Annotated in this window: 91 protein-coding genes, 7 tRNA genes and 1 pseudogene; 25 read left to right on the forward strand and 74 right to left on the reverse strand. The window is 72.7% G+C overall.

Annotation, left to right across the window (positions count from 1 at the left end; genetic code table 11):
• Positions 1-221: 221 nt before the first annotated feature.
• From nusB to ACFWEE_RS20350, 13 genes are all read right to left on the reverse strand, one after another.
• Entirely contained in the window at positions 222-653 is a 432-nt protein-coding gene (gene nusB, locus ACFWEE_RS20290; protein ID WP_327174692.1) for a transcription antitermination factor NusB, read from the reverse strand.
• A gap of 2 nt (positions 654-655) precedes the next feature.
• Positions 656-1,222: an elongation factor P gene (gene efp / locus ACFWEE_RS20295; protein WP_386890861.1), complete on the reverse strand. Its 567-nt coding sequence runs from the start codon at positions 1,220-1,222 to the stop codon at positions 656-658.
• A 50-nt stretch (positions 1,223-1,272) separates the two neighbouring features.
• Positions 1,273-2,379: a M24 family metallopeptidase gene (locus ACFWEE_RS20300; RefSeq protein ID WP_386890863.1), complete on the reverse strand. Its 1,107-nt coding sequence runs from the start codon at positions 2,377-2,379 to the stop codon at positions 1,273-1,275.
• Positions 2,380-2,451: 72 nt separating this feature from the next.
• The gene (locus ACFWEE_RS20305) at positions 2,452-3,288 is read right to left on the reverse strand and encodes a Pro-rich N-terminal domain-containing protein (RefSeq protein WP_386890865.1); all 837 of its coding nucleotides are present in this window, start codon (positions 3,286-3,288) and stop codon (positions 2,452-2,454) included.
• Between the two features lie 192 nt (positions 3,289-3,480).
• Entirely contained in the window at positions 3,481-3,921 is a 441-nt protein-coding gene (gene aroQ / locus ACFWEE_RS20310) for a type II 3-dehydroquinate dehydratase (protein ID WP_327174695.1), read from the reverse strand.
• Positions 3,918-5,555: a 3-dehydroquinate synthase gene (gene aroB / locus ACFWEE_RS20315; protein ID WP_386890868.1), complete on the reverse strand. Its 1,638-nt coding sequence runs from the start codon at positions 5,553-5,555 to the stop codon at positions 3,918-3,920. Before aroB ends, aroQ begins: the two co-directional genes overlap by 4 nt.
• Positions 5,552-6,736: a chorismate synthase gene (gene aroC, locus ACFWEE_RS20320; protein WP_386890869.1), complete on the reverse strand. Its 1,185-nt coding sequence runs from the start codon at positions 6,734-6,736 to the stop codon at positions 5,552-5,554. The genes aroB and aroC overlap by 4 nt, the downstream gene beginning before the upstream one ends.
• Before the next feature lie 190 nt (positions 6,737-6,926).
• On the reverse strand, positions 6,927-7,754 hold the full coding sequence (locus ACFWEE_RS20325) for a shikimate dehydrogenase (RefSeq protein WP_386891000.1): 828 nt from the start codon (positions 7,752-7,754) through the stop codon (positions 6,927-6,929).
• The gene (mltG, locus tag ACFWEE_RS20330; protein WP_386890871.1) at positions 7,754-9,670 is read right to left on the reverse strand and encodes an endolytic transglycosylase MltG; all 1,917 of its coding nucleotides are present in this window, start codon (positions 9,668-9,670) and stop codon (positions 7,754-7,756) included. Before mltG ends, ACFWEE_RS20325 begins: the two co-directional genes overlap by 1 nt.
• 97 nt (positions 9,671-9,767) lie before the next feature.
• Complete coding sequence (ruvX, locus tag ACFWEE_RS20335) at positions 9,768-10,232, reverse strand: Holliday junction resolvase RuvX (RefSeq protein ID WP_386891002.1); 465 nt, start codon at positions 10,230-10,232, stop codon at positions 9,768-9,770.
• A gap of 17 nt (positions 10,233-10,249) precedes the next feature.
• Entirely contained in the window at positions 10,250-12,919 is a 2,670-nt protein-coding gene (gene alaS / locus ACFWEE_RS20340) for an alanine--tRNA ligase (protein ID WP_386890873.1), read from the reverse strand.
• A complete protein-coding gene (locus tag ACFWEE_RS20345) occupies positions 12,919-13,275 on the reverse strand; it encodes a DUF6167 family protein (RefSeq protein WP_386890875.1) in 357 nt (118 codons plus the stop codon). The genes alaS and ACFWEE_RS20345 overlap by 1 nt, the downstream gene beginning before the upstream one ends.
• Before the next feature lie 8 nt (positions 13,276-13,283).
• Positions 13,284-13,730: a DUF948 domain-containing protein gene (locus ACFWEE_RS20350; protein WP_386891003.1), complete on the reverse strand. Its 447-nt coding sequence runs from the start codon at positions 13,728-13,730 to the stop codon at positions 13,284-13,286.
• 235 nt (positions 13,731-13,965) lie between these two features.
• Here ACFWEE_RS20350 and ACFWEE_RS20355 point away from each other — a divergent pair, with 235 nt between their 5' ends.
• Positions 13,966-16,182: an ATP-binding protein gene (locus tag ACFWEE_RS20355; protein ID WP_386890877.1), complete on the forward strand. Its 2,217-nt coding sequence runs from the start codon at positions 13,966-13,968 to the stop codon at positions 16,180-16,182.
• Between the two features lie 19 nt (positions 16,183-16,201).
• Here ACFWEE_RS20355 and rpsD read toward each other — a convergent pair whose 3' ends face one another.
• The 5 genes from rpsD to ACFWEE_RS20380 all read right to left on the reverse strand — a co-directional run bounded on the left by rpsD (position 16,202) and on the right by ACFWEE_RS20380 (position 21,557).
• Positions 16,202-16,816, reverse strand: coding sequence for a 30S ribosomal protein S4 (gene rpsD / locus ACFWEE_RS20360; RefSeq protein ID WP_003970343.1), 615 nt, complete (start codon positions 16,814-16,816; stop codon positions 16,202-16,204).
• Positions 16,817-17,119: 303 nt separating this feature from the next.
• Positions 17,120-18,487 carry a replication-associated recombination protein A gene (locus tag ACFWEE_RS20365; RefSeq protein ID WP_386890879.1) on the reverse strand — a complete coding sequence of 456 codons (1,368 nt, stop codon included), beginning with the start codon at positions 18,485-18,487 and terminating at the stop codon, positions 17,120-17,122.
• Between the two features lie 84 nt (positions 18,488-18,571).
• On the reverse strand, positions 18,572-19,207 hold the full coding sequence (locus ACFWEE_RS20370; RefSeq protein WP_386890881.1) for a vitamin K epoxide reductase family protein: 636 nt from the start codon (positions 19,205-19,207) through the stop codon (positions 18,572-18,574).
• Between the two features lie 386 nt (positions 19,208-19,593).
• Positions 19,594-20,856, reverse strand: coding sequence for a histidine--tRNA ligase (gene hisS, locus ACFWEE_RS20375; RefSeq protein WP_386890882.1), 1,263 nt, complete (start codon positions 20,854-20,856; stop codon positions 19,594-19,596).
• Positions 20,857-20,870: 14 nt separating this feature from the next.
• Entirely contained in the window at positions 20,871-21,557 is a 687-nt protein-coding gene (locus ACFWEE_RS20380) for an MBL fold metallo-hydrolase (protein WP_386890884.1), read from the reverse strand.
• Positions 21,558-21,776: 219 nt separating this feature from the next.
• Here ACFWEE_RS20380 and ACFWEE_RS20385 point away from each other — a divergent pair, with 219 nt between their 5' ends.
• Both ACFWEE_RS20385 and ACFWEE_RS20390 read left to right on the forward strand, forming a co-directional pair.
• Entirely contained in the window at positions 21,777-22,568 is a 792-nt protein-coding gene (locus tag ACFWEE_RS20385) for a peptidylprolyl isomerase (protein ID WP_386890886.1), read from the forward strand.
• A 267-nt stretch (positions 22,569-22,835) separates the two neighbouring features.
• Positions 22,836-24,065 (forward strand): DUF349 domain-containing protein, encoded by a 1,230-nt coding sequence (locus tag ACFWEE_RS20390; RefSeq protein ID WP_386890888.1) that lies wholly within the window; start codon positions 22,836-22,838, stop codon positions 24,063-24,065.
• A gap of 83 nt (positions 24,066-24,148) precedes the next feature.
• Here ACFWEE_RS20390 and ACFWEE_RS20395 read toward each other — a convergent pair whose 3' ends face one another.
• The 15 genes and pseudogenes from ACFWEE_RS20395 to pgsA form a co-directional block, all read right to left on the reverse strand.
• Entirely contained in the window at positions 24,149-26,686 is a 2,538-nt protein-coding gene (locus ACFWEE_RS20395) for a RelA/SpoT family protein (protein ID WP_386890890.1), read from the reverse strand.
• A 158-nt stretch (positions 26,687-26,844) separates the two neighbouring features.
• Positions 26,845-27,393 carry an adenine phosphoribosyltransferase gene (locus tag ACFWEE_RS20400; RefSeq protein ID WP_386890892.1) on the reverse strand — a complete coding sequence of 183 codons (549 nt, stop codon included), beginning with the start codon at positions 27,391-27,393 and terminating at the stop codon, positions 26,845-26,847.
• Positions 27,390-28,502, reverse strand: coding sequence for a protein translocase subunit SecF (secF, locus tag ACFWEE_RS20405; RefSeq protein WP_386890894.1), 1,113 nt, complete (start codon positions 28,500-28,502; stop codon positions 27,390-27,392). Before secF ends, ACFWEE_RS20400 begins: the two co-directional genes overlap by 4 nt.
• Before the next feature lies 1 nt (position 28,503).
• Positions 28,504-30,312: a protein translocase subunit SecD gene (gene secD / locus ACFWEE_RS20410; protein WP_386890896.1), complete on the reverse strand. Its 1,809-nt coding sequence runs from the start codon at positions 30,310-30,312 to the stop codon at positions 28,504-28,506.
• Positions 30,313-30,462: 150 nt separating this feature from the next.
• Positions 30,463-30,912, reverse strand: coding sequence for a preprotein translocase subunit YajC (gene yajC / locus ACFWEE_RS20415; RefSeq protein WP_386890898.1), 450 nt, complete (start codon positions 30,910-30,912; stop codon positions 30,463-30,465).
• 167 nt (positions 30,913-31,079) lie between these two features.
• Positions 31,080-32,174, reverse strand: coding sequence for a Holliday junction branch migration DNA helicase RuvB (ruvB, locus tag ACFWEE_RS20420; protein WP_386890900.1), 1,095 nt, complete (start codon positions 32,172-32,174; stop codon positions 31,080-31,082).
• A 33-nt stretch (positions 32,175-32,207) separates the two neighbouring features.
• Positions 32,208-32,831, reverse strand: coding sequence for a Holliday junction branch migration protein RuvA (ruvA, locus tag ACFWEE_RS20425; RefSeq protein WP_386890902.1), 624 nt, complete (start codon positions 32,829-32,831; stop codon positions 32,208-32,210).
• Complete coding sequence (ruvC, locus tag ACFWEE_RS20430) at positions 32,828-33,361, reverse strand: crossover junction endodeoxyribonuclease RuvC (protein ID WP_386890904.1); 534 nt, start codon at positions 33,359-33,361, stop codon at positions 32,828-32,830. Before ruvC ends, ruvA begins: the two co-directional genes overlap by 4 nt.
• A gap of 130 nt (positions 33,362-33,491) precedes the next feature.
• The gene (locus ACFWEE_RS20435; RefSeq protein ID WP_386890906.1) at positions 33,492-34,247 is read right to left on the reverse strand and encodes a YebC/PmpR family DNA-binding transcriptional regulator; all 756 of its coding nucleotides are present in this window, start codon (positions 34,245-34,247) and stop codon (positions 33,492-33,494) included.
• 60 nt (positions 34,248-34,307) lie between these two features.
• Complete coding sequence (gene pdxT, locus ACFWEE_RS20440; protein WP_386890908.1) at positions 34,308-34,910, reverse strand: pyridoxal 5'-phosphate synthase glutaminase subunit PdxT; 603 nt, start codon at positions 34,908-34,910, stop codon at positions 34,308-34,310.
• A gap of 6 nt (positions 34,911-34,916) precedes the next feature.
• Positions 34,917-35,846, reverse strand: a complete 930-nt coding sequence (pdxS, locus tag ACFWEE_RS20445) for a pyridoxal 5'-phosphate synthase lyase subunit PdxS (RefSeq protein WP_327174718.1) — start codon at positions 35,844-35,846, stop codon at positions 34,917-34,919.
• 177 nt (positions 35,847-36,023) lie between these two features.
• Positions 36,024-36,569, reverse strand: coding sequence for a hypothetical protein (locus tag ACFWEE_RS20450; RefSeq protein WP_386890910.1), 546 nt, complete (start codon positions 36,567-36,569; stop codon positions 36,024-36,026).
• Positions 36,570-36,711: 142 nt separating this feature from the next.
• Positions 36,712-37,872 (reverse strand): annotated as a pseudogene (locus tag ACFWEE_RS20455) (glycosyltransferase family 4 protein); the annotation flags it as partial.
• Positions 37,869-38,810 (reverse strand): phosphatidylinositol mannoside acyltransferase, encoded by a 942-nt coding sequence (locus ACFWEE_RS20460; RefSeq protein ID WP_386890912.1) that lies wholly within the window; start codon positions 38,808-38,810, stop codon positions 37,869-37,871. The pseudogene ACFWEE_RS20455 and the gene ACFWEE_RS20460, both read right to left, overlap by 4 nt.
• Positions 38,807-39,490, reverse strand: coding sequence for a phosphatidylinositol phosphate synthase (pgsA, locus tag ACFWEE_RS20465; RefSeq protein WP_386891005.1), 684 nt, complete (start codon positions 39,488-39,490; stop codon positions 38,807-38,809). The genes ACFWEE_RS20460 and pgsA overlap by 4 nt, the downstream gene beginning before the upstream one ends.
• A 401-nt stretch (positions 39,491-39,891) precedes the next feature.
• Here pgsA and ACFWEE_RS20470 point away from each other — a divergent pair, with 401 nt between their 5' ends.
• Positions 39,892-41,562 carry a hypothetical protein gene (locus ACFWEE_RS20470; protein WP_386890914.1) on the forward strand — a complete coding sequence of 557 codons (1,671 nt, stop codon included), beginning with the start codon at positions 39,892-39,894 and terminating at the stop codon, positions 41,560-41,562.
• Between the two features lie 66 nt (positions 41,563-41,628).
• On the opposite strand, the gene ACFWEE_RS20475 is transcribed toward ACFWEE_RS20470, so the two are convergent.
• Positions 41,629-42,189 (reverse strand): HIT family protein, encoded by a 561-nt coding sequence (locus ACFWEE_RS20475; protein ID WP_386890916.1) that lies wholly within the window; start codon positions 42,187-42,189, stop codon positions 41,629-41,631.
• Between the two features lie 67 nt (positions 42,190-42,256).
• On the opposite strand from ACFWEE_RS20475, the gene ACFWEE_RS20480 reads away from it, so the two are divergent.
• Positions 42,257-42,976: a potassium channel family protein gene (locus ACFWEE_RS20480; protein ID WP_386890917.1), complete on the forward strand. Its 720-nt coding sequence runs from the start codon at positions 42,257-42,259 to the stop codon at positions 42,974-42,976.
• A 42-nt stretch (positions 42,977-43,018) separates the two neighbouring features.
• Here the strand turns inward: ACFWEE_RS20480 and thrS are convergent, their stop codons facing one another.
• The 3 genes from thrS to ACFWEE_RS20495 form a co-directional block, all read right to left on the reverse strand.
• On the reverse strand, positions 43,019-44,995 hold the full coding sequence (gene thrS / locus ACFWEE_RS20485; protein WP_386890919.1) for a threonine--tRNA ligase: 1,977 nt from the start codon (positions 44,993-44,995) through the stop codon (positions 43,019-43,021).
• A 144-nt stretch (positions 44,996-45,139) separates the two neighbouring features.
• Positions 45,140-46,450, reverse strand: coding sequence for a hypothetical protein (locus tag ACFWEE_RS20490; RefSeq protein WP_386890921.1), 1,311 nt, complete (start codon positions 46,448-46,450; stop codon positions 45,140-45,142).
• Positions 46,450-47,046, reverse strand: a complete 597-nt coding sequence (locus ACFWEE_RS20495) for a DUF4365 domain-containing protein (protein WP_386890922.1) — start codon at positions 47,044-47,046, stop codon at positions 46,450-46,452. Before ACFWEE_RS20495 ends, ACFWEE_RS20490 begins: the two co-directional genes overlap by 1 nt.
• 238 nt (positions 47,047-47,284) lie before the next feature.
• Between ACFWEE_RS20495 and ACFWEE_RS20500 the strand changes: the two genes are divergently transcribed.
• Positions 47,285-48,016, forward strand: a complete 732-nt coding sequence (locus tag ACFWEE_RS20500; RefSeq protein ID WP_386890924.1) for a 3'-5' exonuclease — start codon at positions 47,285-47,287, stop codon at positions 48,014-48,016.
• A 79-nt stretch (positions 48,017-48,095) separates the two neighbouring features.
• On the opposite strand, the gene ACFWEE_RS20505 is transcribed toward ACFWEE_RS20500, so the two are convergent.
• Positions 48,096-48,167, reverse strand: a tRNA-Val gene (locus ACFWEE_RS20505).
• 85 nt (positions 48,168-48,252) lie between these two features.
• On the reverse strand, positions 48,253-48,699 hold the full coding sequence (locus tag ACFWEE_RS20510; RefSeq protein ID WP_386890925.1) for an SRPBCC family protein: 447 nt from the start codon (positions 48,697-48,699) through the stop codon (positions 48,253-48,255).
• Positions 48,700-48,805: 106 nt separating this feature from the next.
• Here ACFWEE_RS20510 and ACFWEE_RS20515 point away from each other — a divergent pair, with 106 nt between their 5' ends.
• On the forward strand, positions 48,806-51,316 hold the full coding sequence (locus ACFWEE_RS20515) for an SCO7613 C-terminal domain-containing membrane protein (RefSeq protein ID WP_386890926.1): 2,511 nt from the start codon (positions 48,806-48,808) through the stop codon (positions 51,314-51,316).
• 87 nt (positions 51,317-51,403) lie between these two features.
• Here ACFWEE_RS20515 and ACFWEE_RS20520 read toward each other — a convergent pair.
• Positions 51,404-51,475, reverse strand: a tRNA-Val gene (locus ACFWEE_RS20520).
• Between the two features lie 54 nt (positions 51,476-51,529).
• Positions 51,530-51,985 (reverse strand): TIGR02611 family protein, encoded by a 456-nt coding sequence (locus ACFWEE_RS20525; protein WP_386890928.1) that lies wholly within the window; start codon positions 51,983-51,985, stop codon positions 51,530-51,532.
• Positions 51,986-52,175: 190 nt separating this feature from the next.
• On the opposite strand from ACFWEE_RS20525, the gene ACFWEE_RS20530 reads away from it, so the two are divergent.
• Both ACFWEE_RS20530 and ACFWEE_RS20535 read left to right on the forward strand, forming a co-directional pair.
• Positions 52,176-52,589, forward strand: coding sequence for an SsgA family sporulation/cell division regulator (locus ACFWEE_RS20530; protein ID WP_003959770.1), 414 nt, complete (start codon positions 52,176-52,178; stop codon positions 52,587-52,589).
• Positions 52,590-52,831: 242 nt separating this feature from the next.
• Complete coding sequence (locus ACFWEE_RS20535; protein ID WP_386890930.1) at positions 52,832-53,404, forward strand: CGNR zinc finger domain-containing protein; 573 nt, start codon at positions 52,832-52,834, stop codon at positions 53,402-53,404.
• A 178-nt stretch (positions 53,405-53,582) separates the two neighbouring features.
• Here ACFWEE_RS20535 and ACFWEE_RS20540 read toward each other — a convergent pair whose 3' ends face one another.
• The 3 genes from ACFWEE_RS20540 to ACFWEE_RS20550 form a co-directional block, all read right to left on the reverse strand.
• Positions 53,583-53,738, reverse strand: coding sequence for a hypothetical protein (locus ACFWEE_RS20540; protein ID WP_327174738.1), 156 nt, complete (start codon positions 53,736-53,738; stop codon positions 53,583-53,585).
• 159 nt (positions 53,739-53,897) lie between these two features.
• Positions 53,898-54,917, reverse strand: a complete 1,020-nt coding sequence (locus tag ACFWEE_RS20545) for a LacI family DNA-binding transcriptional regulator (RefSeq protein WP_386890931.1) — start codon at positions 54,915-54,917, stop codon at positions 53,898-53,900.
• Positions 54,918-55,137: 220 nt separating this feature from the next.
• A complete protein-coding gene (locus ACFWEE_RS20550) occupies positions 55,138-55,590 on the reverse strand; it encodes a hypothetical protein (RefSeq protein ID WP_386890932.1) in 453 nt (150 codons plus the stop codon).
• A 191-nt stretch (positions 55,591-55,781) separates the two neighbouring features.
• Between ACFWEE_RS20550 and ACFWEE_RS20555 the strand changes: the two genes are divergently transcribed.
• Positions 55,782-56,297, forward strand: coding sequence for a DsbA family protein (locus tag ACFWEE_RS20555; RefSeq protein ID WP_386890934.1), 516 nt, complete (start codon positions 55,782-55,784; stop codon positions 56,295-56,297).
• Between the two features lie 37 nt (positions 56,298-56,334).
• Here ACFWEE_RS20555 and ACFWEE_RS20560 read toward each other — a convergent pair whose 3' ends face one another.
• Positions 56,335-57,177 carry a GNAT family N-acetyltransferase gene (locus ACFWEE_RS20560; RefSeq protein WP_386890936.1) on the reverse strand — a complete coding sequence of 281 codons (843 nt, stop codon included), beginning with the start codon at positions 57,175-57,177 and terminating at the stop codon, positions 56,335-56,337.
• Between the two features lie 77 nt (positions 57,178-57,254).
• A complete protein-coding gene (locus ACFWEE_RS20565; protein ID WP_386891007.1) occupies positions 57,255-58,277 on the reverse strand; it encodes a chorismate-binding protein in 1,023 nt (340 codons plus the stop codon).
• A 164-nt stretch (positions 58,278-58,441) separates the two neighbouring features.
• On the opposite strand from ACFWEE_RS20565, the gene ACFWEE_RS20570 reads away from it, so the two are divergent.
• The 5 genes from ACFWEE_RS20570 (at position 58,442) to ACFWEE_RS20590 (ending at position 58,890) form a co-directional block, all read left to right on the forward strand.
• Positions 58,442-58,514: transfer RNA gene (locus tag ACFWEE_RS20570), tRNA-Gly, on the forward strand.
• Positions 58,515-58,552: 38 nt separating this feature from the next.
• Positions 58,553-58,626 (forward strand) — tRNA-Cys (locus ACFWEE_RS20575).
• A 1-nt stretch (position 58,627) separates the two neighbouring features.
• Positions 58,628-58,699, forward strand: a tRNA-Val gene (locus ACFWEE_RS20580).
• A gap of 21 nt (positions 58,700-58,720) precedes the next feature.
• Positions 58,721-58,792: transfer RNA gene (locus tag ACFWEE_RS20585), tRNA-Val, on the forward strand.
• Between the two features lie 23 nt (positions 58,793-58,815).
• Positions 58,816-58,890 (forward strand) — tRNA-Val (locus tag ACFWEE_RS20590).
• A gap of 127 nt (positions 58,891-59,017) precedes the next feature.
• On the opposite strand, the gene ACFWEE_RS20595 is transcribed toward ACFWEE_RS20590, so the two are convergent.
• From ACFWEE_RS20595 to ACFWEE_RS20605, 3 genes are all read right to left on the reverse strand, one after another.
• A complete protein-coding gene (locus ACFWEE_RS20595) occupies positions 59,018-59,302 on the reverse strand; it encodes a zf-TFIIB domain-containing protein (RefSeq protein ID WP_386890938.1) in 285 nt (94 codons plus the stop codon).
• A gap of 66 nt (positions 59,303-59,368) precedes the next feature.
• Positions 59,369-60,331, reverse strand: coding sequence for a phosphotransferase enzyme family protein (locus tag ACFWEE_RS20600; RefSeq protein ID WP_386890940.1), 963 nt, complete (start codon positions 60,329-60,331; stop codon positions 59,369-59,371).
• Between the two features lie 185 nt (positions 60,332-60,516).
• Positions 60,517-60,723: a hypothetical protein gene (locus tag ACFWEE_RS20605; protein ID WP_386890941.1), complete on the reverse strand. Its 207-nt coding sequence runs from the start codon at positions 60,721-60,723 to the stop codon at positions 60,517-60,519.
• A 572-nt stretch (positions 60,724-61,295) separates the two neighbouring features.
• Between ACFWEE_RS20605 and ACFWEE_RS20610 the strand changes: the two genes are divergently transcribed.
• Positions 61,296-62,705: a serine/threonine-protein kinase gene (locus ACFWEE_RS20610; RefSeq protein WP_386890943.1), complete on the forward strand. Its 1,410-nt coding sequence runs from the start codon at positions 61,296-61,298 to the stop codon at positions 62,703-62,705.
• Between the two features lie 21 nt (positions 62,706-62,726).
• Here ACFWEE_RS20610 and ACFWEE_RS20615 read toward each other — a convergent pair whose 3' ends face one another.
• From ACFWEE_RS20615 to ACFWEE_RS20650, 8 genes are all read right to left on the reverse strand, one after another.
• Positions 62,727-63,539 carry a TrmH family RNA methyltransferase gene (locus ACFWEE_RS20615; RefSeq protein WP_386890945.1) on the reverse strand — a complete coding sequence of 271 codons (813 nt, stop codon included), beginning with the start codon at positions 63,537-63,539 and terminating at the stop codon, positions 62,727-62,729.
• 48 nt (positions 63,540-63,587) lie between these two features.
• Positions 63,588-64,835, reverse strand: coding sequence for a uroporphyrinogen-III C-methyltransferase (gene cobA / locus ACFWEE_RS20620; protein WP_386890946.1), 1,248 nt, complete (start codon positions 64,833-64,835; stop codon positions 63,588-63,590).
• Positions 64,836-65,246: 411 nt separating this feature from the next.
• Positions 65,247-68,636 (reverse strand): nicotinate-nucleotide--dimethylbenzimidazole phosphoribosyltransferase, encoded by a 3,390-nt coding sequence (cobT, locus tag ACFWEE_RS20625; RefSeq protein WP_386890948.1) that lies wholly within the window; start codon positions 68,634-68,636, stop codon positions 65,247-65,249.
• Between the two features lie 334 nt (positions 68,637-68,970).
• Positions 68,971-70,227, reverse strand: coding sequence for a precorrin-6y C5,15-methyltransferase (decarboxylating) subunit CbiE (cbiE, locus tag ACFWEE_RS20630; RefSeq protein ID WP_386890950.1), 1,257 nt, complete (start codon positions 70,225-70,227; stop codon positions 68,971-68,973).
• 140 nt (positions 70,228-70,367) lie between these two features.
• Positions 70,368-71,006: a GNAT family N-acetyltransferase gene (locus ACFWEE_RS20635; RefSeq protein WP_386890952.1), complete on the reverse strand. Its 639-nt coding sequence runs from the start codon at positions 71,004-71,006 to the stop codon at positions 70,368-70,370.
• A gap of 176 nt (positions 71,007-71,182) precedes the next feature.
• Complete coding sequence (locus ACFWEE_RS20640; protein ID WP_386890953.1) at positions 71,183-72,046, reverse strand: MetQ/NlpA family ABC transporter substrate-binding protein; 864 nt, start codon at positions 72,044-72,046, stop codon at positions 71,183-71,185.
• Positions 72,047-72,169: 123 nt separating this feature from the next.
• A complete protein-coding gene (locus tag ACFWEE_RS20645; protein WP_386890955.1) occupies positions 72,170-72,838 on the reverse strand; it encodes a methionine ABC transporter permease in 669 nt (222 codons plus the stop codon).
• Positions 72,835-73,899, reverse strand: a complete 1,065-nt coding sequence (locus ACFWEE_RS20650) for a methionine ABC transporter ATP-binding protein (protein WP_386890957.1) — start codon at positions 73,897-73,899, stop codon at positions 72,835-72,837. The genes ACFWEE_RS20645 and ACFWEE_RS20650 overlap by 4 nt, the downstream gene beginning before the upstream one ends.
• 768 nt (positions 73,900-74,667) lie before the next feature.
• Here ACFWEE_RS20650 and ACFWEE_RS20655 point away from each other — a divergent pair.
• The gene (locus tag ACFWEE_RS20655) at positions 74,668-75,027 is read left to right on the forward strand and encodes a hypothetical protein (protein ID WP_386890959.1); all 360 of its coding nucleotides are present in this window, start codon (positions 74,668-74,670) and stop codon (positions 75,025-75,027) included.
• 1 nt (position 75,028) lies between these two features.
• Entirely contained in the window at positions 75,029-75,478 is a 450-nt protein-coding gene (locus ACFWEE_RS20660) for a hypothetical protein (protein WP_386890961.1), read from the forward strand.
• Between the two features lie 130 nt (positions 75,479-75,608).
• On the opposite strand, the gene ACFWEE_RS20665 is transcribed toward ACFWEE_RS20660, so the two are convergent.
• From ACFWEE_RS20665 to ACFWEE_RS20675, 3 genes are all read right to left on the reverse strand, one after another.
• Positions 75,609-76,115, reverse strand: a complete 507-nt coding sequence (locus tag ACFWEE_RS20665; protein ID WP_386890963.1) for a GNAT family N-acetyltransferase — start codon at positions 76,113-76,115, stop codon at positions 75,609-75,611.
• Positions 76,116-76,152: 37 nt separating this feature from the next.
• Positions 76,153-76,662, reverse strand: coding sequence for a sigma-70 family RNA polymerase sigma factor (locus ACFWEE_RS20670; RefSeq protein ID WP_386890964.1), 510 nt, complete (start codon positions 76,660-76,662; stop codon positions 76,153-76,155).
• Positions 76,663-76,946: 284 nt separating this feature from the next.
• Entirely contained in the window at positions 76,947-78,140 is a 1,194-nt protein-coding gene (locus ACFWEE_RS20675; protein WP_386890966.1) for a glycerophosphodiester phosphodiesterase, read from the reverse strand.
• A gap of 241 nt (positions 78,141-78,381) precedes the next feature.
• Here ACFWEE_RS20675 and ACFWEE_RS20680 point away from each other — a divergent pair, with 241 nt between their 5' ends.
• The 3 genes from ACFWEE_RS20680 to ACFWEE_RS20690 all read left to right on the forward strand — a co-directional run bounded on the left by ACFWEE_RS20680 (position 78,382) and on the right by ACFWEE_RS20690 (position 80,513).
• Positions 78,382-79,053 carry a lysophospholipid acyltransferase family protein gene (locus ACFWEE_RS20680; RefSeq protein WP_386890968.1) on the forward strand — a complete coding sequence of 224 codons (672 nt, stop codon included), beginning with the start codon at positions 78,382-78,384 and terminating at the stop codon, positions 79,051-79,053.
• A gap of 126 nt (positions 79,054-79,179) precedes the next feature.
• Entirely contained in the window at positions 79,180-79,920 is a 741-nt protein-coding gene (locus ACFWEE_RS20685) for a class I SAM-dependent DNA methyltransferase (protein WP_386890969.1), read from the forward strand.
• Positions 79,921-80,003: 83 nt separating this feature from the next.
• Positions 80,004-80,513, forward strand: coding sequence for a hypothetical protein (locus tag ACFWEE_RS20690; protein ID WP_386890971.1), 510 nt, complete (start codon positions 80,004-80,006; stop codon positions 80,511-80,513).
• Positions 80,514-80,573: 60 nt separating this feature from the next.
• Here ACFWEE_RS20690 and ACFWEE_RS20695 read toward each other — a convergent pair whose 3' ends face one another.
• From ACFWEE_RS20695 to ACFWEE_RS20715, 5 genes are all read right to left on the reverse strand, one after another.
• A complete protein-coding gene (locus ACFWEE_RS20695; RefSeq protein WP_386890972.1) occupies positions 80,574-81,545 on the reverse strand; it encodes an aldo/keto reductase in 972 nt (323 codons plus the stop codon).
• A gap of 161 nt (positions 81,546-81,706) precedes the next feature.
• A complete protein-coding gene (gene argH, locus ACFWEE_RS20700; protein WP_386890974.1) occupies positions 81,707-83,146 on the reverse strand; it encodes an argininosuccinate lyase in 1,440 nt (479 codons plus the stop codon).
• Between the two features lie 263 nt (positions 83,147-83,409).
• Positions 83,410-84,636: an NAD(P)/FAD-dependent oxidoreductase gene (locus ACFWEE_RS20705; protein ID WP_386890975.1), complete on the reverse strand. Its 1,227-nt coding sequence runs from the start codon at positions 84,634-84,636 to the stop codon at positions 83,410-83,412.
• Positions 84,633-84,830, reverse strand: a complete 198-nt coding sequence (locus tag ACFWEE_RS20710; RefSeq protein WP_386890977.1) for a ferredoxin — start codon at positions 84,828-84,830, stop codon at positions 84,633-84,635. Before ACFWEE_RS20710 ends, ACFWEE_RS20705 begins: the two co-directional genes overlap by 4 nt.
• Positions 84,831-84,855: 25 nt before the next feature.
• A complete protein-coding gene (locus ACFWEE_RS20715) occupies positions 84,856-86,094 on the reverse strand; it encodes a cytochrome P450 (RefSeq protein WP_386890979.1) in 1,239 nt (412 codons plus the stop codon).
• A 458-nt stretch (positions 86,095-86,552) separates the two neighbouring features.
• On the opposite strand from ACFWEE_RS20715, the gene ACFWEE_RS20720 reads away from it, so the two are divergent.
• Positions 86,553-87,986 (forward strand): hypothetical protein, encoded by a 1,434-nt coding sequence (locus tag ACFWEE_RS20720; RefSeq protein WP_386890980.1) that lies wholly within the window; start codon positions 86,553-86,555, stop codon positions 87,984-87,986.
• An 86-nt stretch (positions 87,987-88,072) separates the two neighbouring features.
• On the opposite strand, the gene ACFWEE_RS20725 is transcribed toward ACFWEE_RS20720, so the two are convergent.
• A complete protein-coding gene (locus tag ACFWEE_RS20725) occupies positions 88,073-88,708 on the reverse strand; it encodes a TetR/AcrR family transcriptional regulator (protein WP_386890982.1) in 636 nt (211 codons plus the stop codon).
• Positions 88,709-88,808: 100 nt separating this feature from the next.
• Here ACFWEE_RS20725 and ACFWEE_RS20730 point away from each other — a divergent pair, with 100 nt between their 5' ends.
• Both ACFWEE_RS20730 and ACFWEE_RS20735 read left to right on the forward strand, forming a co-directional pair.
• Entirely contained in the window at positions 88,809-89,252 is a 444-nt protein-coding gene (locus ACFWEE_RS20730; RefSeq protein ID WP_386890983.1) for a nuclear transport factor 2 family protein, read from the forward strand.
• Between the two features lie 216 nt (positions 89,253-89,468).
• On the forward strand, positions 89,469-90,179 hold the full coding sequence (locus ACFWEE_RS20735; protein WP_386890984.1) for a L,D-transpeptidase: 711 nt from the start codon (positions 89,469-89,471) through the stop codon (positions 90,177-90,179).
• Between the two features lie 79 nt (positions 90,180-90,258).
• Here ACFWEE_RS20735 and ACFWEE_RS20740 read toward each other — a convergent pair whose 3' ends face one another.
• From ACFWEE_RS20740 to ACFWEE_RS20765, 6 genes are all read right to left on the reverse strand, one after another.
• Entirely contained in the window at positions 90,259-90,795 is a 537-nt protein-coding gene (locus ACFWEE_RS20740; protein ID WP_327174768.1) for an arginine repressor, read from the reverse strand.
• A gap of 25 nt (positions 90,796-90,820) precedes the next feature.
• Positions 90,821-92,026, reverse strand: a complete 1,206-nt coding sequence (locus tag ACFWEE_RS20745) for an acetylornithine transaminase (protein ID WP_386890986.1) — start codon at positions 92,024-92,026, stop codon at positions 90,821-90,823.
• Positions 92,023-92,985 carry an acetylglutamate kinase gene (gene argB, locus ACFWEE_RS20750; RefSeq protein WP_386890987.1) on the reverse strand — a complete coding sequence of 321 codons (963 nt, stop codon included), beginning with the start codon at positions 92,983-92,985 and terminating at the stop codon, positions 92,023-92,025. Before argB ends, ACFWEE_RS20745 begins: the two co-directional genes overlap by 4 nt.
• Entirely contained in the window at positions 92,982-94,136 is a 1,155-nt protein-coding gene (gene argJ / locus ACFWEE_RS20755) for a bifunctional glutamate N-acetyltransferase/amino-acid acetyltransferase ArgJ (protein WP_386890989.1), read from the reverse strand. Before argJ ends, argB begins: the two co-directional genes overlap by 4 nt.
• Positions 94,137-94,257: 121 nt before the next feature.
• Positions 94,258-95,286, reverse strand: a complete 1,029-nt coding sequence (gene argC, locus ACFWEE_RS20760; RefSeq protein ID WP_386890991.1) for an N-acetyl-gamma-glutamyl-phosphate reductase — start codon at positions 95,284-95,286, stop codon at positions 94,258-94,260.
• A 184-nt stretch (positions 95,287-95,470) separates the two neighbouring features.
• On the reverse strand, positions 95,471-97,264 hold the full coding sequence (locus ACFWEE_RS20765) for an acyl-CoA dehydrogenase (RefSeq protein WP_386890993.1): 1,794 nt from the start codon (positions 97,262-97,264) through the stop codon (positions 95,471-95,473).
• A gap of 384 nt (positions 97,265-97,648) precedes the next feature.
• Between ACFWEE_RS20765 and ACFWEE_RS20770 the strand changes: the two genes are divergently transcribed.
• The gene (locus ACFWEE_RS20770) at positions 97,649-99,175 is read left to right on the forward strand and encodes a multicopper oxidase family protein (RefSeq protein ID WP_386890995.1); all 1,527 of its coding nucleotides are present in this window, start codon (positions 97,649-97,651) and stop codon (positions 99,173-99,175) included.
• Positions 99,176-99,372: 197 nt separating this feature from the next.
• On the opposite strand, the gene ACFWEE_RS20775 is transcribed toward ACFWEE_RS20770, so the two are convergent.
• On the reverse strand, positions 99,373-100,401 hold the full coding sequence (locus ACFWEE_RS20775) for an aldo/keto reductase (protein ID WP_386890996.1): 1,029 nt from the start codon (positions 100,399-100,401) through the stop codon (positions 99,373-99,375).
• Positions 100,402-101,198: 797 nt separating this feature from the next.
• Positions 101,199-102,089: an NAD(P)-dependent oxidoreductase gene (locus ACFWEE_RS20780; RefSeq protein ID WP_386890998.1), complete on the reverse strand. Its 891-nt coding sequence runs from the start codon at positions 102,087-102,089 to the stop codon at positions 101,199-101,201.
• Positions 102,090-102,509: the final 420 nt, after the last annotated feature.

Genomic DNA, 102,509 nt, shown 5'->3' on the forward strand with positions numbered 1-102,509 from the left:
GGACCTGACAGGGTCTCTCCCGCCGGCCCGTCGTCGTTTCCGGCCCCACCGGCCCCACCCAAGCCCCTCCCGGCCCCACCCCGGCCCCATCGGCCCCTCACGCGTCCCGGGGCCGCCTCCCGGGCCCCCCGGGGCGTGGGGTCCGCCGGTCCCGGTCGTGCCGAAGGCCCGCGGTCGGGTGGACCGCGGGCCTTCGTCGGCTGAAGCTCGGCGCCTCGGAGCTACTGCTCGCGACGCAGGTTCGGCTTGAGGTCCTTGAAACGGGCCAGCATGCCGTTCACGAAGGACGGGGAGTCGTCCGTGGAGAACTCCTTGGCGAGCTGGACCGCCTCGTCGATGACGACGGCGTCCGGCGTCTCGTCCATCCAGATCAGCTCGTACGCGCCGAGCCGGAGGATGCTGCGGTCGACGACCGGCATGCGGTCGATCTCCCAGTCCACGGCGTACGTGACGATGAGGTCGTCGATCCGGTTCGCGTACCGCGCGTACCCCTCGACGAGTTCCATCGTGAACTCGCCGACCGGGGGCTGACGGTCGTCGGTCCGCGAGTGCCGGACCCAGTCCGCGAGGACCGTCTGCACGGACTCGCCGCGCTGGTCGGCCTCGAAGAGGATCTGGAAGGCGCGCTTGCGGGCCTTGTTCCGGGCAGCCACGGTTAGCTGTTCACCCGGCCGAGGTAGTCGCCCGTACGGGTGTCGACCTTGATCTTCTCGCCGGTGGTGATGAAGAGCGGCACGCCGATCTCGTAACCGGTCTCCAGCGTGGCGGGCTTGGTGCCACCGGTGGAGCGGTCGCCCTGGACGCCCGGGTCGGTGTGCTGGATGGTCAGCTCGACGGCGGCGGGCAGCTCCACGTAGAGCACCTCGCCCTCGTGCTGCGCGACCGAGGCGGTGAAGCCCTCGATGAGGAAGTTGGCGGCGTCGCCGACGGACTTGCGGTCGACCATCAGCTGGTCGTACGTGCTCATGTCCATGAACACGAAGTACTCGCCGTCCATGTACGAGAACTGCATGTCCCGGCGGTCGATGGTGGCCGTTTCGACCTTCACGCCGGCGTTGAACGTCTTGTCGACGACCTTGCCGGAGAGCACGTTCTTGAGCTTGGTGCGCACGAAGGCCGGGCCCTTGCCGGGCTTGACGTGCTGGAACTCGACGACGGACCAGAGCTGGCCTCCGTCGAGCTTGAGCACCAGGCCGTTCTTGAGGTCGTTCGTGGAAGCCACGGTTGCGGAATCTCCTGGACTGAAAGCTGGTGGACGGCCAAGAACGCGCGCTAGAGCGCGAGCAGCTCCTTGGTCGTAATGGTGAGTAGCTCGGGTCCGCCGTCCGCCTCGGGGCGCACGACGAGCGTGTCATCGATCCGGACACCGCCCCGGCCCGGGAGGTGGACCCCCGGTCCGACGGTGACCGGCACGCAAGCGTCCAGTTTACCCATGGCTGTCGGTGCCAGCTGCGGGTCCTCGTCGATTTCGAGTCCCACCCCGTGCCCGGTACGCGGCGAAAGCCCCTCGCCGTGCCCCGCGGAGTCCAGCGGATGACGGGCCGCGTGGTCGACTTCGCGGTAGGTGGCGTCCGGCAGCAGGGCCTCCCGGCCACCGCGCTGAGCGGCGAAAACGAGGTCGTACAGCTCGATCTGCCACTCCGCCGGGGCGGTACCGATGACGAAGGTGCGGGCGATCTCGCAGCGGTAGCCGCGGTAGCTCGCGCCGAGGCAGACGCTGAGGAAATCGCCTTCCTCGACCCTGCGGTCGGTGGGCCGGTGACGCCCCTGGCCCGAGTTGGGCCCGGTGGCCACGGAGGTGGCGAAGGCGGGGCCCTCGGCGCCGTGGTCGACCAGCCGGCGTTCCAGCTCCAGGGCGAGGTGGCGTTCGGTACGGCCGACGAGGATCGATTCGAGGAGCTCCCCCAGCGCCTGGTCGGTGATCTCCGCCGCGATGCGCAGGCAGGCGATCTCCTCCTCGTCCTTGACCACCCGCAGCTGCTCCACGGTGGTCCCGAGGTCGCCGAGACGCAGCCTGGGGGCGGCGGCGGCCATGGCCCGGTGGCGGGCCACCGTCAGGTCGTGCTCCTCCACGGCGAGGCGCTCCGTCCCGTGCTCGGCGGCCAGGGAAGCGGCGGCGATCGCCGCGTCCCCGCCCCCGCTCCCCAGCACCGACACCCGCAGCGACTCGTCCGGGCGCCCGCGGGCCGGGTCGGCGGCCGGGGCGCGGGGGCAGAGCAGGACGTCCTCACCGGTGCCGAGCAGCAGGACGGCGCCCGGAGGCGCCCCGCCGGCGAGATAGCGGACGTTGGCGGGGCGGGAGACCAGGGCGGCGGCCGATCCGGCGGCGGCGCACCGGTCGCGGACCAGCCCGCGGCGGACGGCGTACACCTCTGACATGCCCCGAGCGTACGAGCGCGGACGCCGCCCCGCCCGTCAGCGCTGTCCGACCGGGGACGGCCGGAAGACCGTCTACCAGGTGGGCGGGCTCGCCAGTGCGCGGGCGAGGACGTCGTCCAGGACGCGGGCGGTGGTCTCGACGTCGTACGTCGAGTTGTCGATGATCGGCAGCCCGGAGCCGTACCACCCGGCCATGCGGCCGTGGATGCGGGCGACCTCCTCGTCGGAGAGGCGGCGGTTGCCGGTGCGGGCGGCGTTGCGCTCCAGGACGACTTCCAGGCCGGGCAGGAGGACCACCGGGAGCAGGCCGGGGCCGACGTGGCGCTTCCAGCCTCCGAGGCCGATGACGGGCCGGTCGGGGAAGACGGCGTCGTCGAGGATGCAGGAGATGCCGTTGGCGAGGAAGTTGCGGGCGGCGAAGCCGCAGGTGCGGCGGGCCAGCCGGTACTGGGCCTCGGACTGGTCGTTCCAGCCGGCCTGCGGGTCGGCGAACCCGGAGCGCACCCATTCGCGTACGTCGTCCAGCGAGACGTGGGCGGTGGGCACCCGGCGGCGGGCGGCCCAGAGCTTGGCGACGGTGGTCTTCCCGGCGCCCGCGGGGCCGATCAGGAGAACGGCGAGGGTGGCGGCGCCGGTGCCGGGTTCGACGGGCTGCGCGGGCAGCGGCACGAGGCCGCCCGGCGGGAGCCGGAAGTGGCCGGTGACCTCGCGCGCGGGGGGCGCGGGCTGCTGGTCGGGGCCGGGCGCGGGCCATCCCTGGGCCAGGGGTGCCGGGGGCGCGGGAGGTGCCGGGGGTATCGGGGGCGGCGTGCCGGGGCCGCCGAGGTGCGGGGCGTGGTGCGGGCCGCCGACGGGGCCGTGTCCGGGCCGGTGGGGAGGCGGCAACGGAGCCCCCACTGCGTGCTGCATCCGGTGCCACTCCGTCTCGTGCGGTCAACTGGCGCTGGTCGGACGGCTACCGTACCGCCCCGGGCCTTCACTGGGTGAACGGCCCGGAGCGGTGCCGAGTGCCCGCGAGGGGGCACCGGGGCGTGTTCCGAAGGAGCGCCGTCCGCCCGGACGGGCGGGGACGACCGGAACACGCCCGACGGTGACGCCGGGTCAGTCCGTCAGTTCGTCGGCGAGCGCGCGCAGCGCGAGCCGGTAGGAGCCGATGCCGAATCCGGCGATGGTGCCGGTGGCGACCGGCGCGACCACGGAGGTGTGCCGGAACTCCTCACGCGCGTACGGGTTCGAGATGTGCACCTCGATGAGGGGAGCGGTGCGCTGGGAGATCGCGTCCCGCATGCCGTACGAGTAGTGGGTGAACGCGCCCGGGTTGAGGACGACCGGGACCGAGCCGTCCGCCGCCTCGTGGAGCCAGCGGATCAGCTCCCCCTCGTCGTTGGTCTCGCGGACCTCGACGTCGAAGCCGAGCTCCTTGCCGAGCGCCTGGCAGGTCTCGACGAGACCGGCGTAGGAGGTGGCCCCGTAGACGTCGGGCTCGCGGGAGCCCAGACGGCCGAGGTTCGGGCCGTTCAGCACGTAGACGCTGCGGGTCACGCGGAGACCTCTCCGTAGGCGGCGAGCAGGACGGCCGGGTCCGGGCCCTCCAGGACGGTGGGCTTGCCGAGCGCGTCGAGCACGATGAAGCGCAGCAGGTCGCCGCGGGACTTCTTGTCGAGCTTCATGTTCTCCAGCAGGCGCGGCCACTGGTCACCGCGGTAGGTGAGCGGCAGGCCGACCGACGCGAGGACGGTGCGGTGCCGGTCGGCGGTGGCGTCGTCGAGCCGTCCGGCGAGCCGGCCCAGCTCGGCGGCGAAGACCAGGCCGATCGAGACGGCGGCGCCGTGGCGCCACTTGTAACGCTCGTTCTTCTCGATCGCGTGGCCCAGCGTGTGGCCGTAGTTGAGGATCTCGCGGAGTCCGGACTCCTTGAGGTCGCTGGAGACGACCTCGGCCTTGACCCGGATGGAGCGCTCGATCAGCTCGGCGGTGTGCGGCCCGGCGGGCGTACGGGCGCCCTCGGGGTCCGCCTCGACCAGGTCGAGGATCACCGGGTCGGCGATGAAGCCGGCCTTGATGATCTCGGCCATCCCGGAGACGTAGTCGTGCACCGGGAGCGAGTCGAGGGCCGCCAGGTCGCAGAGGACGCCGGCCGGCGGGTGGAAGGCGCCGACGAGGTTCTTGCCCTCGGCGGTGTTGATGCCCGTCTTGCCGCCGACCGCCGCGTCCACCATGCCGAGCACGGTGGTGGGGACGGCGATCCAGCGCACGCCGCGCAGCCAGCTCGCCGCGACGAAGCCGGCGACGTCGGTGGTGGCGCCGCCGCCGACACCGACGATGACGTCGCTGCGGGTGAAGCCGGTCTGGCCCAGCGCCTTCCAGCAGTAGGCCGCGACCTCGACGGTCTTGGCCTCCTCGGCGTTCGGCAGCTGGATCGCGATGGCCTCGTACCCCTGGGAGGCGAGGTCCTCGCGGACCGCCTCCCCGGTCTCGGCGAGGGCCTCCGGGTGCAGCACGGCGACGCGCTTGGCCCGGTCGCCGATGAGCTTCGGCAGCTCGCCGAGGAGCTGCCGGCCGACCAGCACCTCGTACGGGGCGCTGCCCTCGGTGCCGGCGACCTGGATACGGGTGGGGGCCTGCTCGGTCATCGCTGTCTTCTCCCGGCCGGGCGTGGTGTCGCGTTCCGGCAGTTCCAGTGCGTCGACGATCTCGCTTGCGATCTCGTCGGGGGTGCGGTCGTCGGTGGCGACGGTCACCCGCGCCACCTCTTCGTACAGGTGGCGGCGGAGCTCCATCATCTCGCGCCACTGCCGGCGCGGGTTGACGGCCAGCAACGGCCGCGCGGTGCCCAGGCCGACGCGCTTGACCGCCTCTTCCACGTCCATGGAGAGGTAGACGACGGCCTGCCCCGCCAGCAGGGCGCGGGTGCCCTCGTCGAGCACCGCGCCGCCGCCGAGCGCGAGGACACCGGTATGCCCGGCCACGGCCTCGCGCACGGCGTGGCGCTCCAGTTCGCGGAAGTGCTCCTCGCCCTCGTCGAAGAAGATCTCCGAGATGGGCTTGCCCGCGGTCGCCACCACGTCGGCGTCGGTGTCGCGGTACGGGGCTCCGAGCCGCTCGGAGAGCAGCTCACCGATCGTGGACTTGCCGACCCCCATGGGGCCGACGAGGACGACCAGCGGCCCGCTCATCGGATCTGGAGGTTGTCGAGGTAACCCCGCACGTTCCGGCGCGTCTCGGCGACGCTGTCCCCGCCGAACTTCTCCGCGACGGCGTCGGCGAGCACCAGGGCGACCATGGCCTCGGCGACGATGCCGGCGGCCGGCACGGCGCAGACGTCGGAGCGCTGGTGGTGGGCCTTGGCGGGCTCGCCGGTCACCACGTCGACGGTGGCGAGCGCGCGCGGCACGGTCGCGATCGGCTTCATGGCGGCGCGGACCCGCAGCAGCTCCCCGGTGGTCAGACCGCCCTCGGTGCCGCCGGCCCGCCCGGAGGCGCGCTTGATGCCGTCCTCGGTGACCAGGATCTCGTCGTGGGCCTTGGAGCCGGGCACCCGTGCCAGGTCGAAGCCGTCGCCGACCTCCACGCCCTTGATCGCCTGGATGCCCATGAGGGCCGAGGCGAGCCGGGCGTCGAGGCGACGGTCCCAGTGCACGTGCGAGCCGAGTCCGACCGGCACGCCGTACGCGAGCACCTCGACGACGCCGCCGAGGGTGTCGCCGTCCTTGTGGGCCTGGTCGATCTCGGCGACCATCGCCTTCGACGCGTCGGCGTCGAGGCAGCGGACCGGGTCGGCGTCGAGCGCCGGCACGTCGGCCGGGGTCGGCAGCACGCCGTACGGCGCCTTGGCGGCGGCCAGTTCGACGACGTGGCTGACGATCTCGATGCCCGCGGTCTCCTTGAGGTAGGAGCGGGCGACGGCGCCGAGCGCCACGCGGGCGGCGGTCTCCCGGGCGCTGGCGCGCTCCAGGATCGGCCGGGCCTCGTCGAATCCGTACTTCTGCATGCCCGCCAGGTCGGCGTGGCCGGGCCGGGGGCGCGTCAGGGGGGCGTTGCGGGCCAGTGCGGCCAGCTCCTCCTCGTCCACCGGGTCGGCGGACATGACCTGCTCCCACTTGGGCCACTCGGTGTTGCCGACCATGACGGCGACCGGGGACCCCATGGTGAGGCCGTGGCGTACCCCGCCGAGGAAGGTGACCTCGTCCTGCTCGAACTTCATCCGGGCACCGCGCCCGTAGCCGAGCCGCCGACGGGCGAGGGCGTCGGCCACCATCTCCGTGGTGACCGGGACGCCGGCGGGAAGACCCTCCAGCGTCGCCACGAGTGCGGGGCCGTGCGACTCCCCTGCGGTCAGCCAGCGCAACCTGCTCAACGGTGCTCCTCGATGCTCGCGCGCAAAACTGCAGCGGCACGGCCGGGTGCGCGGCCCTGGCCCGCCGCCCCGATCCTCCCACGACCGGGGAGGTGGACCGGCCCCCGGTCCAGCAGACGGACGCTTCGTGCCCGTCCGCTCACGTCCCGGGGCCGATTTCCGGGGCTCGGCGAGGGGCCCACGGCGGTGCTCAGCGCGCCGCCAGCGCGGCCTCTCCCGCCGCCCGCATGGCGGCCAGCGGCGCCGGGGAGCGGCCCGTCATCTGCTCGACCTGGAGGACCGCTTGGTGCACCAGCAGGTCGAGGCCGCCGACCACGGCCCCGCCCCGGTCCGCCCAGGCGGCTGCGAGGGCGGTGGGCCAGGGGTCGTACAGCACGTCGAAGAGGGTGCCGGGAGCGTCCGGTACGGCGGCGGCGAGGGCGTCCGTGGTGCCGGCCGGGGTGGTCGCGACGACGAGCGGGGCGGCGAGGGCCCGAGCGGCCTCGGCCCAGTCGGCGATGACGACGTCCACGCCGAGGCGTTCGCCCCAGCCGCGCATCTCGTCGGCGCGTGCGCGGCTGCGTACGTAGGTGGTGACCGGCCCCGTGCAGATCTGGGAGAGCGCCGCGAGGGCGGAGGAGGCGGTCGCGCCCGCGCCGAGAACGGCGGCGGACTCCACCGTGCCGGCGCCCCGCTCCCGCAGCGCCGCGACCATGCCCGGGATGTCGGTGTTGTCCCCGAGGCGTCGGCCGTCCTCGGTGAGGACGACGGTGTTGACGGCCTCGACCGAGGCCGCGGCCTCGCTGACGGTGTCCAGCAGCGGGATGACGGCCCGCTTGAGCGGCATGGTCAGCGACAGCCCCGCCCAGCCCGCGTCCAGCTTCTCCACGAAGTCGGCGAGCCCCGCCTCGTCCACCTCGAAGCGGTCGTACGACCAGCTGTCGAGGCCGAGTTCGGCGTACGCGGCCCGGTGCAGGACCGGGGAGAGCGAGTGGGCGATCGGGGAGCCGAGGACCGCGGCGCGGCGGGGCTGGGGAATCACTGGTTCTTCTTCCGTTCTTCCTCGTATGCGGCCCTGTTGCGGTTCTGCTCCTCGTTGGTCTCCGCGAAGAGCGTGGTGTCCTCGTTGACCGACACGAAGTAGTACCAGGGGCCGGGGGCCGGGTTCATCGCCGAGTGCAGGGCGTCGGCGCCGGGGTTGCTGATGGGTCCGAGCGGAAGGCCCTTGACGTAGTACGTGTTGTACGGGTCCTTGATCTTCCGGAGCTCGTCCACCCCGCCGACGTCGAGGGTGCTCTCGCCGGCGACGTAGTTGACCGTGGAGTCGAACTCCAGCCGGCCGACCGTCTCGCTGTTGTCGGGCTCCAGCCGGTTGTAGACGACCCGTGCCACCTTGTCGAAGTCGTGCTTGTACTTGCCTTCCTTCTGGACGAGGCTGGCGACGGTGATCAGTTGGAGCGGGCCCTTGAGGCCGAGCTTCTTCGCCGAGCCGGCGAGGTCGACCTTGCTGTACTCCTCGTCGGCGCGCTCGACCATCCGCTTCAGGGCGTCCTCGGGCTTGGAGCCCTTGGCGACCGGATAGGCCGCCGGGTAGAGGAAGCCCTCCAGCGGGTCCTTGATGTCCGGGTCGTCGTCCGCCCACTCCGGCAGCCCGAGGTCCTTGTACTGCTCCTCGGCCACCTTCTGGGTGGTGCCCTCCTTGAGCTCCAGCCGCTTGTCGATCATCGCGTAGATGGTGGTGTTCCGGGTGCCCTCGGGAATCACCATCGTGTTCTGGCTCTTCGGGTCGAGCATCATCTTGACCGCGTTGGCCGCCGACATCTGCTTGTTGAGGAGGTAGACGCCCGCCTGGATCGAGTTGCCCTTGGGGTTCGAGTTCTGGGCGGAGACGAAGGCGTCGACGGACTTGATGACGCCCTGCTTCTTCAGCTTGTTGGCGATGTCGTAGCCGAGCGCGTTCTTCGGGATCTCGACCTGGACCTGCGGGCCGGTCCCCATCCCCTCGTAGTCCTCGGGGGCGCCGAACTGCTGCTTCCAGTAGGAGTATCCGTAGTAGGACACCCCGCCGAGGCCGCCGACGAGGACCAGCGACACGACCAGGCAGGCGCAGCCGTTGCGGCTCTTCTTCTTGCCCTTCGGCCGGCCGCCGCGCCGGCCGGAGCGCGGGTCGTCGTCGTACGCGGAGTCCGCGTCGTCGTCCGGGTCGGAGTCCCGGTCCGTCTCGTCGGAGGCGTTCTTGCCGCGGCCACCGCGGCCCTTGCGCTCCTCCGCCGTGTCGGCGCCGGTGAAGAAGGGGTGCGTCTCCTCCACCGGTTCGTCCGGGTCCCAGTCCGTCTGCGGCTGGGGCTCGGGTTCCGGCGCCGTGCGACGGCCCGGCGGCTGCGGCGGCGGAAAGGCCTCCGCGGTGGCGTACTGATCGCCGGGGGTGCCGTAGCTCTCGGCCGGGTAGCCGTACGGGTCGTGGGGCTGGGCCCCGTACGGCATGGCGGGCTGCCCACCGGTGTCCCAGCCCTGGTCGTAGCCGGGCTGCTGGGGGTCGTAGGGCTGCTGCTGCCCGTACGGCTGCTGCTGTTCGTAGGACTGCTGCTGTTCGTAGGACTGCTGCTGCCCGTAGCCGCCGCCTTGGGGCTGTTGTTGCTGCTGGTAGGGCTGCTGCTGTTGGTGCTGCTGATGCTGTTGATGCCCGTAGGGATCCTGGGGATTGCCGTAACCCTGCTGCGGGTATGCCTGCTGCTGGGCGTACGGGTCCTGAGGGTTGCCGTAGCCCTGCTGGTGCTGGGCGTACGGATCCTGGGGGTACTGCTGTTGATGCTGCGGGGCGTAGGGGTCCTGCGGATGACCGCCGTAGGAGTTCTGGCCCTGTGACGCTTCCTGGGCCGCCCAGTTCTGGTCCCCCTGGAGGGGATCCTCGGGATGCCACGGTTCGGGGCCTGCGCCCCGGCCATACTCAGTCATCGATCCCCTAGAGCCGCGAGACGCGCTTTCCGTCTCTTCGCTTGCCGTGCGGGCTGTCGAACACCGCAGCATCGCGCGGAACGTTACCGTATCGCGATCACGGCTCCACTTCGACGCCCTCGCCCGGCGCCTGCCCTGACGCCCGTTCGGACTCCAGGGCATTCTGCAGGATCACCACGGCGGCGGCCTGGTCGATGACGGACCGCCCCTTCTTGGACCGGACGCCCGAGGCGCGCAGCCCCTGGCTCGCCGTCACCGTGCTCATCCGCTCGTCCACCAGGCGCACCGGCAGCGGGTGGACCGCGCGGGCGAACACCTGGGCGAAGGCCCGGATCTTCGCCGCGGCGGGACCCTCACCGCCGCCCAGGGACCGGGGGAGGCCGATGACGACCTCGATCGGCTCGTACTCCTCGACGATCTGGCCGAGCCGCCGGTGGGCGGCCGGGACGTCACGTCCCGGCACGGTCTCCACCGGCGTCGCCAGGATGCCGTCGGGGTCGCACGAGGCGACCCCGATCCGGGCGTCCCCGACGTCGATCGCGAGCCTGCGTCCGCGACGCATCGGGGCACTCTCCTCGGTCATGCGGTCTCGGTGACCAGGCGCTCGACCGCGGCGACGGCGTCACCGATGGCCTCGGGGTTCTGGCCGCCGCCCTGGGCGACGTCCGGCTTGCCGCCGCCACCGCCGCCGAGGGTCTTGGCAGCCGTGCGCACCAGGTCGCCGGCCTTGAGACCGCGCTCGCGGGCGGCCTCGTTGGTGGCGATGACCGTCAGCGGGCGTCCGTTGGCGGTGGTGAAGAGGGCCACCACGGCGGCCCGGCCGCCCTGGATGCGTCCACGCACGTCGAGCACCAGCTTGCGCAGGTCGTCGGCGGAGGTGCCGTCCGGCACCTGGCCGGTGACCAGGGCCACCCCGCGTACGTCCTTGGCGGAGTCGACCAGCCCGGCGGCGGCCTGGAGGACCTTCTCCGCGCGGAACTTCTCGATCTCCTTCTCGGCGTCCTTCAGCTTGCCGAGCATGGCGGAGATCTTCTCCGGCAGCTCCTCGGAGCGGCCCTTGACCAGCTCCTGGAGCTGGGCGACGACCGTGTGCTCCTTGGCGAGGAAGTTGTACGCGTCCACGCCCACCAGGGCCTCGATGCGGCGCACCCCGGAACCGATGGAGGACTCGCCGAGCAGCTTCACCAGGCCCAGCTGGGAGGTGTTGTGGACGTGCGTGCCGCCGCACAGCTCCTTGGAGAAGTCGCCGATGGTGACGACCCGGACCCGCTCGCCGTACTTCTCGCCGAACTCGGCGATGGCGCCCTGCTTCTTGGCCTCGTCGATCGACATGACCTCGGCCTGGACGTCGAGCTCCCGGGAGAGGACCTCGTTGATCTTCTGCTCGACGTCGACGAGCACCGTGCCGGGAACGGCGGCGGGCGAACCGAAGTCGAAGCGGAAGCGGCCCGGGGAGTTCTCCGAACCGGCCTGGGCGGCCGTCGGGCCGAGCGCGTCGCGCAGCGCCTGGTGGGTGAGGTGGGTGGCGGAGTGGGCGCGGGCGATGGCCCGGCGGCGCGTCACGTCGATCGTGGCGTACGCGGACGAGCCCACGGTCACCTCGCCGACCTGGACGACGCCCTTGTGCACGCTGACACCGGGGACCGGCTTCTGGACGTCGCGGACCTCCACGACGGCACCGCTGTCGAGGCGGATGCGGCCGGTGTCGGCGAGCTGGCCGCCGCCCTCGGCGTAGAACGGGGTGCGGTCGAGGACGACCTCCACCTCGTCGCCCTCGGTCGCGGCGGGCGAGGGCACACCGTTGACGAGGAGGCCGACGACGGTCGACTCGCCCATGGTGGTGGTGTAGCCGGTGAACTCCGTGGCACCGGCGGTGTCGGCGACCTCGCGGTAGGCGGAGAGGTCGGCGTGGCCGGTCTTCTTGGCGCGGGCGTCGGCCTTGGCCTTGTCGCGCTGCTCCTGCATGAGGCGGCGGAAGCCGTCCTCGTCGACGGCCAGGCCCTGCTCGGCCGCCATCTCCAGGGTCAGGTCGATCGGGAAGCCCCAGGTGTCGTGAAGCAGGAACGCCTTGTCGCCGGCGAGGACCTGGCCGCCCGCGGCCTTGGTCTCGGTGACGGCGGTCTCCAGGATGTTGGTGCCGCCCTTGAGGGCCTTCAGGAAGGCGGTCTCCTCGGCGAGCGCGACCGTCTCGATGCGCTTGCGGTCAGTGATGAGCTCCGGGTACTGCTGCCCCATCGTGTCGATGACGACGTCGATCAGGTCCCGCACGACGGCACCGGAGGCGCCCATGAGGCGCATGTTGCGGATGGCGCGGCGCATGATGCGGCGCAGCACGTAGCCGCGGCCCTCGTTGCCCGGGGTGACGCCGTCACCGATGAGCATGACGGAGGTGCGCATGTGGTCGGCGACCACGCGCATGGAGACGTCCGTGGTGTGCGCGGCGCCGTAGCGGACGCCGGTGAGCTCGGTGGCCTTGTCCATGACGACGCGCAGGGTGTCGGTCTCGTACATGTTCTGCACGCCCTGCAGGATCATCGCGAGGCGTTCGAGGCCGAGACCGGTGTCGATGTTCTTGGATGGCAGGTCCCCGAGGATCGGGAAGTCCTCCTTGCCGTCGCCGGCGCCGCGCTCGTACTGCATGAAGACCAGGTTCCAGATCTCCACGTAGCGCTCGTCGTTGACGGCCGGGCCGCCCTCGACGCCGAACTCGGGGCCGCGGTCGTAGTTGATCTCGGAGCAGGGGCCGCAGGGGCCGGGGACGCCCATGGACCAGAAGTTGTCCTTCTTGCCGAGGCGCTGGATGCGCTCGGAGGGCACGCCGATCACGTCGCGCCAGATCGTCTCGGCCTCGTCGTCGTCGAGGTAGACGGTGATCCAGAGCTTCTCCGGCTCCAGGCCGTAGCCGCCGTCCGCCACGGAGCTGGTGAGCAGCTCCCAGGCGTGCTTGATGGCGCCTTCCTTGAAGTAGTCGCCGAAGGAGAAGTTGCCGCACATCTGGAAGAACGTGCCGTGGCGGGTGGTCTTGCCGACCTCTTCGATGTCCGGGGTGCGGACGCACTTCTGCACGCTGGTGGCGCGGGGGGCGGGCGGCTTGGCCTCACCGAGGAAGTACGGCTTGAAGGGCACCATGCCCGCGTTGACCAGCAGCAGAGTCGGGTCGTCCGCGATGAGCGACGCCGAAGGGACGACGGTGTGGCCGCGCTCCTCGAAGTAGCTCAGCCAGCGACGGCGAATTTCGGCCGACTCCATCAGTGGTCCTCATTCCGGTTGTTCGAGTTGTAGGGGAGGGTGCGGTACAGGGGGGCCTCGTCCGCGCGGTGCGCGGGTGAGGCCGCTCGGACGGCGCGGTGGCGCCGTACGGGGAGCTCCGGGTCGACCGGTGCGTCCAGGCCCAGCGCTCCGCCGAGTTCGGCCTCGCGCCGGACCATGCCCTCGCGCACGTCGAGGGCGAAGTCCTTGAGCCGGTGACCGGTCTCGATCGCCTTGTCCGCGGCCTGCGCCGCGAGGCTCTCGGGGCTGAGCTGCTTGATCTTGCGGTTCACCTTGGTGGTGGCCCACACGCCGGCGGCTGCGCCGGCGGTGAACCAGAAGGTTCGGCGGAACATCGCTGGTTTCAGTCCTTCTGTCCGCGGGAGCTGCGCCCGCTCCGCTTCGTGCGGGCGGACGGCACGGTTCGTCCGGCGACCACGGTACGGCGGGCGGCCACGCCCTCACGCGCGGGCTCCGCCGCGGTCCGGCGGCCGAGGGCCCGGCGGACGCCGTAGCCGAAGGCCGCGACCTTCACCAGAGGGCCGCCGAAGGTCGACGCGACGGTGGTGGAGAGGGCGGAGGCGTTGGAGGTGACCTCCTGGACGTCCGACGCGATGGCGTCGACCTTGTCCAGCTGGGTCTGTGCGGAGCGTACGGTCGCGGAGGCGTCGGCGAGCAGCGGCACGGCCTGCTCGGTCACGTCCGCCACGAGCTTGGTGGTCGCCCTGAGCGTCTGGGCCAGCCTCACCAGCACCACGGCGAGGAACGAGACCAGGATCGCCCAGAAGACGGCCACCAGGATCCCGGCCACCTCTCCACCGGTCACTGTGCACCGCTCCCTGCTTGTCGCTCGCCCCGACGGCGGGGCCTGTCACCGCTCCGACCGGCCGCGGCGCCCGGGCGCGAACCCGTCACCCGGCCAGTCGTCGTGCCCACGAGCCTATCGCGCCGGGCGTCGCGCCCCGTACCGCATTACCGGTGGCCGTGAAGGGGTTCCGGGAAGAAGTTTGTACGCAGCGCTTCCGAGCCAGTACTCTGCGTGTTTCATGCGACGCCTTCAGGGCCGGTCCCCCGAACCCGACGATCAGGGCTCCGGGCACTCCCCCCGCCGCGGCGGGCTGCCCGCGGAGCTGAACCCCTTCGTCGGACGCCACGACGATCTCGCCGCTCTCGGCTCCCTGCTGGAGGAATCCCGGCTGGTCACCGTGGTCGGTGTGGCCGGCGTCGGGAAGACCCGGTGTGCGGTGCGCGTCGCCGCACTCGTGGAGAAACGGTACTGCCACGGGGTCGGGCTCGCCGAGCTCTCCGGCCTGGGCGACCCCGACCTGCTGGAGCACGCGGTGGTCGACGCGCTGGGGCTGACCGACCACACCCTCAGGCCGCCCCGGGCGATCCTGCTGGACCATCTCGCCGACCGTGAGGTGCTGCTCGTCCTCGACGGGTACGAGCAGCACGTCGAGGCCTGCGCGGACCTGGTCCAGGAACTGCTGCGCCGGGCGCCGCGCCTGCGGGTACTGGCCTCGGGCCGCCTCCCGCTGCGGGTGGACGGCGAGGTGCTGCACCCGCTCGCGCCGATGGGCGACGAGGACGGATGGGAACTGTTCACCGCCCGCGCCGAGGCCGTCCGGCCCGGCTTCGCGCTCACCGGGGCGGTCCGGGAGACCGTACGGGAGCTGTGCCGGCGCCTCGACGGGATTCCGCTCGCCCTGGAGCTCGCCGCCGGGCGGATGCGGGCGCTCGCGCCGGAGCAGATCCTCCAGCGGCTGGACGACCGGTTCCGGCTGCTGACGGGCGGCAGCCGGAGCGCCCCGCCGCGCCACCAGACCCTGCGGACGGCGATCGGCTGGAGCCACGAGCTGTGCGCGCCCGCGGAGCGGCTGCTCTGGGCGCGCCTCTCGGTCTTCGCCGGGCAGTTCGACCTGGAGGCCGCGGAGTACATCTGCGGCGGCCCGGAGCTGCCCGCCGACACCGTGCTGGACGTGCTGGACGCGCTCCTCGCCCAGTCGGTGGTGGTGCGCGAGGACTCCCCCGCCGGAACCCGCTACCGGATGCTGGACACGATCCGCGAGTACGGGGCGCAGTGGCTGTCGGCCACCGGGGACGCGGAACGCCTGCGACGGCGGCACCGGGACTGGTTCCTCGGGCTCGCGACCTGGTGCGAGCTGGACTGGTTCTCGCCCCGGCAGGAGGTGGTGGCGGCCCGTATCGCGTGCGAACTCCCCAACCTGCGCCGGGCGATGGAGTGCTCGCTGGAGTCGTCGGAGGAGGTCCACCTCGCGCAGTACCTGGCGGGGACCCTCTGGTACTTCTGGGTCGGCTGCGGGCGGCTGGCCGAGGGCCGGTACTGGCTGGAGCACGTGCTCGACGAGGAGGCCGGCCACGATCCGGCGCGGCTGAAGGCGCAGTGGGTGCTCGGGTACGTGGCGGTGCTCCAGGGCGACGCGATCGGCGCGGTCTCCGCGCTCCAGGCCTGCCGGGACGGGGCGGAGCAGTCCGGGGACGAGGCGGCTGCCGCGTACGCGGTGCACCGGACGGGTTGCCTGGCCCTGGTCACCGACGACCTGGTGCGCGCGGAGGAGCTGCTGCGGGACGCGCTGGGGCGCTACCGGGAGGTGGGCGAGCTGAACAGCAACGTCCTGATGGCCCAGGTGGAGCTGGGCATGGCGCGGGTGTTCCAGGGGGACCTGGAGGACGCCGCCGCCAACTGCCGCGAAGTGGCGGAGATCTGCGAGGACCACGGGGAGCGGTGGGTCCGTGCCTACGCCCTCTACGTCCTGGCCTACGTGGCACTGAGGCGGGACCGCCGCGAGCAGGGCCGCCGGATGGTCCTGGAGGCGCTGGCCACCGGCCACCGGTTCCACGATCTGCTGGGCGCCGCCATCTGCCTGGAGCTGCTGGCGCTGCTGACCGTCCTGGAGGGCGACGCGACGGAGGCCGCCGTGCTCCAGGGGGCCGCGTCGTCGATCTGGCCGTCGGTGGGGGTGCCGGTCTTCGGCTCGGCCCACTACGGCGCTCCGCGCGCGGAGTGCGCCGGACGGGCCCGCCGGGAGCTGGGGGACGACGCCTACGACACCGCCGTGCGGGCCGGGGCGCTGCTGGACTTCGACGACGCGGTCCGGCGCGCGCTGGCCGGCGGGCACCCGGGTCCCGCGGAGGGGTCCCCGCCTCCGGAGGGCTGCCCTCCGGCGAAGGTCCCGGCGCCCGGGGAAACGCGAAGGCCCGCCGCCTCCCGGATGACCGAGAGGGGCGGGCCCGAGCTCTGATGCGAGCGCTGCGCCTGGATCAGCGGGCGTAGTACTCGACGACGAGCTGCTCGTCGCAGATGACCGGGATTTCCTTGCGGTTCGGGTCCCGGTCCAGGCGGAAGGCCAGGGCCTTCAGGTTCACCTGGAGGTAGCGCGGGGTCTCACCGTCGGTGTCGTAACCACCCTCGCGGGCCACCTGGAAGGGGACCTTGGAGCGGCTGCGCTCGCGGACCTGGACGATGTCGTCGGGGCGCACGCGGAACGACGGCTTGTCGACCTTGCCACCGTTGACCTCGATGTGGCCGTGAACGACCATCTGACGGGCCTGGTAGATGGTGCGGGCGATGCCCGAACGCAGGACCAGGGCGTCGAGGCGGCGCTCCAGCTCGACGACGAGCGCCTCGCCGGTCTTGCCTTCGGCCTTCTTGGCGCGGTCGTAGGCGCGCGCCATCTGGCGCTCGCTGATGTCGTACTGCGCACGCAGGCGCTGCTTCTCCAGCAGACGGACCTTGTAGTCCGAGTTCTGCTTGCGGCCACGGCCGTGCTCGCCCGGCGGGTACGGACGCGCTTCGAAGTACTTGACAGCCTTGGGCGTCAGAGCGATGCCGAGGGCACGCGACTTCTTGACCTTGGGACGCGACTGGTTAGGCACGTTCTCCAGACCTCCGTTGTAGGGGTTTACCTCAGTGGGGAGATCGCGCTTCTCACCCTGGGAACACCACGACACATCACGGACGTCACGAAGCAGCGACGGCACGCACGAGGGTGCCGTAAGCGACGGAAGGCCGATCTGATCGTGGTCAGCCGCGTCCCAGCGGGCTTGAAGACCGTCGGGCTGCCGTCAGCAACCCGAACGCACACGAACTCGTCTACAGACTACCTGCTCCTCGGAGCTGCTCGTACCGGGGGCGGGTGTGACCTGTTCCGGTACGGCACGTCGACGACGCTCCCCGGGTCAGCCGGCGTCGCCGCCGCCCGTGCGGCCGAGGCGCTCGCGCACCCGGTCGGCCACGTCGGCGTACCGCGCCTCGGCGCCGTACCGGGTGGGGGTGTAGTACTGGCGGCCCCGCACCGCCTCGGGGGCGTACTCCTGGGCCGCGATGGCGCCGGGGACGTCGTGCGGGTAGACGTACCCCTGGGCGTGCCCCAGCTTGACGGCTCCCGCGTAGTGGCCGTCGCGCAGATGGGCCGGGACCGGGCCGGCCAGTCCCTTCCGGACGTCCTCCCGGGCGGCCATGATCGCCAGGGTGGCGGCGTTCGACTTCGGGGCGAGGGCGAGCGCGATGGTGGCGTGGCTGAGGGTGAGGGCCGCCTCGGGGAAGCCGATCAGGGCGACCGCCTGGGCGGCGGCCACGGCCGTGGGCAGGGCGGTCGGGTCGGCCAGCCCGATGTCCTCGCTGGCCGAGATCATCAGTCGGCGGGCGATGAACCGGGGGTCCTCCCCCGCCTCGATCATGCGCGCCAGATAGTGCAGCGCCGCGTCCACGTCCGAGCCGCGGATCGACTTGATCAGCGCGCTCGCCACGTCGTAGTGCTGGTCGCCGTCCCGGTCGTACTTCACGGCGGCCCGGTCGACCGTCTCCTCGACCGTGGAGAGGGTGATCTCCGGCTCGTGCTTCGCCAGGGCGGCCCCGGCGGCGGCCTCCAGCGCGGTGAGCGCGCGGCGGGCGTCACCGCCCGCGATGCGCAGCAGGTGGGCTTCCGCGTCCCCGGTGAGGGTCAGCGCGCCGCCGAGTCCGCGTTCCTCGGAGAGCGCGCGGTGCAGCAGGGCGCGCAGGTCGTCGTCGGTGAGCGGCTCCAGGGTGAGCAGCAACGAGCGCGACAGCAGCGGCGAGATGACGGAGAAGTAGGGGTTCTCGGTGGTCGCGGCGATGAGGGTGACCCAGCGGTTCTCGACGGCGGGGAGCAGGGAGTCCTGCTGGGCCTTGGAGAAGCGGTGGATCTCGTCGAGGAAGAGGACGGTCTCCTTGCCGAAGCCGCCGGTGGCCCGGCGGGCGCCGTCGATGACGGCCCGGACCTCCTTGACGCCGGCGGTGATCGCCGAGAGTTCGACGAAGCGCTTGTTGGTGGCCTTGCTGACCACGTACGCGAGGGTGGTCTTGCCGGTGCCGGGCGGGCCCCAGAGGATCACCGAGGACGGGCCGGCCGGGCCGCCGCTGCCCTCGCCGACGAGCCTGCGCAGCGGGGAGCCCTGCTTCAGCAGGTGCTGCTGGCCGACCACCTCGTCCAGGACCCGGGGGCGCATCCGGACAGCGAGGGGGCTGCTCGACGGGTCCTTCTCCTGGCGTTCTTCGGCTGCTGCGGTAAAAAGATCGGGCTCCACGTCAGGAAGCCTAAGCCACCGCACCGACAGGGCGTCGGGGCCGCCGTCCGGGCCCGGACGGCGGCCTGCGGTGCGCGGGGCCGGTCAGCTGGTCCAGAAGTCCCACCAGCGGGTCAGGATCAGCATGCCGATGATGCCGATCCAGAGCACCGGGGGCGCCCAGTGGAACTCGACCAGGGCATTCCGCAGCCAGGACGGCGCGGGCAGGATGCGGTGCTTCACGTTGTGGATGGTGACGTAGCAGAACATGGTGATCGTGGCGACCCAGGCCAGGCAGCACCAGAGGCAGAGCGAGTTGATGTTGTACAGCGACTGGTACTGGAGCCAGGTGCAGAAGCCGACGCCGAAGAGGCAGCCGGCGTTGAGGCCGAGCCAGTACCAGGAGCGGAACCGGGCTCCGGCGAGCAGCGCCATGCCGATGCCGATCACCACGGAGTAGGCGACGAGTCCGATCATCGGGTTCGGGAAGCCGAAGGCGGACGCCTGCTCGCTCTTCATCACGTTGCCGCAGGCGACCACCGGGTTGAGGCTGCAGCCCGGGGTGAAGCTGGGGTCTTCCAGGAGCTTGAACTTGTCGATGGTGATGACCCAGGCGGCCAGCAGTCCGGCCGCCCCCGTGATCACCAGCAGCAGCGCGAGGGCGCGACCGCTCCCGATGGTCCTTCCACCGCCGCTCCGGGCCTGGGTCGAGGAGTGGTGATCTACCGCTGCAGTCGTCATATCGCCGTTCCATCGCTGAGTGTCCGACCGGGCACGGTCATTCTGCCGTACCACCGTTCGGGTCTACCGTTCGATCCGCATAAGGACGTGCGACGGACGGGCGTCCTTTCCTCCGGGGACGGGTGGGGTGCACGGCTCTGGCGTGGCGCGACGCGCCCTGCGGGACGGATCGAAACGTCACCCGCCGCCACCGCGTACGCGCACCGGTATCGCCCTGGCGAATGACGCGCGGAACGCGAGGTTGACCGCGGGGCGGTGCGGAGGAGGGGTGGCAGGCCGGCCGGCCCGGAGGTGTGGAGGAGGGGCGGCCGGCCCGGAGGTACGGAAGAGGGGCTGCCCGGACGTCCGACCGTGCCGCCCCTCCCGTGTGCGTACCGCCGCGCCGCTCAGGCGAGGCGCGTGCGCACCGCGTCGGTGATCCCGTCCAGCGGCACCGCCGTCTGTTCGCCCGACTCCATGTCCTTGAGCTGGACCAGGCCCTCGGCGAGGTCGCGCTCACCGGCGACGATCGTGTACCGCGCCCCCGAGCGGTTGGCGCTCTTCATCGCGCCCTTGAGCCCCCGGCCGCCGAACGCGAAGTCGGCGGCGATGCCCTCCTTGCGCAGCGCGGTCACCACGCCGAAGAGCACCCGGCGGGCCTCCTCGCCCAGCGGCACCGCGTACACGCTGGTGGCGGCGGGGATGTCCAGCTCGATGCCCTCGGCCTCCAGCGCCAGCACGGTGCGGTCAACGCCGAGCGCCCAGCCGACGGACGGCAGCGCTGGGCCGCCGATCATCTCGGAGAGACCGTCGTACCGGCCGCCGCCGCCCACCGCCGACTGCGAGCCCAGACCGTCGTGGACGAACTCGAAGGTGGTGCGGGTGTAGTAGTCGAGGCCGCGGACGAGCTTCTCGTCGTCCTCGTACGCGACCCCGGCGGCGGTCAGCAGACCGCGCACCTCCTCGTGGTACGCCTTGCAGGCGTCGCAGAGGTAGTCGCCGAGCTTCGGGGCGCCGCCGAGCTGCTTCTGCACGTCGGGCCGCTTGTCGTCGAGCACCCGCAGCGGGTTGATCTCGATGCGGCGGCGGGTCTCCTCGTCGAGGTCGAGATCGCGCAGGAAGCCCTGGAGCGCCTCGCGGTAGACCGGGCGGCACTCCTTGTCGCCGAGCGAGTTCAGCAGGATGCGGAATCCGGTCAGCCCCAGCGAGCGGTAGGCCTGGTCGGCCAGGATGATCAGCTCGGCGTCGAGCACCGGGTCCTCGGCGCCGATGGCCTCGGCACCGACCTGTGAGAAGTGCCGGTAGCGGCCCTTCTGCGGACGCTCGTAGCGGTAGTACGAGCCGGAGTACCAGAGCTTGACCGGCAGGTTCCCGGCCTTGTGGAGGTTGGCCTCCAGCGCGGCGCGCAGCACGGAGGCGGTGCCCTCCGGGCGCAGCGCGAGCTCGTCGCCGCCCTTGGTGGTGAGGGTGTACATCTCCTTGGTGACGATGTCGGTGGACTCGCCGACGCCGCGGGCGAAGAGGTTCACGTCCTCGAAGCCCGGGGTCTCGATGTAGCCGTAGCCGGAGCTGCGCAGCGGGGCGGAGATGGCCTCACGGACCGCCAGGAACTTCGCGGAGTCCGGCGGGATGAGGTCGTAGGTGCCCTTGGGGGCCTGGAAAGTACTCACGGTTTTTACTCTCGTCACATTCCGCGGCGCGGCGCGTCCAGCCCGTTCAGGAACGGGTTGGTGGCGCGCTCGCGGCCGATGGTGGTCTGGGGGCCGTGGCCGGACAGCACCACGGTCGAGTCGTCGAGCGGCAGGCACACGCGGGCCAGCGACTCGAGCAGCTCGGCGTGGTCGCCGCCGGGCAGGTCGGTGCGTCCGACGGAGCCGGCGAAGAGCAGGTCGCCCGAGAAGAGGACCGGCGGTACGTCGCCGGTCTCGGGCATCCTGAACGTCACCGACCCCTTCGTATGGCCGGGTGCGTGCGCGACGCCGAACTCCATTCCGGCCAGCTCCAGACGCGCGCCGTCGGTGAGTTCCTTCACGTCGTCCGGCTCGCCCACGGTCAGCTCGCCCATGAGCGGCATGCCGATGGAGCGGCCGAGGGCCTTCTCCGGGTCGCTCATCATGTAGCGGTCCCGGGGGTGGATCCAGGCGGGCACGTCGTGGGAGCCGCAGAGCGGGACGACCGAGGCGACGTGGTCGATGTGTCCGTGGGTGAGCACGACCGCGACGGGCTTGAGCCGATGCTTCCGGAGCGCGTCCTCGACTCCCTGGGTGGCCTGGTGGCCCGGGTCGATGATCACGCACTCCTCGCCTGCGGCGGGGGCGACCAGATAGCAGTTGGTCCCCCAGGCCCCGGCGGGAAACCCGGCAATGAGCACGATCGTCCTTCGTTCGGTCCTGCGTCGGTCCGGCCCTCGGTCCGGCACGCGCCGGCGGTCCGGTCCGGCGTCCGTCCGGCGGTCAGTCCGGTGGAAATGGGGCCGCGACAGCCTGCGCGGCAGATCAGAGCCTACCGGCGCTCCTCATTCCACAGCTAACCCATATACGGTACGGGCAGCCCAGGCCCCACACATACGAACGTACAAGGAGACCATCCGGTGGTCAGCAGCGATCAGCGGCGGCGGCAGCTCGCCCGGGAGAAGTACGAGCGGCAGCAGCAGCGGCGGGAGGAAGCGCGCCGGCGCACGCGGCGGCTCACCGCGATCATCTCCTCCGCGGTTGCCGTGGTTGTCGTCATAGGCGTGGTCACGTACGTGACCGTGGGGAACGACGACGACAGCGACAAGAAGGCCCAGGCCGCCGCGAGCGCGTCCGCGTCTCCGTCGCCGACCGCCAGCGAGAGCGCGGAGCCCGAGCCCGAGGTCACGATCGACAAGACGGCCACGTACTCCATGGACGTCAAGACCGACCAGGGCGACCTGAAGTTCACCATGGACGCGTCGAAGACCCCGCACACGACGAACTCGTTCAAGTACCTCGCCGACAAGAAGTTCTTCGACGGTACGAAGTGCCACCGCCTCGTGACGGAAGGCATCTTCGTCCTCCAGTGCGGCGACCCCAACGGCGACGGCACCGGCGGTCCCGGTTACACCATCCCGGACGAGAACCTCACCGCCCTCGGCAAGGCGGGCGCCGACGGCACGGTGACGTTCCCGGCGGGCACGGTCGCCATGGCCAACACGGGCCAGGAGCACACCGGCGGCAGCCAGTACTTCCTCGTGTACAAGGACTCCAAGCTGCCTCCGACGTACACCCCGTTCGGCACGATGGACGCCGCCTCGCTGAAGGCCGTCCAGGAGATCGCCAAGGCAGGCGTCGACGGCGGTGCCACCGACGGTGCGCCGAAGAAGGCCGTGAACGTGTCGAAGGTGACCGTCGAGAAGGAGTGAGCCACCCCGCTCCGCGGAGCCCCGGCGGCCGGTCGACCCGGTGGCCGGGGCTCCGTTTTGCCGGAGTTGCCGCGAATGCCCGGTTCGAACGCCCGCAAGGGCCCCGACCGGCCCGGAACGGAGAAATCCAGCCGCGCTGAGTGCGGACAGCCGGGCCGCCGGTCGCCTAGATTGGCGTGGTGCAGGGCGGGCGCTGCCCGCCCCAGGAAACTGTGGACGATGCCCGGGGGGCCCACCCCCTCGCAGGTATCAGGTGGAGGAGGCGCTGTGAGCAGCGACCCGTGGGGCCGTGTCGACGAGACGGGCACCGTGTACGTGCGTACTTCCGAGGGCGAGCAGGTCGTCGGATCGTGGCAGGCCGGTACGCCCGAGGAGGCGCTGGCCTATTTCGAGCGCAAGTACGAGGGCTTGGTGGTCGAGATCGGCCTCCTCGAAAAGCGGGTGAAGACCACCGACCTGTCGTCCAAGGACGCGACGGCGGCGATCGACCATCTGCGGACGCAGGTCGACGAGCACCACGCCGTGGGTGACCTCGCCGCGCTGCGCACCCGGCTGGACGCGCTCGTCGCGACGGTCGACTCGCGCCGCGAGGAGCGCAAGGTCCAGAAGGCGAAGCAGACCGACGAGGCCAAGCAGGCCAAGGAGAAGCTGGTCGCCGAGGCCGAGGAGCTGGCGCAGAGCGAGCAGTGGCGTTCCGCAGGTGAGCGGCTGCGGGCTCTCGTCGACACGTGGAAGGGCCTGCCGAGGCTCGACCGCAAGTCGGACGACGAGCTGTGGCACCGCTTCTCGCACGCCCGGTCCGCGTTCTCCAAGCGCCGCAAGGCCCACTTCGCCTCGCTGGACGCCCAGCGCGAGGAGGCCCGCAAGGTCAAGGAGAAGCTGGCCGCCGAGGCCGAATCGCTCTCCGGGTCGACGGACTGGGGCGACACCGCGGCCCGGTACCGCGACCTGATGACGGAGTGGAAGGCGGCGGGCCGCGCCCAGCGCGAGGCCGAGGACGAGCTGTGGAGCCGCTTCCGCGGCGCCCAGGACATCTTCTTCGCCGCGCGGAGCGCGACCTTCGCCGAGCGGGACGCGGAGCAGGGCGAGAACCTCAAGCTCAAGGAGGAGCTCGCCGCCGAGGCCGAGAAGCTGGTGCCGGTGACGGACCTCAAGGCGGCCCGTGCGGCCTTCCGGTCCATCAACGAGCGGTGGGAGGCCATCGGCCACGTACCGCGTGACGCCCGGCCGAAGGTCGAGGGCCGGGTGCACGCCGTGGAGCGGGCGCTGCAGGAGGCCGAGGAGTCGGAGTGGCGCCGGACCAACCCGGAGGCGCGTGCGCGTGCCGCAGGGCTGACCGGTCAGCTCCAGGCCGCCGTGGACAAGCTGCGCGGTCAGATCGACACCGCTCGCGCCTCGGGCAACAACGCCCGTGCCGACAAGCTCGCCCGTGAGCTCGAAGGCCGTCAGGCGCTGCTCGACCAGGCGCTGAAGGGCCTGGAGGAGTTCGGCGGCTGACGGTCCGGCCGGCAGGCATCGAGAAGGGGCTCCCGTACGCGTCGTGCGTACGGGAGCCCCTTCTTCGTCCCCGCTTCGCGGGCTTACGGCCGCCGGGCCGAGGTGACCCGGTAGACGTCGTAGACGCCCTCCACGCCGCGTACGGCCTTCAGGACGTGGCCCAGGTGCTTCGGGTCGCCCATCTCGAAGGTGAACCGGGAGGTGGCCACCCGGTCGCGGGAGGTCTGCACGGCCGCCGACAGGATGTTGACGTGCTGGTCGGACAGGACGCGGGTGACGTCCGAGAGGAGTCGCGAGCGGTCCAGCGCCTCGACCTGGATGGCGACCAGGAAGACGGAGGACTGGGTCGGCGCCCACTCGACGTCGAGGATCCGCTCGGGCTGCTGCGACAGCGAGTCGACGTTGACGCAGTCCGCGCGGTGCACCGAGACGCCGCTGCCCCGGGTGACGAACCCGATGATGGGGTCGCCGGGCACGGGGGTGCAGCAGCGGGCCAGCTTGACCCAGACGTCGTCGACGCCCTTGACGACGACTCCGGGGTCGTTGCTCGCCCGGCGCTTGCTCCGGCCGCGCGAGGGCGGCGCGCTCTCGGCGAGGTCCTCGTTGGCGGCGTCCTCGCCGCCGAGGGCCTGCACCAGCTTCTGCACGACACCGGCGGCGGTGACATGGCCCTCGCCGATCGCCGCGTACAGCGACGAGATGTCGGGGTAGCGCATCTCGTGGGCGAGGGTGACCAGGGAGTCGCCGGTCAGGATGCGCTGGATCGGCAGGTTCTGCTTGCGCATCGCGCGGGCGATGGCGTCCTTGCCCTGCTCGATGGCCTCGTCGCGGCGCTCCTTGGAGAACCAGGCGCGGATCTTGTTCCTGGCCCGGGGCGACTTGACGAAGCCGAGCCAGTCCCGGGAGGGCCCGGCGCCGGCCGCCTTGGAGGTGAAGATCTCCACCAGGTCGCCGTTGTCGAGCGTCGATTCGAGCGGGACGAGCCGCCCGTTGACGCGCGCTCCTATCGTGCGGTAGCCGACCTCGGTGTGGACGGCGAAGGCGAAGTCCACCGGTGTCGCGCCGGCCGGCAGCGCTATCACGTCGCCCTTGGGCGTGAAGACGAAGACCTCATTGCGCGAGAGGTCGAAGCGGAGCGACTCCAGGAACTCGCTGGGGTCCTCCGTCTCCTTCTGCCAGTCCAGGAGCTGGCGCAGCCACGCCATGTCGTTGACGGTGTCCTGGCTGCGTCCGCCGCTGGTGCTCTTGGGCACGTCGGTGCGGACCTTGGAGGCCCCGGCCACGGCCTCCTGCTTGTACTTCCAGTGCGCGGCGATGCCGTACTCGGCGCGGCGGTGCATGTCGAACGTGCGGATCTGGAGCTCGACGGGCTTGCCGCTGGGGCCGATGACCGTGGTGTGCAGCGACTGGTACATGTTGAACTTGGGCATCGCGATGTAGTCCTTGAACCGGCCGGGGACCGGGTTCCATCGCGCGTGCACGGTGCCGAGCGCCGCGTAGCAGTCGCGGACGGTGTCCACGAGGACGCGGATGCCCACCAGGTCGTAGATCTCGGCGAAGTCGCGGCCTCGCACGATCATCTTCTGGTAGACGCTGTAGTAGTGCTTCGGCCGGCCGGTGACGGTGGCCTTGATGCGCGCGGCCCGCAGGTCGGACTGGACCTCGTCGGTCACTATGGCGAGGTACTCGTCGCGCTTGGGCGCGCGCTCGGCGACGAGGCGGACGATCTCGTCGTACATCTTGGGGTAGAGGATCGCGAAGGCGAGGTCCTCCAGCTCCCACTTGATGGTGTTCATGCCCAGGCGGTGGGCGAGCGGAGCGTAGATCTCCAGCGTCTCGCGGGCCTTCTTCTCCTGCTTCTCCCGCTTGAGGTACCGCATGGTGCGCATGTTGTGCAGCCGGTCGGCGAGCTTGATGACGAGGACCCGGGGGTCCTTGGCCATCGCGACGACCATCTTGCGGACGGTCTCGGCCTGGGCGGCCTCGCCGAACTTCACCTTGTCCAGCTTGGTCACGCCGTCGACGAGCAGCGCGACCTGGTCGCCGAAGTCGCGGCGCAGGGTGTCCAGGCCGTACTCGGTGTCCTCGACGGTGTCGTGCAGCAGCCCCGCCATCAGGGTGGCCGGATCCATGCCCAGCTCGGCGAGGATCGTGGTGACCGCGAGCGGGTGCGTGATGTAGGGGTCGCCGCTCTTGCGCTTCTGCCCCCGGTGCCAGCGCTCGGCGACCTGGTAGGCCCGCTCGATCTGCCGGAGCGTGGCCGTCTCGATCTTGGGGTCGTTCTGCCGCACGGTGCGCAGCAGCGGTTCCAGGACCGGGTTGTACGGGCTGGAGCGCTGTACGCCCAGTCGGGCGAGGCGGGCGCGTACCCGGTTGGAGGAGCCGCCGGTGCGGCCGGGCTGGCCCGCCGGGGTGGCCGGCTTCACGGGCCTGGCCGGGTTCTTCGAGGCGGGCGGCGCCGGAAGGGCGGGAGCGGGCCGTTTCTCGGGCCCGGTGGGGTCCGGTGCGGTGGGCGGCGTCCCGGGTCCCGTGGGAGCCCCGCCCGTGGGAGAGGGCGCGGCTGACCCTGCCGCGGGCTTCTCCGGCTGCGGCGCTCCGGCTGCGTTGGCCTCGTCTGGCAAGGGCACTCCTCGTGCGTATCCGGACTACCCGGAAGGCCATGGTATCGAGCCACCGGTGGCTCCTCGTCCGGGGACCGTGGAAGCCCTGACAACGCGCGCGGGCACCCGGTTGTTCCCCGGATGCCCGCGCGTGGTCGTACCAACCGTTCGGAGGGTGATCAGACGGTGATCAGTGCCTCCAGCGGAGCACCCTGGAGGGCGGGCTCCAGACGGCTCCGCCCGTCGAGGAAACCGAGCTCCATGAGAACCGCGACGCCCGCGACCTCCGCGCCCGCCCGCCGGATGAGCTCCAGCGAGGCTTCGGCGGTGCCGCCGGTGGCGAGGACGTCGTCGATGACCATGATCCGGTCGTCGGCGGTGATGTCCTCGGCGTGCACCTCGATCTCGGCGGTGCCGTACTCCAGGTCGTAGGCCTGGCGGAGGGTCGCTCCGGGCAGCTTCCCGGCCTTGCGTACGGGGATGAAGCCGAGCCCGGCCCGGACGGCGACGGGCGCGGCGAGGATGAACCCGCGCGCTTCGAGGCCGACGATCCGGGTGGCGCCGTGCTTGACGCACAGTTCCGCGAGGACGTCGGTCAGCGCCGAGAAGGCGACCGGGTCCGCGAGCAGCGGGGTGATGTCCTTGAAGAGGACGCCCGGCTTCGGGTAGTCGGGTACGTCGCGGATGCGGCTGAGCAGCAGCTCCCGGACGGATTCGGTGCTGGTCATCGGTGCTTCCCCTGACCGCGGCCGGTGCTGCCACCGGTCTCGCGACGCTGCCCGATCACCGAGGCGGAGGAGCCGGCTCCGGCGCCCGCGGTGACGGTGTCCTGCGGCTCGTCGTTCTCCTCGGACTCGCCCTTGGCCGCCGCGGCGGCCCGCTTGGCGAGAACGCGCTTGGTGAGCGCCTTCATCTGCGGCTCGCGCTCCTTGAGGTCGGTCACGAGCGGCGTGGCGATGAAGATCGAGGAGTACGCGCCGGCCGCGAGGCCGACGAAGAGCGACAGCGAGATGTCGTTCAGCATGCCGGCGCCGAGGACGCCGCCGCCGATGAAGAGCAGGCCGGCGACGGGGAGGAGCGCGACCACGGTGGTGTTGATGGAACGCACCAGCGTGCTGTTGATCGACTTGTTGGCGATCTCGCTGTACGTGAAGCGGGTCTGCTTGGTGATCCCCTTCTGGCCCTCCTTGAGGGAGTCGAAGACGACGACCGTGTCGTAGAGGGAGTAACCGAGGATGGTGAGCAGACCGATCACGGTGCCCGGGGTGACCTCGAAGCCGACCAGGGCGTAGACACCGACCGTGATGGTGATGTCGTGGATCAGCGCCACGAGGGCGGCGACGGCCATCCGCCACTCGAAGGCGATGGCCAGGTAGACCACCACGAGGACCATGAAGATCCCGAGGCCGGTCCAGGCCTTGTTGGCGATCTGCTCGCCCCAGCTCGGGCCGACCAGGTCGGCGTTGATCTTCGACGCGGGGATGCCGAGGTCGTCGGAGAGCTGGTTCTTGATGCCGTCGGCCTTGGCGGTGTCGACCTCGGTGATCTGGATGCGCAGACCGCCGTTGCCGAGCTCCTGCACGATCGCCTCGTGGCCGGAGGCGCTGACCGCCGCTTCCTGGGCCTGGGAGGTGGAGATCTTGGCCTTGGTGTCGGTCGTGAAGACCGCGCCGCCCTTGAACTCGATGCCCATGTTCAGGCCGCCGACCGCCAGGCCGAGGATGGCCGTGATGGTGATCAGGATCGAGATGCCGTACCAGATCTTGCGCTTACCAATGAAGTCGTAGCCGAGCTCGCCTCGGTAGAGCCGGGCGCCGATGCTGCCGAGTCGCGACATCTCACGCCTCCTTCGGGTCGGTGGAGGAGTTGACACGACGCGAGCGGCGCAGCGGCGGCTTGGCGCCGAGCCGCTTCGGGTCCAGCCCGGACCACGGGTGACCGCTGGAGAAGAACTTCGTCCGGCCCATCAGCGTCATGACCGGCTTGGTGAAGAAGAACACCACGACGACGTCGAGCACGGTGGTGAGGCCGAGCGTGAACGCGAAGCCCTGGACCTTGCCGACGGTGACCACGAAGAGCACGGCGGCGGCGAGGAACGACACGAAGTCGGAGACCAGGATGGTGCGCCGGGCGCGCGGCCAGGCACGCTCGATGGCGGGCCGCAGGGTGCGTCCCTCACGGATCTCGTCTCTCACTCGTTCGAAGTACACGATGAACGAGTCGGCGGTGATGCCGATGGCCACGATGGCTCCGCAGACCGCCGGCAGGTTCAGCGCGAAGCCGATGGCCGGGCCGAGCAGGGCCATGATCGTGTACGTGAGGATGCCCGAGACCAGGAGGCTCAGCAGAGCGATGGTCGCGAGGCCGCGGTAGTACGCCACCAGGTAGATGACGACCAGCGCCAGACCGATGGCACCGGCGATCAGGCCGGCCTGGAGCTGCTCACCGCCGAGGGCGGCGGTCACCGTGGTGACGCTCGCCTCCTTGAAGGTCAGCGGCAGGGCACCGTAGGACAGGATGTTGCCGAGGTCCTCGGCCTCCTGCTGGGTGAAGCTGCCCGAGATCTGGGCGTTGGCGCTGAGCGCGCTGGCGACCGAGGGAGCGGAGACCACTTCGCCGTCGAGGACGATCGCGAACTGGTTCATCGGCGAGGTCTGCTGGGCCAGCGTCGACGTGATCTTGTTGAACTTCTTGGCGCCCTTGGAGGTGAACTCCATCGAGACGATCCACTGGCCGGTGCTCTGGTCGATGGCGCCCTGGGCGTTGTCGACGTCGCCGCCGGAGACCTCGGCCGGGCCGAGGACGTACTTCTCGTAGCTGCCCGGGGTGTTGGAACCGCAGGCGACGATCGTGTCCGTCTCCTTGGCGTCCTGGCCGGCGGCGGCGCGCTGCTTCGGGTCGGAGCAGTCGAGCGCGGCGAACTCGGCCTGGAGCTTCGCGGTCGCCGGGTCGGTGGAGGCGCTCGGCGACGCGGTGTCGGTCGCGGCGGCGTCGTCCGTGGCGGCGGTCGCCCCGGCGGAGGCCGAGGCGCTCGGGGTGGCGTCCTCGGTCAGCGCTCCGGTGACGGCGCGGCCCTGGGTGGTGGCGCTCGGCGAGGGCGAGGCCGAGGAGTCGGACGTCCCGCTGTCCTTGGCCGTCTCGCCGTCCGTGGCCTTCGCGGAAGCCGACGCCGAAGCGCTCGGCGAGGCGCTGCCCGAGGGGGTGGCGGAGGCCGAGGGGGTGGCGTCGGAGCCACTGGCCTCGACGGTCAGAACGGGCCGGAAGAACAGCTGGGCGGTCGTACCGACCTGCTTCCGGGCCTGCTCGGAGTTGGTCCCCTTCGGGATGTTCACGATGATGTTGCTGGAGCCCTGGGTCTGAACCTCGGCCTCGGACACGCCGAGACCGTTGACACGGCGCTCGATGATGCCGACCGCGGTGTTCATGTTGGTCTCGTTGATCGCGTCCGGCTTGCCGGGCTGGCTCTTGGCCTGGAGCGTGATCGAGGTTCCGCCCGCCAGGTCGATGCCCAGTCTCGGAGTGGTGTGGCCGGACAGGAACATCCCGCCAGCGAGCGCGACCATGACGATCAGGATGAGAGCCAGGGAACGCCCCGGCCTTCCCTGACCGCCACCGGCCGGCCCTCGGCCCTTCTTCGGTGCTGCCACCTTTTCGTTTCTCCCTGTCCAACCGCTCCGCGCCGGGTGCGCGCCCGAGCGGCCACGAAGTGTTGTGGGGACCCGCCCCCGCAGAAGACCGGACGTTCCGGGGAGACCGCCGCGCCCCGTGCGGGTGGGCGGTGTCCCCGTGCCGTGCGACTACTTCGCGCCGGTGTCGCCTTCGTCCTTGGCGTCCTTCGCCTCGACGTCCTTCGCCTCGGCGTCGGAGTCGTCGGCTGCGGACTTCTTCTCCAGATCGATCTTCTCGTCACCGTCGGTGATCGAGGAGGCGTCGTCCGGAACGCTCGGGGAGTCGAGCTCCTCGGTGTCGCCGTGGACGATGCGGTTGTACTCCGCGTCGTCCAGGACGGCGCCGACGGCGTTCTTCGCGTAGACCGCGTGGACGCCGGGAGCGACCTCCAGGAGGACGGTGTCCTCCTGGATCTCCTTGACCGTGGCGTACATGCCACCGATCGTGCGGACGCCGGTCCCCGGCTGCATCTCGTTGCGCATCTGCAGCGCGGCCTCCTGCTTCTTCTTTTGGGACCGGGTCATCATGAACATGACGCCGAAGATCAGGATGACAGGGAGAAGGAGTTGGATGCTCACAGGACGGATTTCCTTCGCACGACCGCGCTGAAAAATGCGGCCTGTATCTACGGGGGTGGGTACACCGACCTTTAAGGGCGGCATCGGCGGAGTCTAAGCGAGTCCGCATCGCTGGAACAACGCCCAGCATCGCACCCCGGTTCCGCAAATGGTCAAGCTGTGACGCATCACGCCCCGAAGAGGCCCGCTTGTCCCTTTGCTCCGTGCTGCGGCGGAACGAGTCCCAGATGGGCCCAGGCGGCCGGTGTGGCCACCCTTCCGCGCGGGGTGCGAGCCAGCAGTCCTTCGCGTACGAGGAAGGGCTCGGCGACCTCCTCGACCGTCTCGCGCTCCTCCCCCACCGCGACCGCGAGGGTGGAGAGGCCGACGGGACCGCCGCCGAAGAGCTTCAGCAGGGCGCCGAGGACGGCCCGGTCGAGGCGGTCGAGTCCGCGGGCGTCGACTTCGTACACCTGGAGGGCCGCGGCGGCGACGTCCCGGTCGATCACGCCGTCCGCCTTGACCTGGGCGTAGTCGCGGACCCGGCGCAGCAGGCGGTTGGCGATGCGGGGGGTGCCCCGGGAGCGGCCGGCGATCTCGGCGGCGCCCGCGGTGTCGATGGCCACGTCGAGGAGTCCGGCGGAGCGGTGGAGGACGCGCTCCAGTTCGGCGGGAGCGTAGAACTCCATGTGCCCGGTGAAGCCGAAACGGTCCCTCAGCGGGGGCGGCAGCAGGCCGGCCCGGGTGGTGGCGCCGACCAGGGTGAAGGGCGGCAGTTCGAGGGGGATGGCGGTGGCGCCGGGGCCCTTGCCGACGATGACGTCGACGCGGAAGTCCTCCATCGCCATGTAGAGCATCTCCTCGGCGGGCCGGGACATGCGGTGGATCTCGTCCAGGAAGAGCACCTCGCCCTCCTGGAGGGAGGAGAGGATCGCGGCGAGGTCGCCCGCGTGCTGGATGGCGGGCCCGGAGGTGATCCGGATGGGCGCGTTCATCTCCGCGGCGATGACCATCGAAAGAGTGGTCTTGCCGAGACCGGGCGCCCCGGAGAGCAGCACGTGGTCGGCGGTGGCACCCCGGGCACGGGCGGCCTTGAGGACGAGGTCGAGCTGTTCGCGGACCTTCTCCTGGCCCACGAACTCGTCGAGGTCCTTGGGGCGCAGGGCGGCTTCGACGGCGGTGTCCTCGCCGTCGGCGACGCCGGTGACCAGCCGGTCGTCGTACGCCGCCGCCGCGTCGGCCGCCCGCTCGTCGGTGTCGGGTCCGGTCTCGTCCCAGTTCATCGGGTCAGTCCTGCCTCGGGGGTCGGCGCCGGGTCAGCGGGTGCGGTTGAGGGTCTGGAGAGCGGCGCGCAGCAGCTGCGGCACGGGGGGCCGGACGCCGTCCGCGAGGGCCGCCTCGGCCTGCGGGGCGACGGCCGAGACCGCGTCGTCCGCCTCCCGGGCGGCGTAGCCGAGGCCGATCAGGGCGGCCTGGAGCTGCTCGCGCCAGTCGGCGACGGCCGCGGCGGGGGCCTGCTGGCCGATGTGGGCGCCGCGGGGGGCGCCGAGCCGGTCCTTGAGCTCCAGCAGAAGCTTCTGGGCGCCCTTCTTGCCGATGCCGGAGACCGCCATCAGGGCCTTCTCGTCGCCGGTGGAGACGGCCTGGCGGAGCGCGTCGGGGCTGTGGGTGGCGAGCATGGCCTGGGCGAGCCGGGGGCCGACTCCGCTGGCGGTCTGGAGCAGTTCGAAGACCTGGCGCTCGTCGTCGTCGGCGAAGCCGTAGAGCGTGAGGGAGTCCTCGCGCACGACGAGGGAGGTGGCGAGCCTGGCCTGCTGGCCGATCCGGAGATCGGCCAGGGTGCGCGGGGCGCACTGGACGGCCATGCCGATGCCGCCGACCTCGATGACGGCCGTGGCCGGGGAGAGGGCGGCCACCGGGCCGGAGAGGAAGGCGATCATGCGGTGCGGCCTTTCAGCGTGCGATGGGCGGCGACGGCCTGCTGGAGCCGGTTCTGCGCGGGGGCCCGCCAGATGTGGCAGATCGCGAGCGCGAGGGCGTCGGCGGCGTCGGCGGGTCTGGGCGGGGCGTCGAGCCGGAGCAGCCGGGTGACCATCGCGCCGACCTGTGCCTTGTCGGCGCGTCCGGAGCCGGTGACGGCGGCCTTGACCTCACTGGGGGTGTGCAGGGCGACGGGGATGCCGCGCCGGGCCGCGCAGAGCATGGCGACCGCGCTGGCCTGGGCGGTGCCCATCACCGTACGGACGTTGTGCTGGCTGAACACGCGCTCGACGGCGACGTATTCGGGGCGGTGTTCGTCGAGCCACTGCTCGATGCCGCGCTCGACCGCGACCAGGCGGTCGCCGAGCTCGGCTTCGGGCGGGGTGCGCACCACGCCGACGCCGATCATGGTCAGCGGGCGGCCCGCGACGCCTTCGACGACGCCGACTCCGCACCGGGTCAGCCCCGGGTCCACACCGAGTACGCGCACGGTACGCCCCCTGTCCTCACCGCTCGGTCAACTGTTCTGGCAGGCTATCGGGCGGCTCTGACAACGCGACGGGCCGACGGGGGTGTGTCCCCGTCGGCCCGTGCCGCGTACCGCTTCCGGGTGGACCGGATCAGGCGGCGTCGACCTTCTCCATGACCTCGTCCGAGACGTCGAAGTTGGCGAAGACGTTCTGCACGTCGTCGCTGTCCTCCAGCGCGTCGATGAGCTTGAAGATCTTGCGGGCGCCCTCTTCGTCGAGCTCGACCTGCATGGTCGGCAGGAAGCTGGCCTCGGCGGAGTCGTAGTCGATGCCCGCCTCCTGGAGCGCGGTGCGGACCGCGACCATGTCGGTGGCCTCGCTGACGACCTCGAAGGTGTCGCCGAGGTCGTTGACCTCTTCGGCACCCGCGTCGAGCACGGCGCCCAGCACGTCGTCCTCGGTCAGTTCGCCCTTGGGCAGGTTGACGACGCCCTTGCGGTTGAACAGGTACGAGACGGAGCCCGGGTCGGCCATGGAGCCGCCGTTGCGGGTCATCGCCACGCGCACGTCCGAGGCGGCGCGGTTGCGGTTGTCGGTGAGGCACTCGATGAGCACCGCGACACCGTTGGGGCCGTAGCCCTCGTACATGATCGTCTCGTAGTCGGCGCCGCCGGCTTCGAGACCGCCGCCGCGCTTGACCGCGGAGTCGATGTTCTTGTTCGGGACCGAGCTCTTCTTCGCCTTCTGGATGGCGTCGACGAGCGTCGGGTTGCCGTCGGGGTCCACGCCGCCGGAGCGGGCCGCGACCTCGATGTTCTTGATCAGCTTCGCGAAGAGCTTGCCGCGCTTGGCGTCAACCACGGCCTTCTTGTGCTTCGTCGTAGCCCATTTAGAGTGGCCGGACATCTGCCTTCTCCTTCGCGTCACCAAAATCGATCCGAACCCGAGAGATCCTACCGGGATCGGTCAGAGCACTGCGCGCACCATCTCGACGAAGAGGGCGTGGACCCGGTGGTCGCCGGTCAATTCCGGGTGGAACGAAGTCGCCAGGGCGTTTTTCTGCCGTACCGCGACAATGTGCCCGCGGTGTTCGGCCAGCACCTCCACCGAGGCGCCCACGGATTCCACCCAGGGCGCCCGGATGAACACGCCTTCCACCGGTCCGTCCGCACTCTCCTCGATGCCCCGCACGGTGACCGAGGCCTCGAAGGATTCGTTCTGGCGGCCGAAGGCGTTGCGGCGCACGATCATGTCGATCCCGCCGACGGTCTCCTGGCCCGCGCGCGGGTCAAGGATCTTGTCGGCAAGCATGATCATGCCCGCGCAGGTGCCGTAGACCGGCATGCCCGCCCGTACCCGCTCGCGCAGCGGCTCCATCATGCCGAAGAGCACGGCGAGCTTGGACATGGTGGTGGATTCACCGCCGGGGATGACGAGACCGTCGACCCCGGCGAGTTCCTCGGGGCGCCGGACCGGCCTGGCCAGGGCGTCCGCCGAGGCCAGGGCGATCAGGTGTTCGCGAACGTCGCCCTGGAGGGCGAGGACCCCGATCACGGGTGTGTCGCTCATCGGGGGTTACCAGCCGCGGTTGGCGTAGCGCTCGGTCTCGGGCAGCGTGTCGCAGTTGATGCCGACCATGGCCTCGCCCAGGTTGCGGGAGGCGTCCGCGATGACCTTGGGGTCGTCGTAGAAGGTGGTGGCCTTCACGATGGCGGCGGCGCGCTTGGCCGGGTCGCCCGACTTGAAGATGCCGGAGCCGACGAAGACGCCCTCGGCGCCGAGCTGGCGCATCAGCGCGGCGTCGGCGGGGGTGGCGACACCACCGGCGGAGAAGAGCACCACGGGGAGCTTGCCGAGCTCGGCGACCTCCTTGACCAGCTCGTACGGGGCGCGCAGCTCCTTGGCGGCGGCGTACAGCTCGTTGTTGTCGTAGCCGCGCAGCCGGGCGATCTCGTTCTTGATCTGGCGCAGGTGGCGGACGGCCTCCACGACGTTGCCGGTGCCGGCCTCGCCCTTGGAACGGATCATCGCGGCGCCCTCGGCGATACGGCGCAGGGCCTCGCCCAGGTTGGTGGCGCCGCAGACGAACGGGGTGGTGAAGGCGAACTTGTCGCTGTGGTTGACCTCGTCGGCCGGGGTGAGGACCTCGGACTCGTCGATGTAGTCGACGCCGAGGGACTGGAGGACCTGGGCCTCCACGAAGTGGCCGATGCGGGACTTGGCCATGACGGGGATGGAGACGGCCCCGATGATCTCCTCGATCATGTTGGGGTCGGACATCCGGGCCACGCCGCCGTCCTTGCGGATGTCGGCCGGCACGCGCTCCAGGGCCATCACGGCCACCGCGCCCGCGTCCTCGGCGATCTTCGCCTGCTCGGCGTCGACGACGTCCATGATCACGCCGCCCTTGAGCTGCTCGGCCATGCCGCGCTTGACGCGGGCGGTGCCGGTCGCGGGAGAACCGGCGGACACTGCGGACTGCGGGGTGCTGGGAAGCGTGGACACGGGACCTCACTCGGTGAAAGGACTACGGGTTTCCTGCACCGCCGAGCAAACGCCCCACGACCAGTCCACAGCAAGGGCCAATGAGGAGGCGGTGGATCGTTTTGGACCGCCCGCCGACGCGTCGCCACCCACGCGTCGCCGCCCCCCGCGCCGGCCCGGAGGCCCCCGCGTCCCCGCTCAGGTGCCCGGGCGGTCGGCCAGCGCGGGGGGCGGGGTGTCGTCCATCTCGAAGGCGAGCGGGAAGGGCGCGTGCCCGGCCAGCCGGAACCAGCGCACCGTGCGGTGCGAGCGCAGGGCCCGCGCGGCGCGCACCGCGTCGTTGTGGAAGCGCCGCGCCATCGGGACCCGGCGTACGGCGGCGGCCAGTTCGTCCGCCGCCTCCTCGCCGCCCCGGGCCTCCCGTACGGACTCCACCTGGGCGCTCTCGCCGAAGACCGCGCGCAGGGCGGCGCTCAGCTCGCTCTCGGCGACCTCGCGGTGGTCCTCCTCCGCCTGGCGGGAGGCGTGCGCGGCCTCGTACAGGACGAGGGAGGCGGCGGGGTCCAGGAGACCGGAGGTGGCCACCTCCTGGGTGACCGAGGCGCGGCGCAGCAACTGCGCGTCCAGGGCGGCCCGGGCGGCGTCGATCCGCGCGTGCAGCCGGTCCAGGCGCCCGGCGGTCCAGCTGAGGTACAGGCCGATCGCGACGAGTGCGACGACGGTCCAGATCAAGGTTGCGGTCACGGGCGCAAAGGCTACCGTCGCCCGGCATCCGCCCCGACCGGCCGGCGCGGGCCCGGACCGGCCGCCCCCGCCGGCTCCCTCAGTCCCCCGCCGGCCCGAACGGCTGGGAGGCGTCGCGGTCCCTGGGCTGGACCGCGTCCCGGTCCCGGACGAGCCCGAAGCGTGCCCGCAGCCCGGTCGCGCGTTCGTCGGCCGCCACGGACGCGGCGCCGTCGGCCACCGTCTCGTACACCGCGAGGATGTCGGCGCCGACGGTCGACCAGTCGAAGCGGCGCACGTGCGCGCTCCCCCGCTCGCTGAGTCCGGCCCGCCGCTCCGGATCGCCGAGCAGCCGGATCGCCGCCGCGGCCAGCGCGTCGGCGTCCTCGTTGGCGAAGAGGTCGCCGGCCGTGCCGTGGTCCAGCACCTGGGCGAACGCGTCGAGGTCGCTGGCGAGCACCGCGGCCCCCGCCGACAGCGCCTCCACGAGGATGATCCCGAAGCTCTCGCCGCCGGTGTTCGGGGCGACGTACACGTCGACGCTGGACAGCAGCCGGGCCTTGTCCTCGTCGCTGACCATGCCCAGGAACTCGACGCGGGAGCGCATCTCCTCGGGGAGCGACGCGACGGCCTCCTCCTCGTCGCCCCTGCCGGCCACCAGCAGCCGGGTGCCGGGGTGGGCGGCGAGGATCGCGGGCAGCGCCTTCATGAGGACCGGCAGGCCCTTGCGCGGCTCGTCGATGCGGCCGACGAAGCCGAGGGTGCCGCCCTGCCACTCGGGCTTCGGCTCCGCGTCGGCGAAGAAGGCGACGTCGACGCCGTTGGGGATGACCACGGCGTCGCCGCCGAGGTGCTCGACCAGGGTCCGGCGCGCGTACTCGCTCACCGCGATGCGGGCGCTGATCTTCTCCAGCGCGGGCTGGAGGATCGGGTACGCGGCGATCATGGCGCGCGAGCGCGGGTTGGAGGTGTGGAAGGTGGCGACGATCGGCCCCTGCGCCGCCCAGCAGGCGAGCAGCCCCAGCGACGGCGAGGCCGGCTCGTGGATGTGGATGACGTCGAAGGTGCCGTCGTGCAGCCAGCGGCGCACCCGGGCCGCCGAGAGGAAGCCGAAGTTGAGGCGGGCCACCGAGCCGTTGTACGGGACCGGCACGGCCCGGCCCGCCGAGACGACGAACGGCGGCAGCGGGGTGTCGTCGTCGGCCGGGGCGAGAACGGAGACCTCGTGGCCGAGCCGGATCAGGTGGTCCGCGAGGTCCCTGATGTGGAACTGCACACCGCCGGGGACGTCCCAGGAGTACGGGCAGACGATGCCGATCTTCACGGGGCCTTCGTCCCCTCGGCCGTGCCGCCCGCGGTGTCGAGGTCGTCGAGCCAGAGCCGTTGCAGCATGTGCCAGTCCTCCGGGTGGGCGGCGATGCCTTCGGCGAAGGCGTCGGCGAGGGCCTGGGTCATGGCGGCGGTCCGCTCGGCCCGGGTGCCCTCCTCGGGCACCGCGACGGGCGGGTGGACCCGGGCCCGCATGACGGGGGTGTCGTCGAAACCGAGCGTCACGGGGAGCAGGAGCGCCCCGGTCTGCTGGGCCAGCAGCGCCGGACCGGCGGGCATCCGGGCGCGGGCGCCGAAGAAGTCGACCTCCACGCCGGAGGCGGACAGGTCCCGGTCGGCGACCAGGCAGACGAGGCCGCCCGCGCGCAGCCGGCGGGCCAGCGTGCCGAAGGCGGCGCCGCCGCTGTGCGGCAGCACCTCCATGCCGAGGCTCTCGCGGTAGGCGACGAAGCGGTCGTAGAGGGTCTCGGGCTTGAGGCGTTCGGCGACCGTGGTGAAGGGGACCTTGAGGTCGGTGGTGACCCAGGCTCCGGCCAGGTCCCAGTTCCCGAGGTGCGGCAGGGCGAGGACGACTCCGCGTCCGGCGTCCAGGCCTTCGGTGAGGAGGTGGGCGTCGGTGACGTCGATGCGTTCCCTGATCTGCTCCGGGCTCCAGGCGGGCAGCCGGAACGACTCCATCCAGTAGCGCATGTACGAGCGCATCCCGGCCCGGGAGAGTTCGGCGAGCCGGGCCTCGGAGGCGTCGGGGACGACGCGGGCGAGGTTCGACTCCAGCCGCAGCACGCTCTTGCCCCGCCGCTTCCACACCTGGTCGGCGAGGGTACGGAAGAGGGCGCGGGCGACCGGTTCGGGCAGCTTCTTCACCGCGCCCCAGCCGAGCCCGTAGAGCCCGTCGGTCAGTCGTTCCCTGAGGTCGGTGCCGGGTGCGCTCACCGGCCGTCCTCGGTCCCCCGACCCGCCGTGCCCGCTTCCGCGGCAGCCGCCGCGTCCGCCTCGGCGGACTCGCGGCGCACGGTGACCACGCGCTGGACGAGGGTCACCAGGCTGCCCGCCGCGACGATCCACAGCGCGATCGGGAGCAGGATCTGGATGCCGGGGACGCCGAAGCCGTGGAGTCCGGCGAGGCCGGCGGCGACCAGCGAGATCACCAGGCGTTCGGCGCGCTCGACGAGGCCGTTGACGGCGACGGGCAGGCCGATCGACTCACCGCGGGCCTTGGTGTACGAGACGACCTGGCCGCTGGCGAGGCAGAAGATCGCCACCGCGCACATGATGTCGTTGTCGCCGTTGCCCGCGTACCAGAGGGCGAAGCCGCCGAAGATGGCGCCGTCGGCGACCCGGTCGAGCGTCGAGTCGAGGAACGCGCCCCAGCGGCTGGAGATCCCGGCCTGGCGTGCCATGTTCCCGTCGACCAGGTCCGAGAAGACGAAGACGGTGATGACGATGGTGCCCCAGAAGAATTCCCCCATGGGGAAGAAGACGAGCGCACCGGCCATCACTCCGGCCGTGCCGATCAGGGTGACCGCGTCGGGACTGACCCCGAGGCGGAGCAGCAGAGCGGCGAACGGCGTGAGGACACGCGTGAAAAACGCACGCGCGTACTTGTTCAGCATGGCCTTCCCTGAGGGGTCGGTGGGCCGTGCGACCCCTTCGGCCACCGGCTGGCCCATCGTAGTCACCACGCGGCCGGTCCATCGGACGGGCACCCGTCCCGCACTCCCTGCGCGTCGCCGGGCCGTGTCCGCCCCTGCTCGCCGGACCGGGGGCCGGTGTCCGGTGCGGTACGCCGCGGTGCGACGCACCCCGCCGGATTCCGCCCGCCCGACGACCGCCGTCGGGTGCGGCCCGGGGGGCGCTCGGACGGCGCGTCGTCGCAATCACCCCGGCGCCGCTCTCGGTGACGGGCGGTGGGGGCGTTCGGACGCTACGCTGTGGGCGCAGCTCAGAAGGTGTGCCGCGTACGGTAGTTGGGCACACCCGCAGGAGCGGACAATGCGGCGAGTGGGGGCGAACGGTGGCCAGCGACGGATTCGACTTTTCTCCCGGAGCGCAGATCCCGATCCAGGGCGCGAGCGCCGGGGCGGTGGCCACGAACGCCCTGGCCTCGGCCGCGTACCGGGACAGCCCGGTGGAGGAGATCCTCAAGGCGGACAACGAGTGGCACAAGTCCTCGGTGTCGGCGGGTTCTTCGAAGTTCTTCAAGGCCAACTACTTCAAGCCCAATCTGGGCGAGGCGTTCTCGCGCGCGGTCCAGGAGCGCACCTTGGGCGGCGCGCGCGGAGCGTTGATCCAGTCGTTCGGGATGGACCCGCAGACCGTCGTGGAGCACTGCTTGTCGGCGTCCCGGCTGCGCAAGGAGCGCGACACCCGGCTGACCCTGGTGACGCTGGTGTGCGGGGTGCTGTTCCTGCCCGGGCTGCTGCTGTGGATCATCGCCTTCCGGCTGCGGGACGCCCTCGACAAGTCGAAGGACTCGGCGTTCAAGGCGCTGGGCACGGTCGTGCTGGTCGTCATCGGCGGTCTGGCGGTGGTGGCACTGATCGCGCTGCCGGTCGGCGGGTTCCTGGGCCTCTATCTGCGCGGGGCGATCGTCGCCCCGGTGGTCGGCTGGCTGATCGCCAAGCGGATCGCGGAGAACTCGGCGAAGGACATGCGGGTCCGCTGGGAGGGGCTGCTCTCGGGCGGCGGGATCAGCGCCAAGATCCCGGACGCGGTGCCGAAGAACCCGAACGAGACCGCCCGTGAGGCGCTGCGCCAGTCGCTGGAGAAGCTCGCGGCCGAGCAGCAGTCGAACTCGGTCTTCTACGCGGGCCCCAAGGGCATTCTCGGCATGGGGACCCGGTGGGGCAGCTGGCAGTTGGCGGAGGAGCTGGTCTCGGCCGACCCCACCAAGGAATTCCACCAGTTCCGCAGCTGGGACGTGATCCGCGCGATCCACGACCAGTTGCAGATGCTGGAGCGCGGCCCGCTGAACAGCGGTGGTTTCCCGAAGCCCTCGGTGAAGCACTGGATCGTCTCCCCGGTGGGCGAGAACGCGGACTCGGTCTCCCGTCCGGCGGGCGAGGACGTGGCGACCTTCCAGGTCAAGCCGCACGAGATACAGCGCATCTGCAACCACCAGCAGTTCGGCAGCGGCGCCCGGCACTACCTGGGCGTGCAGTTCACGCTCTGGGACGGCCAGTTGGTGCTGACGATGATGATCACGGTGACGGTGCTCCACGAGACGCTGCGCATCGAGGTCACCGGGCACGCGCTGGGTCCGGTCCACTCGCTCTTCTTCTCGAAGCCGGCGGCGAAGACGAAGACGGTCAACAAGACGGTCCGCTTCTGGGAGACCCGCAAGATCAACCTGCCGCTGGTCGAGCCGGAGGAGGTGGTCCGCCTCGCGCTGCGCGCCCCGCTGACCTGGTATCCGCCGCTGCTGGACTACCTCGGCGGCAAGATCAGCCTGCCGGAGCCCTTCGGAATGCGGCACGCCTGGGCCTCGCAGCCGTGGAACCACCGCTTCATGGCGGACGACGCGCTGCGCGCCGCCACCCCGGTGCTGCGGGTGGTCCACTCGGCGGCGCTGCGGGTGCTGAAGGAGAACGGCGTGGACACGGAGCGCTTCAGCAGCCGCTCGATGTCGCTGAGCGGCGCGGTCCAGGACGCGGCGCCGAAGAAGGCCGACTCCTACGACGCCTGAGTCCGGTGCGGACGGAGGAGGAGGGGCGCCCCGGCCGGGGCGCCCCTCCTCCTCGTGCGCGGTCGGTCAGGCGGCCGGCCAGGCGTCGGCCAGCAGCGCGCGGGTGTCGCCGAGGAGCTGCGGGAGCACCTTGGTGTGGCCCACCACGGGCATGAAGTTGGTGTCGCCGCCCCAGCGCGGTACGAGGTGCTGGTGCAGGTGCGCGGCGATGCCGGCCCCGGCGACGGCGCCCTGGTTCATGCCGATGTTGAAGCCGTGCGCCCCGGAGGCCGCGCGGAGCGCGACCATCGCCCTCTTGGTGAAGTCGGCGAGTTCGAGCGTCTCCGGGCCGTCGAGCTCGGTGTAGTCGGCGACGTGCCGGTAGGGCACGACCATGAGGTGGCCGCCGGTGTACGGGTAGAGGTTGAGCACCGCGTAGACGTGTGCGCCGCGTGCCACGATGAGCCCGTCCACGTCCGATTTGGACGGGATCGTACAGAACGGACAGCCGTCGTCGGCGCCGGGGCCGCTCGGCTTGTTCTCACCCTGGATGTAGGCCATCCGGTGGGGGGTCCACAGGCGCTGGAACGCGTCGGGCGTCCCCACTCCGATCTGCTGCTCGGGCTCACTCGTCATGCGGTTCAGCATATGGCGTCACCCCCGCCGTGCGTGTCGCCGGGGCCCGGCCCCGGGCGGCGGCGGGATGCTTGCGGCCATGAGCGACCGCCCCGAGCCCCCGAGCGACCGCCCCGCCCCCACGGGCGACCGCTCCGCCCCTTCCCTCCCGGCGACCCGGCTCGGCCGGTGGGAGGCGCGTGCGGAGGTGCCCATGGCGATCGCCTCGCTGTTCTTCCTCGCGGGGTACGCGCTCCACGTGCTGGCCGGCCGGGACCGCGAGCCGTGGCCGGACGTGGGGCTGGCGCTGGTGTACGGGACCTGGGCGCTCTTCGTCGTGGACTACGCCGTGCGCGTGCGGCTCAGCGGCCAGGGCCACCGCTTCGTTCGGTCGCACTGGCTGGACACCCTGGTGCTGGTGATGCCGCTGCTGCGGCCGTTGCGCGTGGTGAAGGTGTACACGGCGGTCCAGCAGCGCCGGGCCGAGCCGCGGCTGAGCCTTTACGCCCGCGTGATGTCGTACGCCGGGCTCTCCGCGGTCCTGCTCGGCGTCACCGCCGCGCTCACCGTCTACCACGTGGAGCACACCGCGCCGGGCGCCAGCATCGTCACGTTCGGCGACGCGGTCTGGTGGGCGTGCGCGACGCTGACGACGGTGGGCTACGGGGACGCGGTGCCGGTCACCCCGGAGGGCCGGGTCGTCGCGGCGGGGCTGATGGCCTGCGGTCTTGCGCTGCTGGGGGCGGTGACGGGGTCCTTCTCGTCGTGGCTGCTCCAGGTGTTCCGGCGGGAGGACGAGGAACGGCCCCCGGTGGGCTGACGCCTGCCGGGGGCCGTACTCGTGAGCCGGAACGCGGAACCGTCAGACCTGGACGCGGTCCTCGACGGCCTTGGCGATCTTGGCGATGGCCTCGTCGACTGGGATGCCGTTCTCCTGCGAACCGTCGCGGTAGCGGAAGGAGACGGCGCCGTTGGCCATGTCCTCGTCACCCGCGATGATCATGAAGGGGACCTTGGCCTTCTGCTGGTTGCGGATCTTCTTCTGCATCCGGTCGGAGGACGCGTCCACCTCGACCCGCAGCCCCTGCTTGCGCGCCGTGGCGGCGAACTCCTGGAGGTACGGGATGTGGGCGTCGCCGATCGGGATGCCGACCGCCTGGACGGGCGCGAGCCAGACCGGGAAAGCACCCGCGTAGTGCTCCAGGAGCACCGCGAAGAAGCGCTCGATGGAACCGAACAGGGCGCGGTGGATCATGACCGGGCGCTGCTTGGTGCCGTCCGGGCCGGTGTACTCCAGGTCGAAGCGCTCCGGCAGGTTGAAGTCGAGCTGCACGGTCGACATCTGCCAGGTGCGGCCGATGGCGTCCTTGCACTGCACGGAGATCTTCGGGCCGTAGAAGGCGGCGCCGCCCGGGTCCGGGACCAGGGGCAGCCCCTGCTTCTCGGCGACCTGGCGCAGCGTCTCGGTGGCCTCTTCCCAGATCTCGTCCGAGCCGACGAACTTCTCCGGGTCCTTGGTGGAGAGCTCCAGGTAGAAGTCGGTCAGGCCGTAGTCGCGGAGCAGGTTCAGCACGAAGGTGAGCGTGCGGTCCAGCTCCTCGGCCATCTGCTCCTTGGTGCAGTAGATGTGCGCGTCGTCCTGGGTGAAGCCGCGCGAGCGGGTCAGGCCGTGCACCACGCCGGACTTCTCGTACCGGTAGACCGTGCCGAACTCGAAGAGACGAAGCGGGAGTTCACGGTAGGAACGGCCGCGCGCGTCGAAGATCAGGTTGTGCATCGGGCAGTTCATCGGCTTGAGGTAGTAGTCCACCCCGTCGTCGAGCTGCATGGGGGGGTACATGCCGTCGGCGTACCAGTCCAGGTGGCCGGACTTCTCGAAGAGCTTGCCCTTGGTGGCGTGCGGGCTGTAGACGAACTCGTAGCCCTCCTCCTCGTGGCGGCGCCGCGAGTAGTCCTCCATCGCCCGGCGGATGATGCCGCCCTTGGGGTGGAAGACGGCGAGACCGGGACCGATCTCGTCGGGGAAGGAGAAGAGGTCCAGCTCGTTGCCGAGCTTGCGGTGGTCGCGCTTGGCGGCCTCCTCCAGGAACTCCAGGTGCGCCTTGAGCTCTTCCTTGGTGGGCCACGCGGTGCCGTAGATGCGCTGGAGCATCGGGTTCTTCTCGCTGCCGCGCCAGTACGCGGCGGCGTTGCGCATCAGCTTGAACGCCGGGATGAACCGGGTGGTCGGCAGGTGCGGACCGCGGCAGAGGTCCTTCCAGCACAGGTCGCCGGTCTTGGCGTCCAGGTTGTCGTAGATGGTCAGCTCGCCGCCGCCCACCTCGACGTCGGCGCCGTCGTCGGACGAGGCCGAGCCCTTGATGCCGATGAGCTCCAGCTTGTACGGCTCGGCGGCCAGCTCCTCGCGGGCGGCCTCGTCGGTGACGACGCGGCGGGAGAAGCGCTGGCCGCGCTTCTGGATCTCCTGCATCTTCTTCTCGATGGCCTTGAGGTCCTCGGGCGTGAACGGCTTCTCGACGTCGAAGTCGTAGTAGAAGCCGTCCTTGACCGGCGGGCCGATGCCGAGCTTGGCCTCCGGGAAGAGCTCCTGCACGGCCTGGGCCATCACGTGCGCGGTGGAGTGGCGCAGGATGTTGAGGCCGTCCTCGGAGGAGATCTCCACGGGCTCGACGCTCTCGCCGTCCTGGAGGACGTGGGCGAGGTCGCGCAGCTCGCCGTCGACGCGGGCGGCGACGACCGAGCGCTGTCCGGGGAAGAGCTCCGCGGCCGTCGTGCCCGTCGTCACCACGTGCTCTTCCCGCTCGGAATCGCGATGGATGATCACACGGACGTCTGACACCGGTCTCTCCTGACTCAGGGGGCGCACCGCATTGCTTGCGCGTGCTCCAGGGATCGTACCGAGACGGGCTACCTAATTCACATTGCGTTCTTCTCCCGCGACGGACGACGGCCCCTCGGTCCGGGGCGGCGGCCCGTACGGGAGCTACGCCTCGTCCCCCGCGCACGCCTCCTCGAACCAGTCGAGGTTCTCCTGGAGCGCCTTCATCAGCCGGTCGCGCTCCGCCTCGTCGACCTGGACCGGCGCGACCTGGGTGGCGCCGGTGAGGCGCCGGAAACCGCCCCGGCTCTCCAGCACCCCCTCCACCCGCAGCGGCAGCCCGACGAGGTGGGCGTGCCCGGCGATGCGGTACGCCTCCTCGTCCAGCTCGACCCGCACGTGCGCCACCTCGGCGCCCGCGAGGACGCGCAGCCGTACGGTCCCGGGGCCGCGCGGTCCGGAGCGGCGCATCCGTACGACGGCTCCCGTGATCCGGACCGGGAAGGAGGGCTCCTCCTGGCGGTAGCGGGTGCCGGCCAGCCGGAGCGCGGGGAGGTCGCCCGGGGAGAAGTCGACGGGTTCGGGGCGGGCAGGGCAGTCGTCGGGCGCACCGCGGGCGGGCGCCCAGTCGACGGTGATCCTGGCCCCCTCCGAGCCGCGGACCAGGGCGATCAGGGCCTCGGTCAGCTCACGGCTGACACCGGCGGGGACGGCGGCGTCGAAGGCCTCCATGCGGCCGGTGGCCCGCTGGTAGTCGACGGCCTCGCGGGCGGCGTGCAGCGCCCGGTAGAGCCGCCCCGCGACGGCGCGGCCGGAGGCGACGGGGAGGAAGGCGGTGAGCCGCCGTCCGCCCGGGGCCGGGCCGATCAGTACGTCGTCCAGGGCGGCCCGGGCCCGTCTGCGGTGGCGGGCCCCGTGGTGGCCCGCCGGGCCGCGTACGGCGAGGGAGCCGGCCAGCAGGACGCGCAGGGCCGCCGCGCGCAGCGCCTCCGCCTCTCCCCAGCCCGCCGCTCCGGCGGCCCCGGCGGCGGCCGGCGCCCCCTGGGGGACCTCGCGCCGCCAGCGGACCTCGTCGCTGGGGACGGCCAGGGCGACGAGGACGTCCCGGGCGGAGGGTTCGGCACTGCGGGCGAGGGCCGCGACCGCCTCCGCGAGCAGTTCCTCGCTGTCGGGGAACGCGGCGGTGGCGGGCACCAGCAGGCTGGCGGGCCCGCCGGCCGGGCCGGGCGGGGTCCACCGGGTGTAGCGCCCGGCGGCGCCGCCGCGCAGGCACCAGCCGTGGCGGGCGAGGAGCGCGCCGAGGACGGCGGGGTCCACGGCGGACGGGTCCGGCAGGGCGCCGGACGCGCCCCGGTCAGGGGCCTCGCCCGCTTCTCCCGCGGCCCGCAGGAGCCGCTCCTGCGGGATCTCGGCCGGGTGGGCCCGGGGGTCCTGCTCCGCCCCGCCGCCGACGGGTTCGTCCATCGACCGGTGCATCAGGGTCTCCCTCCCGCCCCGACCCGGGCCATGATCTCGCAGACCGCCCGGTCGTCGAAGATCCGCGAGGTCGGGATGCGCACGGTTGTCCTGAGCCGGCCGGTCACCGGGTGGCCGGCCAGGTTGATCCAGTAGCAGCAGTGCCGCAGGTCGAGCCGGTCGTGTCCGGCGCGGAGCCAGTCGTCCTGGGCGCGCGGCACGATCATCACGACCAGGATGCGGTGCACGGACACGGGGGTCCGGGCGAGTTTCACGAGGTGGGCGTTGTCGAGGGTGAACGGAAAGGTCCCGCCCCGGGGGTGCGGCGGGAGCTGGTAGGTGCATTTGAGCTGCACCTTGACGGTCACTTCGTCGTCGACGGTGTGGGCCGGGGCGCCGTGGCTGAGGTGCCAGTCGACGCCGTTGTCGGGAAACGGCTGCGAGAGGGAGCAGCCGGCCGCTGCCGCCACGGCGTGGAGATACCCCACCTGAAGGGTCTCCATGCAGGCGGTGGTGGCGAGGGTGCCCCTCAGGGGGGCGGTCCGCCCGGCCGGCAGACCTCTCTCGCGGTCCGCGGCACGGGCGGTGCTCCCCGGGTCGGGCTGCGCGAGCGCCATGGCTCCGTATGCCTTCCGGGCTGTGCAGTTCTCCGGTCGTGGGCGTGCTTCAACTCCGACGGGGGCCGGCACCACGACCGGCACCGCGCAGCGGCACCGGCCAACTCCCTTTCCCGTCAGAAGTGTTGTCACCGAAGGAGACGGCCCGCAAACGGCGTATCAGGCAAACACTGCGGGTATCACCGATATCGGGCAGGGGCATCACGCCATCTGCCGTGCGGGTGCGAGGAGTTCGGGGATGATGCACTGGTTCGAGGGGCCGCTGGCCGCATTTGACACGGAGACGACGGGGGTCGACGTCGAGGAGGACCGGATCGTTTCGGCCGCCCTGGTCGTCCAGGACACCGCAGGCGGGCGGGCCCGGGTGACCCGCTGGCTGATCAATCCGGGGATACCGGTGCCGCCCGGGGCGACCGAGATCCACGGACTGACCGACGACCACCTGCAGCGCAACGGCCGGTGGCCGGCGCCGGTGGTGGAGGAGATCGCTCGGTCGCTCGCCGAGCAGTGCGCGACGGGCCGTCCGCTCGTCGTGATGAACGCTCCCTTCGACCTGACGCTGCTGGACCGCGAACTGAAGCGGCACCGGGCGTCCTCGCTCACGCACTATCTGGAGCACGTGCCGCTGTGCGTGGTCGATCCCCGGGTGCTCGACAAGCAGCTGGACCGCTACCGCAAGGGCCGCCGCACTCTGACCGACCTCTGCGAGCTGTACGGGGTGGTGCTGGACGGGGCGCACGACGCGGCGGCGGACGCCGCGGCCTCGATGGAGCTGGTGCGCGCCGTGGGCCGGCGGTTCACCTCCCGGCTGGAGCGGCTGAGCCCGGCGGAGCTGCACACGCTCCAGGTGGCCTGGCACGCGGCGCAGGCGCGGGGGCTGGAGGCGTGGTTCGCCCGGAGCGGCACCCCGGAGCGGGTCGACCCCGCGTGGCCGCTGCGCCCGCGTCCGGAGGTGGCCGCCGCGGCGTGAACGGGCGGCCCCGCCTCCCGGTACGGGCCTGAACGCGCGAAAGCCGGTCCGTCATTGCTGACGGACCGGCTTTTCCCGGTGGGCAATACTGGTTTCGAACCAGTGACCTCTTCGGTGTGAACGAAGCGCTCTCCCACTGAGCTAATCGCCCGGGAACGGGTTGAACAATACAGGGCTCGGCGCGGTTCGTCCACGTCCCCGTCGCGAAGGGCCGTCGACCCGCCCCCGCCGGGCCGTCACCGACCGTCGAGCCGGGCGGTCAGCCCGCGCCTCGCGGAGCGCATCATCAGGGCGTGGTTGGCCCGGAAGACGGGCCGGGCGACGGGTGCCAGCAGCCGCATCAGCCGCTTGCGGACCTCGACTTCCTGGTCGTACCGCACGCGGCTGCCGTCACCCCTGCCAGTGACGGTCCAGCGGGCCCAGCCCTCCAGATCGCCCCGCATGGACACTTCGAGAACGCCGGCTTCCGGATCGCGCCGGCCCTGCTCGACGGTGACGACCAGGTCGTACGGCAGGACGGAGCGGAAGCGCGCCCGTCCCGTGGTCGCGTCCACCTGGGCCACCTCGCGGACCTGCGGCCACCAGCGCGGGTACTCCTCGCCCCGCTCCAGCACCGCGAGGACGGCGGCGGGGGGCGCCGGGAGGTCCCACAGGCTGGTGAACCGGTAGTGGTTCGGATTCATGGAGCCAGTCTGACGCGCCCCGGCGTCGACCGCCCCAGGTACTCACTCCCGGAAGTGAGTACCTGAACACATGTACGCACCCCGGTCCGGGCCCGACACTCCGGGCATGGAACATGTCCCGCCGCCCGCCGAGGAATTGGCGCTCCTCGACCGTGAACTGGCCCATCTGGACGCCCGCCGGGCGCAGTTGCTCCTTCGCCGCGCCTGGCTGGTCGAAGCCGTGCGCGCCTCGGCCGGCTCCGCGCGCACGCACACGGCCTTCGCTTCCCCGACGCCCGCTTGGGGCGCGCCCGTCCCGGCGCGGACCCCGTCCGGGCGCGGCGCGCAGAACGTGCTCCTCGCCCTCGGCGGGCTGCTGCTCGCGGTCGCCGCCATCGCGTTCACGCTGTTCAGCTGGGGCTCGATGGGCATCGGCGGCCGTTCGGCCGTACTGGCCACCGTGACGGCCGCCGCCCTCGTCGCCCCGGTCCCGCTGCGGCGGCGCGGGCTGCGGGCCACGGCGGAGGCGCTGGGCGCGTTCGGGCTCGTCCTGACGCTCCTCGACGCCTACGCCCTCCACGCGGTGGCGCTCCCCGGCACCGGCGGCGCGGCGTTCGCCGCCGCGGCCTCGGCCGCGCTCGCGGCGCTCTGGGCGGGATACGGCCTGACGCCGGGCCGGCCCGTGCTGCCGGTTCCGGCGGCGGTGGTGGCGGGTCAGCTGCCACTGGTGCTGGGCTGCGTGGCCGTCGGCGCTCCGGCCCTCGCCTTCGGGTGGGCGCTGCTGGTCACGGCGGTGCTGGACGGGGTGCTCGCGGTCCGGGCGGTCCGGTCCGGGGTGCGGATCACCGCCGCGGTCTGCCTCGCGGTCACCGGGTCGGGGGCGCTGTTGCTGGCCCTGGTCCGGTCACTGATGGCCGGGGGCCCGGTCGCGGCGATCGCCCCGGGGGCGCTGCTGGTGCTCGCGGGGGCCGCCGCGCTGCTCGCCGTGGGCCGGGTGCCGGCCGGCCTCGCGACGGCCTGCGGACTCGTCGGCACTCTCGCCGGAGTGGCGGGCACCGGCGGGGTGGTGCGGGCTGCGCTGCCGTCGGAGTGGGCCGTCGTGGCGTATCTGCTCGCGGGGATCGCGTTCCTGGCGGTGGCCCGGCTGTCGGCGGCGCGCCCGCCGGTGGACCGGGTGCTGTCGGCGGGGGCGGCCGGACGGGGTGTGGACGCGGCGGTGGCGGCCGTGGTCGCGGGGACGCTGCTCTGGACGGTGCCCTGGGTGGCCGCGGTCCTGGTGGGCCCGCTCTCGGGGGGTACGCGGGTGTGGGCGGGCGCCCCGGAGGGGTTGCGGGACGTGCTCGGCGGGCCCGTCCCCCCGTCGTGGACGATGGCCGCGCCGGTGGCCCTGGCGGTGGTGGCCGCCCTGGGGGCGACGGCCCACCGGTGGGTCGCCCGGCCCGCCGGGGCGAAGGACGCGGAGGTCCTGGCCGCCGCGCGGACGCCGGCGTTCTGGACCTGGTGGCGGAGTGCGGCCCCGGTGGCCGTACCGGCGCAGGCCGCCTGCGCGGTGCTGGTCGCGGCGGCCGTCGCGGACGTCCCGTACGCCGCCGGAGCGGTGCTGGAAACCCTGCTGGTCGCGGGGGCGCTGGAGCTGCTGGTGCGCCTCTCCCGGGGCCCGGCCCGGTCCGCCGCCGGGTCGGCGGCACTCGGCTGCGCACTGGCGGGCACGGTGAGCGTGGCGGCGCTGTCGCTGCACTCCCAGGCGGCGACCTACGCCGTGGTGGCGGCGCTGACGGTGCTGTTCGCCGCGGCGGCCCTCCGCCTGCCGGAGCTCCCGGCGCGCTCGGTGGCCGCCTGCACCGCCGTCCTCGGCGGGATCGCGCTGACCGCCGCAGCCGTCGGGTCGCTGGGACTCTCCGCCTCGCGCGGAGCGCCGCTGCTGCTGGTCGTCCCGGCGGTCACGGTGGCGCTCGGCAGGGTGCTCCGGCGCCGGCCGGTCGCGGTGCCGGTGGAGCTGACCGGGGCCTTCGGCGCGCTGGTGGCGGTGGGCCTGGCGGTCACGGACCCGGCGCCGCTCGCCCTGGTGCTGGGGCTGTCCGGGGTACTGGCCGCCGGTACGGCGGTGCGGCCGGAGCGGCGGAAGGTGGCGGGCGCCGTGGCGCTGGTGCTCTTCGTGCTGGCGTCCTGGGTGCGGCTGGCGGCGTCGGAGGTCACCGCCCCGGAGGCGTACACCCTGCCGGTGACGCTCCCGGCCCTGGCGGTGGGGGTGCTGCGGCGCCGTGCCGCCCCCGGCCACGAGGTCTCCTCCTGGACGGCGTACGGCGTGGGGCTCGCGGTCACGCTGGTGCCGAGCCTGCTTGCGGCCTGGGGCGACCCGGGGTGGACGCGCCCGCTGCTGCTGGGGCTTGCCGCCCTCGCGGTCACGCTGGCCGGAGCCCGGTCCCGCCTCCAGGCCCCGCTGCTCCTCGGCGGCGGGGTGCTGGCCCTGCTCGGCCTGCACGAACTCGCCCCGTACGTCGTGCAGGTGGTGGGAGCGCTGCCGAGGTGGCTGGTACCGGCGGCGGCCGGGGTGCTGCTGCTCGCGGTGGGCGCGACGTACGAGAAGCGGCTGCGGGACGCCCGGCGGGTGAAGGAGGCCCTGGGCCGGATGCGGTGAGAGCCGCGGGCGGTGTCCGCCACGACATGGGCGGACATACGCGGAAGGCCCGGGAAACCTCGCGGTTTCTCGGGCCTTCCGTCCGGGTGGGCGATACTGGGTTCGAACCAGTGACCTCTTCGGTGTGAACGAAGCGCTCTCCCACTGAGCTAATCGCCCGGGCGCACCGCAAACATTACCGCATGTCAGCGGTGCTTCCGGACCACCCCACGCTCACTCGCTTATGTTCCACGGCAGACTGAGGCCGAACTTCCACAGATAGACCCCCACCAGCACCGCGACGATCACCAGTCCGGCCACGGTGAGCATGATGTTGCGGCGCCGCACCTTGGGATCGAGCGCCTTCTGCGCCGCCTCGGTGACCTTCCGCCGGGTCCAGCGGAGCACGAGCTGCGCCCAGACGAACTCGGTCGCCCAGATCGCCATGCCGCCGAAGATCACCAGCCACCCCGGTCCGGGGAGCACCAGCATCGCCACACCCGCCGCCACGACGGCGAGACCCACGGCGAAGACGCCCACCTGCCAGCTCAGGTGGAGGGGCTTCGACGCCTTGATGAACGCCGGCGCCCGGGAGCCCAGCTCACGCTCCGGTTCCGCCACGTCCCCCGCCACGGAACCCGGCCCCGCGACCGGCGCGGTTCCGTCCCGTTCGTCACTCTGCGCATTCATGGAACTCAACCTACCCGACCGCTCTCCGTCACTGGAATGGGTGCATGACGGAAAGTTACACACCGCTGTACGGGGGACTCAAAGAAGCACAAAACGGTCAGAGGGGTTTACAACGCCACCGTAGGTGGCATGTCGATTTCGCCGACGTGCGAATCCCCGAGCGCACACTGAGCGAAAGGCCCTGGCGCTTATGAACACCACGGTCAGCTGCGAGCTGCACCTGCGCCTCGTTGTGTCGAGCGAGTCCTCACTGCCTGTACCCGCGGGCCTGCGGTATGACACGGCCGATCCCTATGCCGTGCACGCCACCTTCCACACCGGAGCGGAGGAGACGGTCGAGTGGGTTTTCGCCCGTGACCTCCTTGCCGAGGGGCTGCACCGGCCCACCGGCACCGGAGACGTCCGCGTCTGGCCATCTCGTAGTCACGGCCAAGGCGTCGTCTGCATCGCACTGAGCTCTCCGGAGGGAGAGGCCCTGCTCGAAGCCCCGGCGCGGGCCCTGGAGTCGTTCCTGAAGAGGACCGACGCCGCGGTTCCGCCGGGCACCGAGCATCGTCACTTCGACCTCGACACCGAGCTCTCACACATCCTGGCCGAAAGCTGAGCCAGGCGACGAACTGCGGGACGCCGTCCGACTCGGGGAGACGGCGTCGCGCGGACAACCTCATACAGGGCAGGAACCGACGCCGTCACCGCGGAACCCACCGCGGTGGCGGCGTCGGCGCGTGTGCGCGCGTACGGACGGCGTATCGTCCGGCCATCCCGGCCCCCGCGCGGGCGGAACGAGCCAGTAGAGTCTGCCCGCATCTGCGGGCACGGCGCCCGCCGGAGGCCAGGGAGCAAAGCGTGCTGATCCCACACGACACCCGCATCGCACTCGACACGGTGGTCGATCTGGTGAACACCGCCCCGGAGAGCGGATCGCCCGACGGCGGGCCCACGGACGGGATCGCGGGCACCACGGAGCTGTACGCCTTCGCGGCGCACCACCGCGTCAGCGGCGTCGGCCGGCTCGGCGAGAAGGACCTGCGGGCGCTGTGGGACGTACGCGCGAAGTTCGCGGCGGTCTTCGCGGCGACGGACGCCCGGGCCGCCGCCGATCTGGTCAACCAGCTGGTCGCCGCGGCGGGCACCACTCCGCAGCTGACCGACCACGACGGGTACGACTGGCACATCCACTACTTCGCACCGGGCGCCTCGATCGCCGACCATCTCGCCGCCGACTGCGGCATGGCCCTGGCGTTCATCGTGGTCATGGGCGAGCAGGAGCGGCTGCGGCGCTGCGAGGCCCCGGACTGCGGCCGGGCGTTCGTCGACCTCTCGCGCAACCGCTCCCGCCGCTACTGCTCCAGCCGCACCTGCGGCAACCGCCTCCATGTCGCGGCGTACCGGGCCCGGCGCAGGGAAGCGACGGGCTGAGCGGGGGCCCGGGAACGGGCTCTCGGACACCCCGCGCGCGAGCGGGGGTACGGGCGGGTGCGCGGACGGGACGAGCACCCCGGTCCGTTCACCGGCCCTCGCCCGAGCGTGGATCGCCTCCGGCCCGCGGGCCGCCCCCGACGCACGGGGTGTCCCCCGCTCACGGGTCGTCGCCGGTTCACAGCAGGAAGAGATCGTGCAGCGCGGCCATGAGCAGCAGGGTGCCGACCACGGTCAGGAAGATCATCAGCGGGGGCTGGGAGAGAGCGAAGAGGCAGCCACGGGGCTCTTCGGCGGTCTGTGCGGGGGCTTCGCCCCGGGATGTGTCCAACATTTCGTAGCGATCATGACCCAGGCCGGGCCGTCCCGGAGATCAACCCCGTTTTTGGGTGCGGGAGTTCACCTCGAAGGAGCGAGAAAATCGCCTGCGCGTGCGAACCTCGCCCGGATGCTCGAACGGCGGGTCCGGCCACCGCCCTTCGATCGCCCGCCGTCAGCGGGCGGAGGCGCTGGACGCGCGGACGACGAGTTCGGGCTGGAGCAGGACGCCCCGGTGCTCGTGGGTGCCGGAGTCGTCGTCCGCCTCCTCCAGCAGCAACTCCGCCGCGAGCTGTCCCATCCGGACGGCGGGCTGCCGGACGGAGGTGAGCGGCACGGCAGCGGCGGCGGCGAACTCGATGTCGTCGTACCCGACGATGGCGACGTCCTGGGGCACGCGCACCCCGGCCGCGTAGAGCGCCTGCAGGACGCCGAGGGCGAGCAGGTCGTTGGCGCAGAAGACGGCGGTGGGGCGGGGTACGAGACCGAGCAGCCGGGCCCCCGCGTCGCGTCCGGCGGCGACGTCGAGCCGGTCGGAGGCGATCTCGACGAGTGCCTCGGGCGGCAGGCCCGCCTCGGCGAGGGCCGCGAGGGCGCCGACTCTGCGGTCCCTGATCTGGTGGAGGTCGCCGAGGCCGCTGACGTAGGCGACGCTCCGGTGACCGGCCTGGACGAGGTGGCCCACCGCCAGCGCCCCGCCGCGCACGTCGTCCACGGAGACGGAGCAGGAATCCGGGCCGGACGCGACACGGTCGACCAGGACGAACGGAATGCGGTGGCGGCCGAACGACTCGAGGTTCCGCCCACTCGCGTCCGCCGGGGTGACCAGCACCCCGCAGACCCGCTGCTCGGCGAAGAGACCGAGGTATTCGGCCTCCTCGGCCGGGTTCTGGTCGCTGTTGCAGACCATGACCCCCAGGCCGGCCTTCCGCGCGGCACGCTCGGCGCCCCGGGCCACGTCCACGAAGAACGGGTTGCCCATGTCGAGGACGAGCAGCGCCATGATGCGACTGCGGCCCGCCCTGAGCTGGCGCGCGGACTCGCTCCGTACGTAGCCCAGCTCCTCTATGGCGGCGAGCACGCGGGCGCGCGTCTCCGGCAGCACCGCCTCGGGCCGGTTGATGACGTTGGAGACCGTGCCCACCGAGACGCCGGCCCGCCGGGCCACATCCTTGATCCCTGCCACACGCGCCACTTGTCCTGCCCCACTGATGCCGGCTGCCGCCCCCGGCCGCCGTGCCGGTCGACGGATCCGCCCATCGTACGGAGGACGCGCACCGGACCGGGACCCGGGCACATGAATTGATTCAAACCACAACGAGTCGGTGGATCCCGAGTCCCTCCTGAATCAATTCAGAGGTGCACGGGCTCGCGCGGCCGGGTCCCGTGCCGCGGCCCTTCGGGAGGGGCCCGGCTCAGAGACCGTGCTTCTTCAGGATGGCCTCGATGTCGCTGAAGTCGTCCCCCGGCTCCGCCTTGCCGGTGCCGCCGGGCTTCGCGGCGGGGCGCTGTGCGGTGGCCGCCTGCCGGAGGGCGGGCGCGGAGGCCGCCGGAGCGATCCCTTCGTCGTCCGCGGCCCGGCGTGCGGCCTTGCGCTCCTCGCGGGTCAGCCCTCGGCGGCGCTCCACCGCCCGCGTGGTGACGAAGAGCAGCCAGGCGGCGCCGAGCAGCAGGAAGCCGATCCACACGCTCGGATCGAACGCGATGCCGGCCACCCATTCCACGACCCCCGTCAGGACGAGGCCGATCGGGACGAGCGCGTACGCGGTGATCCGGGCCGCGGCGAGAAACCTCCTGCGGTACGCCGTCACCGCGGCGATCCCCAGGCCCGCCACCGAAGCCGCGGAACAGATGGTCTCGGCAATCATCGGAAGCCTCCAGCGGCAGGAACGGGCGTCCCTTCCATCGTGCACCGCCCGGGGCGACCGGGGCCATGCCGTCGGCCGTGCGTCAGGGTCTTTTCGGGGTCCGGCTCCTCCCCGGTGGGGACCGGGCGCCGCCGGGCAGGCTCGGACGTCGCCGATTGGGTGGTCGCCGCGCCTGCTGAAAGACTGGTCGCATGAGCGATTCCACCCCCGCAAGCCCCGTCGTCGTCGATCTCTGGTGCGAGCTCGAATGCCCCGACTGCCACCGCGCCCTCACCGATGTGCACGCCCTGCGCGCCCGGTACGGCGACCGCGTCGAGATCCGGCTCCGGCACTTCCCGCTGGAGAAGCACAAGCACGCCTACGCGGCGGCCCAGGCCGCCGAGGAGGCCGCGGCCCAGGGGAAGGACTGGCCGTACATCGAGGCGGTCCTCGGGCGCACCGCCGAACTCTCCCGCGCCGGAGAGCCGCTGCTCCTGGAGGTCGCGGGTGAACTCGGTCTGGACGCCGAGGAGTTCGACACGGCCCTGATCGACGGCCGGCACATGCTGATCGTCGACGCCGACCAGGCCGAGGGGAAGGCGATCGGGGTGACCGGCACGCCGACGTACGTCGTCGGCGGCGAGCGTCTGGACGGCGGGAAGAGCCAGGAGGGGCTGCGCGAGCGGATCGAGTCCCTGGTCGACGGGCTGCTCGCGAACCAGGGCTGACCGGCCGGCCCCGGGCCCTTCGCCGGGCCCCGGGCCGCTACAGCGCCTTGACCAGGTTGTGCGCGGTGGGCTCGTACCCCAGCGACTCGTACAGCCGCCGGGCCGGTGTGTTCGAGGTGAAGACGTGCAGCGCGATCCGGTCGTACCCCGCGCTCCGCGCCATGCCGTCGGCGAGCCCCATGAGGGCGCGGCCGTACCCCCGCCCGCGGAACTCCGGGCCGACCTCGACCCAGAAGACGTACCCGGTCGTCGCGCCGTTCTCCGTGGGGTGCCCCGAAAGCCAGACGTGGCCCACGGCCCGGCCGTCCTCCTCGCACTCCAGGACGTCGATGCGCACGCCGGGGGTGGCCAGGCCCTGCGGGAGGAGCCGGGCGTGGTCGGTCTCGGACTTGCGGCGGGCCTGTTCCTCGGGGACACCGCGCTCGGCCCACTCCCGCGCGTACTCCTCGTGGCGGCCGGCCAGCCACGGCGCGTACTCCTCGGCCGTCATCGGCCGCCCCACGAGGCCGGGCGGCAGCGCGGGGGCGTGCGCGGGGGTCGGCCGGTCCATGTTCCGGCTGCGTTCGGTGTAGCCGAGTACGGCGGCGAGCCGCAGCGCCGGTTCGTTCCCCGCAGGGATCCGGGCGCGCACCTCCACGCACCCCCAGTCCCGCAGCACCTCCTCGGCGGCGAGCGAGGCGATGATCGCCCGCCCCCGCCGGCGGCGGTGCTCCTCGATGCGGAGACCGTCGAGGATCCCGGTGGCCGGGCCGAAGGACGGGTCGGTGGAGAGGGTGACGGTACCGACGGGGCGCCCGTTGTCGCACACGTCGTAACTACGGGTCCGCGCGCCGTCGGCGCTCTGCTGGGTCGGCCCGGTCGGCCGCAGGGTCGTGGTCACCGCACTTGTTCTACCGGCCCGGGGGCCTCCGGGTCACCCCCGTACACGGAAGCGGTACCGCCCCGCGGCGGCGGCCTTCAGGGAGCGAACCCCGCTCCGGACGCCACGGCCAGCAGCCGGGACGCCTTCAGCTCGGTCTCCTCCCACTCACGCTCGGGGTCGGAGCCCCAGGTGATGCCCGCTCCGGTGCCGAAGCGCAGGAGCGGCACGGGTCCGGTGCGGTCGATCCAGAAGGTGCGTATGCCGACCGCGAGCTCGGCCTTCGACCGGTCGGCGTCGACCCAGCCGACCGCGCCGCAGTAGGGGCCGCGCGGCGCGGTCTCCAGCTCCTCGATGATCCGCAGCGCGCTGGACTTGGGAGCCCCGCTCACCGAGCCGGGCGGGAAGGCGGCACCGAACAGTTCCGGCCAGCCCGCGTTTTCCGCGAGCTCCCCGCGCACGGAGGAGACGAGGTGGACGAGCCCGGGGTGCTTCTCCACCACGCAGAGGTCGGGGACGGTCACGGTGCCGGTGGCGCAGACACGCCCGAGGTCGTTGCGGACCAGATCGACGATCATCACGTTCTCGGCGTGGTCCTTCTCCAGCAGATCCGCCTCGGTGCGCCCGGTCCCCTTGATCGGCCCGGACTCGACGGTGCGCCCGTCGCGCGAGAGGAACAGTTCGGGAGAGGCGGTGGCGATCTCGACCCCGTGTCCGGGCAGTCGGAGCGTGCCCGCGTAGGGGGCGGGGTTGCCGCGCGCGAGGAGGGACGTCAGCGCGTCCACGTCGGCCCGGCCGGGACCGGGCAGCGGCGCGGAGAGCACCCGGCAGAGGTTCGCCTGATAGACCCCGCCGGTCGCGATGTGCGCGCGGACGCGCCGTACGGCCTCCTGGTAGGCCTCGCGGTCCAGCGAGGTGGTCCACTCCCCCGGGCCGGGGCCGCGCCAGGCTCCGGGGACGGGCGCGGGCACCGGCTCCTCGCGTACGGAGGAGAAGCGCGCGCACACGACACGCCCCTCGAAGTCGGCGGACACGGCCCAGAAGCCCGCGGAGTCGAGAGCGGCGGGATCGCTGGTCACGTCCCGCAGACCGGAGGCGACGAGGCCGCCGAAGCGGGCCATGGGAGCAAGGTCGGACACGCGGTCGAGTGTAGGTCCGGGGACCCTCGGACCGGGGTCGGGCGAGGTGACCGCAGCACGCTGCGCAAACGCGTTTTTGTACTGGCCCAGGAATCCGCTAGAGTTCAACACGTCGCCGGGACGCGCAAGCGGAACGGGAAAGACAAGCGGACGTAGCTCAGTTGGTAGAGCGCAACCTTGCCAAGGTTGAGGTCGCCAGTTCGAACCTGGTCGTCCGCTCGCAGGAAAAGGGGGATCTTCCCGAACCCCCTGATTCTGGTGGAGTGGCCGAGAGGCGAGGCAACGGCCTGCAAAGCCGTCTACACGGGTTCAAATCCCGTCTCCACCTCCAAGGACGATTAGCTCAGCGGGAGAGCGCTTCCCTGACACGGAAGAGGTCACTGGTTCAATCCCAGTATCGTCCACTCATCCGCAAGGATCTTCCCGCGCGATTAGCTCAGCGGGAGAGCGCTTCCCTGACACGGAAGAGGTCACTGGTTCAATCCCAGTATCGCGCACGCAGTACACGCAGGTTCACCCTGCGCGATTAGCTCAGCGGGAGAGCGCTTCCCTGACACGGAAGAGGTCACTGGTTCAATCCCAGTATCGCGCACCACGGAAAACCCCGGTCGTCCGACGACCGGGGTTTTCGCCGTTCCCGCCGGTACGTGCCCGTGAGCGCCCGGGGAAATCCGGGGCCCGGGAGCGCCGCCCGGCCGTGACCGGCGGGCGGCGGCGCCGGCTCAGGAGGAGAAGAGCATCCGGCCGAAGCTCTTCTGGCGGTGGTGGTGGTCGTAGTGGCCGCCGCCGTGCTGCGGGGCGCCCCACGCGGGACCGGCCGCCGGGTACGCCTGCGGGGCCGGCGGCGCGGGCGGCACCTGCTGCGTCCACTGCGACTCCAGCCGCGTCAGGGCCTCCAGCTCGCCGAAGTCCAGGAATATGCCCCGGCAGCCGCTGCACTGCTCGATCTGGACACCATTGCGGTTGTACGTGTGCATCTGCGCGTGGCACTTCGGACACTGCATCATCGGCTCGGCTCCTCGCCGTTCGGTGGTCCGCCACCGGAATTCCTGCCCGGTGGCGGTCGGTTCACCCTACGACGTGCCCGGTGGCGTCAACTCGGGCGGGAGCGAGGCGATACGCGCGCACGCGTCGGTCATCAGCCGTTCGACCTCGTCGAGTTCCCGGCCCTCCTCCGCCGCTTTGGCGAGCGCGAGGGCGGCGGTCTGCACGGTGAGGGCCCGGGCGGGGACGTCGAGTTCGGGCCAGGGGTCGCCGGTGGCCGGGACGGCCGGGCCGCCCGCCGCGCGGTAGGCGTCCAGGAACCGCCGCCAGACGGTGTCGGGCAGCAGCCCGGCCGCGTACCAGGCGGCGGGCCGGGCGAGATCCCAGGCGGGGTCGCCCGTGCCCGTGTCGTCGATGTCGATCAGCAGCCAGGGGCCGTGCGGGGCCGGGTGACGGACGAGCTGGCCCAGGTGGAGGTCGCCGTGGCAGAGGAACCCCGCCCGCCCCGGCGGAGCCGGCGCCTCGTCACGGGCCCACCCGGGCAGCGTCGCCCAGGCGGCGACGACCTCGGCCCGGCCGGGACCGGCGGGGTGCGCGGTCCGCATCCGGGCGACGGCGAGCGCCGCCTTGGCGGGTCCGCGCATCGGTGGCAGCGCCACCGGGGGCGCGGTGCGGTGGAGGCGGGCGAGCAGCACGGCCGCCTCCTCCCAGGGTGCGGCCTCGGGGTCGGCGGGGTCGACGGGCTCTCCGTACGGCCAGAGGGTGACGGGGCGTCCGTCCGCGCGCGGGAGCGGACGCGGTACGGGGACGGGCGGCAGCAGGATCCCGGCGAGCGCGGGGGCGGCGGCGAGCGCGAGCCGGGCGGCGAACTCCGCGCCGCCGGTACCGGGGGCGTGGGCCTTCGCGACCGTCCCTCCGCTGCGGACGACCGTGCCGTCCGGGCGGTCGGCGATTACCCGGGGCGGTGGGCAGCCGCAGCCGCCGTCGGCGGCCGGGTGGGCGGCGGCGTGGGCCAGGCCGCCCAGGACGGTGACGACCTCGGCGCTGCTCAAGGTTCCCCCGGGAAGAGTCGTGGCAAAGCCCCAGGTTACGGGGGGCCGGGTCCCGGAATGCGCGATGTCCGGCCGGCTCCCCAGCCGGCCGGACAAACGCTGTCGTCCGCCGTACCCCCGTCCCCACGGGGCTGTTGGCCGGATGTCCGGGTCCGGACCGCTCTTCCGAACCCCGGGGGCGCCGTTCAGCGCCCCATCATCACGCCCACGGACGACGCCTGTGTGACCACTGATTCCCAGCCGCCGAAGACGACCACCAGCAGTGCCGCCAGGGGAAGGACCATGGCTGCCGCCACCAGGGGGTGGCGGGTGCCGGACGGACGGCCGCCGAACGCCCTGTACGCCTTGCGTCCCTGCGCGCGGGGCGTGGTCCGCGTGGCCGTGTCCGACATGGTTCCTCTCCTGACCGGTGCGAACGTCGGCGGCCGGTCCCGGCCGGGAGGGTTCCGCCCCCGTTCGTTTCCAGCCTAGGGAGACGGTGCGGGGCGGGCGTCATGCCCGCGTACCGATCGGCGGGCCTACGGGAGGATGAGCTGTGGGTAGCCGGAGTACTCCCCTGGGTGGAGACGGTGGCGTCCGGGTCGTGGGGGCTCCGGGGCGGCTTCGTCCGGAAAGCGGCGGAACGGGTGACATCACTCACGCCGGACCGGGCGGGGAAGCCGCCCCGGTGGCGGCGGGAGGAGGGGCCCGTGGCCTGCCGGGGCGCCGGGCCGGGCGGACCCGTACGGGGCGCCCGTCCGGTCGGTGCCCGGGGCCGATGCGCCAATCCCCGTGCGGGGATGCCCCTTTGGGACCGGAGGGACACGGAATCGCCCGGATCGGCGTACTGCTGACCGTGCTTCACACGTCCCGTTCGGTACGGACAATCGAATCCCGGGGGAAGGCGCGGCCTCTGAGCGCGCCGGGCGCCGGGTACGTAAGCTGTGCCTCGTCAGGCGGACCAGGCAGCGGGGATGGGCAGACGATGGCGATGATGCGGCTCCGGCGCGAGGACCCGCGTCTCGTCGGCTCGTTCCGGCTGCACCGGCGGCTCGGGGCCGGCGGGATGGGTGTCGTCTATCTGGGTTCGGACCGGCGGGGGCAGCGGGTCGCCCTGAAGGTGATCCGCCCCGACCTGGCGGAGGATCAGGAGTTCCGGTCCCGGTTCGCGCGCGAGGTGTCCGCCGCGCGCCGCATCCGGGGCGGCTGCACCGCCCGGCTCGTGGCCGCGGATCTGGACGCCGAACGGCCGTGGTTCGCCACCCAGTACGTGCCGGGCCCCTCGCTGCACGACAAGGTCGCCGAGGAGGGTCCGCTCTCCGCCTCGGAGGTGGCCTCGATCGGGGCCGCGCTCTCCGAGGGCCTGGTCGCGGTCCACGAGGCCGGGGTGGTGCACCGCGACCTCAAGCCGTCGAACATCCTCCTCTCCCCCAAGGGCCCCCGGATCATCGACTTCGGCATCGCCTGGGCGACCGGGGCGAGCACCCTCACCCATGTCGGTACGGCGGTCGGGTCGCCCGGGTTCCTCGCGCCGGAGCAGGTGCGCGGCGCGGCCGTGACGCCCGCGACGGACGTCTTCTCGCTGGGCGCCACCCTCGCGTACGCGGCGACGGCGGACTCCCCCTTCGGGCACGGCAGTTCCGAGGTGATGCTGTACCGGGTGGTGCACGAGGAGCCGCACCTGGCCGAGGTGCACGACGCGCTCGCTCCGCTGGTGCGGGCCTGTCTGGCCAAGGACCCGGAGGAACGGCCGAGCACCCTGCAGCTGTCGATGCGGCTCAAGGAGATCGCGGCGCGCGAGGCGCAGGGGCTGCACGAGAGCCGTCCGCCCGTCCAGCGTTCCGCGCACGAGGCCGACCGGCCCACCGGCCGGCTCGACGGCCCGTACACCGAGCAGCAGACGCGCAGGTCCGAAGGCCCGTCCACGGGGCGTTCGCCGCAGGCCCGCCGCCCCTCTCCCTCCTCCGCGTCCGGCCCGTCCGGTTCGCCGGGGGCGTCCGGTCCCACGTCCTCGGCGTCGGTGTCCGCCTCGCGGCCGGGTCCGGGCGGCTCCCGCCCGGTCGGCGCCCGGCCGCGCCCGGCGCGCGGCGCGGTCCCGCCGGGCCGTCGGCCGAGCCCGACCAACGGGACGAACGGCAGGCCGGGCACCCGCCCCGGGGCCAGACCGACCGGGACCGGGCGGCGCCCCGCGAACCCCCGGCTGCTGCGACAGCGTCTCTTCGTCTTCGTGGTGGTGACGCTGCTGGTGGCACTCGGCATCGCAGCCGCCCAGGGCTGCCAGGGGCCGGCGCGCGGGCTCGGCGATTCGCCCGCGCGGCAGCCCGGCGCACACTCCCCGTCGGCCGGACAGCCGGGCGGCCGGTCCGTGACGCCGCCCGTGGGGCCCGCTTCCTGACCCGTAGCGGGCGGGGCGGGGTCAGGCCGGGCGGGGGCGGGTGGCGTAGAACGCGACGGCGGACGCGGCGGCCACGTTGAGCGAGTCGACCCCCGCGTCCATCGGGATGCGGACGTGGTCGTCGACGGCGGCGAGGGTCCTCTCCGTGAGGCCCGCCCCTTCCGTACCGAAGACCAGGGCCAGCCGCTCGTCCTTCCGCGCGGCAAGCTCGTCGAGGGTGATCGCCCGTTCGCTGAGACAGAGCGCGGCGACCGTGAAGCCCGCGGAGTGCAGCACCCCGACGTCCGCGGGCCAGGACTCCAGCCGGGTCCACGGCACCTGGAAGACGCCGCCCATGGAGACCTTCACCGCCCGCCGGTAGAAGGGGTCTGCGCAGCGCGGGGTGAGCAGCACGGTGTCGACGCCGAGCGCCGCCGCGTTGCGGAAGGCGGCGCCGATGTTGGCGTGGTCGACGATGTCCTCGAAGACGGCGACCCGGCGGGCACCGGCCAGCAGCCCGGCGGCGTCCGGCAGCGGCTCGCGCCGCATGGAGGCGAGCGCGCCACGGTGCACGTGGTAACCGGTGACCCGCTCGGCGAGTTCGGGGGTGACCACGTACACCGGGGACTCCGCGGCCTCGATGACGTCGCGCATCACCTCGGTCCACTTGGGGGTGAGCAGCATGGAGCGCATCGCGTACCCGGCCTGCCCGGCGCGGCGGATCACCTTCTCGCCCTCGGCGATGAAGAGGCCCTCCTCGGGTTCGCGCCTGCGGCGCAGTTCGACGTCGGTGAGGCCCGTGTAGTCGTGCAGGCGCGGGTCGTCGGGGTCCTCGACGGTGATGATCTCTGCCACAGAAGTGCTGCCTTGTCCGGGGAGGGGCGGCGGCCGGAGCCGCCGGTCTTACGCGGTGGGGAGGGTGCCGGGGCCGACGGCGACGACCTCGCCGATGACGATGACGGCGGGCGGGCGTACGTCCTCGGCCGCGGCCCGCTCGCCGACGGTGGCGAGGGTCGCGTCGACCCGGCGCTGCGCGGCGGTGGTGCCCTCCTGGACGAGGGCGACCGGGGTGGCGGGGTCCTTGCCGTGGGCGATCAAGGCCTTCGCGATGGCGCCGATCTTGTCGACGGCCATGAGGAGGACGAGGGTGCCGCGGAGCCGGGCGAGGGCCTCCCAGTCGACCAGCGAGCGGGGGTCCTCGGGGGCGACGTGCCCGCTGACGACGGTGAACTCGTGGGCGACGCCCCGGTGGGTGACGGGGATGTGGGCGGCGCCGGGTACGGAGATGGAGCTGGAGATGCCGGGGACGACGGTGCACGGGATTCCCTCGGCGGCGAGCGCCTGGGCCTCCTCCATGCCGCGGCCGAAGACGAACGGGTCGCCGCCCTTGAGCCGGACGACCGCCTTGCCCGCCTTCGCGTGGTCTATGAGCGCCTGGTTGATCGCCTCCTGGGCCATGAAGCGGCCGTACGGGATCTTCGCGGCGTCGATGACCTCGACGTGCGGAGGCAGTTCGTCGAGGAGGTCGCGGGGGCCCAGCCGGTCGGCGATGACCACGTCGGCCTCGGCGAGCAGGCGGCGGCCCCGCACGGTGATCAGGTCGGGGTCGCCGGGTCCGCCGCCGACGAGCCAGACGCCGGGGGTGCGGGTGCGGTGGTGCGCGGCGGCGAGGGTGCCGTCGCGGAGTCCTTCGACGATGGCGTCGCGCACGGCGGCGGAGTGGCGGGGGTCGCGGCCCTTGGAGGTGGTGGTGAGCACGGCGACCGTGACGTTCTCGCTGCGGCCGGTGGCGGGGGTCCAGGCGGTGGCCGCCTCGGCGTCGTCGCTGCGGACGCACCAGGTGCGGGTGCGCTCGGCCTCGGCGGAGGCGGCGGCGTTGGCGGCGGGGTCGCTGCTCGCGACGAGCGCGTACCAGGTGTCGGCGAGGTCGCCGTCCGCGTAACGGCGGCGTTCCCAGGTGATCTCCCCGGCGTCGGCCATCGCCTCCACGGACGGGGTGGCGGAGGGCGAGACGAGGGTGATGTCGGCCCCGGCCGCGACGAGTGCGGGGAGGCGGCGCTGTGCGACCTGGCCGCCGCCGACGACGACGACGCGGCGCCCGTGCAGGCGCAGTCCGACGGGGTACGCGGGGTGATCGACGTGCTCGGCCATGGCGGTGCTGGCTCCTCGGCAGGGAACGGTGCGTGCGGCGCGGTGGGGCGTCGCACGGGCTGTCCGGTCGAGTCCGGTCCGGCGTGCGGGACGCGGCGGCTGCGGACGGGGCTGCCGCTGCGGCTTTGGAGCGGCTGTGACGTGCGGGTTCAGCAGGGTGGGGCGGGGACCACCATACGGGGTGGGGTCTCCCGAGGGCAGGGCCCCGGGAAGCGCGGGGCGGTCCCTGGGCGGGCCGGGCCGTGTCGTGGAAGGAGCACCGGCGCCCCGGAGGGCGGTCGGGCGGGTCTTTCACCGCACGGCCCGGGGGGGCCTCTCGTTCGGACTGGCCTGGACCGGGCGGGTGGCCCGATCCAGCCTGATCCGAACGGGAGGCCCCGGGGACCCGCCCGGCCGGGGACGGCCTCGGGACTACTTCTCCGTGACGCCCGCCGAGTCGAACGTCGCGACCTCGTGCATGGCGCGCGCGGCGCTCTGCACGATCGGGAGCGCGAGCAGGGCGCCCGTGCCCTCGCCGAGGCGGAGGTCGAGGTCGATCAGCGGGCGCAGGCCCAGCTTGTTGAGCGCGGCGACGTGGCCGGGCTCGGCGCTGCGGTGGCCGGCGATGCAGGCGGCCAGCGCCTCGGGGGCGATGGCGCGGGCGACCAGGGCGGCGGCCCCGGCGCTCACGCCGTCCAGGATGACCGGGGTGCGCAGCGACGCGCCGCCCAGGAGGTATCCGGCCATGGCCGCGTGCTCCAGGCCGCCGACGGCCGCGAGCACGCCGATCGGGTCGGCCGGGTCCGGCTGGTGCAGTTCCAGGGCGCGGCGGACCACGTCGACCTTGCGGGCGTGCATCTCGTCGTTGATGCCGGTGCCCCGGCCGGTGACCTCGGAGGGGTCGGCGCCGGTGTAGACGCAGATCAGGGCGGCCGACGCCGTGGTGTTGGCGATGCCCATCTCGCCGATGAGGAGGCCCTTGTTGCCCGCGGCGACGAGGTCGCGGGCGGTCTCGATGCCGACCTCGATCGCGGCGAGGACGTCCTCGCGGCTCATCGCGGGGCCGGTGGTGAAGTCCGCCGTGCCGGGCCGCACCTTGCGGGGCAGCAGGCCCGGGGTGGCGGGGAGTTCGGTGGCGACACCGACGTCGACGACGCAGACCTCGGCGCCGACCTGGCTCGCGAAGGCGTTGCAGACGGCGCCGCCGGCCAGGAAGTTGGCCACCATCTGGCCGGTGACCTCCTGGGGCCAGGAGGTCACGCCCTGGGCGTGCACGCCGTGGTCGCCGGCGAAGATCGCGACGGCCGCGGGCTCAGGGATCGGCGGCGGGCACGTCCGGGAGAGCCCGGCGAGCTGCGCGGAGATGATCTCCAGCATGCCGAGCGCCCCGGCGGGCGTGGTCATCCGCTTCTGGCGTTCCCACGCCTCCCCGAGCGCCTTGGCGTCCAGCGGGCGGATGTTGGCGATGGTCTCCTGGAGCAGGTCGTGCGGCTCCTCGCCGGGCAGCGCCCGGCGGCCGTACGTCTCCTCGTGCACCACCCAGGACAGCGGGCGGCGCTTGGACCAGCCCGCCTGCATCAGTTCGGGCTCCTCGGGGAACTCGTCGACGTACCCGACGCAGAGGTACGCGACGACTTCGAGGTGCTCGGGCAGGCCGAGGGCGCGGACCATCTCGCGCTCGTCGAAGAAGCTGACCCAGCCGACGCCGAGGCCCTCGGCCCGGGCGGCGAGCCACAGGTTCTCCACGGCGAGCGCGGAGGAGTACGGGGCCATCTGCGGCTGGGTGTGGCGGCCGAGGGTGTGCCGTCCGCCGCGGGTGGGGTCGGCGGTGACCACGATGTTCACGGGGGTGTCGAGGATGGCCTCGATCTTCATCTCCCGGAACTGCTTCGCGCGGCCCTTGGGAAGGGACTTGGCGTAGGCGTCGCGCTGCCGCTGGGCGAGCTCGTGCATGGAACGCCGGGTCTCCGCGGAGCGGATGACGACGAAGTCCCAGGGCTGCGAGTGGCCGACGCTGGGCGCGGTGTGCGCGGCCTCCAGCACGCGGAGCAGCACCTCGTGCGGGATCGGGTCGCCGCGGAAGCCGTTGCGGATGTCGCGGCGTTCGCGCATGACGCGCAGTACGGCCTCGCGCTCCGCCTCGTCGTAGCCGGGGGCCGGGTCGGTCGCGGGCTCCTCGGGGGTGGCGGCGTACTCGGCCTCCGGCTCCTCGGGGGCGGGCTGCGCCACGACGGCCTCGGCGGGTACGGCGGTGGGCTCGGCGGAGCCGAGCGGTCCGGCCGCGACGGCCTCGGCTCCGAAGGCCTGGGCCTCGGGTGCCTCGGCGGGGTGGGGCTGTTCCTGTCGCACGTTCTGGTGTTCCGGTTCCGTGTACTGCGGCCCGGCGCCCTGTCCGGCGGCGGGGGGCTCGACGGCCCAGGGCGCTCCGGCGGCCTGCGGCGCGGCGAACTCCGGGGCGTCGTCGGCTCCCGTGCCGGACTCCGGCAGCGCGGCCGGGACGGCGTCGAGGGCGGCGGGCTCCGCTGCGAACGGCTCGACGGCCGGCATCTCGGCATCCGGCAACTGGGCGGCCGGCAACCCGACGGCCGGTTCTTCGGTCGCGGGGATTCCGGCGGGCAGGGGCTCGGCGGGCAGGGCCTCGGGGGCGACCGGCTCGGCGGCCGGGTCCTCCGCCGCTTCCGGCGCCACGGCGGCGGGGACCTCCGCGGAGGCCTCGGCCTGCTCGGGAAGCTGGACCTGCTCGGGGAGCTGGACGTGCTCGGGAAGCTGGGCGCCGGTGAACTCGGCGGCGGGCACCGGGCCCGCCTCGGGGACGTACGCCTCCGCACCGGCCTCCGGCACGAAGGCCGATGCGTGGGCTGCGGGCTCGGCGGGCGTCTCGGGGACGACCGTTTCTGCCGGGGCCTGGCCCGCGAGCCCGGCCGGCGCCTCGGCGGGGGCGTGGCCCGGCGCCGAGTCCTGGGCCTCGGCGACCGGCTCGAAGCCCTGCGCCGCCTCGGGCGCGGCCACGAACTCCGGTGCGGGCTGCGGGAACGCCTCGGCCGCTGCGTACTCCGCCGGAGCGGCGTCCACGGGCGCGGGCTCGGTCATCACCGGCTCGGCCGTCACGGCCTCGACGGGCGCGGGCTCGTCGGCCGGGGGCACGGCCGCGGCGGGCTGTTCCTCGGCGGCGGCCACCGTCTCGGGCGCGCCCCACGGGGCGGCGCCCTGGAGCGGGATCTCGCCCAGCTGCGGGCCGGGGAGCACGGGCTCCTGAGCGGCGGGGGCCTCGGCGGGCACGGGGGCCTCGGCGGGCGCCTGGTACTCGGGCGCGACGGGGGCCGGAGCCACCGTACGGACCGGTGCCTGGGGCTGCGGGGACCCGGCGGGGCCGCGGTCGGCCAGCGAGCGCACGAGGCCGCTCTGCCCGCCGTAGGACGGGCCGTCGACCGAGGGCCCGCGGTGCAGCGGGCGCCGGGACGGGGCGGGGGCCGCCGTGTGCGCGGCGGCGGGGGCGGGCGTCGGGGCCGGGATCCGTGCGCCTCCGAGGTCGAAGGCCCCGGAGTCGTGGCTCCCGGGCCCCTGCGCCGGGGGCTCCTGGGCCGGGTAGGCGCTCTGCGCGGGGAACTGCTGGTAGGCGTCCGCGGCGGGCGGCGGGACGATCTGCGGGTCGCCCCACGCACCCCCCTGGGCGGCGGGCATCAGCAGCAGATCTTCTTCGTCGGGTGCCTGCTCGGAGGGGTCGAGGTAGGTGTAGGCATCCGGGGCGAGGACGCCCGGCTGCTCCACCATGCCTGCGTTCTCCGGCTGTCCCTCGCCCGGGACCTGGCCGGTGTCAGTCATGCGTACCCCTCGCCCATCGTCAGTGCTCCTTCGGCCCATCTCCCGGGACGCCCGCGTCACGGCAGGCCGGTGCTCGTCAACTAGAACGAGCGGGCTCGCCGCGCGGCACGAAACGCCCGCAGACCTCTACATATTCTCGCGGCCGTTCGCCGCAGCGACAGGTCGTTGCGCCGCGGTTCGCTGTGGACTGCGCCACTTCGCGCGCGCCCGGTCGTGCCGTACCACAGGGAGAAACAAAACAACTCCCTTTTCCGGACATTGACGCACGAAGCGACGAACGACCGGGTTCGGTACAACAATCGGCCAGCCTACCTTCCGCGCTGTAGCGACCTGGTCACGGGGCAAGGTCCGAACGCACCGCGCAGAGCAGGAACGCGACGGACCGTTCGCGTTCCCGCCAGGCCGAGGTGTCCAGGTCCACGGACTGGAGGAGCGCGCACTCCACCGTGTAGCCGCTGCCCGAGAGCGCGGTGACGAGGGCCTCCGCCTGGTCGCGGGTGGAGGCGTGGGTGACGATCCGCTCCGGCCGCCGGTCGGCGACGGCGAGGGCCACGGGGACGCCGCCGCCCCCGATGCGTACGACATCGGGTTCGGGAAGCCGTTCGAGCACGTGCGGGGCGAGGCCCTGGACGACCTGGACGGCCACGCCGAAGGAGCGGGCGGCGGCCGTCGCACGGGCGCAGGCGGCGGCGTCGCGGTCGACGGCGATGACGGCCGCGCCGAAGCGGGCGGCTTCGACGGCGAGTGCGCCGGTGCCCGAGCCGATGTCCCAGACCAGGTCGCCGGTGCGCGGACCGAGCCGGGCCAGTTGGGCGGCGCGCATCCCGGCGGACTCGCCCTCGGTGCTCTCCGCCGTACGCGCCCGGTCGTCTCCGGCGGGGCCGCGGCCGGTCCGGTGGTAGGCGTGCTCGGGCAGGGCCCAGCCGCGCACGCCGTCGGGGCGGGCGGGGTCCCGGCCGCCGATCCACCCGGCGGACGCGGTGGTGGGGCCGGAGCCGACGACGATGACGACGTTGGGGTCGCGCCAGGAGTGGTCGGCGGCCTTGTCGGAGGTGAGGACGGTGACGCGCTCGCGGGCGGTGCCGAGTTCCTCGCAGATCACGAAGGTGCGGTGGACGCCGTCGAGCAGCAGGGCCAGTTCGGCGGGGCCCGCGCCGGGCGAGGTGAGGACGGCGACCTTGTGGTGGGCCCGGCAGACGTTGACGGCCCGTCGCAGGGTCCTCGGGTGGGCCACGACGACCTGGGCGTCGTCCCAGGGCATCCCCGCGCGGGCGAAGGCGGTGGCGACGGAGGAGACCGCGGGCACGACCTCGACCTCCAGGCCGTGTTCGGGTGCGCGCAGGGTGCGTACGACCCCGAAGAAGCCGGGGTCGCCGTCGGCGAGGACGACGGCGCTCCCCCGGTGTCCGGCGATGCGCCGGGCGGCCAGGTCCACACTGCCGAGGCGGATGCGTTCGGCGTCCCGGGGGACTTCGGCGAGCGCGAGGTGGTGCGCGGCCCCGGCGACGAGCGTGGCCGCGGAGAGCGCTGCCGTGGCCGCTCTGGTCAGCGGTGAGCCGTCCCAGCCGATCACCGTGACGCGGTCGGCCATCGTCGTCCGTCTCCTGGGGCTGTGGGGGTGCGTGAGGGGGTCGTCCGCCGGTGGGGCCGTGCCCGCGCGGTGGACCGGGTAGAGGTTATCGGGTCGCCCCCGGGGGCCTGCCCGAAGGGGGCGCGGCCAACGGCCCCCCGTCAGTTCCAGTCGTTGTAGGTGCCGTAGCCGCCCGCGTCGGCGAGCTGCTCGGCGACGCCTTCGAGGTCCTCCGGGAGGAGTCCCCAGACGATCAGGTCGGTGCGGAAGTCGACCCAGCCGCCGTCCTCCGTCTGCGTCCGCGCTATCCGGGCGTTGCGCAGGACGCCCTCACTGATGCAGCCGAGCTTCTGGGCGACCTGCTGGGAGGCGGTGTTGTCGGCCTGGGTGCGCAACTCGATCCGCTCGAAGGCCTGGTCGCGGAAGAGCCATTCGGCGAGCGCCAGCACGGATTCGGTGGCGTACCCCTCGCCGCGCGCCCAGTGGGCGGTGACGTAGACGACCTCGGTCGAGCGGGTGCGCCAGTCGGTGTTGAGCAGCCGCACGGAGCCCACGAGCCGCTGGGTGAGGAACTCGTGGACGGCGAAGACGATGCCGTGGCCCTGGGTGCGCTCGCCCGGGGCGATCCGACGGATCCAGCGCTCGGCGTCGATCCGCGTGTACGGGTGCGGGGCGTCCGTCCAGGCGGTGACGGCCTCGTCGTTCATCATGTCGGTCAGTGCCGGAAGGTCCGCCATGTCGTAGGGGCGCAGCACCAGTCGGTCCGTGCTGATCGAGATCGACGGAAACGTGGTAGTCATGCGCAGCTCCATGCCGAAGACCGGTAAAGGCACAGCATGCAGTATCGGGCGCGCGCCGTGCATGGGCGGGTCCGTACGGCGGAGCCCCGCACCCCCTCGGCGGGAGGTGCGGGGCTCCGTGGGCGTGCGCGGGGCGCCGCGCGGGAGTTCGGCGATGCGGGCCGGACCCCGCCTGGTCAGGAAGCGGCCGGGGTACCGAACGCGGGGATGACCGAGCCCTTGTAGGTGTCCTCGATGTACTTCTTGACCTCGTCGCTGTTGAGGAGCTTGGCGAGCTTCTCGACGCGGGGGTCCTTCTCGCCGCCCTTCTTGACGACCAGGATGTTGGCGTAGGGGTTGCCCTCCGCCTTCTCGATGGCGAGCGCGTCCTTCGACGGCGTGAGCTTGGCCTCGATCGCGTAGTTGCCGTTGATGACGGCGGCGTCGACGTCGTCCAGGGCGCGGGGCACGGTGGCGGCCTCCAGTTCCTTGAACTTCAGGCCCTTGGCGTCGGTGATGTCGCTCAGCTTGGCGTCGGTGCCGACACCGGCCTTGAGCGTGATCAGGCCCTGGTCGGCGAGGAGCAGGAGCGCGCGGCCCTCGTTGGTGGTGTCGTTGGGCACCGCGATCGTCTGGCCGGACGTGATGTCGGAGACGGACTTGGCCTTCTTGGAGTAGAGGCCGAGCGGCTCCAGGTGGACGTTGACGACCGGCACGAGGTGGGTGCCGTTCTTCTTGTTGAAGTCGTCCAGGTAGGGCTTGTGCTGGAAGAAGTTGGCGTCGATCTGGCCGTTCTCGGTGGCGGTGTTCGGCAGGACGTAGTCCGTGAACTCCTTGATCTCCAGCTTGAGGCCGGCCTTCGCGGCGAGGTTCTTCTGCACGAAGCCGAGGATGTCGGCGTGCGGCGTCGGGGACGCGCCCACGACGAGCGCCTTGGAGGTGTCGGCGTTCGCGCCGGTGCCGCCGGCGGACGGGTCGGAGTCCGTACCGCAGGCGCTCAGGCCCAGGGCGAGGGCGGCGGTGGCGGCGGCTGCCGCGGAGAGCTTGATGGTCTTGCGCACGAAAAGTGCCTCTTTCGGGTGGGGTGGAGCGCCCGGACAAGGAGTGCGGGCTCGGCCGTCGTCGCGCGCGGCTGCGGAGAGCGTGCGCGGGACGGAGTCTGTGGGCCGGCGCCGGAAGGCGCGTCAGGCGGTGCGGCCCCGGCGGGCCAGCAGGCGTCCGGCGAGGTCGCCGATGAGCTGCACGACGGTCACGATGACGATGAGCAGCACGACGGTGACGATCATGAACTGGTTGTCGAAGCGCTGGAATCCGTAGGTGACGGCCTTGGAGCCGAGCCCCTCGCCGCCCACGGCGCCGGCCATCGCGGAGTAGCCGATGAGCACGATCACGGTGGTGGTGATCCCGGAGACCAGCGAGGGCAGGGCCTGCGGCAGCAGGACCTTGCGGACGATGGTGGGGATGGAGCCGCCCATCGACTGGACCGCTTCGACGAGCCCGTGGTCGACCTCGCGGACGGCGGTCTCCACCAGGCGCGCGAAGAAGGGGATGGCGCCGACGGCCAGCGGGACGATCATCGCGGTCGGGCCGATGAAGGTGCCGACGACCCAGGTCGTGAAGGGGATCAGCGCGATCAGCAGGATGATGAAGGGCAGCGAGCGGCCGATGTTGACGACCGCGCCGACGATCTTGTTGACCACGGTGTTCTGCAGCAGTCCGCCCTTGTCGGTGAGGACCAGCAGCACGCCGAGGGGCAGGCCGACGACGACGGTGACGAGCGCGGACCACAGCACCATGTAGAGGGTGTCGACGGTGCCCTGGGTCAGCAGGGGCTGCATTTCGGACCAGGTCACTTCGCGGCCTCCTTGGTGAGCGGGGCGGGGGTCTGTGCGGGGATCGGGGTGGCGGCGGCCTCGTCCACGACCTCGGCCCGCAGCCCCTGCTCGCGCAGGAAGCCGATGGGCACGACGTTCTCCTCGAAGCCGCCGGGCAGCTCGATGCGCATCCGGCCGATCTGGTTGCCGCCCACGGTGTCCATGGCCGCGCCGAGGATCGAGATGTCGATGTTGTACGTACGGGAGAGCTGGGAGATCACCGGGCGGCCGGCCGCGTCGCCGTGGAAGGTGACGTCGACGACCGTGCGGCCGGGGCCGGAGGTGCCGCCGCCGACCGGGAAGAGTTCGTGGGCCAGCTCGGAGCCGGGGGTGGCGAGGAGTTCGCCGACCGTGCCGGACTCGACCACGCGGCCCCGGCGCATCAGCGCGGCGGAGTCGCAGATCGTCTTGACGACGTCCATCTCGTGGGTGATGAGCAGCACGGTCAGGCCGAGCTGCTGGTTGAGGTCGCGCAGCAGCTGGAGGATGGAGCGGGTGGTCTCGGGGTCGAGCGCCGAGGTCGCCTCGTCGGAGAGGAGCACCTTCGGGTCGCCGGCCAGGGCGCGGGCGATGCCGACGCGCTGCTTCTGGCCGCCGGAGAGCTGTCCGGGGTACGCCTTCGCCTTGTCGCCGAGGCCGACCAGGTCGAGCAGTTCGAGGGCCTTGCGGGAGCGGTCGCGGCCGGGCACGCCGAGGATCTCCAGCGGGAGTTCCACGTTGCCCTGGACGGTGCGCGAGGCCAGCAGGTTGAAGTGCTGGAAGACCATGCCGATACGGCTGCGCGCCTCGCGCAGCTCCTTGCTCGCCCGGCGGCCCCGGCCGGCGAGGGCGGTGAGGTCCTGGCCGGCCACGGTCACGGTGCCGGAGGTGGGGCGCTCCAGCAGGTTGACGCAGCGGATGAGGGAGGACTTGCCGGCGCCGCTCTGGCCGATGACGCCGAAGACCTCGCCCTCCTCGACGTGCAGATCGACTCCGTCGAGCGCGGTGACCTCGCGGTCGCGCGACTGGTAGACCTTCGTGAGGCCCGAAGTGGTGATCACAGGGTTTCCGTCACTGTCGAGTGCTCGCGGCGTGGGTGTCCGCCGGGCACGGGGCATTCGTCCGGGGGAGACTCACCGGCCCTCGTCGGCCGGGGTCTGGGCACGGCCGCGGCACAGGGGTGCCGGTCGAGGCCGTGCGGGGCCGGCGCGTTCCTGCCCGGGGCGACCGGGAGGCGACGGCGTCGGCGGGTTCTCGCTTCGGGGCGCGAGACGCTGGCGGGGGCCCTCAGATGGCGCGCATTCGACACATACAACGAGCACCGGGCGTACTGATCGCCTCGGTCGCAAGGGTGCGGCTGCTCGTCGTGGTCATGCCCCAAGTAAAACAGACGTAACAGAGCGCGGAACCGGCGCGTCCGCATAGCGGACTCCCGGACGGCGCCCGCCGCTCCCCGCCGCGCCCGCGCCACGCCCCCGTCGCACACCCCGCTGACCTGCGTAAACGCAAGGCCGAGCCGGACCCGACCGGCCGGGTCCCGCTCCTTCGACCGGTCCGGGCGCCTGTGGTGGACACCACGGCCCCACCCCCGGAGGCTCACGTACCGGCCGCCGGGCGTGCGCGTCCGCCTGCCGCCGGGCGTGCGCGTCCGCCTGCCGCCGGGCGTGCGCGTTCGCCTGCCGCCGGGCGCTCGCGCCCACCGGCCGCCGGGCAGGAGCCGACGAGGCCCGGGAGCGGCCGTCGGGGGCCCGCCCCTGCGCCTTCGTATACGAGTGCCGGGAGGCGGGGCCGGAGGCGGGCACGGGGTTGGGCCGTAATACCCTCGGCTCATGCTCGACGCCCTGACGGTCACGCTCGCCGTGGCCGCGCTCGCCCTCGCCGCCTGGTGCGGACTGGCCGCATACCGGGACCAGCCGACCAAGGACTGGCACTTCATCGGTATGGCGGTCGTCACGCTGCTGGCGCTCGCCCAGCTGGTGGTGGGGATCGTGCAGCTGGCACGCGGCGAGCGCCCGGACCAGGGCATGACGATCTTCATCTGCTATCTCATCGGCTGCTTCGCGGCCGTGCCCGCGGCCGGCTTCCTGTCGTTGACCGAGCGGACCCGCTGGGGCTCGGCGACGGTGGCCGCCGGTGCGGTGGTGCTGGCCGTGCTCGAAGTACGGCTCTACGACATCTGGGGAAACTGACGTGACCGACACCGATCGCACCGAGACCTCGGCGTCGGCCAAAGTGGCGGCGCAGAAGCCGTCGTTCGACCTGGGCACCGGCCCGGGACGCGTACTCGTCTGGTTCTACGGGGTGTTCACGGTCGCCGCCGCCTCGCGGGCGATCGTCCAGATCATCCTGGACTTCGGCAAGGCACCGCTGGCGTACGTGCTGTCGGCCGTCGCCGCCCTGGTGTACGGATTCATCACGTACTCCCTGGTGCGCGGCGGGGAAAAGGCCCGCCGGGCCGCCCTGGTCTGCTGCGCCGCCGAACTGACGGGCGTTCTGATCGTCGGCACGTGGACGATGGCGGAGCCCTCCGCCTTCGCCGACGCCACCGTCTGGTCGGACTTCGGCATGGGCTACGTCTTCATCCCGGTGATCCTCCCGGTCACCGGGCTGCTCTGGCTGCGCCGGGCCAAGCAGGCCTGAGACGCGCCCCGGCCGGGGACCGCGCGCCCGGGTCGGGTCACGCGGTCCCGCCCTGCGCCGTGCGTCCGGGCGGGACTTCGCGTTCTCGACGGCCGGCGGCCGGGAGCGGTCGGCCGGACACACCCCCGAACTACGCGCTCGCCAGGTACTCCTGGGCAGCGGGGGCTTCCTTCTCCAGCAGGATCAGGCGCACCCCGTCCTCGCCCGTCTCCGCGCCGACCTGCGCGTATCCGGCGCGGCGGTAGAGGCGCAGGTTGCTCTCGCTGCGATGCCCGGTGTGCAGCCGGAAGCGGGTGGCGGCGCGCTCGGCCGTGAGTCCGGCCTCCGCCGCGCGCAGCAGCCGGGCGCCGAGGCCGTGGCCCTGGAGCCGGGGGTGGACGCAGAGTTTGGCGATCCGGCCGGTGCCGTCGTCCGCGGTGGATCCCCGGACCGCGCCGACGACCTCGTCGCCGAGCCGGGCCACGAAGACCAGGTCGGTGGCGAGTTCGGCCTGGACCGACTCCAGGGTCTGGACCAGCGGGTCGATCCGGTAGTTCCCGTAGAGCTCCGCCTCGCTCTGGAAACAGAGGTACTGGAGCCTGAAGAGCTGTTCGGCGTCGTCCGGGGTCGCCGCCGAGATGATCACGCTCATGCCCATGTGTGCATGCCTCCCGCTCACCTGATAAGCCGGTTGTCTAACGCACCCTTCCCCGCGCGCGGGGAGCGGCAACCTCCGTCGCGAGGATTGTGCGGAGACATCCCAGACATCGGGAACGCATCGGCCCCAGACTCCCCTGTGACATACCCAACTCCCCCGCGATCTCGCGGTAGGTGCGGTCGCCCGGGTCGAGCAGCGCGGTGAGCAGTCCGGTGCAGCGGCCGGGCAGCCGGGCGACGGCCGCGCGCAACGCCCGGCGCTCGTCGGCGCCGAGGGTCGCGCGCTCGGGGCAGCTGCCCGGTCCGGCGTCGGGTCCGTCGTCCGCGTGCGGGTGTTCGCGCAGGGCGGCGCGGCGGGCCCGGCGGACATCGGCGCGTACGGTGTCGCGCACCCAGCGCGCCGGGTCGGGCAGCGCGGCGCCGGAGGCGAGGCGCTCCAGCAACCGCAGCCAGACGGTCTGTTCGAGGTCGGCCGGGTCCGTTCCGGCCGCCGGGGCCTCGGCCGTCACCTCGGCGCGGACCAGTGGATGCAGGGCCGTCAGCACCACGACGGTGTACCCGGTGGGAGCGGCCGGAACGCGATCGGCACGGTCGGCACGCTCGGCGGCACACGCGTCGCGATCGTCGGCGGCGTGGTGCACGGCACACGCGCCGCGATGGTCGGCAGGGGTTACGGCACGGTGGCCGGCGGGGGTCACGCCCGCTCAACGCGCCCCGCGCGCGGCTGGTTGCCGTACGCGGGAAGTCCCACCCGACCGGGGCACGGCGGGCCCTCCCGCTGACGCGCCCCGTACGGCGAGGTGTCCGGGCCCCGGCCGGGCGGAGGAGCCCGTCAGGCGCGGCGGGCGTCGGCCGCCGCGAGGAGCGCGGTGTCGGCGTTGTCGGAGAAGATGCCGTCGATGCCCGTGGCGAAGTACGCGCGGAAGGCCCCGAAGGCGTCTCCGTAGGCGTTGGGGTCGGTGCCCCGGCGGAACTCGGTGGGCAGGAAGGTGTTCTCGTTGCGCATCGTGTACGGGTGCAGGATCAGCCCCTGCGCGTGCGCGTCCCTGACCAGGGTGGTCGGGGTGGCGAGGCGGCCGGCGGAGTCCCTGGGGACGACCAGGTCGAGGGTGGGGCCGATGCCCTGGGCGAAGGAGGCCATCCACTTCAGTCCGGTCGGGGTGACGAGGTCGGCGACGGTGCGCGGGTCGCCCGCCTCGGTGAAGTCCCAGGGGCGGGAGTTCGCGCCGCCGAGCAGCACGATGCGCGGGGTGGAGACCAGCCGGGAGAGCCGCCGCACGGAGTCGGGCTCGAAGGACTGGAGGATGAGGGCGGCGTCGGCGCGGTCGCGCCCGTACCGGCGCAGCAGCTTGGCGAGCGGCTCCTCCAGGGCGAGCCCGAGGCCCCGGAAGTACGAGGGGTGCTTGGTCTCCGTGTAGAGCCAGACCGGCCTCCCGCGCTTGCGGCCCTCGGCGTCGGCCCAGCGCAGGACCTCCTCGAAGGTGGGGATCTCCCAGCGTCCGTCGTAGAGGGTGTTCTTCTGGCGGTTGCCGGGGATGCGCTCGGTGGCCCGCAGGGTCTTCAGCTCGGCGAGGGTGAAGTCCTCGGTGAACCAGCCGGTCAGCGCGGTCCCGTCGACCGTCTTGGTCGTCCTGCGGCCGGCGAACTCGGGGTGGGAGGCGACGTCGGTGGTGCCGCTGATGTCGTTCTCGTGGCGGCAGACGAGGTGGCCGTCCTTGGTCGGGACGACGTCCTGCTCGACGATGTCCGCGCCGAGGTCCAGGGCGAGCTGGTAGGAGCCGAGGGTGTGCTCGGGGCGGTAGCCGCTGGCGCCCCGGTGCCCGACGACGGTGGGGACGGGCAGGTCGCGCAGCGAGCGCCCGGCACCGCGGCCGTCGCCCCCGCGCCCGCCGTCCCCGCGCGCGGCGCCGTCGCGGTCGGCGGCCGAGGCGGTACCGGTGGCCGACAGCCCGATGGCGGTCGTTCCGAGCACTGCGGCTCCGAGCAGCGCCCGGCGGCCGGGACTCTTGCGCGTACGCTCTGTCATGGAAGCTCCTCGCATGTGACGTTCGGCGGCTGCACCGGGCTCCGGCGCGGCCCCGAGCGTAGGCAGCGGTGCCGTACCGGGGGCGGCGGGCGGGCCAACGCACGGCCAACACATGTCAACACTGCGTATCCGGTGCGTGAACCCGATGTGCGGTCGGCGCGTCGCCGCGAGTATCGTCCTCACCTGCACAGACCATCGCGTCACCGCCCCGGCCGGCCCGGCCACGACACCGGAGGAACCGTTGTCCCGACTCACGGTCATCAAGGCAGTGCTCGGCCCGATCCTGCGCCTGATGTTCCGGCCGCAGATCGAAGGCGCCGAGAACATCCCTGGAACCGGTCCGGTGATCCTCGCGGGCAACCACCTCACCTTCATCGACTCGCTGATCATCCCGATCTGCTGCGACCGGCCGGTGTACTACATCGGCAAGGACGAGTACGTCACCGGCAAGGGCCTCAAGGGCCGCGTGATGGCCTGGTTCTTCACCGGCAGCGGCATGATCCCGGTGGACCGCGACGGCGGCCGGGGCGGCGTCGCGGCGCTGATGACGGGCCGCCGGGTGCTGGACGAGGGCGGCGCCTTCGCCATCTACCCGGAGGGCACCCGCTCCCCCGACGGCCGGCTCTACCGGGGCCGTACGGGCATCGCCCGCCTCACCCTGATGACGGGCGCCCCGGTGGTCCCGTTCGCGGTGATCGGTACGGACAAGCTCCAGCCGGGCGGCGCGGGCATCCCCAAGCCGGGCAAGGTCACGGTCCGCTTCGGCGAGCCGATGGAGTTCTCCCGGTACGAGGGCATGGACCGCGACCGCTATGTGCTGCGGGCGGTGACGGACTCGGTGATGTCCGAGGTCATGCGCCTCTCCGGCCAGGAGTACGTGGACATGTACGCGACGAAGGCGAAGGCCGCGTAGCGGTACGGGCTTGTGGGACCGCCGCCCGGGGAGGGTTTCTCCCCCGGGCGGCGGTCCCTTCGCGTACCCGGACGCCCGCGGGGAAATTCGCGGGCGCGGCGGGCCGCCGAGCGGTACGGTCCCGGCGTGACCGACAAGAAGGACTACTTCGGAGAGCCGATCGCGGCGCGGTACGACGATCCCTCGGACGGCATGTTCGCGCCGGATCTGGTGGAGACGACGGCGGAATTCCTGGCCGGGCTCGCGGGTACCGGCCGGGCGCTCGAACTCGGCGTCGGCACCGGGCGGATCGCGCTGCCGCTGGCGCGGCGCGGTGTCCCGGTGCACGGCATCGACCTCTCCCGGGCCATGGTGGAGCGGCTGCGCGCCAAGCCGGGCGGCGACGCGATCGGGGTGACCCTCGGGGACTTCACCGGGACGAAGGTGGACGGCACCTTCACCCTCGCGTACCTCGTCTTCAACACGGTCATGAACCTGACGACCCAGGCGGACCAGGTGGCCTGCTTCCGCAACGTCGCCGACCACCTCGAACCGGGAGGCGCCTTCGTGATCGAGGTGATGGTCCCCGAGCTGCGCAAGCTCCCGCCCGGTCAGCGGATCGTGCCCTTCCACACGAGTGCGACGCGCTGGGCGTACGACGAGTACGACGTCGCCACCCAGTCGGTGAGCTCGAACTACGTGGACGTCGTGGACGGACGGGGCGATTTTCGCTCGATCCCGTTCCGCTACGTCTGGCCCGCCGAACTCGACCTGATGGCGCAGCTCGCCGGGATGCGGCTGCGCGAGCGCTTCGAGGACTGGGACCGCAGCCCGTTCGGCAACGAGAGCGGCCGGCACGTCTCGGTGTGGGAGAAGCCCGCCGGCTGACCGCCCGCCCCCAAAATCGCCGCCCGGGGCCCGACGGCCGTACTTCGCTACCGCTCCGCGCCGCCGGGCGGCAGCATGGGGGCATGGGCACCAAGCCGCTGCTGCTGATCGACATCGACGGTCCGCTCAACCCGTACCTGGCGCTGTCCAGGCCGCGGAACCCGCAGGGGTACCGGCGCCTGCGGATGCGTCCGACGGGGTGGAAGACGGGGCAGGGGCTGCCGGTGCTGCTCAATCCGGCGCACGGCGGCGAGCTGCTCGCGCTGGCCGGCCGGTACGAACTGGTCTGGGCGACCACCTGGCGGGACGAGGCCAACGAGTGGGTCGGGCCGCCGCTGGGACTGCCGCCGCTGCCGTTCGTCGACTGGCCGGTGGTGGGCGGGACCACGGACGACGGGGTCTTCTGGAAGACGCCGCACGTCGTGGCGTACGCGGCCGGGCGGCCGTTCGCCTGGATCGACGACGAGGTCGGCGAGCCGGACCGGGCGTGGGTGGCGGCCCGGCACCCCGGCCCGGCGCTGCTGCGGCGGATCGACCCGGCCGTCGGCCTGGAGCGGCGGGACTTCGACGCGCTGGCCGCCTGGGCGGCATGAAGGCCGGCGGTCGGCTCCGGGCCCGAAGGCAGCCGTAAGCCCCGGGCCCGAAGGCGGCCGTCAGCTCCAGGGCAGGGCCGCCCGGTACCGCCAGTACGCCTCCGGGTCCTCCACCAGGCTGCCGAACCGGGCCCGTTCCTCCTCGTCGAGGTCGAGCGTGACGGCGTGCAGGTTGCCGGAGAGCTGGCCGACCGTGGCGGCGCCGGAGAGGACGACCCCGGCCCAGGGCTGGCGGAGCACATGGGCGAGCGCCACCGCGTCGCTGCCGAGTTCCCGGTCGAGGGCGATCTCGCGGATCAGCGCCGGGGCCTGCGTACCGGCCAGCCGGCCGTTCGCCATGCCCTCCTTGACGATCACCGTGAGTCCGGCCTCGTGGGCCTCGGCGAGCGCCGGGCCCGCCGAGGTTTCCAGGGCGTTGAAGGTGGCCTGGACGGTACGGAAGAGGGGTGCGCCGTCGACCGTGACGGCGAGGGCCGCCAGGATGGCGTCCTTCTGGCCGGGGCCGCTGGTGGAGAGGCCGATGGTGACGCCCTCGGCGGCCAGGTCGGCGAGCCGGGCGTGGAGTTCCTTGTCGGTGAGGGCCGGGCTGTCGGCGGTCACCGAGTGGATCTGGTAGAGGTCGAGACGGTCGCCGAGCAGGGCGCGGGTCTCGGCGCGCTGACGGTCGAAGGTGGCCACCCCGTGGTCCTTGACCTCGTGGGCCTCGGCCCGCACGGACCAGTCGGCGGTGTAGGTGTAGCCCCATTTGCTGCCGACCACCACGTCGGTGAGGCCGGGGCGGGCGGTCAGCCACTCGGCGAGGAACGCCTCGGAGCGGCCGTAGGAGCGGGCCGCGTCGATGTAGCGGACGCCCTGGGCGTAGGCCGCGTCCAGGAGTTCGTGGGTGCGGTCGCGCAGGGCGTCGGGGGTGCGGTCCTCGGGCAGGTCGAGGTCGCGGTGGAGATTGATGTAGCCGGGCCTGCCGACGGCGGCGAGGCCGAGCCCGATGTGGGCGGTCGAGGCGGTGGCCGCGGTCAGGCGGTCGAATGGCATCGCGGGCTCCTCGTGGTCCGGGGCGGTGCTTTCCGGGGTCGGTCGTTCCCCTTCCCCGTCAACGTAGCCCGCGGCGCCGTTCGTACACCTCTTGCCTCACCCGGGACCGCCCGGGGCGCCACGCGTCCGGACCGGGCGGGCCCGGTCCGGACGGTTTCCGGTCACTTCCGGGCGGTCGCCCAGGCGTGCTGGACCGCGAGGTCCTGCTTGACCTCGGCCAGCTGGATCGCGACGGCGGACGGGGCCGTACCGCCGCGGCCGTCGCGCGAGGCGAGCGCGCCGGGCACGTCGAGGACGGTACGGACCTCGGGGGTGAGGTGCTCGGAGATCTTCGCGAACTGCTCGTCGGTCAGCTCGTCGAGCTCGATGCCGTGGTGCTCGCACTCCTTGACGCACTCTCCGGCGACCTCGTGCGCGACCCGGAACGGCACGCCCTGCTTGACCAGCCACTCGGCGATGTCGGTGGCGAGCGAGAAGCCGGCCGGAGCCAGCTCCTCCATGCGCTCCCGGTTGACGGTGAGCGTGGCCATCATGCCGGTGAAGGCGGGGAGCAGGACCTCCAGCTGGTCGCAGGAGTCGAAGACGGGCTCCTTGTCCTCCTGGAGGTCGCGGTTGTACGCGAGCGGGAGGGCCTTGAGGGTCGCCAGCAGGCCGGTCAGGTTGCCGATGAGCCGCCCCGACTTGCCGCGCGCCAGCTCCGCGATGTCCGGGTTCTTCTTCTGCGGCATGATCGAGGAGCCGGTGGAGAACGCGTCGTGGAGGGTGACGAAGGAGAACTCCTTCGTGTTCCAGATGATGATCTCCTCGGCGATCCGGGAGAGGTTGATCCCGGTCATCGCGGTGATGAACGCGAACTCGGCGACGAAGTCGCGCGAGGCGGTGCCGTCGATGGAGTTGGCGGCGGAGCCGCGCTCGAAGCCGAGGTCGGCGGCGACCGCCTCCGGGTCGAGCCCGAGGGAGGAACCGGCCAGCGCGCCGGAGCCGTACGGCGAGACGGCCGTCCGCTCGTCCCACTGGCGCAGCCGCTCGGCGTCCCGGGAGAACGCCTGCACGTGGGCGAGGACGTGGTGGGCGAAGAGCACCGGCTGGGCGTGCTGGAGGTGGGTGCGGCCGGGCATGGCGACGGCCGGGTGGGCCTCGGCGAGGCCGACCAGGGCGTCCTGGAGCTCGGCGAGCAGTCCGCCGATGATCCGGGCGTGGTCGCGCAGGTACATCCGGAAGAGGGTGGTGACCTGGTCGTTGCGGGACCGGCCGGCGCGGAGCTTGCCGCCGAGGTCCTGGCCGACGCGTTCCAGCAGGCCGCGCTCCAGCGCGGTGTGGACGTCCTCGTCGGCGACGGTGCCGGTGAACGAGCCGTCGGCGACGTCGGCTTCCAGCTGGTCGAGTCCGCCGGTCATGCGGGTGAGCTCGTCGTCGGTGAGCAGGCCGGCCTTGTTCAGGACACGCGCGTGGGCACGGGATCCGGCGATGTCGTAGGGCGCCAGCCGCCAGTCGAAGTGGACGGAGGCGGACAGCTTGGCCAGCGCCTCGGCCGGTCCGTCGGCGAAACGGCCGCCCCAGAGGCGTACGTCGCTGTTGCCGTTGCCGTTGGCGTTGCTCACTGCGTGCTCCTCGAAGAACAAGGGGGTGGATGTGCGACCGCCTCCCCGCCGCGGAGGATCGGGGAGGCCGGTTTCGTACGCGTGGTGCGGGCGTGGCGCGCGCACCGTCGGGCGGGGTCACGCCGGGCGGCGGTCTTCGCGGAGGGGTGGAGATCCTCCGCGGCGCGCCCACCGTCGGTATAACTATGCAATCCTCCGTATGTTTTGTCAACGCGTCGGCGGTGGACGCCCCGGTCACCCCACACCCGCGGACGGCGGGACCCTCAGCCCGAGGAGGCGGCGGAGGCCGGTTCAACGACTCGTGCCTGCCAGGGGGCACGGGCCGCGATCGCCGCCCGCCACGGGCGCAGCACCTTCGGGGGCGTGTCCACCGCCACCACCCCGGTCAGGAAGCGGCCGGTGCGGTAGGCGACGACGAAGGGACCGCCGTCCATGTCCCCGTCGACGACGCGGGCCTCGTCGTGGCCGCGGAGGTGCCCGTAGGCCTGGATCCTCAGCCCGTACTGGTCGGACCAGAAGGAGGGGACGGGTGCGAACGGCCTGGGGGCGCCGGGGTTAAGCAGGTTGCGGGCCGCGGCCATGCCCTGCTCGGCGGCGTTCGTACGGTGCTCGACCCGCATGGCGGTGCCGAACAGCGGGTTGTGCCACCGTGCCACGTCACCCGCGGCGTGGATGCCGGGGGCGGCGGCGCAGTACGCGTCGCACCCCACTCCGTCGGTCAGGTCCAGGCCGCTGCCGGCGAGCCACTCGGTGTTGGGCCGGGAGCCGATGGCGACCAGTACGTCGTCGGCCTCGACCCGCGTCCCGTCGGACAGGTGCACCCCCGCGGCCCGGCCCCCGGCCGTCCTGATCCCGGTGACCTTCGTGCCGGTCCTCAGGTCCACGCCGTGGTCGCGGTGGATCCGGGCCAGGTGGGCGCCCAGCCGCCGGCCGAGGACGTGGGCGAGGGGGACGGCGGCGGGCTCGACGAGGGTGACGGCGGCACCGAGGGAACGGGCCGCGGCGGCGGCCTCGGTACCGAGGAACCCGGCGCCCACCACGACCAGCCGGCCACCGGCCGCAAGGCACTCGCGCAGCGCGAGTGCGTCCTCCAGGTCGCGCAGGACGTGGACACCCGGCGTGCCGCATTCCGGCAGGCGCCGGGGCCGGACCCCGGTGGCGACGACCAGGCCGTCGTAGCGGAGTGCGGTGCCGTCGGCGAGGGTCACCGTCCGGGCCGCCCGGGACAGGGCCGTTGCCGCGACCCCGAGCCGCAGGTCCAGCCCGAGCGCGTCCAGGTCCTCGGCCCGGCGCAGCCGCAGGCGGTCGGCCTGCCATGCCCCGGTGAGGATCTGCTTCGACAGCGGCGGCCGGTCGTAGGGAGGGCGGGCCTCCTCGCCCACGAGCGTGAGGGAACCGTCGAACCCCTCGCGCCGCAGGGTCTCGGCGGCCGACAGGCCCGCCGCCGAGGCGCCGACCACCACCACGCGGCGCGGCGCCGCCGCCGTCACTCCTCTTCCTCCAGCCGGATCGCCGCGGCCGGGCAGACCGCCACGGACTCCCTCACGTCCTCGTGGTGCGCGGCCTCCGGCCTTTCGACGAGGACCTGGACGATGCCGTCGTCGTCCTGGTCGAAGACCGCCGGGGCCGTCAGAACACACTGCCCGGACGCGACGCACCTGGGCTGGTCGACTGTGACACGCATGCGCTTCTCGATTCTGTGGTCGGTACTACCAGGTGACGGGCAGTTCGTAGACGCCGTAGACGACGCCGTCGTGCTTGAAGCGGAGCTGGTCGACCCCGGTGGCCAGGGCCAGGGTGGGGATCCGCCGGTAGAGGGTGCTGTAGACGACCTGGAGTTCCACGCGGGCCAGCGGCTGTCCGAGGCACTGGTGGACGCCGAACCCGAAGGCGACGTGGCGGCGGGCGTCGCGGGTGATGTCGAGCCGGTCGGGGTCGGGGAAGACCTCCGGGTCGCGATTGGCGACGTCCGTGGCGCAGATCACGCCGTCCCCGGCGCGGAGGGTGACGCCGCCGATCTCGATGTCCTCCAGCGCCACGCGCAGGCGGCCGGAGTGGACGATGGTCAGGTAGCGCAGCAGTTCCTCCACCGTCGCGGCGATCACCTTGGGGTCGTCGCTGTCGCGGAGCAGGGCGAGTTGGCCGGGGTGCCGCAGCAGGGCGACCGTGCCCAGCGCGATCATGTTCGCGGTGGTCTCGTGGCCGGCGGCGAGCAGGAGCGAGCCCATCTCGGCGGCCTCGCGCGGCGTCAGCTCCCCGGTGGCCACGCGCTGGGTGGCCAGATCGGACAGGATGTCGTCTCCCGGCTCGGCCAGCTTGTCGGCCAGCAGGTCCTGGAGGTAGCCGATGAGCGCCTCCGAGGCGGCGATCACCTCCTGGGGATCACCGTTGCGGCGGACCAGGACCCTGGTGTGCTTCTGGAAGAAGTCGTGCTTGTCGTAGGGCACCCCGAGCAGTTCGCAGATCACCAAGCTCGGCAGCGGCAGGGCGAACGCCTCGACGAGGTCCACGGGCCCGGGGGTGGCCAGCAGGGTGTCGATCAGCCCGTCGACGATCTTCTGGATCGCGGGCCGCATCGCCTCCACCTTCCTGATCGCGAAGGGGGCCGTCGTCATCCGGCGCAGCCGCGCGTGGCCGGGGTCGTCCATGGTGATGAAGGTCTGGCGGGTCTCGGCGCGGGCCTTCGCCGCGGCATCGCGGTGCGGATATCCGGGCCGGGCGGGGTCGGCGCTGATGCGCGGGTCGCCGAGCAGGGCGCGCACATGGTCGTGGCGGGTGATCAGCCAGGGGGTGCTGCCGTCCCACAGGCGCACCCGCGAGACGGGCTCGCCGCCCTGCCGTTCGCGCAGGGCGGGGGGCGGATCGAACGGGCAGCCGGCCGCCCTGGCCATCGGGAACTCGGGGTGGGGGGTCGGCGTCGTCGCGGTCGTGGTCACGGTCTCGGTCATGCCTGCCTCCTCGGCAGAAGGACGTCGGACGGAAAACCTCGCGGAACCAGGTGCCAGGTGCACGGAACCGGATGCCTGATGCACGAAACTAGGTGCCTGGGGCAACGATATTGACGGAGATCACTCCGTCAACAGAGCCCGGCGGCTCGCCATCGCTATCCGGCCACCCGTTGATCAAGCAGGATGTCCGGCTCTGCGCGCATTGCCCAGGGAGGACCGGCCGCGACGGGCGGCAGCGACGCGACGGTGCCCGCCGGCCGAATTGGCCTGGACTCGGACCCGGACGGTCCGGGTCCGGCGCCCGGACGCGTGGACCGACCGGTCCGGGTCCGGCGCACGGTCTCGCGGACGGACCCCGACAGGTCCGTGCCCGGCCACGCGCGTCGCACGAGGCCGCCCCGCCGTACGCCTCCCAGGGCCCGAGCGGCCCGCACCCGGGCTGCCCATAGGCTGCGCCCATGCGGAAGCCGATCCACCCGTCCCCCGCGCGCGACCTCGCGCCGCACGAGCGCCTGCTGCTGGGCGCTCCCCTGGTCACGGCCCTGGACACGGTCGATCCCGAGGCGTGGACCGACCTCGACCAGCGGGTCCGCGCGACGACCGCGGGAGGAGGCACGACCACGCCGCCCGGCGGCCCCTCCGTGACCACCCCGCCCGGCGGTCCGTCCCCCGCCGCCCCGCCGGGCGCCGCCTCCGCGCCCCCCGGCCGCCCCCTCGCTCCGGAGTGGGACGAGCACGCCCGGGACGTGACCTGGTCGGCCTTCCCGCCGTCCGAGCCGGAGACCGCCCTCGCGCTCTGCCATCACCGGTGGCAGGTGCGCGAGGCCGCCCTGCCGTTCGCCGCCGGGCGCCCCGCCCTGCTCCCACTGCTGCTGCTGCGGTGCGCGGACGGCCGGGCCCCGGTACGGGAACGGGCCCGCCGGACGCTCGGCGCGGCCCTGGACGCGCCGGGGGGTGCCGGGCTCGCGGCGGAACTGGTCCCGCTGGCCGTACGGCTGACGCTCCGCCCGCACGGCGGGCCCGGTCTGGCGCTGCTCCTCACCGCCGCCGGTACGCTGCCGCCCTCGTTGCCCGACCGGCTGCTGGCGAGCCCCCGTCCGCGGGCCCGGCTGCTCGGCACCGGGCTCTGCCTGGACCGGGGCCTCCTGCCGGCCGCCCGGCTCACGGAGCTGGTCCTCACCGCCGAGGACCGGGCCGTCCGCAGGCTCTGCACCGACGCGCTCCTCGCGCGGGTCCCCGCCGGTGATCCGGACCGCCTCCTCGATCCGCTGCTCACCGCGTCCTCGGCCGCGACCCGGTCCTCGGCGGTGACCGCGCTGCACCGGGCGGGCCGGAGCCCGGAGGCGTACGGTCATCTCACCGATCCCTCGGCCCGGGTGCGTTCGGCCGCCCGGCTGGTGCTGCGCCTGGAGGGCGCGGACCCGTGGGCGTCCTACCGGGAGTGGTGCGCGGATCCGGCCGCGCCGGGTCTGCCGCCGGGCGCGGTCTTCGGGCTGGCCGAATCCGGGGCGCCGGACGCGGCCGGCCTGCTGCGGCCCCTGACGCTCCATCCGGAGGGCCGGGTGCGCGCGGCGGCGCTGGCCGGGCTGCGCATGCTGGACGCGGTCTCCCCCGACGAGCTGATGGCGGCCATGGACGATCCCCATCCGCCGGTGGTGCGCGCCGCCCGCAAGGGGCTGACGCCGTACGTCCTGTTCGTGCCGGAGGAGTGGCTGGCCACGCTGGTGGATCCCGCCCGCCCCGCGCACGTACGCCGGGCGGGTCTCCGGCTCCTCGGCGCGCACGGTCTCGGCCTGCGCAAGCGTGTGCTGGCGGGGATGGAGGAGGACGAGGATCCGGAGGTCGCCCACGAGGCGCAGCGCGCCCGGTACGAGCCGCTGCCGCCGGCCTGAGCCGGGAAGTCGGAGGACGCCGGTGGCCGCGGCCCGTGTTCCTGACGGCTGCGGACCGTCCCTGACGTGGGCTGCCCGCTCCTTCTTCAGGAGCCGGCACGCCCTTGGGGCAGAGGCTCTTCCGGGCTCCCGGCGCGCGCCTTCAGCCCGTCGCGGACGACCGCTCGGGCGCGCTTCGCGGACTCCGGGTGGCCGTCCAAGTGCTCCAGCATGCGGCAGGTGCCCACCAGGATCGCCGTCAGTTCCGGCACCTCCAGGTCCCGTCGCACCACACCGGCCCGCTGGGCGCCGTCGAGGAGCGCGGTGAGCACCTCGCGCAGGGCGCGCCCGGCCTCGGAGGTGGCGGCCCGCACATCGACTCCCGCGTCGGCGAGGGCTGCGGCGAAGGCGTTCTTGACCGGGGACTGATCCAGTACCAGGTCGAAGAAGGCGAAGAGGGCGTGCGTCGACCCGGTCTCGGCCATCAGGCGTCGCCCCTCGTCGGCCAGCCGTTCCAATCGGCGGACGAGCACCGCTTCGAGCAGGGCTTCCTTGGTGGGGAAATGCCTGAACACGGTGGCGATGCCGACCTTCGCCTCCCGGGCGATCTCCTCCGTCGACGCGCCGGTGCCCCGCTCGGCGAAGACCGCCTCGGCGACCTCCAGCAGCCGCGCGCGGTTCCGCCGCGCGTCGGCGCGCAGAGGCTTCGCACCTGTGGCGGGGGGAGTCTGATCGGTCGTCAAGTGATCCTCTTCACGCCTGGACAAACGGAGTGACGTATCCGTATCGTCAGAAACGGAGTCGCCTATCCGATTATAGGCGGCGGGATCACGGAGGTCAGCCATGCCCGCACCAGCCACGCCCCAGGAAATCTTCGAATGGTTGATCGACCTCATCTCGGCAGGCAAGTGGAGCGAACTCCCCGGTCTCTACGCGGAGGACGCCCAGGTGGAGATCGTCTTCTCGCCGGTTCCCGCACGCCGCTTCCACGGGCGGGCGGCGCTCCGCACACACTTCGCCGCCCTGGGGGCCGCCGACGCGATCCGCCTGCGGGCCGAGAACATCCACGTCCACACGACCGGCGACCCCGAGGTGGTGATCGCCGAATTCGACTACGCGGGTCTGTACCCCGCCACCGGCCGCACCTTCCGCTCCGCCAACATCCAGGTCCTGCGCGTCAGGGACGGCCTGATCGTCGAGACGCGCGACTACCACGACCACCTCACCTTCGCGGCGGCGGACGGACGCGCGCACCAGTTGCTCGCCGCGATGGACCGGCAGGGGTGACCGACACGCCGGCCGGTCGGGCCGCGACGACCGGAGCGCGGGCGGCCCGGTGATCACGCCGGGGCGGCGGCCCGACGGCGGCGGCTGGGACGTCTTCCGGGGCGACCTGCCGCAGGAGTACGGGGACGCCGCCCGCACGGAGACCGTCCACCCGCCGTACGACCGGACGGAGCACCCCGGTGGAGCCGCTCCCCCGCCACCCGTACGGTCCGGAGCATGCGCCGATCCGTGGTGACCTTGTCCGTCCTGCTGGCCCTGGCGGGTTCCGTCTCGGCGGCGGCACCGCCCCCGGGCACCGGCCGCCCGCTGCCCGAACTCCTGGCCGACACGGGCGGCGGCCGACAGCTGATCGTCGCCGAGGCGCCGGTGGCCGGGTCCACCACCGGCACGGTCACCTGGTGGGAGCTGCGGCGGGGGCGGTGGGTGGCGGCGGGGTCGGCGGCGGCCCGGTTCGGGGCGGCGGGTCTCACCGAGGGACGTACCCGGCAGCAGGGCACGAACACCACCCCGGCGGGCCTGTACGACCTCCCGTACGCCTTCGGTGTGCGGGCCGCTCCGGCCGGTACGGCGTATCCGTACCGCAGGGTGACGGACGGTTCGTGGTGGTGCCAGGACAACGGGGCGCGCGACTACAACCGGTGGGTGGAGCCGCTGCCGTCGGACTGCCGGGCCTCGGAGGCGGAGCACCTGATCACGTACACCACGCAGTACGCGCGGGCGCTGGTGATCGGCTTCAACTACGAGAAGCCGGTACGCGGCCGGGGCGCGGGCATCTTCCTGCACGTCGACGGCGAAGGGGCGACGGCCGGCTGCGTCTCGGTACCGGCGGGGGCGATGGACCGCATCCTGGCGTGGGCCGACCCGGCCGCGCACCCGCACATCGTCATCGGCACCTCCACCGGGGAGACGGCGGTCACCGGTTACTGACGTCTCCCCGGGCGGAAATGCCGACGAGCCCGGTCCGCGGGTGGCGGACCGGGCTCGGGCGTGCGGGGCGCGCCGCGGGTCAGCGTTCGTTCTGCGCGAGCCGCAGCAGGTGGTCGGCGAGCGCCTGGCCACCGGCCGCGTCACGGCTGATCAGCATCAGCGTGTCGTCCCCGGCGATGGTGCCGAGGACGTCGTGGAGCTCGGCCTGGTCGATGGCCGAGGCGAGGAACTGCGCGGCGCCCGGGGGCGTACGCAGCACGACGAGATTGGCCGAGGCCTCCGCGGAGATCAGCAGCTCCGAGGAGAGGCGGCGCATCCGCTCCTCCTTGGCGGAGCCGCCCAGCGGTGCCTGCGGGGTACGGAATCCGCCCTCGCTCGGCACCGCGTAGATGAGCTCGCCACCGGTGTTGCGGATCTTGACCGCGCCCAGTTCGTCGAGGTCGCGGGAGAGCGTCGCCTGGGTGACGCTCAGCCCGTCGTCGGCGAGCAGCTTGGCCAGCTGGCTCTGCGAGCGCACCGGCTGCCGGTTCAGGATGTCCACGATCCGACGGTGGCGTGCCGTGCGGGTCTGCGGCACGGCAGGGCCTCCGTGGTCGGTGTCCTGCGCCTCGGTCATCGTCGTCGCCTCATTCTCCGGGTGATCATGCTCCGGGTTCCCCGTCGCCCTTGCCCGGGTTCACCGTGTCCAGGGCATCCCGCAGCACGGCCAGGAAGGCGTCCACCTCGGCGTCGCCGATGATCAGCGGCGGCATCAGCCGTACGACATCGGGCGCGGGGGCGTTGACCAGCAGTCCCGCTTCCTGGGCCGCCTGCTGCACCTGCGGTGCGTGGGGTCCCGTGAGCACGATACCCAGCAGCAGGCCGGAGCCGCGGACGTGGGAGACGAGGGGATGTCCGAGCCCCTCGACCTCGTCCCGGATGCGCTCGCCGAGCCGCTTGACGTTGTCGAGCGCGCCGTCCGCCGAGAGGGTGTCCAGCACGGCGAGGCCCGCCGCGCAGGCGATCGGGTTGCCGCCGAAGGTGGTGCCGTGGTGGCCCGGCTTCAGCAGGTCGGCCGCGGCACCGAAGGCGACGGTGGCGGCGAGCGGCAGTCCGCCGCCGATCCCCTTGGCGAGGGTGACGACGTCGGGCTCGACGTCCTCGTGGGCCTGGTACTCGAACCAGGTGCCGCACCGGCCGATGCCGGTCTGCACCTCGTCGAGGACGAGCAGGGTGCCGGTGGCCCGGGTGATCTCGCGGGCCGCGGTGAGGTAGCCCTTGGGCGGGACGACCACGCCGTTCTCGCCCTGGACCGGCTCGATGATCACGAGCGCGGTGTCGGTGGTGACGGCGGCCCGGAGCGCCTCGACGTCGCCGTAGGGCACGTGGGTGACCTCGGCGGGCAACGGCAGGAACGGGTCCCGCTTCTTGGGCTGTCCGGTGAGGGCCAGCGCGCCCATGGTCCGGCCGTGGAAGCCGCCGGCCGTGGCCACCATGCCGGTCCGGCCGGTGAGCCGGCCGATCTTGAAGGCGGCTTCGTTGGCTTCGGCGCCGGAGTTGGCGAAGTAGACCCGCCCGCTCCGGCCGAAGAGCTGGAGCAGCCGCTCGGCGAGCGCGACCGGCGGTTCGGCGACGAAGAGGTTGGAGACGTGCCCGAGGGAGGCGACCTGCGTGGAGACGGCCTCGACGACCGCGGGGTGGGCGTGGCCCAGCGCGTTCACCGCGATGCCGCCGACGAAGTCGAGGTACTCCTTGCCGTCGGCGTCCCAGACGCGCGCGCCCTCACCCCGGACGAGGGGGATCTGCGGCGTGCCGTAGTTGTCCATCAGCGAGGCGTTCCACCGCTGACCGAGTTCCGCGTTCGTCATGCTGACCCCTCCGTGCCGTCCTCGGCTGCCGTGTCCGCGTCGGGCACGACCATCGTGCCGACTCCCTCGTCCGTGAAGATCTCCAGCAGGATCGCGTGCTGGACCCGGCCGTCGATGACCCTGGCGGTCTCGACGCCGTTGCGTACCGCGTACAGGCAGCCCTGCATCTTCGGGACCATGCCGCTGGACAGCTCGGGCAGGAGCTTCTCCAGCTCGGTCGCGGTGATGCGGCTGATCACGTCGTCGCTGTGCGGCCAGTCCTCGTAGAGCCCTTCGACGTCGGTGAGGACCATCAGCGTCTCGGCGTTCAGCGCGGCGGCCAGGGCGGCGGCGGCGGTGTCGGCGTTGACGTTGTAGACGTGGTCGTCGTCGGCGGAGCGGGCGATCGAGGAGATGACCGGGATGCGGCCGTCCGCCAGCAGGGCCTCGATCGCCCCGGTGTCGATCTCGGTGATCTCGCCGACCCGGCCGATGTCGATGAGCGCGCCGTCGATGGTCGGGCGGTGCTGGACGGCGGTGAGGGTGCGGGCGTCCTCGCCGGTCATGCCGACGGCGAGCGGCCCGTGCTGGTTGAGCAGGCCGACGAGCTCGCGCTGCACCTGTCCGGCCAGCACCATCCGTACGACGTCCATCGCCTCGGGCGTGGTGACGCGCAGTCCGGCCTTGAACTCGCTGACCAGGCCCTGCTTGTCGAGCTGGGCGTTGATCTGCGGGCCGCCGCCGTGCACGACGACGGGCTTGAGACCGGCCTGCCGCAGGAAGACGACGTCCTGGGCGAAGGCGGCCTTCAGGTCCTCGTCGATCATGGCGTTGCCGCCGAACTTGATGACGACGGTCCGGCCGTTGTGCCGGGTGAGCCAGGGCAGCGCTTCGATGAGGATCTGCGCCTTCGGGAGGGCGGTGTGCTTCCGCGCCGTGCTCTTCTCGGCGTTCCCGCCGGGGTTCTTGTCGGTGCTCATGAGCTGTACGCGCTGTTCTCGTGGACGTACTCGGCGGTGAGGTCGTTCGCCCAGATGACGGCCGACTCGGTGCCCGCGGAGAGGTCGGCGGTGATCCTGACCTCGCGGTACCGCATGTCGACGAGGTCGCGGTCGTCGCCGACGCTTCCGTTCTTGCAGACCCAGACGTCGTTGATGGCGACGTTCAGCTGGTCGGGGTCGAAGGCGGCCCGGGTGGTGCCGATCGCGGAGAGCACCCGGCCCCAGTTGGGGTCCTCGCCGTGGATGGCGCACTTGAGGAGGTTGTTGCGGGCGATGGAGCGGCCCACCTCGACGGCGTCGTCCTCGGTCGCGGCTCCCACGACCTCGATCCGGATGTCCTTGGAGGCGCCCTCGGCGTCGCCGATGAGCTGCCGGGCCAAGTCGGCGCAGACGGTCCGTACGGCCGCGGCGAACGCGTCCTGGTCCGGGGTGACGCCGCTGGCGCCGGAGGCGAGGAGCAGCACGGTGTCGTTGGTCGACATGCAGCCGTCCGAGTCGACCCGGTCGAAGGTGGTGCGGGTGGCGTCGCGCAGGGCGGCGTCCAGCGCGGGCGCCTCGACGTCGGCGTCGGTGGTGAGGACGACGAGCATGGTGGCGAGGCCCGGGGCGAGCATGCCCGCGCCCTTGGCCATGCCGCCGACGGTCCAGCCCTCGCCGACCGCCACGGCGGTCTTGTGGACGGTGTCGGTGGTCTTGATGGCGATGGCGGCGTCCGTGCCGCCTTCCGTGCTGAGGGCGCCCGCGGCCTTGTCGATGCCGGCGAGCAGCTTCTCCATGGGGAGCAGCGTGCCGATGAGCCCGGTGGAGCAGACGGCGATCTCGCCGGCGCTGTGGCCTTCGAGGACCTCGGCGGCCTTCTCGGCGGTGGCGTGCGTGTCCTGGAAGCCCTTGGGGCCCGTACAGGCGTTGGCGCCACCGGAGTTGAGGACGACGGCGGAGACCTCGCCGCCCCTGAGGACCTGCTGGGACCAGAGGACGGGTGCGGCCTTGACGCGGTTGGAGGTGAAGACTCCCGCGGCGGCGCGGCGCGGACCGAGGTTGACCACGAGGGCCAGGTCCGGGTTGCCGCTCTCCTTGATCCCGGCGGCGATGCCCGCCGCCGAGAATCCTTGTGCTGCCGTGACGCTCACTGCATCTCCTCGTTCGCTTCTCCGCCCGCGCGGTGCGGCGCTGGGGCGGTTTCCGTGGTGGTCCGGGGCCCGGCGTCGATGCGCCCGGCGCCCGGGGTGGGTGCGGCCGGGCGCACGCCGGTCAGGGGGCCACGCCGACCGTGGTCAGTCCGGTGTCCTCGGGCAGCCCGAGGGCGATGTTCGTGCTCTGCAGGGCGCCTCCGGCGGTGCCCTTGGCGAGGTTGTCGATGGCGCTGATCACGATGATCCGTCCGGCGGCGGGGTCGTACGCCACCTGGATCTGGACGGCGTTGGAGCCGTACACGGACGCGGTGGCGGGCCACTGGCCCTCGGGAAGGAGCTCGACGAAGGGCTCGTCCGCGTACGCCTTCTCGTAGGCGGCGCGGAGCGCTTCCGCGTCGACGCCCGGCTTCGCCTTGGCGCTGCAGGTGGCGAGGATGCCCCGGGGCATGGGGGCGAGGGTCGGGGTGAAGGAGACCGAGACGCGCTCTTTCGCGACGGCGCTGAGGTTCTGGGTGATCTCCGGGGTGTGCCGGTGCCCGCCGCCGACGCCGTACGGGGTCATGTTCCCCATGACCTCGGAGCCGAGGAGGTGCGGCTTGGCCGCCTTGCCGGCGCCGGAGGTGCCGGACGCGGCGACGACGACCGCCTCGGGCTCGACGAGCCCGGCGGCGTACGCCGGGAAGAGCGCGAGGGAGACGGCGGTCGGGTAGCAGCCGGGGACGGCGATCCGCTTGGACCCGGCGAGGGCGGCGCGGGCGCCGGGCAGCTCGGGGAGGCCGTAGGGCCAGGTGCCGGCGTGCGGCGAACCGTAGAATTTCTCCCAGTCCCCCGCATCCTTGAGCCGGAAGTCGGCGCCCATGTCGACGACCAGGACCTCGTCCCCGAGCTGCTCGGCGACGGCCGCGGACTGCCCGTGCGGCAGGGCGAGGAAGACCACGTCGTGCCCGGCGAGCACCTCGGCGGTGGTCGGCTCCAGCACCCGGTCGGCGAGGGGCCGCAGGTGCGGCTGGAGCGCACCGAGCGTCTGCCCGGCGTTGGAGTGGCCGGTCAGGGCGCCGATCTCGATCCCGGGGTGGGCCAGCAGCAGACGCAGCAGCTCACCGCCGGCGTATCCGCTCGCCCCTGCCACCGCTGCACGTACCACCATCGGAATCCTCCTCATCGATGGCATGACTATACGCAGGTGCGCACTTTTATGCAAAGGTCTGGCGGGCTCCGGGGGAGCGCCCACCGGGCAGTCCGCCCCGGGCGGTCGTGCGGGAACCTGCCGCGGCCCGGCCCGGGGGGTGCCGTCCGCGACCGAGTCCGGAGGACGGCACCCCCGGAACGCCTCAAGGATTCAGCATGGAGTTCGGCTCCAGGGCGTCGGGCACGGCGAAGCCCTCGACGAGGGAGAGGGAGTGCGGCACGAGGGCGTCGAGGAGCTTCCCGGTGACCTTGTACAGGCTCCGGACCTGGTCGGCCGTCACCCTGCCCTCGGCCAGCAGGTCCCCGCTGTGGGCGGCCACCTGGCGCAGCGCGAACAGCCCGAACAGATCCAGCAGCAGCCGCCGCCCCTGCGCGGAGCCGGCCCGGGCCGCCTGCGTGAGCATCTCCTCCCCGGCCCGCCGCCGGACGTGGGCGTCCACCAGCGTGAGCGCCGGGCCCACGATGTTGTTCCAGCGTGCCGACGGCGAAGGGGCGGGCTGGTGGCGCTCGTCACTGGCCCTGCCGTGCCAGATGCGCTCGACATCGGCCAGCAGGTCCAGCTGGAACTGGGGATCGGTCAGCAGGCGCTCCCCGGGCGGGATCTCGCTCGGCGGCTTCAAGGAGGTGCCGCCGAGGGCCATCTCCCCGCCCGCCTTGGCGGCGACGACCTGGTTGTCCCCCTCGGCGGTGATGGTTCCCTCGTTGGCCGCGAGCTGCATGGCGATGCCGTGGCCGAGGAACAGTCCGCGGGCGCCGGACCTCTCCCGGCAGGTCGTCATCGTCCTGCGGGCCTCCCAGGTGATCCACGCCTTGGCGACGGCTATGTCCCGCTCGCACGCCGCGCGGTCCTCGTCCGTACCCTCCGCGGCCCGGGTCCACCGCGCGACCACCGACCGGTGCAGCAGGGTGGCCGCGTACGTGGTGGCCACCGCGTCCAGGAGCGGGGCGTGGTGGCTGCGGTGCTCGATCAGGGGCTGCGTCGCGCGGGTGGTCATCGACGACGTGATCCGGTCGTGGGAGAGCCGCATGGTCACGGCCAGCGCGTGGCGCGTCGCGCCGAGGCTGTACCCGGACATGCACAGCTTGCCCATGGTGACCCGGCCTATGGAGTGCAGATACCGGCGCCGAGGACTGCCCACGGCGCTGCTGAACTCCCCCTCGCGGGTGAGGTGCCCGTGGTCGCCCTGGAGCATCGCCTCGTAGGGCAGACGCACACCACGGAACGTCGTGACGCAGTGGTCGACCGGGGCACTGGCCGTCTCGGGCAGCTCCCGCACCTCGACCCCTCGCAGATGGACCCCGTCGGCGTCGCTCAGCGGGGTCAGGAAGAGGAAGATCCCGTGGTCGGCGCCGTCGACCAGGAGACGCGCGGCCACGACCGCCGCCTTCGCGCCGCCGATCGAGGAGGTGTTGGGCATGAACTTCGCCGCCCCGGGCGTCGGAGTGTCCAGGACGAATCCGCCCGACTCCCGGTCGAACGTCGCCGTCGTCTCGCATCTCGCGGCGTCGTTGCCGTGCCCCAGCTCCGTACAGAGAAACGTCCCGATCCGATCGGCGAACTCGGCCAGATCGTCGCCGGTACGGCCGTGGTCGACCAAGCTTCCGAGAAAGAGGTTGAAGTGGATCGAGCTCAGGGTGGCCATGCCCGGGTCGACCCCGGCCCACTCGTGGAGGGCGGACAGTTCCGCGGCGTCCGCCACGAACCGCTCCATCCGGCCGGGAACAGCCGCGCGGACCAACCGAAGACGCTCGTAGGAGAGCGCTATGCGCTCCTCACGGGTCAGTCCTTCACGGAACGCGAAGGGGGCCGAGCCGAACAGACCGCGCCAGCGGTCGTGGATCTCGGTGAGGCGACCGCCGTAGAGCGCCTCGGTGAGATCGGTGGCGAGCGAAAGCGGCGGGTGGGGGGCGTCGTCTCGGATCTGATGGGTAGTCACGTCAAAACGCTAATAGCTATCAGGGGGTCTCCCAGAGTGATGATCAACACGATTGGCGTGATCTGATACGCGGTAGGTGCCGGTCCCCGAGCGCGAGAGCCCCCCTTGCGGGCATCAGCCGGGCGCGGACGGACGCACATGAGCGGCGTACCGACAGCGTCGGCACCCCGCGCCGTTCACGGCGGTCGGCCTCTCACCTCAGTGGTGGCCTCCGGCCTCCCGGGCGTCCGGTGACTGGGAGTCAGCAGTGGCCTCCGGGCCACGCGGTCACCCGTGCGCCGATCGGAGGAAGCCGGGCGGCGCGGGACGTGTCGTCCGGCGAAACCAGCGGTCCGCTCGCCACGCTGGACGGTCTTTGGCCGTTCACGAGTAGGGGTGAGTTCCATGGACCCATCACGCGGTATCAGCAGGCGAACGCTACTGGCGGCGGCTCCCGCCCTGGTCACCGGCGCACTGCAGGCCCCTCGCGCCTCGGCGGCGGCGCCGGCGTTCAGCCAGCCTCCGCTGGTCGGGTCGGCGGACGGTGTCCTGTCGACCACGCTCCGGGTCGCGTTCGCCCGGCGCACGCTCGTCGGGGTCGGGGACGTCGATCTCCGGCTCTACAACGGAGAGGCCATCGGTCCGACGCTCCGCGTGCGGCCGGGCGACCTGCTCGACATCGCACACGTCAACGAGCTGCCGCCCAACCCCGATCAGGCCGCCCACGGCGACCACAACGTGCCGCACCGGTTCAACACGGTGAACCTGCACACCCACGGACTCCACGTGTCGCCGAGCGGCGAGGCGGACAACGTCTTCCGGGAGTTCGCTCCCTACGATCCGGCCAACGGCCAGACCGCCACGGGCTACCGCAGCCGCATCGAGATCCCTTCCGGCCACGAGGGCGGCACGTACTGGTACCACTCGCACGTGCACGGGTCGACCGCCGTCCAGCTGTCCGGCGGACTGCTGGGCGCGATCGTCGTGGAAGGCGCGATCGACCGGGTTCCGGAGATCGCGGCAGCGAGCGACGTCGTGATGGCGATCGGTGAACTCAAGCTCTCCGGCGGGCAGGTGCCGGAGCTGCACGCCGAGGGCGACCTGGACTCGGTCGAGTCGACGTACGTCGTGAACGGTCTCTTCCGGCCGGTGATCGAGCTGCGCGAGGGCGAGGTGCAGCGCTGGCGCCTGATCAACGCCTCCGCCTTCAGCGTCCTGCCGATCCTGGTGGAGGGACACACCCTGCACCAGATCGCGATGGACGGCATCGCCCTCACCCGGACCGTCGAGCACAACGGGGTCACCCTGGCGATGGGCAACCGGGCCGACGTCATGATCAGGGCGCAGCGTCCGGGCGACTACCGGATCATGGCGGGCGACGTCCTGCTGGCGACGATGACCGTGCGGTCCGGCTCCGGGGCGCGGATGGAGCTGCCCACGGACCTGCCGGGGCCCACCCCGTACATCGACCCGGGTGCGGTGACCCGCCGCCGCTCGCTGACCTTCCACAGCGACAGGAACGCCTTCCCCGGCCTGCCCTTCCCGCACGCCTTCCGCATCACCGGCGACGGAGCGACGCCGGCCACCCGCGACCTGGCCGATCCGACGGATCCGACGTACGGCAGGTTCGATCCGGAGCACGTCAACCACACCCTCCGGCTCGGCGACACGGAGGAATGGACCCTGCGCAACACCTCGAACGGCCACCCCGTCCACCCGTTCCACCTGCACACCAACCACTTCCTGGTGACCGCCGTCGACGGCCGCGCCCTCGACACACCGGTGTGGCAGGACACCATCGGCATCCGGAGGGGAGGCTCGGTGACCCTGCGCGTCCGCTTCGAGGACTTCACCGGCCGGGCCCTCATCCACTGCCATCAGCTCCAGCACGAGGACCAGGGGATGATGCAGCTCGTCGAGTACGTCGAGTGACGCCGGACGGCTCGCGACGGCTCGGCACGGCCGGACTGGCCGGATTGGCCTGAACAGCATGCCCGCGGAAGGGCCTCGGGCGGCTCGACGGACCGCCCGAGGCGCGGCGCTCCCGCACGGCCCCACCGGGTCGGGTGATCCGGGCGCGTCCGAGTGCCCCGCCCGGCTCCCGGCGCCGCCCCCGCGCCCCTCCCCCGTCAGACGGCGGCGCGCTCCGGGCCGGGGCGGCGGCGCAGCGCGGGTTGCTGGATGGCGGGCGGGTCGTACGCCATGTCGAGCCTCCCGATGTCGGTCCCGGGGGGCACGACGGCGTCGATCCGGTCGAGGATCTCGTCGCTCAGGACGACCTCGGCGCCCGCGAGCAGGTCGTCGAGGTGGGCCATGGTGCGCGGTCCGATGATCGCCGAGGTGACGCCGGGGTGGGCGATGGCGAAGGCCGTGGCCAGATGCGTCAGAGGCATCCCCGCCTTCTCGGCGAGCGGGATGAGCTGTTCGACGACGTCGAGGCGGCGTTCGTCCTTCAGATGGCTGAAGCCGAAGGCGGCGCGGTGCGTGGTGGCTTCCTGGCCCTTGCGGTAGCGGCCGGTGAGCAGGCCCCCGGCCAGCGGGCTCCAGACCAGCGCGCCGATTCCGTACCGTTCGCAGGCCGGCAGGACCTCGCGTTCGATGCCCCGGTTGAGAATCGAGTACGTCGGCTGCTCGGTGCGGAAACGCTGCAGGCCGCGCCGTTCGGCGGTCCACTGCGCCTCGACGATGTCGGTGGCGGGGAAGGCGGAGGAGCCGATGGCCCGGACCTTGCCGGCGCGGACCAGGTCGGTGAGGGCGGAGAGGGTTTCCTCGATGTCGGTGTCCGGCTCCGGACGGTGGATCTGGAACAGGTCGACGTGGTCGGTGCCCAGCCGGCGCAGCGAGTCCTCCAGGGCGCGTACCAGCCAACGCCGCGAGTTCCCCCGCTGGTTGGGGTCGTCGCCCATCGGGAGATGGGCCTTGGTGGCCAGGACGACGTTGTCGCGGCGCCCCTTGAGGGCCTTGCCGACGATCTCCTCGGACTCGCCGCGCGAGTAGGCGTCGGCGGTGTCCACGAAGTTGATGCCCGCGTCCAGCGCCTTGTGGATGATGCGGACGGAATCGTCGTGGTCGGGGTTCCCCATGGCACCGAACATCATGGCGCCCAGGCAGTAGGGGCTGACCTTGATGCCGGTCCGGCCCAGCGTGCGGTATCGCATGGCTCTCCTCGTATGCGCGGACGTGCGCGCGCGAACGTGCGTGCGGACGCGTGCGCGCGGTTCCGTACGGACGGTCTCGTACGGACGGCGTGCGTGCGGACCGCGCACGGGTCTCGGCGGGTTCCGGCCGGCCCTGGAGCCGAAAGCGGAACACCGTTCCGGAATGACGATACGGAACAGCGTTCCGATTCACAAGGGCCACAGAGGGGTCGTCGGGACAGCTCCGCGTCACGACCGTCCGCGCACCGCACGAGCCCACGCGCACCGCGGGAGCCCCCACGTGCCGCGAGGACCCCGCACTCCGCGAGGGCCCCGCGCACCGTCCCGGGCTGCCCTCTTACGCCGGCCCGATGGAACACGCGGGGGACTTCCGGGTCGGTGACGTGCTGTCGGTCGCCTGCCCCTTCACGAAGACCGTGGTCGAAGAGGGCCTGAGGTGGGATCACCTGTCGGTGAGGTGGCCGTGGTGGTCCATCGACGAGGACAGCGCGTTCTTCCGCTGGAACGGGGTCGTGGCCCTGGGCGTCGAGGACGAGGACGCCCGCCCCGGGAACCAGTCGGAACTGTTCCGGACCGACCCGCCGCCCCACCGCCTGCGGGCGGGTGACCTCTGCCGGGTCGGAGTGCCGCCGACCCTGACGCACGTCACGTCCGTCGACCGTCACGACCCGCCGCTGGAGACCGGGTGGCTGCCGCGCCCGCGGCTGACCGTGACCGTGCTGCGCGAGGGCGGCCCACCCGGCCCCCCGCGACCAGCCACGTTCGGCGGACGGGGACCGGGTACCGGCCTCCTGCCGTCAGCGCGACTCGTCCGGGTCGAAGCTCGCGAAGTAGGCGGCGGCCATGTCTTCGTGGCCATGGCCCTGGGCGGCGGCCCGGGCGAAGCGGTCCGCGCTCGCGGCGGCGCCGTCGAGGCGGACGCCGTGCCGCTGACCGGCCTCCACGATCAGGCGGGCGTCCTTCTCGGCCGTGGTCACCGCGAAACTGGCCGGTTCGAGGCGGTCGTCGAGGATGAGGGCGGACTTGGCCCGCAGATAGCCCATGTCGAGCGGGCCTCCGGCGATGGCGTCGAAGAAGTCCTGCGGGTTCACCCCGAGGGCCTTGGAGAGAGCCAGGGCCTCTCCGGTCGCGGTGGTGGCCGCGATGACCCAGCTGTTGGCGACGAGCTTGAGGCGGGTGGCGCCTCCGTCGGCCCCGTTCTCGCCCGTCCAGACCGTGCGGGCCCCGACCGCGTCCAGCACGGGGGCGACGGCGGCCCGCCGCTCCGCCGGGCCCGCCGCCAGGACCAGCAGCTGTCCGGCCTCGGCGGGCTGCCGGGTGCCGAGCACAGGTGCGTCGAAGAAGACCAGACCGTGCTCGTCGGCGAAGGCGGCGAGCGTCTCGACGTCGTCGACGCCCACCGTGGTCGACTGCACCCAGGCGGTGCCGGAACGGAGCGCGGGGGCCGCCTGTCGCATGACCTCCGCCACCGCCGCCCCGTCGTGCAGCATCGTCAGGACCACGTCGGCGCCGTCGACGGCCTCGGCGGGGGTGTCGGCGATCCACGCGCCGTCCTCGGCCAGCGGTTCGGCCTTGTCCCGGGTGCGGTTCCAGACCCGTACGGCGTGTCCGGCTCGGGTGAGGTTGCGGGCCATGGCGGCGCCCATGATTCCGGCGCCCATAACGCTGACGGTCAGTGTGTCGCTCATGGTGCTCATCGGCTCCCTGTCAGAAGGATGGAACGGGGTGGCACGTGGACGGCGGCGCGCCCGACGGATCGCGACGCCCACCCGCACGCTACGACGTACGACGGGGGTACGGACACGCCGTTCAGCCGTACGCCGGTCGTGCCGCGGAGCCGCCGGGCGGGGTGGCCGCTTCCGTGCGGGCCGTGTGCGCGGGTCGTCTCCTCCAGGAGTGCGGGTGCCGCGTCCGGGTCCCCCGGGACTGGGCCGCCCGGTTCCCGGTTCCGGGGCCTGGGGCCTGAGGCCTGGGCCGCCCCCGTGGAACCGGGCATGAGACGCCTCCGCCCGGCCGCCGCCGGGCGGGGGCGGGGGGGCGGGGGGGGGTGGGGGGGGGGCGGGCGGGGGGGTTTAAAAAGATCAAGGCCCACCGGACAAAAGCGAGGG

The organism is Streptomyces sp. NPDC060184, from assembly GCF_042728795.1.
Taxonomy (GTDB): Bacteria; Actinomycetota; Actinomycetes; order Streptomycetales; family Streptomycetaceae; genus Streptomyces.

Bases quoted from the DNA above. Each gene is read 5' to 3' on its own strand.
- ACFWEE_RS20480 (WP_386890917.1), top strand. From the start codon at position 42,257: ATGAGCGACCGCCCCGAGCCCCCGAGCGACCGCCCCGCCCCCACGGGC.
- pdxT (WP_386890908.1), bottom strand. From the start codon at position 34,910: ATGAGCGACACACCCGTGATCGGGGTCCTCGCCCTCCAGGGCGACGTT.
- cbiE (WP_386890950.1), bottom strand. From the start codon at position 70,227: ATGGCCGACCGCGTCACGGTGATCGGCTGGGACGGCTCACCGCTGACC.
- ACFWEE_RS20555 (WP_386890934.1), top strand. From the start codon at position 55,782: ATGAGCGATTCCACCCCCGCAAGCCCCGTCGTCGTCGATCTCTGGTGC.
- cobT (WP_386890948.1), bottom strand. From the start codon at position 68,636: ATGACTGACACCGGCCAGGTCCCGGGCGAGGGACAGCCGGAGAACGCA.
- ACFWEE_RS20655 (WP_386890959.1), top strand. From the start codon at position 74,668: ATGCTCGACGCCCTGACGGTCACGCTCGCCGTGGCCGCGCTCGCCCTC.
- alaS (WP_386890873.1), bottom strand. From the start codon at position 12,919: ATGGAGTCGGCCGAAATTCGCCGTCGCTGGCTGAGCTACTTCGAGGAG.
- ACFWEE_RS20665 (WP_386890963.1), bottom strand. From the start codon at position 76,115: ATGGGCATGAGCGTGATCATCTCGGCGGCGACCCCGGACGACGCCGAA.
- ACFWEE_RS20305 (WP_386890865.1), bottom strand. From the start codon at position 3,288: ATGCAGCACGCAGTGGGGGCTCCGTTGCCGCCTCCCCACCGGCCCGGA.
- argB (WP_386890987.1), bottom strand. From the start codon at position 92,985: ATGAGCACCGACAAGAACCCCGGCGGGAACGCCGAGAAGAGCACGGCG.
- ACFWEE_RS20610 (WP_386890943.1), top strand. From the start codon at position 61,296: ATGGCGATGATGCGGCTCCGGCGCGAGGACCCGCGTCTCGTCGGCTCG.
- ACFWEE_RS20595 (WP_386890938.1), bottom strand. From the start codon at position 59,302: ATGATGCAGTGTCCGAAGTGCCACGCGCAGATGCACACGTACAACCGC.
- ruvB (WP_386890900.1), bottom strand. From the start codon at position 32,174: ATGAACTGGGACGAGACCGGACCCGACACCGACGAGCGGGCGGCCGAC.
- ACFWEE_RS20565 (WP_386891007.1), bottom strand. From the start codon at position 58,277: ATGGCCCGCTTCGGCGGCCTCGTCGCCTCCGGTCTGCGGGACGTGACC.
- ACFWEE_RS20695 (WP_386890972.1), bottom strand. From the start codon at position 81,545: ATGCCATTCGACCGCCTGACCGCGGCCACCGCCTCGACCGCCCACATC.
- ACFWEE_RS20710 (WP_386890977.1), bottom strand. From the start codon at position 84,830: ATGCGTGTCACAGTCGACCAGCCCAGGTGCGTCGCGTCCGGGCAGTGT.
- ACFWEE_RS20435 (WP_386890906.1), bottom strand. From the start codon at position 34,247: ATGTCCGGCCACTCTAAATGGGCTACGACGAAGCACAAGAAGGCCGTG.
- ACFWEE_RS20510 (WP_386890925.1), bottom strand. From the start codon at position 48,699: ATGAATCCGAACCACTACCGGTTCACCAGCCTGTGGGACCTCCCGGCG.
- ACFWEE_RS20770 (WP_386890995.1), top strand. From the start codon at position 97,649: ATGGACCCATCACGCGGTATCAGCAGGCGAACGCTACTGGCGGCGGCT.
- aroB (WP_386890868.1), bottom strand. From the start codon at position 5,555: ATGAGCGGGCCGCTGGTCGTCCTCGTCGGCCCCATGGGGGTCGGCAAG.
- ACFWEE_RS20495 (WP_386890922.1), bottom strand. From the start codon at position 47,046: ATGGCGCTCGCGCAGCCCGACCCGGGGAGCACCGCCCGTGCCGCGGAC.
- ACFWEE_RS20500 (WP_386890924.1), top strand. From the start codon at position 47,285: ATGATGCACTGGTTCGAGGGGCCGCTGGCCGCATTTGACACGGAGACG.
- argC (WP_386890991.1), bottom strand. From the start codon at position 95,286: ATGGTGGTACGTGCAGCGGTGGCAGGGGCGAGCGGATACGCCGGCGGT.
- ACFWEE_RS20370 (WP_386890881.1), bottom strand. From the start codon at position 19,207: ATGACGACTGCAGCGGTAGATCACCACTCCTCGACCCAGGCCCGGAGC.
- ACFWEE_RS20690 (WP_386890971.1), top strand. From the start codon at position 80,004: ATGGGCACCAAGCCGCTGCTGCTGATCGACATCGACGGTCCGCTCAAC.
- ACFWEE_RS20635 (WP_386890952.1), bottom strand. From the start codon at position 71,006: ATGACTACCACGTTTCCGTCGATCTCGATCAGCACGGACCGACTGGTG.
- ruvA (WP_386890902.1), bottom strand. From the start codon at position 32,831: ATGATCGCCTTCCTCTCCGGCCCGGTGGCCGCCCTCTCCCCGGCCACG.
- ACFWEE_RS20530 (WP_003959770.1), top strand. From the start codon at position 52,176: ATGAACACCACGGTCAGCTGCGAGCTGCACCTGCGCCTCGTTGTGTCG.
- ACFWEE_RS20540 (WP_327174738.1), bottom strand. From the start codon at position 53,738: ATGTTGGACACATCCCGGGGCGAAGCCCCCGCACAGACCGCCGAAGAG.
- ACFWEE_RS20740 (WP_327174768.1), bottom strand. From the start codon at position 90,795: ATGACCGAGGCGCAGGACACCGACCACGGAGGCCCTGCCGTGCCGCAG.
- ACFWEE_RS20745 (WP_386890986.1), bottom strand. From the start codon at position 92,026: ATGACGAACGCGGAACTCGGTCAGCGGTGGAACGCCTCGCTGATGGAC.
- ACFWEE_RS20720 (WP_386890980.1), top strand. From the start codon at position 86,553: ATGCGGAAGCCGATCCACCCGTCCCCCGCGCGCGACCTCGCGCCGCAC.
- ACFWEE_RS20735 (WP_386890984.1), top strand. From the start codon at position 89,469: ATGCGCCGATCCGTGGTGACCTTGTCCGTCCTGCTGGCCCTGGCGGGT.
- ACFWEE_RS20675 (WP_386890966.1), bottom strand. From the start codon at position 78,140: ATGACAGAGCGTACGCGCAAGAGTCCCGGCCGCCGGGCGCTGCTCGGA.
- ACFWEE_RS20775 (WP_386890996.1), bottom strand. From the start codon at position 100,401: ATGCGATACCGCACGCTGGGCCGGACCGGCATCAAGGTCAGCCCCTAC.
- secF (WP_386890894.1), bottom strand. From the start codon at position 28,502: ATGTCGCGACTCGGCAGCATCGGCGCCCGGCTCTACCGAGGCGAGCTC.
- ACFWEE_RS20525 (WP_386890928.1), bottom strand. From the start codon at position 51,985: ATGAATGCGCAGAGTGACGAACGGGACGGAACCGCGCCGGTCGCGGGG.
- mltG (WP_386890871.1), bottom strand. From the start codon at position 9,670: ATGACTGAGTATGGCCGGGGCGCAGGCCCCGAACCGTGGCATCCCGAG.
- ruvX (WP_386891002.1), bottom strand. From the start codon at position 10,232: ATGCGTCGCGGACGCAGGCTCGCGATCGACGTCGGGGACGCCCGGATC.
- ACFWEE_RS20550 (WP_386890932.1), bottom strand. From the start codon at position 55,590: ATGATTGCCGAGACCATCTGTTCCGCGGCTTCGGTGGCGGGCCTGGGG.
- ACFWEE_RS20475 (WP_386890916.1), bottom strand. From the start codon at position 42,189: ATGCTGAACCGCATGACGAGTGAGCCCGAGCAGCAGATCGGAGTGGGG.
- ACFWEE_RS20355 (WP_386890877.1), top strand. From the start codon at position 13,966: ATGCGACGCCTTCAGGGCCGGTCCCCCGAACCCGACGATCAGGGCTCC.
- cobA (WP_386890946.1), bottom strand. From the start codon at position 64,835: ATGGCCGAGCACGTCGATCACCCCGCGTACCCCGTCGGACTGCGCCTG.
- ACFWEE_RS20605 (WP_386890941.1), bottom strand. From the start codon at position 60,723: ATGTCGGACACGGCCACGCGGACCACGCCCCGCGCGCAGGGACGCAAG.
- ACFWEE_RS20780 (WP_386890998.1), bottom strand. From the start codon at position 102,089: ATGAGCGACACACTGACCGTCAGCGTTATGGGCGCCGGAATCATGGGC.
- ACFWEE_RS20730 (WP_386890983.1), top strand. From the start codon at position 88,809: ATGCCCGCACCAGCCACGCCCCAGGAAATCTTCGAATGGTTGATCGAC.
- ACFWEE_RS20490 (WP_386890921.1), bottom strand. From the start codon at position 46,450: ATGCACCGGTCGATGGACGAACCCGTCGGCGGCGGGGCGGAGCAGGAC.
- ACFWEE_RS20715 (WP_386890979.1), bottom strand. From the start codon at position 86,094: ATGACCGAGACCGTGACCACGACCGCGACGACGCCGACCCCCCACCCC.
- ACFWEE_RS20400 (WP_386890892.1), bottom strand. From the start codon at position 27,393: ATGACCAGCACCGAATCCGTCCGGGAGCTGCTGCTCAGCCGCATCCGC.
- ACFWEE_RS20345 (WP_386890875.1), bottom strand. From the start codon at position 13,275: ATGTTCCGCCGAACCTTCTGGTTCACCGCCGGCGCAGCCGCCGGCGTG.
- ACFWEE_RS20300 (WP_386890863.1), bottom strand. From the start codon at position 2,379: ATGTCAGAGGTGTACGCCGTCCGCCGCGGGCTGGTCCGCGACCGGTGC.
- pgsA (WP_386891005.1), bottom strand. From the start codon at position 39,490: ATGCTGAACAAGTACGCGCGTGCGTTTTTCACGCGTGTCCTCACGCCG.
- ACFWEE_RS20515 (WP_386890926.1), top strand. From the start codon at position 48,806: ATGGAACATGTCCCGCCGCCCGCCGAGGAATTGGCGCTCCTCGACCGT.